The sequence below is a fragment of the Streptococcus gingivalis genome (genome assembly GCF_035544715.1).
In the GTDB taxonomy this organism is placed as follows: domain Bacteria; phylum Bacillota; class Bacilli; order Lactobacillales; family Streptococcaceae; genus Streptococcus; species Streptococcus gingivalis.
This window is the reverse complement of sequence record NZ_JAYKTO010000001.1, coordinates 230,686-346,028: the sequence shown is the minus strand read 5'-3', so window position 1 is coordinate 346,028 and position 115,343 is coordinate 230,686. Positions and strand designations below refer to the sequence as shown.

The following is a 115,343-nucleotide window of genomic DNA, read 5'->3' as shown; positions in this document are numbered from 1 at the left end:
TGATTTAGCAACTACAGATTCTGCTGGTTGACCATTTTCATCAAGAAGAGTAATAGTATCTTTGTCAATTGGTGCAACTGGGTCACCTTCGGTGAAGGTCACAGTTCCAGTTTGAACCACACCTTGAGGTGCTTCTGATGTAGCTGGAGTTGCTGTTGGGGTTACTGGAGTAACAGTTGGTGTGTACTTAGCAGTAACTGGAGTACCGTTCTTATCAACACGTTTAACTGTTACGCCTGTACCTTCTCCAGTGAATGATTTTTCTGGAACAAATGTTACAGTTCCGTCTGGAGCAACTGTGTAAGTTCCTTCACCAGGAACGGTCTTCGTAGTTGAGCCATCTTCAAATGTTGCAGGTGTATCATCATCCATTGGAACATTTGGATTACCTGGTGTGAAGGTTGGTGTACCTGTTTGCTTTTGACCTTGTTTGTCAGTAGATGTTGTATCTTCTGCAGTTGGTGTAACTGGTGTTACGGTTGGTGTATAAGTTGCAGAAGCTTTTGTTCCGTTCTTATCTTCACGAACCACTGTTACAGCTGGTGCAGTTCCGACGAATGATTTTTCTGGTACAAATGTAACAGTACCATCTGCTGCTACTGTGTAAGTACCAACACCGTCTACAGTCTTAGTCGTTGAGCCATCGTCAAATGTTGCTGGAACATCATCGTTCATTGGCACACGGCTATCGCCTTCAGTAAATACAGGTTTGCCAGTTTGTGTAGCACCTTGGATATCTGTAGTTTCAACTGGTGTTGCAGTTGGAGTTACTGGAGTCACAGTTGGTGTGTACTTGGCTGTGATTTCAGTACCGTTCTTATCCACGCGTTTCACTGTTACGCCTGAAGCAGTTCCAGTGAATGATTTTTCAGGAACGAAAGTTACGGTTCCATCTGGAGCAACTGTGTAAGTTCCTTCACCATCGACAGTCTTAGTCGTTGAGCCATCTTCGAAGGTAGCTGGTGTATCTTCATCGATTGGAACATTTGGATTTCCTTCGGTGAAGGTTGGTTTACCAGATTGTGTTTGACCTTGGATATCTGTCGATGTTGCATCTTCAGAAGTTGGAACGACTGGAGTAATCTTAGGTGTGTAAGTTGTTTCTACAGTTGTTCCATTTGTATCAGCAGCTTGAACCTTAACTGGAACCACATCACCTGAGTAAGATTTATCTGTTGGTGTGAAAGTAACTACACCTGTGTCTTTATCAACTGTGTATGTACCGATCACATCACCTGCTGGTGATTTCGCTTCTACTGATGCGGCTGGTTGACCATTTTCATCAAGAAGAGTAATGGTATCCTTATCGATTGGCGCTACTTCATCACCTTCAGTGAAGGTTACAGTTCCAGTTTGAACAAGACCTTGAGGTCCAGTAGATTCAGCTGGTGTTGCTGTTGGAGTTACTGGAGTTACAGTTGGTGTGTAAGTTGCAGAAGCTTTGGTTCCATTCTTATCTTCACGAACAACTGTTACGGCTGGTGCTTTACCTGTGAATGATTTTTCAGGGACAAAGGTTACAGTTCCGTCTGTTGCTACTGTGTAAGTACCAACGCCATCAACTGTCTTAGTAGTTGAGCCATCGTCGAAAGTAGCTGGAACGTCATCGTTCATTGGTACACGGCTGTCGCCTTCAGTAAATTCAGGCTTACCTGTTTGAGTTTGACCTTGCTTACCTGTTGTTTCAACTGGTGTCGCAGTAGGTGTTACTGGAGTTACAGTTGGTGTGTAAGTTGCAGAAGCTTTGGTTCCGTTCTTATCTTCGCGAACAACCGTCACTGCTGGAGCAGTTCCGACAAATGATTTTTCTGGTACAAATGTAACAGTACCGTCTGCTGCTACTGTGTAAGTACCAACACCGTCTACAGTCTTAGTCGTTGAGCCATCGTCAAATGTTGCTGGAACATCTTCATTGATTTCAACAGTCTTCTCAACGCCATCAACCGTTACAGTTCCACCCTTGAATTCAGGTTTACCTGTTTGAGTAGCACCTTGGATATCTGTTGTTTCAGCTGGTGTTGCTGTTGGAGTTACTGGTAAAACTGTTGGAGTGTAGGTTGCAGAAGCTTTGGTTCCGTTCTTATCTTCGCGAACAACGGTCACGGCTGGTGCAGTTCCGACGAATGATTTTTCTGGTACAAATGTAACAGTACCGTCTGCTGCTACTGTGTAAGTACCAACACCGTCTACAGTCTTAGTTGTTGAGCCATCGTCAAATGTCGCTGGAACATCTTCATTGATTTCAACAGTCTTCTCAACGCCATCAACCGTTACGGTTCCACCTTTGAATTCAGGTTTACCCGTTTGAGTGGCACCTTGAACATCTTTTGTTTCAGCTGATGTTGCTGTTGGGGTTACTGGAACGATTTCTGGTGTGTAAGTTGTATCCACCTTGATACCGTTTGAGCTTTCAGCTTGAACCTTGGCTGGTGTGACTGCACCAGTGTATGATTTATCAGTCGGTGTGAAAGTTACTTGACCCGTTGCTGGGTCGATTGTGAAGTTACCGATCACGGTTGTACCGTCTGCCGCATAAGCTGGTGTCGTTGAAACTTCGTTACCATCTTTATCTAGCAATGTGTAGCTATTGTCTTTTATGGTAATAGCTTTATCTTCACCATTTACTTGAACAGTAGTTCCTGCAAAGGTTGGTGTACCGGTTTGAGTCGCACCTTGGATATCTTTTGAAGTTGCAGGGTTTGCAGTTGGAACTGCTGGCACAACAGTTGGTGTGTAGGTCGCATCTGAAGTAATGGTTGCAGTCTTACCATTAGCATTTGTAATAGTAGCAGTTGCCTGAACAGTTACTCCTTTTGCAGTACCAACAAAGTCTTTTTCAGGTGTGAAGGTCACCGCTCCTGTAGTAGGATCGATTGTATAGCTACCTTCACCTGCTACTGTCACTGTTGTTTCATCAGTTGGTTGACCAGTTGCTGGATCTACCAGTTTCTTGCTAGTGATTTCAGCAGTCTTATCATTACTCAAATCAAAGGTTGGTGTTTGTGTTTGAGGAACATTTTGAACATTCTCAGAAACCTTGTCTGTAGGAGTCACTGTGATTGGAGTAACCGTTGGTGTGTATTTAGCGCTTGCTGTCTTAAGGTATTCATCACGGACGGTACCGTCTTTATCTTTTCCGACAGGAGCTGTTACAGATACGGTAACACCTTGAGCTGTACCTGTGAATCCTGGTTCTGGAACAAAGGTTACTTTACCAGTAGCATCATCAATGCTGTAAGTTCCTTCGCCCGCTACTGTTACAGAGGTTGCATTGGTTACTTGACCAGTCGCTGGGTCCACCAATTTAGCAGGGTATTCCAAGCTTGGAGTGACAGAGATCTTTTCGCCATTAGCATTCGTTGTAGTTGTGTTAAAGGTAGGTGTACCAGTTTGAGTCGCACCTTGGACATCTGATGAAGTCTTATCTACCCCTTCAATTTCCGTTGGTGTAACTGTTGGGATGTATAGACCGTCCATGGTATTGATGGCAGTATCGACATTGGCTTCATCGGCTGGGAATTTTGTTGACCAACCCGTATCGTAGCCATTGCTGTCTGTACGACGGATAGAGATACCGTCAGCTGTTCCAAGGAAGTGATCTTCGGGAATGAACTCAACATCCACAGAAGTTCCGTTTGAAGTGATCTTGTACTTCCCTTGACCAGCTACAGCATAGTAGCCATCTGCACCAGGTGTTACGACTTGCCCCGTACGGTTATCTATCATTTGTGGAGCTACTGTTTCATCAATTTTTGCTGACTCAGTTAGGCTATAGCCTTGCAAACCTCGAGCAGTAAAGGCTACGGTTGCTGTTTGTTTTGCACCTTGAGGGCCAGTTGTTTCTTTAAATTCCCCTTTTGGTGGGTGAGTGATTTGAGTCTTAAAGTCTTCAACCTCACCAGAGAAAGCCATCCCCGTTGGGCTTTCAATTTGATCAGCATCCTTAGCAATCCGGACACGAACACCTAATTCATTGACACTAGGATCAATATAGGTTTTACTCTTTGTAAATCTTAACGTAGCCGTTCCATCTTGGGTAATGGTTGTTAAATCAGACCGTTCATCTTCATCGAAGGTTCCGTTTTGGTTGAAATCTACCCAACCATAGATGTTAGCTTTTGCTGCTCCATCCGTATGAGCTTCCACTGAAATGGTGTAATTACCTGGACGTGTCCGGTCCATCTTGATCAGCTCATTGGTTTTCCCTTTGAGATCATTTGGAAGTAATTGGTCGATGCCTTCATCCGCAGTGGTCGCCTTGTCATCACCCGTCCAATCAAGCGTATTGTTTTCATCCATATCAGGGCTTAAGTGACCTAGATAAGGTTGGTTTACTTTCTTACCTGTTACACCATCTACAGTTGCAATCGAATGAATCGCCTTCCCATAAGACGCTGGTGCATCCCCTTCATCGAGCGGGAAGAATCCAAGCATGGCTGATTGTTTACCACTTGAAGCAATGTAAAGACCAACTTCAGAAGCTCCTTTTGTCATAACAAGGGGAACGGCAGAAGGACCTGCAGAAATATTTGGCCCGAAGACCCCTGTTCCGAGGCCTCCAGTTGTTAAATCAGCACTTCCAAAGTACTTCCAAGCAACCGCTTTTTTATCTGGCCCCACTTCATTTGCACGTTTAAGTAGGTTAAGGTTCGTCGAATAGTAATTCGTACCTTCTATATTAAAGGTAGGATTTGGGCCAAATAAATTGTCTGTATCTTGTGGAATAAAGGTTTTAGTAGATCTACTTCCATATTTATACCACTCCCCAATTTGTTGCCAACCTTCTCCGTTTGTGGTGAAAATAACCGATTCACCAGGATTAGCGGACTCACCATCTGCCATGACTACAGCAGGTTTGACGGCTTTGCCACGGAAGGTAGCAGAAATTTCAAACTGAACCCCAATATTGCCACCATCAAACTCGGAACTGATGGTTGTTTTTTTAGTGCCAGTATCGATGCCTTCACCTTTTATTTCTGTCCAACGGTTTTGAGCTTCGGCAATAATTTTAGCTTCTTCACCATTATTAAATGCTTTGTTAGTTGCAGCACTAGTAGTTGTTCCTATATATCCGTTCTTAGCATTTGGGTCATAGGTAGCCTTTTCAGCTTCAGTCGCTCCACGTTCTTCTAAGCGCTTTTTGTAGATTTCTGTCGCTTGGAAGGGTTTTAAGGATTTAACTTTGATAGTAACCACATAGCCAGGCATGATTTCCTTGGTGTAGGTTGAGCCCACTTGAAGGGCCAGATTTCCGCTTGATGTAGTCGTCGTTCCTGTCCAGCTAGCTGTATCGCCAAAGTCCAACCAAGAGATTTGGCTGGCCAAGTCTGTAGCCTTGATATTTGTTGTGAAACCTGGTTTTGCTTCTTTCGGAGTTGAAGTGGCATCTTGGACATCATCTCCGATGAGGTTTGGATCGTTTGGATCCCCAATTGAACGACGACTACGACGTTTACCAGAAGTTTGTGCTGTCTCTTCAGTGGCTAGTGTATTGTTTGTTGGTACACCTTGACCAGCTGAAAGAGTTGGTGTTTCTTTTTTATCTGCACTTGTTGCAGCTGCTTCTACTGCCTTGTTTGCTGACGTAGCTGCTTCTAATTTTGGTGTTGCAGCGGTTGATGTTTCCGGTGCAGTTGAGGCAGCAGATGTTGCTGTGCTCGTGCTACTTGCTTACTAGTTGAAGCAGGTGCTGTTGAAGTTGATGCTGCAGTAACAGCCGGCTTTGCTTCATACGTTGTGGCTGCTGTACTAGTTGTTTCAGCAGTTGATGCTGTTGAAGTAGCTGCTGAAGTTGCTGGCGCTTCTGACGCTGTTGCAACTGCTGCTACACTTTCACTTGTCGTATCTGTATTTTCTTCTGCGGCTGCACTTGCGGCTGTACCAACCATAACAAGTGTTCCCAAAAGTACTGAGCAAACACCCACATTCAGTTTACGAATTGAGAATCTGCTAATACGATCATTAAATAAGTCTTTCCCCATCTAATGGACCTCCATTTTTATCTATAAATTAACATTCTTTTTAAAACTGTTTAGTTTTTCCAAACCTTATCTATTTTAACAAAACCCGAACGATTTTCAAAACATTTTGACTCAAAAATGAGTAAAAATTTTTAGCTAAAATTGTTTTAATTCTGAAAGGATTTTACCAATAGATCAGGGCATCAAAAAAACTTGATTGATCACTAAATGGCAAGATCGAACTTTAATTGTGGCTTCACTGGATCGTAATCGACCAGTTCAAAATCTTCTGGTTTGATGTCAAAGAAATTGGTTCCATCTGGTACATTCAAAACCAAGTGTGGCCGACAATCTGAAGGCTCCCGACGGAGCAATTCTTCTGCTTGTTTAAATTGGTTGTCATAGATATGAAGGTTATTAATGAAGTAAAAGAACTTCCCAACCTTCCAGCCAAAATGTTTGGCAATCATCATCTGAAGAGCTACATATTGCATGGCATTGATATGGTGGGCTACCAACATATCATTTGAACGCTGGGTCAGGGTCGCATCTAGATAGATCTCTCCATCAACCCGACGCACATCAAACATGGTCTGAAAAGCACATGGCAAAAGTCCTTCTGTCTCCTCAAAAGCATCATAATCCCAGAGCGAGATGATGTTGCGGCGATTCCAAGGATTTGATTCTAATTGTTTGAGGATTTTATTGGTAATGTCATGCTTTTTGACCACTGCTCCGTAACGTTGTCCAATCGTCCGGCTATCCCCTACTTCCCAGTCATTCCAGTAGTGGACATTGTATTTGTCTTCTAACAGGTCTATGCTATTCGACTGATCTTGGTAGATCCAGAGCATCTCTTTGATGGCTGATTTAATGGCGATGGGACGAAGGGTCGTGATAGGAAACTCGCCTTTTGAGAGGTCAAACTCCATAAAGGCTCCTGTGATGTACTTGGAGTTGGCCGTTCTACCATCCTTGTACTTAGGACGCGCCTGCTCTGACCAGACCCCTTCTTCCATGATTTTCCGAATATACTCTTTAAAAATGGTATCTGCTTTTGTCATATCTCCTCCTTTAATCTACTATTGCTTTCATTATATCACAGGATAAAGAAAAAAGGAGAGGCAAATCTCCTTTTAATCTTATTGTAATACTAGAGATGCGGCACCGATGACACCCGCATCATTTCCCAAAGTAGCAAGCGCCAATTGAGTAGATTCACGTACTTGTGGGAATGAGTTTTCTTCAAAGACCTTGCGCACACCATCCAAGAGGAAGTCTCCAGCAGCAGATACCCCACCACCGATAACGATCTTAGACGGGTTCAAGGTTGAACCAATATTGGCTGCAGCAAGTCCAAGGTAACGTGAGAAGTTCTTATAAACGATCAAAGCAAGAGCGTCACCCTCTTTTGCCAGGTCAAAGACCGTTTTAGCCGTTACTTCTTCTCCGTTGTCGATCAAGACTTTCAATTGAGAGTCCCCTTCGTACTCATCGGCGTAACGACGAGTCAAGTTGACGATCCCTGTTGCTGACGCAACCGTTTCAAGACAGCCTTTTTTACCACAGGTACATTGGATTGGATCATCAAAGTCAACCGTGATGTGACCAAGTTCTCCAGCAGCTCCACGTACACCGTGCAAGAGACGACCTTCAGCGACGATCCCACCGCCGACACCTGTACCAAGTGTCATGAATACGACATCTGGTTGGTTTTCACCAGCCCCTTTCCAACGTTCACCCAAAGCAGCAACGTTGGCATCGTTATCAATGAAGAATGGAATATGAAGAGCACTTTCGATCTTTTCTTTAACTGGTTGAAGGGTCTTCCAGTTCAAGTTGTAGGCCCCGATAACTGTACCTTTTTCACGGTCAACGACACCAGGTGATCCCATTCCAATTCCTTGGAACTCAGAAGCATCAAGCTCAAGCATTTTCAAACGATGCGCGATGGATTCGATCATATCATCTACGATATGGCTACCTTCATCCAAGATATTTGTTTTAATAGACCATTTTTCTTGAACTTCCCCATCCAAAGTAAGGATGGCAAACTTAATTGAAGTTCCCCCAAGGTCAATCCCAATAATTTTTTTAGACATCTGTAACTCCTTTCAAACTTGTAAACACTTACAGTTCTATTATATCAGACTTTTTATCAAACGCAAAGGTTTGCACGTAACTTTTCTTAACTTTTTAACAAGAGACTAAAGGATTGAAATCCTAGAATGAGGAAAATCAAGCCAATAATATTTAAAAGAAAGACACTAATCGAGAGTGGGCTAACAATTAAGAATAAACCGATGAAGAGCTGTAGCAAGGCAAAGAAAATATAACGCTTGGACAGTTCTTCAACCTTTCTCGAGTAGAAATTGGCTTTTCGGAAGTTTAGAATCGAACGGTAGATCAGCCAAATTCCTAAAGTGACTGGAAAGACAATCGGCAAGGTCTTGTAGCCATAGAGCAGTAAGTAGACCGCAAAAACCAAGGCGACCATACTATGAAAGAGCTGTTGCTGCTGAATGATACCAGCCTGACGCAATCGGTAATAGCGTGAAAAACGCGAAAGGGAGATTAAAAAGAAACCACAGGAAATCAACCAGCTAAACGAGCCGATGTGCTCAATCGGATTGATAAACAAGACGATACCGATAATGGTAAAAATAGTGGCTGAAATCCCAAGGGATATCCGGTTCAATTGATTCATAGGGCCTCCTTATTCATCTAATTCGCTCAGGTATTCATAGCGATCGTACTTTTCAAGCAATCGCTCATTTTCCTGATCCAATTCCTTTTGAAGGGCTGACAATTTGCCAAAGTCAGAGCCGTTTTCATTCATTTCCACTTCAATCTCTGCGATCCGATTTTCAATGGCTTCGATATCTGCTTCAATGCTTGCCCACTCTTGCTTTTCCATGTAGCTCATGCGTTTCTTCTCTTCTTTTGGCTTGACAGGTTTCTCTTTTTCAACCTTGTGACTGGCCGTTACTTGAGCTGCTTCAAAGGCTTTTTCATCCAGGTAATCCGTATAATTGCCAAAGAACTCCCGAATGCCCCCGTTTTCAAAAGCTAGGATCTTGCTTGCAACCTTGTCTAGGAAATAGCGGTCGTGGCTGACGGTAATAACGGGACCTCCAAAGTTTTGAAGGAAGTTTTCCAAAACCGTCAAGGTTGCGATATCCAAATCATTGGTTGGCTCATCGAGGAGAAGCACATTGGGTTTTTCAATCAAGAGTTTTAAAAGAAAGAGGCGCTTCTTCTCACCACCGGAGAGTTTTTCGATCAAGGTTCCGTGCATAGAGCGTGGGAAGAGAAATTGCTCCAAGAGATCAGCAATCGAAGTCGTCCCAACGGTCGTCTTCACTTCCTCAGCAACTTCCTGGAGGAAATTAATCACGCGCTTGCTTTCATCCAACCCATCAATCTGTTGAGAGAAATAAGCCACCCGTACGGTTTCCCCGATAATGACTTGCCCAGACTGAGGCTGCAGTCGCTCAGCGATCAGATTAAGTAGGGTAGACTTGCCGACACCATTATCCCCTACGATCCCGATGCGGTCCTTGTTTTGCACCAAGAGGTTAAAGTTCTGTAAAATCGGCTTGTTTTCAAAAGCAAAACTCACATCTTTAAACTCGATGACTTTCTTTCCGATTCGGCTGGTCTCAAAGTTCATCTCCAAATCCGTCTGGTTGCTTTGACCAGACAAATCTTGCTTGAGATCATGGAATCGATTGATCCGCGCCTGTTGCTTGGTCGCACGCGCCTGGGGTTGCCGCCGCATCCAGGTCAACTCCTGCTTATAGAGTTGCTGCTTCTTATGAAGAAGGGCGGCATCACGCTCGTCTTGCTCAGCCTTTAAGCGGACATAATCCTGGTAGTTGCCCTGATACTCGATCAAGCTAGCTCGATCCAACTCAAAGATCCGTGTCGAGATATTATCCAAGAAATAGCGATCGTGGGTAATGAAGAGCACGGTTTTCTTAGAGTTCTTCAAAAAATTGGTCAACCACTCGATAGTATCAATGTCCAGGTGGTTGGTCGGCTCATCTAGTAAGAGCAGGTCGTGGTGAGACAGCAAAACTTGGGCCAGTTGCACCCGACGACGCAAGCCCCCAGATAGATCTCCAACTTTGGCATTCAGGTCTTCAATTCCAAGCTTTGAAAGGACCGTCTTGACCTGACTCTCGATTTCCCAAGCATTGAGCGAATCCATCTCCGCCATGACCTTTTCAAGACGGGCTTGGTTCTCTTCTCTGTAATCCGCCATCAAGTATTCATAATCACGAATCAGCTGCATTTCACGCAAATCACTGGACAATACTGTATCAAGAACTGTCTTTTGATCATCAAAGTCTGGCTCCTGCGTCAAGTAACCAATCGTATAATCACTCTTGGCAGAAAAAGGACTCACATCTCCATCAAATCCAGAGCGACCAGACAACACATCTAACAGAGTGGTTTTTCCAGTCCCATTGACCCCGATCAATCCGATCCGATCCAAGTCGTGAATAATAAAGGAAATCTCACGAAAGACGGTCTTATCTCCGACAGATTTGGTTAATTTATCGACAATAAAATCGCTCATTTTTCCTCCTCTTTTACTTGCTGGATATAGGCAATGATGGCTTCTTTTTCATTGGCCAGCTCCCCATCGACAATGGCATATTCGATCTTTGTCAAAATTTCTCCCAAGGCTGGACCAGGTTGGAAGCCGTATTCTTTAATCAACATACCGCCATTGACCACCACTTCATGCTTATCATGAATGGTCAAGCTATCATAGACACGCTCAATGGCCAAATAATCCACACTCAAGGCATAGGCTTCCCGGAGCTCTTCAGCCACTAGCAACAAACGCTTCTCATACTTGTAGCAGGCACGCTTGTCTAGGCTTCCATTTTCTCGGAGTTTTAGAATCTCCACGATCTGCTCCACCGTCTTAGCAAAGTCTCTAGAGGTCTTCCATTTCTTAAAGAATTTTGGAATATCTTGAATCTCTAGTGCTAAGACCAAAGCAGCCCAGGCTTGCTCAGAAGTTGAAAAGGTATACTCCAACTCTATGTCAAACAAACGCTCGATCGCTTCTTTACGATCCTTCATCTCTGGCAGATAGTGATAGGCTCCACTTGCTAGCATAGCCTCCAAGCCCTGTCTCCAGTATGGAGAAATCAAGAGCTTATCAAACTCGATGAAGGTGCGCTCTACGGAAATCTTCTCAAGTAATGGCGCACACTCCTTCATAGCGTCAAAAGTTGCCTCTTCTAATTCAAATCCAAGACTGGCTTGAAAACGAAAGCCTCGCATGATCCGGAGTGCATCTTCGTTAAACCGTTCATGAGGAAGACCAACCGCCCGAAGGACCTTGTTTTCTAAATCTTCTAGTCCATGAAAGAGGTCAACAATTTCTCCTTTTTCATTTAAGGCAAAGGCATTTACGGTGAAATCACGGCGCTTGAGGTCTTCTTCTAGTGAGCGTACAAAAGACACGGAGCTTGGACGGCGATAATCCACATAGACATCCTCCGTCCGGAAGGTCGTAATTTCATATTCTTTCCCATTTTCAAGGACCAAGACGGTCCCATGTTCGATACCGACATCTACTGTGCGATCAAAAATCGCTTTGGTCTCTTCTGGGTATGAGGAGGAAGCGATATCGACATCGTGAATTGGACGATCCAAGAGGGCATCTCGAACAGATCCCCCGACAAAATAGGCCTCAAAACCAGCTGCTTTAATCTTCTCTAATATTGGTAAAGCCTCCTGAAACTCAGAAGGCATCTTTTCTAATCTCATAGTAAGTGTTCCAAACCATAGACAAGCTCATGACGCTTGACAACTTCTTTAATCCCTAGATTTACTCCTGTCATGAAGGAAACACGATCATAGGAATCATGTCGGAGAGTCAAGCCTTCGCCTTGGCTACCAAAAATCACCTCTTGATGAGCCACTAGGCCAGGCAATCGAACCGAATGGATGCGCATCCCTTCAAACTCTGCCCCTCTTGCTCCAGGCATCAACTCTTCTTCATCTGCTGCACCTTGCTGGATCTTATCGCGCTTCTCAGAGATCAACTCAGCGGTCTTAATCGCTGTTCCACTCGGTGCATCTTTTTTCTTATCGTGGTGCAATTCGATAATTTCTACATTCGGGAAATACTTGGCTGCTTGCGCTGCAAATTGCATCAAGAGCACAGCTCCGATAGCAAAATTAGGAGCAATCAAACCACCCAAGTCCTTTTGACGTGAAAGGTCTGTCAATTCTTGGATCTGCTCAGGAGTGAATCCAGTCGTTCCCACAACAGGCGCAAAGCCATTTTCAATTGCAAAGCGAGTATTCTCGTAAGCGACCTTGGGCATGGTAAAGTCGACCCAAACATCTGCCTCTAGACCCACAACATCTTCTTTGTGGTTAAAGACAGGGACTCCTGCAACCTCTGTCTCATCAGTAAACGGATCGATCAAGCCAGCTAATTCTAACTCAGGATCTTCAGAAACCATCTTGTAGGCTGCTTGTCCCATTCTTCCCTTGAAACCTGCGATAATGACTTTAATTGACATAGAATTCTCCTTAAACGATAGGGATATACCCAACTGCTAAGCTATGGTCACCTAAGTGCGTCCCAATCACCCCTCCAAAGGTAGCAAAAGGAATATCACCTTCCACTCCTTCTTCAATGAGCAGTTGGCGAAGTGCTTCTGCTTTTTCAGGGACATTGGCATGGATGACAAAGACTTGGTAATGACCATCTGCGATATCTGATACAACAATCTCTACCAAGCGTTTCATGGCTTTCTTTTCCGTCCGGACTTTCTCAAAGACCTCAATCACGCCTTCATCATTAAAATGAAGAATAGGCTTGATGCTTAAGAGGTTCCCAAGAATGGCAGCCCCATTTGACAGACGACCACCTTTGACCAAGTGGTTCAAATCATCCACCATGATATAGGCGGAGGTACCATCAATCTGGTGTTGGACATTGGCAACAATCTCGTCGAAAGAACGGCCTTCACCAGCCCATTTCAAGCAGTCTTCTACCATCATCCCTAGAGGAGCACTGGTGATTTTTGAGTCTGGAAATTCGACGGTCAAGCCTTCAAATTCGTCCTTCAAATATTGGATATTTTGGTAGAAACCAGAAATACCAGATGACAAGAAAAGACCGATAGCATGCGTATAGCCCTTAGCTGTCAAACCAGATAAGACCTCTTCTAACTCTGCCACACTCGGCTGGCTAGTCTTTGGCAATTCCTTAGACGCAGCCATCTTTTGGTAGAACTCATCGTGTGTCAGGTTCTTCCCTTCAACATAAGACTCCCCATCGATATAGATCGGGATCTCTAAAATAAATAAGTCGTCGTGATGGAGCACGTCTTGCGGTAAATAGGCAGACGAATCCGTGATCACTGCTAATTTCATTGATTAAAACTCCAAATTAATACCCGGTAAATCGAGGGCAATTTCTGTGACTTCATAAGTCAAACGGTTGAGCATATTCAAGCAAGGGCGAGCCAATTCTTCCACTTCGTCTTTGCTGAATTCACTTGGTTCATTGACATAACGACCAAACAAGTGGTTGATTTGAGTGATGGTTCCACTGATCACAAAACCGTCAAAAACGATCATGTAGCTTAAGATGACAATCAAAGAAGTCGTGTTTTGTTCTTGATCACGATTGATCAATTGAAAGTTTACATCTACTTTTGTTTCAGGGATGCCATTTTCTTTTTCCCACTCAAAATTACGGGCATCATAGTGGTATTGGCTGACAAATTCTTTTTCACGTTGAATATCCATTTTTATTCTCCTAAAAATATGCGATACGCTTATTATATCATAATTCAGCTCAAGATACCAACGCCGAATGAGGTGATTTTTTCACTTGTACAAGAAGAAAAGGCCGGGGTTTCCGGACCTTTCTTTAAATTACTACTGCTCTACCAAAACTCTACGTTGCTTAGTTAGTTCATTATCTTTGTCCACATCATAATATCTCTCAAACTCTTCTTTGGTGTTTACTTGATGGACCTGTCCATCTTTACTCAATTCTGCCGGAATTGTAATACCTTCATAAAGATTTGTATTAGCTGGAACAAAGAGTTGATATAAATCAATAAACTGTTGAACATTACCATAGACTCTATCATAATTCAATTTAGCATCAAGCAGAATATATAATTGTGAATTCTTTTTACGGAGTAATTGGTAAGCTTTTGGATCATATTTTTCTAGAACACTTCCCTTTAAATTATTAGGGAAGAAGGTTAGTTGATTCTGATATAAGTCATCGTATATGTTAGTGGTTCTTAATACTTCCGTAGTTTTTTTTAGAGTAATTTTTAATTGGCCTAAATCAACAGAAGGTGTTTCAGGTTCTCTTTGTTCTTTTGAATCCTCCCACTCAATTTTCTTCGTTTCGAGATTTAGCCAAAGTTGTCTAGTCCCTGAATTCCTCGAATCTAATTTATATACTTTTATCGGTAAATAATCTTTACCATTAATTTCTTCAATACCTCCTGTTTTTTCTGGAACATAATTCGAATTATAGTCTTCCACCAACTTATAGAGATCTACCTGACTTTCTTCTAACTTTTGATCTCTAATTCGATAAATAGATAGAGCAAAATAAACATCTGGGTCTTCTTTAGGCAACTTTTGTGTCCATCTATAAGTTGAATTATGGAAATAGGTACGAACAATATAACGCTTATTAGATGCTCCATGAGCTCCTAATAAATTTTCTTCTTCATCTGGATGGTACTTGGCAAATACCTTATCTTCCTTAGGAGTCAGTGACTTCCAATGAACTGCAACACCCTTACCATCCTCCAAAAATTTATAGGAATCGATTTCCCATATACCGGTGTAGTAGTCATATTTTTCATATTTCTCACGTTCTTGTTTAGCTTTTTCTTGTTTTTGGTGACGTTGATAGGTAAATAGTCCAAAAACAACGACTGCAATTGCTAGAACTAACGAAGTAGCAAAAATTATTTTCTTTTTCATTTATCTTTTTCCATTTCTATTATAAATCTAATAAATTGCTAAAAATTTTTAAAAGGCTACTCGTCAAAAAGTTTTCCTTCTACACGAAGTGGACCACCGCTACCAATTCCTTCAACAGAATCTGTATCATCGTTCTTAGTGTCTTTTAAATAAACCAAAACACTCCAACTTGAATTTTGGATGTGGTTAAAACCTCCAAAAACTCGAAGGACTTGACCGCCGCTCTGAGGGGTACCATTTCCTACTTCTTCCCATTGTGTTTCATCCCAAGCAATCTGGACAGATTCAACTTTAGGACTTAAAGATTTCACAAAATCTTCAATTTCTTTCGCATGCTTCTTTACCTCTTCTAACTGTTGTTCCTTGGGACTGGCTTGCTTTACTTGATGACTATTAATTGAAAACAAGTTTGGATATTTAGAACAGATAATGGCCACTCCTGACAGGGCAATTACTATTATCCCCCAGATGAGGTATTTCTTCTTTTTTCTCATTGATCCTCCAAGAAAAAATGCTTTCTACTATCATATCGAAATCTATAGAGATTCGCAACTTCATCACTAGTTGGTGTTTTTGAGTATAGAAAAAGGTCGGGAAGTCCCCAACCTTATAGATAGGTTTAGTTTTTAGGTTTACGAAGCAATCCGAACAAGATACCACTTACGACAGCACCGATCAATACGAACAAGATGTAAAGAAGTGGGTTTGAAGTAAGGGCGATAACGAAGATTCCTCCGTGAGGAGCCATGAGTTTCAAGCCTGCAAGACCAACAAGGGCACCTGTCAATGCTGAACCTGCAATGAAGCTAGGGATGGCACGGGCTGGGTCAGCTGCACCGAATGGAATGGCACCTTCTGTGATGAAGGAAAGACCCATAACGATGTTTGTCAAACCTGAATCGCGTTCTTCTTGTGTGAATTTATCTTTGAACAAGACGGTTGCTACGAATACTGCCAATGGAGGAACCATACCAGCTGCCATAACAGCTGCCATAACAATAGAACCACCTGAAGCAACAGATTCAGCAAGTGTACCTGTAGCGAAGACATAAGCGGCTTTGTTAACTGGTCCACCCATATCTACAGCCATCATACCGCCGACGAGAAGTCCAAGAAGGACAGCTGAGCTACCTGACAAGCTTGAAAGGAAGTTGTTAAGACCAGTATTAATAGCAGCCATTGGAATATTGATGAGGAACATCAAGAATCCTGTCAAACCAACACCAAGCAATGGCAAGAGAAGGATTGAACGGATACCATCGAGTGAACGTGGAAGACCTGCAAGGGCTTTGCGAAGTAAGAGAACAACTCCACCTGCAAGGAAACCACCTACCAAAGCTCCAAGGAAACCTGATGATACGGCTGCTGGTAATTCACCTTTAGCAGCACCGTAGGCGATATTTCCAAATGCTGACCCTGAGCTAGCAATAGATCCAGCGATAAACCCTGCTACAAAACCAGGTTTTTCAGCGATTGAGAATCCAATGTAACCTGCAAGTACAGGAAGCATGAAGCCAAAGGCTACTCCACCAATTGTTTTAAATTGTGCTGCTAATACATGATAAGAACCAAGACTAGACAATTGATCTTGAGGCACACCCATAACTTGGTCAATCAAGAAGGCAAGGGCGATCAAGATACCACCACCGATAACGAATGGAAGCATTTGAGAAACCCCACTCATCAAGTGTTTGTAGAAAGCTCCACCCAAGCTCAATTTTTCTTGGCTAGCGCTAGCTTGTGCAGCATTTTCAGCGTGGAAGACATCTGCTTTGCCATCCAAAATGGTTTGGATCAATTCTTCTGTCTGACGGATACCAGCTGCGACTGGTTTAGAGATCAATTTTTTGCCATCGAAACGAGCGGTTTCAACTGCCTTATCTGCTGCAATGATGACCCCTTCAGCTTTGGCGATTTCTTCAGCTGTCAAGCGATTGCCGACACCAGATGCCCCGTTGGTTTCAACGCGGACTGTAACACCCATTTCTTCCCCTTTTTTGATGAGGGCTTCTTCTGCCATGTAAGTGTGGGCGATCCCTGTTGTACAAGCTGTAACGGCAACGATCAGAGGTTTGTCAGATGAAGCTGCTTCTTTGACTGCTTCTGCTTTTTTCGCTTCTTCAGCTGCAGCTTCTTGCTCTTCTGCATCAAAGGCTGCGATCACTTGATCAGGAGTGCTTGCTTGGCGAAGTTTGTCCGCAAAACCTGGTTTCATCAAGTACTTAGACAATTCAGCAAGGGCTGCCAAGTGAGTGTCGTTGGCTCCTTCTGGAGCTGCGATCATGAAGAACAAGTCTGTTGGTTGGCCATCAAGTGATGCATAGTCCACACCCTTGTTTGATTTTGCAAACAAAACTGTTGCTTCTTTGACTGCTTCGTTTTTGCTGTGGGGCATAGCAATTCCGTCACCCAAACCAGTTGAAGTTTGTGCTTCACGGTTCATGATTCCAGCCTTGAAGGTGTCAAAATCTGTCACCACACCATTGTCAACGAGCGATTGGACCATCTCATTGATCACGCCCTCTTTATCTGTTGCCTGAAGGTCAAACAACATCACGTTTTTATTTAAAACGTCTTGAATTTTCATAGTTTTTCTACCTCTACTTTTTCATAAGTTTCTTTTATATAATCAGCTGTTGCCAAATCATCTGAGAAGGTGGTTGCTGTTCCGCAAGCCACACCCCATTTGAAGGCTTCGATAACATCTCCCGTCGTTGCGAGCTTCCCAGTGAAGCCTGCCACCATGGAATCTCCAGCCCCGACAGAATTCTTCACTTGACCTTTAATTGGTTTTGCGAAGTAAGTGCCACTAGGACTGACCAGAAGAGCACCATCACCCGCCATAGAAATAATGACGTTTTGTGCTCCTTTGGCCAAGATTTCTTTGGCATAGCGTTCAATTTCAGGCAATTCCGTCAAGGTAACGCCAAAAATATCTCCCAATTCATGGTTGTTTGGTTTGACCAATTGGGGATTGAACTCCAAGGAATCAATCAAGGTTTGCCCTTCAAAGTCGCAAACCACTTGCGCACCTGTCGCACGAGTTGCTGCGATCAATTGTTTGTAAACGGTATTTCCAAGTGAAGATGGAGCAGACCCTGCAAAGACTACCACATCATCCGCTGTTAAGCTCGATAAGATATTGAGCAATTCTTGCAACTGAGCTTCCGTCACTTCTGGACCATTCCCATTAATCTCTGTTTCCTCATCAGCTTTGATTTTGACATTGATCCGTGTATCTTGGTCCACTGTCACAAAGTTGGTGGAAATGTCTTCGCTGGTCAGTACGTCTTCAATGAAACGTCCGGTGAAACCACCGATAAATCCAGTCGCTGTGTTCTCGATATCGAGACGCTTCAAAACACGACTGACATTGATCCCTTTACCACCGGCGAATTTATCTTCCGAAGCCATCCGATTGACCGCTCCGGTCTCTACATGATCGAGACGGACAATATAGTCAATTGCTGGATTCAGTGTAACTGTATAAATCAAACCTCTATAACCTCCGTTTTTTCTTTTAAAACCTTTAATCGTTGCGGTTCACTTTGATTGGTGATAATCATTGCTCGCTTGATAGGAGCCACTTTGACAAAGGATGTCACCCCAATTTTCGAATCATCCGCTAGGATATAGGTCTTTTTCGCATTTTCGATAATCGCACGCTTGACAGATCCTTCTTCCAGGTCTGGAGTGCTGTAAAATTCATCATCGATTCCATTCATACCAAGAAAGGCTTTGTCAAAATTCAACTGACCGATCTGATTGAGCGCGATCCCTCCGATACTAGCATCTGTTGAAGATTTTACCTTCCCACCGATGATGACCGTTGGAACATTTCGCTCGACCAACTTGGTCGCATGGTGAATCGAGTTGGTCACCACGGTTACCGTTGGATTGACAATTTCTTGTACCAAAAGTTCATTGGTCGTCCCGGCATCGATAAAGATCACATCATGATCTTTGATCAATTCCGCTGCTTTTACAGCGATCTTTGACTTAACTTGAATGTTTTTGATAGATTTTTCTTTATTGCTTTCTTCCTCTTGAAGAAAATGCAGGCTTTCCGCACCGCCGTGAACCCGGCGAAGTTTACTTTCAGCTTCTAATTCATCCAAGTCACGTCGAACCGTTGATTCAGACGTCCCCAGCTCTTGTACAAGGGTTTCTAAGGAAACAAATTTTTCCTTCAGTACCTTCTCGAGGATGAATTGTTTTCGTTCAGACTTAAGCATTTCTCCTCCTTTTGCAATCGATTACAAGGACTATTATACTCCATCTCCAAAAAATGTCAACACCTTTTATCATTTTCTATCATTTTCTTTCAAAAATTCTAAAATTGTACAAAAAAAGAGCAGGAAAAAACTCATTTTGTTAAGCGAGTTCTTTTCCCACCCTCATATATCTTCTTTGAAGAGTTTAAGCAATAAAGTGTCTAAGCATCCACTCTATCTTAGGTATGTCTTAATCATTTTTTGAAGATTGTTTCTTTTTCTTGAAACCAAACAATCCAGCAAGTAGCCCGACGGCAACACCTGTTGTTGCTGCTGCATATTTGGAAGAATCTGCACTTGCTACAGCTTGGCTGTTTTCTTTTTTGGGTTTGATTTCTTCTACTTTGGCTTCTTGTTTTGGAGCTGGAGTAGCCTTTGGTGCTTGCACTTGCGGACTATTGGTACCTGTTGGAAGAACTGTTGGTCTATCCGAAAAAGTGGTTGGATTGCTTGAGCGGATATCCATTGGCATATCTGCTGCTTCTAAAATAGCTGGATCCATTCGTGACGCTAGATCTTCATATTGAGAATTCAACAGTTCCACGACACTGTGATAAGATTGAAGAGTAGTGAATTCGGCTTCTAATTTTTCTTTTTTATTTTCTAAATTAGCCACCGCAGCTGATAAAACTGATTGGGCTTTGACCAATAATTCTGGAGCATTTTTAAAGTCAGAAAGACGTTTTTCAGCAGCAACCAAGCGTTCTTGCGCTGCCTTCAAGCCCTCATGCGCTTCTTGAACGACTTGGGCTTTTTCTGCTTCTTCTGCTTTTAAAAGATCTAATTTCTCACGCGCAGCTGCTAACAAATCTTTCGCTTTTTGAAGCGCTGCTTCTTTTGGTTGGATAGCTGCTTCAATCCGACCTCGAGATACATCAAGAGTCGCTTTTGCTTTTTCAACTGCATGATCCTTGCTGACAAGAAGAATTTTGTAGTTTTGGATGGTCTTTTGCACATTGGCCATCTCTACTTCTACATTTGAATTAGTATGGCGGGCATCTTCTAATTTGCCTTGCAAGATAATGATTTGGGACTCTTGATTGGCCTTGTCCAGCTTGAGGTTAGCGACTTCATCAGATTTTGCTTTGACATCTGATCTTGTCGTTGTAGCACCAGCTCCCTGACGCAATTGGTAAGCAAGTGCATTGGTTGACACTGCTGAGGTAACTGGACTGTGTAAGAAAGCCGCTTCTGACATGGCATTACTTGGGTCATAAGCCACTGATAATGCCGTTGCTTTGTTGTCTACCATTTGGAGGTAGTGACCAACCTTAGCAAAGGCCTCAGCCCCAATCTTCATATAGATGTCATTGGCATCGATTTGTGTTTCGTCTGTCGGTAGACCATATTGAGTTGCTACTTCTTGGTAAGCCGCTTTTTCATTGTACCAAAAGTCTACTGCACCAGCAGGTGAGAAACCATAAGCAATGTTTTCGTTTGGCAAATACTTAAACATATGCCAGTTAGCCTTTTTGAAGTATTCTAACTGAACTTGACTGGCAGGAAGGGAATAAGGATCCAGCTCCAATTCAGGCAAACCTGCATTGCGACGATAGCTATTAATGGCATCCGCAATTTCAAGAGCTCGAAGATTGGCTTGCAAGGATCCAGACTCTCCAACCGTCAAGCCATCTTCTTCACGACCACGCTTGTAAAGGGCTAAAGCACTTGCTGCAGCTTCATTGCCATTGTCAGCCAAGTGTTGCAAGTAGCCTTCGTAGGTTGCTTGACTCAGTTGAACTGGGCTATTAGCCGCTGCTTGTTCTAAGGCTGCCAATTCTGCTTCCTTGGTTGCGATGACCGCTTTCAAATCTGTCAGACGCGTTTGAGCCAGTTGAATATCGCTCTCAATTTGAGCCACTGTGTCAGCCCCATTCTGCTGACTCGCTTGCAAGGTCGCGAGATAACTCTGAGATTCTCGAATACTTTGCTCGACTTGGCTTTGCTCCAACAAGGCCTGGTTTAGCACATTCTCATCATTAGAAATTGGCGCTTTGGCTTGGTTCAATTCATTTTGTGCTACATCGACCAAAGATTCCTGAGCTGTAACCTGATTTTCCTGTTGACGAACAGCCTCTACAACTTGATCATGTGCAGCTTCCGCCTCTCGAACCTTATTTTCTTCGATGGTCACATAGGCTTGCGCCACCTTAACGTCATTTTCTGCGTTCTGAATTTGGGCATCCGAAGTCGTTGCGATGAGGTTTTCCGCATCCGTCACTTCTGCTTTCTTTTCTTCCAGTTCTTGTCCAGCAGCCTTGACTTCTGTTTGAGCATCGATCACTTTTTGCTCTTGGTAGTGGACATCTTTCACCACTTGCCCTTTTTGAGCTGTGATTTGCTTCAACTCATCAACTGTAATTGGTTTTTCAACTACTTCCGTGCTGTTGGTTTCTGGATTTTCATTTTGCTTGACCTCTTCGGCATTTGCTTTGTGATGAAACATACCAGATAGGACCGTTGTCGCAGCCACCCCCGTCGTGAAAACCGATTTTCCTAATTTCTTTCCCATTAAACTCACCCCCAAAACTTAATCATTTTCTTGAAGTTTCTCTACCCCTTAGCATACCACATTTTGTTACCAATAACTAGTAGGTTTAAAAAGTTTTTTTCATAATTTTTTTAGGCAAAAGAAAAACAGCTGACGCTGTTAGTCTTCTTGTTTAATTTGTTCCAACATCTTCTCTTCTTCTGCTGTCAACTCATAGTTTTCTAGCAAGTCTGGCCGACGTTCTAAGGTTTTTTTCAAACTCTGATAGAGGCGCCATTGACGGATATTTTCATGGTGACCACTCATGAGGACATCGGGAACCGTCATTCCTCTGTATTCATATGGCCGTGTGTATTGAGGATATTCTAGAAGACCAGAGGAGAAACTGTCATCCTGGTGACTGGACTCTTTTCCAATCACCTCCGGAATCAAGCGCACCGTCGCATCAATCATGGTCATGGCCGCTAGTTCGCCACCCGTCAGGACATAATCGCCAAGAGAAATCTCATCCGTCACCAAGGTCTTGATCCGCTCGTCGTAGCCCTCATAGTGACCACAGATAAAGATCAATTCTTCTTCCTGAGCCAACTCTTCTGCGTAGGCTTGATCAAAGGTCCGACCAGCAGGATCCAGCAGGATCACGCGCGGATTCTTTTTCTCAATCGCATCAAAGGCATCAAAAATCGGTTGAGCGCGTAGAAGCATGCCTTGCCCGCCACCATAGGGTTCATCGTCCACATGGCGCGCTTTCTCCGCATTTTCACGGAAATTATGGTAGTTGATCTCGAGAAGTCCCTTTTCACGGGCTTTGCCGACGATGGAATGCTCAAGGGGAGAAAACATCTCTGGAAAGAGGGTTAAAATATCAATCTTCATCGTCTAACCCTTCTAAGATGTCTACATCCACCCGGTTTCCTGGGATATCGATATTGAGCACCACTGGTGGGATATAAGGCAAGAGAAGGTCGCGTTTGCCTTTGCGTTTCACGACCCAAACGTCATTGGCACCTGGTTGCAGGATTTCCTTGATCTGACCGATTAGCTGGTCATTTTCATAAACATCAAGGCCGATGATCTCATGGTAATAAAACTCGCCATCCTCCAAATCTGTCAAGTCTTCTTCCGCAACCTTGAGGCTAAAGCCTTTGAATTTTTCGATGGCATTGATATGGTACATATCCTTAAACTTGATGATATCAAAGTTCTTGTGCTTGCGGTGACTAGCAATGGTCACCGTTTGAACAAACTGATCCTTCTCATCAAAGAGAGCCAACTCTGCTCCTTTTTTAAAACGCTCTTCCGCAAAGTCTGTTACAGACAAGACCCGCATTTCTCCTTGTAAGCCTTGGGTATTGACAATTTTCCCAACGTTAAAATAATTCATCTCGACTCCAACATATTATACTCTGCCTAGTATTTTATCATGATATAGGGGAATGCACAAGGGAGATAAGGGGGATAAGGGGGAATTCCCTTGCCTATATTTATTTGATGTTACTGTTTAACGTATAAATATACATATAGAACCTCAATACTATAAACACCCAAGTGTGTTTACGCAAAACAAGAAAGAAGTTAGTGATACCTATGGGAAAAAAGTTAAGCAAACTCCTGCTCTCTACTGCTCTTCTAGCCACAACAGCTGCCAGTCTGACTGCTTTGGCACAGGTCAAAAAAGGCCAAGCAATGGAAAATGAAACGAGAGAAACTAGAAATGTTTCAGCTCTTGACGAAAAAATTGCTCAAATTGACAATCCAACCATCAAGGCTTTCCTAGAATACTATGCTAGTCAGAACATGACCTCCGCATCGTCTCTTCCAATGATAGATGATCTGGAGTCCAATACTCGCATCATCGTTATTGAGATAGACTATGCAGATACAAGCCAACCACCAGCCATCGGTGCATCTGTTGATGGATCCGAAGGGCCTGTCGGTGGAACTGTTGATGCTGACGGCCAATACATCGAGTTTGATACCAGTGACCATAGCAAATCCGCAACCGTTCAGGAAATTCGAGATGCTATTGCTGAGATTCTTGGGTAGACTCATCTTAATATTAAAATTACCAGCTAAAACAAACGAAGTCATTAAAAAATAAACGGCAAGCTCGACGAAAGTTTTACTTATTACAAAGAGCGTCAATTTCAAACTCAAATATGATAATAGTTTACATAAAAAACGCATAAAACCAATGTTCACAGAAGCATTAATTTTATGCGTTTTGACTATTGAAAAATTTTTTCCACTACCTCTTTATTAGATAGGTAATTCATATTATCACAGCTATGCCTCTCTTACTTCCATTTTTTTACAACCTTTACATTGCCTTTATCACTGGGAGAGAAGCGGCCGCTTGAAACAGCTTCCCATTCTTTGAGGAAAACTTTCTCAAACAAAGAAAACTTTTCTTCAATCTTAGCTTGAGTCAAGCCATAACTTTCAAACTTATCTCTAGGAATGACAACATCTTTGCTGTCATAGTCTAGCAGTTTAGCTTCCTGTGTGAGAGACTTCGTCTTTATGTCATAACTAGCTGTCAAGGAAAGCTGAACGTTCTCATCCCATTTCTCCTCATAGTCAAAAATAAGCATCTGATTTTTATTTGCGATAATATTGAGATTGCTGTTTTTTGGGAAATCCTTTGATTTATAGATTACCATCACTGTTCCAGCCTGAAAGTCCGAACTATCCTTTTCCGTGACAAGATCTGCTCCTTTTATTTTCAAGAGCTTCATCTGACTCTTATCGCCAGAACTCACATATTGGATTACATCCTTGTAAATCTCATCAAAAATACTGCTAGACTGACTACTCTGATAGTAAAAGACTAGAAAAACAACTACCAAAAGTAAGGCAAGAACTGATATATAAATTAGATTCTTTTTCATAACTATCATTCACTTTCTGCATAATTTCCCAGTTGATTATCACGTTCCTCTAAACTTCTGAGGAAGTTATAGGAGTCAGGATAATGTTCTTTAATATAGGCGAGTTTTTCTTCATCAGTCCGACTGGCATATCGATATCCATCTTTATTAGATGCAGGTACCGTTTTTAGCGGAACCATATCAAAAATTTCTTTTTTTACGTGATTGATATCAGTAGATTTAAGAAAGAGCTCTGAGCGAGTCATCTTGTCTGTATTAGGATCTGCTTTTTCTTCCAGCTGATTGTAATAATAATTAGATGCTGCAACATAAGAAACATTCTTTTCTTTCATAATATTTGTAATATTTACGGCATCTAAGTCAGCTTTATAATCAGCATTCCCCATTGAAGGATTTTTAAATGCATCTTTTGTCACATCTCCGCGCCAACCTGAAACTTCCTCAAGATCTTTTTTACCCCAAAACATCATTCTTGCCGGGACCCAACCAGAATACAGATGAGTAGCTGTTGTGATGGACTGATGAGCAAAGTCTGTCTTATTAGCATAGCGTTCATTTTGTTCCCTCCAGTCTTTTAGGAAGGCAGCTTCTATTTCAGAATCAGACATGCCTGAAGTATCATGATTCTCCTTGTATAGCTTTAAACGTATAGCATAGCGCGCTTTATCTGCTGTAGGATCTACCACCTCGCCAGGATCTAAAGCAGAAAAGTCATTTTGTTTTTTGATTTCATAATACAAGATTTTAGCTTCAGCATCTGTCAGCCCCATTTTTCTATAGAACTCCTGAGGGGAATCTCCTTCAAGATTACCTGCAGTAGTATCCCACCAAAAATCATCATAGTTTGAAGCTCCTAAAGCTCGGTTGAGCAGATAATCTCTCTCTTCCTGTGACTTATCAGGGTATTTTGTATCTATTCCCTTTTTAAGTTTGAGTATTTTGAGAGCTGTTTCTTGATTGAAACCATACTGTTCCATAAGGTTTTCGACATATTTTCGCTCTTCTGGCTGTAAATTCGAAAGGTCTGTTGGTTTATAATTTATCAATTTAGTTGCCCAAGTCAAATTCGCTGGTAAAACATAAACACCCTTATTAGCATCCCAGCCAGTACTCAGTTGACTAAGACCGATATCAAGCAGATTTTTCAGAATTTCAATCTCTGAGAAAATTTGGGGCGATGAAAGATTGAAAGCTCTTAGTTTCTGTAGTTTTTCTTGGAGAACTCGTCGCGCCTCATTTAAAATATCAAGCATCTTCTGATGGCCAGCCACTAATGCTGGTGCTACCAATGCGCTTGAAAGCATGGAAGCTTTAGTGGTTGTTATCAAGGCATCTAGTTTCTGAATATCAGCTTCTAAATCAGACTCCTTTAGGCTTTCATTGGCAACCTGTACGACATAGAATTCTGGAAATTGCTTGACTGTCTTCCCGACTGCTTCTGATAATAGTTTTCCACCATGGGCCAAAGGGCGAAGAACTCTGGCAGAATAATTTCGAGCAGAATCATAAGCTTTTCCCTTTAGCGATTCCGCACTGGATTCAAAATCTGTCAGACTTCTTTCCAGTTCTTCATAAGCTCTAATTTCCTCTTGTATCATTGTCTGGGTACTGTTCGCTTGAGACTGCGAATCTCCTAAATACATGTCTATACTCATCAATGTTTCCCCTTATCTTCTAAACTGTTAACCATTCGAACGCGCTCATGATGGATTTTATCACGCTCCTCAGAGACTTCTTTTCTTTGCTGTTTTAAAGCACCGCTTTCCTCTTCAAAACTTCCCTGAAAGCTCTGCCAGTTCTGAAAAAAATTATCGCGCATATGCTCAAAGCCATTTTGAGAACTGTAGCGATAAGCCAGATCATCTAAAAAAGCATGCATTTGATGCGCATCAGACTCCACAGACTCATAATATTCAGTAACCTTTTTTAAATCACCATCTATCTGGTATTCCTTTTCCAGTAAGTCCGATTCTTTGCGGCAAAGGTCCTCAATCTGCTCCTCTGGGGACTTTATTTTTTCCTGCTCTTTCTGATATCGCTGGCTTATCTTATACATAACCTTATCTTGATTAGCCAGCATTCTCTTCAGCTCTTCCTGCTCCCGCAGATTCTGCAGCTGTTCGCGTTGCGCTTGCAAGCGTTCTTCCAGAGTCATATCAGGATCATATACAAACTTAACTGGCTTCTTCTCTGTATTCTCTTCTTCCATGAGCAAGTCTGTCCTCCTTGATTTCTGTGTAAACAGAATATCTTTAACTTTATTTAACCATTTACAGAATCTGCTATCTGCTGATCCACTGCTTCAAATTCTCCAGCAACACTATGGATATTCGTCACCATTTCAGAAAGTGCATTGGAAATACTGTGTCTAGTATTTTGAGAAGCAATCATAGCAATATGAGCATTAAAATTTCCAGAAACAGTTGTTTTATCATCTTGTTGGGCTTGTCCAATTCCTGATAAATTTGAACTTGCTAGTTTAATTTTTGTTGTATAATTTTTAGCATCCGACAAATTACTTTTAATTTCAGACATTTTTCTACTCCTTCATCTAAGTATGCTACCATTATTTTGTAATGTTTATGTTATAATTTCCTTACAAAACTATTACAAAAATACTAAACTCCCTATCTCATTAACAAATAAAGTTTTATATAAGATTGAAGAAAAAGTCCATTTAGGACACTTTTCTAGAAGATTTTTTCACTATCTACTATTGAAAATCTAAAGGAGAAATTTTTCTATTCCAAATAGGGTTTTACTACTTTCTGATTTTATATTACTTTTGATTTTTTGACATCATCTTACTATATAAAAGTTAGTATAAAAGTTAGTCACACAGTCAAATTTCAGGAAAAATTCATCTGTTTTATCTGACTTACACTAAAGTAATAATGATTGTATTCTTTTAATAATAAGCTGAAAGTATTCTATATAACTAATTGATAATTTGATATTATTTTTTCAATAGTTCTAACTATAAACTTATCAAGTGGAAAGTTAAAAAGAAGAAATAAGTTCGTTAAAAAATCTTTCTGCAATATTATAATAATTTTGAAACCCTTTTTGAATATATTACTGCCTATCTAAAATATTTACTTTCTCGTCCTATCATTTTTAAATCAGATGGAGAAAAACTCCATTCTCTTATTTTTAGATTTTTATATACCCCCAAAGTAAGTTTGAACTTTCTCAAGTAATAATTATAGTTTGTGAGAAAGAATTAATATAATCTCTAAGTTTAAGAAAAATCAATAGACTCAATCAAAATTAATTTCAGACAAAACATTAGCTTAGGAAATTAGTTTTAATAGTTTTTTAAATAGGCTTGTAATTGCTGAATGGTCACTTCTTTCATTCCTTCACCTTCCAACAAAAAAACGGGACAGAGTCCCGCCTTTTATTTTTCGTCAATAACGATTCTTACTTTTTTATCTTCAGTTGGGACAGAGTAGACAATCGTTCTTATCGCAGAAATGGTGCGACCTTTCCGACCGATCACTCGACCAACATCGCTAGGATCAAGGTCAAGGTGGTACTCCAAGAATTCAGGAGTATCTTCGATCTTGATGGTTAAGGCATCCGGTTGTGAAATCAAGGGTTTCACAATTGCAATAATAAGATTTTCAATCGTATCCATACATCAACCTACTTTATGATTATTTTGAGAATTTAGAATCGTGGAATTTCTTCAATACACCTTCTTTTGAAAGGATGTTACGAACTGTATCTGAAGGTTGAGCTCCGTTAGCCAACCATGCAAGAACGCGATCTTCTTTCAAAGTTACTTGGTTTTCTTCAACAAGTGGATTGTAAGTTCCAACTGTTTCGATGAAACGTCCATCACGTGGCGAACGTGAATCTGCTACGTTAATACGGTAGTAAGGTTTTTTCTTAGAACCCATACGAGTCAAACGAATTTTAACTGCCATTTTTATAAGTCTCTTTTCTATATTTTAATTTTCGGTGAAATAGACAAGCTATTTAGCACATGATCTATTATAACACATTTTATAGAGCTGTCAAGAAAAAAACTTGACAGTATTTAAAATTTTTTATTTTAGTAGTAAATCGGCGATTTCTTGATAGTTGCTAACGGTATAAGTCGGTACTACCTGGCTAGTATTTTCCTTACGATCAGGATTATACCAGACGGTATCAATCCCTGCAGCATTTCCTCCTGCGATATCCGCTGTCAAGGAATCTCCGATCATAAGGGTCTCTTCCTTGCTGAAACCTGGAATCAGTTGGCCAACTTTGTCAAAAAATGCAGGTTCTGGTTTCTGAGTATGAAGTTGCTCAGAGATAAAGACCTCTATAAAATAAGAAGCAATTGTTGAATGAGCCAAGCGTCCTTCTTGAATGGCAGTCACTCCGTTCGTTGCACCATAGAGCTGGTAACCTGCTTTTTCAAGTCGGGCCAGTAAGTCCTCCGCACCTAGGAAAGATTGCCCCTGAAGACTGATGTAATCTTGGTAGCGAAGAGCCATCTCAGCCCCATCAACAGAAATCCCAAAGTGGGCAAACCCGATCGCAAACCGACTATCCACTAGCTCTTGCTTGGTTAACTTCTTTTGTTCCAAATCCTTCCAGAGCCCTTGGTTCATGGGTTTGTAATAATCCTTAAAGGCCTGTACATCTGGAAAATTCATGTCTTCTAACATCTGCGTCAAGGCTGTTTCTTCAGCAGATTCAAAGTCCAACAAAGTATGGTCCAAATCAAAAAGTAAAAATGTATATGCCATTACAAACGATCCTTCAATTTTTCTACAAATAAATAAGCCGCAGGGCAGGTGAGGGTATTCTTGATGGTCAGATGGTTGATCTGATAAATCTTCTTGCGATCGGTGTGAGGGAATTCCCGACAAGCTTTAGGCCGAACATCATAAATCGAACAGAGATTATCTCCCCCCAAGAAAGGACAAGGCATGGATTTAAAAACCTTGTCCCCATCTTCATCAACTTGAAGAAATTCTGCCTCAAAGGCAGGAAGCTTCATCTTGAAATATTTGGCGATCCGTGTGATATCGGCTTCCTTAAAATCGGGCCCTAAGGTTTTGCAGCAATTGGCACAAGCCGTACAGTCGATTTCTTGGAAAACTTCATCGTGGATTTCTTGCGCTATTTTATCTAAATTCTTAGGTGGTTTCTTCTTGAGATTCGCCAATACCTTGCGGTGCTCCTTTTGCTTTTGGAGAGCTAACTGATGGTATTTTTCAATATCAATTTCCTGTGTCATCCTCTATTTCCTCTTCTAAACAATAGAAAGATTATACCACAAAGACTCTAAAAAAAGATAGATCCTGAGATCTATCTCACTTGATTAATCCGTTACAGCGCCTGTTCCGTCTAGGCTCCAAGTGTCTTCGATGTATGGGATAAAAGTTTTCAAGGTTTCTGCATCCCCTTCAAAAGAAATGGTATAAACTTTTTCACCCTTCTGGAAGATCCAAGTAATCAGGTATTGACCGGATTTCATGACAATTTGAAGCTGGTAAGCGTCCAGACCTGCGACTTTAGTCCGCGCTCCCGTCATCTTTCCAACATCCTGGTTATCTTGCCACATAACAGCCAGTTTCTTGGCTAAAAATTCTGCATTAAATTCAATATCAGCTGGGACTTTTGCCTTCTCTCGCGTAAAGCTGTCCAAGGTGACAATATTATAGCCACTACCATCCGTATACTGGACAGCTTCTGTCCCATCGATATCCGTGAACTTGATCCATTTACTTGGAATATCGATGTAACCATAATCTGCATTTCCAATCCGCTTGGTTCCTTGACTGGATGTGTTTTTCTTTGTAGAAGAAGTATCCTTTGACAATGAGCTGCTTGTTTTCTTTTCGACTTTGCTGCTACTTTCTTTTGTAGAAGAAGCTGCTGTGTCCTTTTTAGTGGTGTGACTGCAAGCCATTAATGTGCAGGCAGAAAGAATCATCAGTGATGTGACCAATAATTTGTGTTTCATACTCAACCTCCTTGAGAACGGTTTCTTTCTTCTAGTCTACCATGAATGTGGGTATTTTAAAATAGGATAAGTGTCACATCTGATGGAACCTTTCTTATTCAGTCTATTTCTTTTGAACCTAAAACAAAAGGCTGGGACAAAAGTCCTAGCCTCTCAATTATTTTTGGATTGTCGAGCAAGACGCAGTAGTTGAGTGGGCTCTACTACGCTGATTTCATCAGTTTTTACAGCCCTACTCAACTGTGCGGAGGTGGGACGACGAAATCGAATTCTAACGAATTACCAATTTCTGTCCCACTCTCTAATTGTTATTCTTCATCCATTGACAAGACAGATAAGAAAGCTTCCTGTGGTACTTCTACAGATCCGATCGCTTTCATCCGTTTCTTACCAGCTTTTTGTTTTTCAAGAAGTTTGCGTTTTCGTGAGACGTCACCACCATAACACTTGGCCAAGACGTTCTTACGAAGGGCCTTGATATCTGTACGGGCCACGATCTTATGACCGATAGCTGCTTGGATAGGCACTTCAAACTGTTGACGAGGGATAATCTTCTTGAGCTTCTCAACGATCAATTTCCCACGTTCATAGGCAAAGTCCTTGTGAACGATAAAGCTGAGGGCATCGACAGTATCCCCATTAAGAAGGATATCCATTTTGACCAATTTAGAAGGACGGTATTCAGACAACTCGTAATCAAAGCTTGCATAGCCACGAGTAGAAGATTTCAATTTATCAAAGAAATCAAAGACAATTTCCGCAAGTGGGATTTGATAGATGACATTCACCCGATTTTCATCGATGTAATCCATGGTCACAAAATCACCGCGTTTCCGTTGAGCCAATTCCATGACAGCCCCGACAAACTCTTGTGGCACCATGATTTGTGCTTTGACATACGGTTCTTCGATCGAAGCGATCTTGGTTGGATCTGGAAACTCAGACGGGTTGGAGACATCCAGTGCTTCTCCATCTGTCAAATTAACCTTGTAGATAACAGACGGAGCTGTCATGATCAAGTCAATGTTGAACTCGCGCTCCAAGCGCTCTTGGATAACGTCCATATGAAGAAGTCCCAAGAAACCACAACGGAAACCAAAACCGAGGGCTTGAGACGTTTCGGGCTCAAATTGAAGACTGGCGTCATTCAATTGCAATTTTTCCAAGGCTTCACGAAGATCATTGTATTTGTTAGATTCAATCGGGTAAAGACCAGCAAAAACCATTGGATTCATTTGCTTGTATCCATGTAGTGGCTCACTTGCTGGATTGGTCGCTAGGGTCACCGTATCCCCGACACGGGTATCCGCAACGGTCTTGATAGAGGCCGCAATATAGCCAACGTCTCCCGTCGCAAGGAAATCACGTCCAACTGCTTTAGGAGTAAAGATTCCAACTTCTGTGACATCAAAGGTCTTACCATTGCTCATGAGTTGGATCTTATCGCCTGGTTTAACCATTCCATTGACCACTCGGACCTGAAGGATTACCCCACGATAGGCATCATAAACGGAGTCAAAGATCAAGGCTTGAAGAGGTGCTTCAACATCACCCGTCGGTGCTGGAACTTTCTCAACGATCTGCTCCAAAATCTCTTCAATCCCAATACCAGCCTTGGCAGAGGCTAGGACTGCCTCGCTAGCATCCAAGCCGATGACATCTTCTACTTCTGTGCGCACACGTTCTGGATCTGCAGCTGGCAAGTCGATTTTATTGATTACTGGCAGGATTTCCAAATCATTGTCCAGCGCTAAGTAGACATTGGCTAGAGTCTGGGCTTCAATCCCTTGAGCGGCATCCACCACAAGAATGGCACCTTCACAGGCAGCGAGCGAACGCGAAACCTCATAGGTAAAGTCCACGTGTCCTGGTGTGTCAATCAAGTGAAAGATATAGGTTTCCCCATCTTTAGCCGTGTAGTTCAACTCGATGGCATTCAGCTTGATGGTAATCCCACGTTCCCGCTCTAGGTCCATACTGTCTAGGAGTTGGGCTTGCATCTCCCGACTAGACACGGTTTCGGTTTTTTCTAAAATTCGATCGGCCAAGGTTGACTTTCCATGGTCAATATGGGCGATGATCGAGAAGTTCCGAATCTTCTCTTGTCGTTTTTTTAATTCTTCAAAATTTGGCATAATCATCTTCCTAGTAAATTTAATCGTACTCTTCATTATAACAAAAAAGATAGGCCTTTGCCTATCTTAATTCATTATTTTCAAAAATCGCTTCTGTGTTTTATTCCCCTCATATCCAATCCGTTCGTAAAAGACATGAGCTTCTTTTCGATGAGAGGCAGAATTTAAACGGATAAAAGCATAATGCTTGCTTTTGGCAAGTTCTTCAACTCGCTCCATCAATTGGCGACCGATCCCACGTCCTTGAGCAGAAGGGAAAACAGCAAGTCCCAAAACATTTAGACCAGCGTCACTATAGAGACTTTCATAAACTTCCGCTTCCACATAACCAAGAATATGGCCTGTTTGTTCCTCTTCATAAACAAAGCAAAAATGATCCGAATCTGGCGAATTAAATTTATCAATCTGAGCTGCCACTTTTTCAAGGGTCGAATCATACCCCAATGCTTGGTGACATAAATCTCTAATCTGACCTGCATCTTTGACTTGAACGCTACGAATCATAGCTCCACCTCCATGAACTCTTTGCTCTTATCTTAGACCTTTTTCCTCAAAAAGTAAAGGAATATCTGATAAAATTTAAAATGAAAATCCGATTTAGATCAAATTCATCTTTTTTCGCATTTCTCAGGGATTTCTATTTACTTTTTCGATTTAATTCATTATAATAGTAAGGGTAAATACAAGGAGGTGAGTACGTTGGCCAGAGGTCGTGGAAAAGCAAGCCCTCAAGACAAAGAGGCATTACGGATTATATCGGAAAAAATCAGAGAATTACTGAAAGAACAAGGAAAAAAGCAGATCGAATTATCTCGTATTACTGGAATCCCTGCAAGTACCCTGACTGGATATGTAAAAGGAACTTCTCTTCCCGTTCCTGAAAATTTGGAGAAGATTGCAGCCTTTTTCCAGGTAGCGGTTGCTGAAATTGACCCTCGATTGCGCAATGATTTTGTGGTCATTGATTCTGAGATTGAACGATTATACAAACAGCTCGATGAAGGAAATCAAGAAAATCTTCTTTCTTATGGAAAGAGTCTCTTGACCCATCAGAAAGAAAGACAGAAGATTGAAAAGCAATACCACTCTTATTCTGTCTATGATTCTTTTGCAGCTTACCAAAATCAAAAGCAAGCTGATATCGTCTGGTTTGATCAAAAGATTCCTTACGATTTGGCTTTTTGGATTCATACGGATTCCCTCGAGCCTAAATACGAAAAAGGGGCTGTTGTGTTAATCAAGCAAACCTATTATGATCAGGCAGGGGCTATTTATGCCATTGATTTTGATGGGCAAACGTTGATCAAACGTGTCTTTCGTGAGGCCAACGGTATTCGACTGGTTTCCCTCAATAAGAAATATAGTGATCAAATCATTCCACTAGATGAGGAACCTGGGGTGATTGGAAAAGTGATTGATGGCTTTGTGCCTCTTGATTTGGAGGAAATCAAATGATTAAATTAATTGCGATTGACTTGGATGGAACTCTTTTGCATGAGGATAAGACTCTCTCTAAAGGCAATATTGAAGCTCTTCACCGGGCCCATGAAGCCGGCTATGACATTGTGATCTGTACGGGGCGCCCCTTAGCGGGGGTCCGTCCTATCTTTGAAGAGATTGGACTTCCAGATGGTAACTACTATATGATTATCAATAACGGGTGTACAACCTTGTCGACTAAGAATTGGGAAATCATTGGCAAGGAAGAGTTGAGCCTTGAGGATATGCACCGCTTGCATGTTTTGACGGAAGATACAGATGTCCAGCTAACCTTATTTGACATGGATCACTACCTAGTAGTCGCACCTGAAGCCAGTGAACTTGTCACGATGGATGCGGGTATTGTTAATAGTAAACCGACACCTGTCTCTGAAGAAGATCTGCCCAACCTTGTTCCTATTTTTCAAGCCATGTATGTAGGAGATCCTTCTGCTATCGATGACTTCCAAGCTCAGAACGAGGCTGCATTAGAGGCCGATTTTAACACTGTTCGTTCACAGGATATCCTGTTTGAAATCCTGCCAAAAGGCGCGAGCAAGGCTTCTGCTCTTCAAGCATTAAGCCAAACATTAGGCTACAGGAGAGACCAGGTCATGGCTCTTGGAGATGCCAATAATGACCTTGAAATGCTACGTTTTGCTGGTTACAGCGTCGCTATGGGAAATGGCAATGCTGCTGTCAAAGAAATCGCAGACTTCATCACCCTGACCAATGATGAGGATGGCGTGGCCCATGCTATTCACAAATTAATTGAAACTGAAAAAGGAGAATGATCATGAAATACCAAAATTTGTTGGACCGTTTTATTACCTATGTAAAGGTTAACACACGTTCAGACGAAAATTCTACAACCACTCCAAGTACCCAATCACAAGTTGATTTTGCAACCAACGTCTTGATCCCTGAGATGAAACGTGTAGGTCTTGAAAATGTCTACTACCTACCAAATGGCTATGCCATTGGAACGCTTCCAGCTAATGATCCAAGCTTTACGCGCAAGATTGGATTTATCTCTCACATGGACACCGCTGACTTCAATGCAGAAAATGTCAATCCACAAATCGTTGAGAATTATGATGGAGGTGTCATTGCCCTTGGTAACTCTGGTTTCACACTGGATCCAGCTGATTTTGCTCATTTGAACAACTACAAAGGCCAAACCTTGATCACGACGGACGGTACTACTCTTCTGGGTGCAGACGATAAGTCAGGTATCGCTGAAATCATGACAGCTATTGAATACCTGACAGCTCATCCTGAAATCAAACACGGAGAAATCCGTGTCGGCTTTGGTCCAGATGAAGAAATCGGTGTTGGTGCAGATCAATTTGATGCAGAAGATTTTGATGTAGACTTTGCCTATACGGTTGATGGCGGTCCTCTTGGGGAGCTTCAATACGAAACCTTCTCAGCAGCTGGAGCTGAAATCACCTTCAAAGGACGCAATGTCCACCCAGGTACAGCCAAAGGTCAAATGATCAATGCCCTTCAATTGGCCATTGATTTCCATAACAAACTCCCTGAAGGAGCACGTCCTGAATTAACCGAAGGCTATGAAGGCTTCTACCACTTGATGAACATTGAAGGAACTGTTGAGGAAGCAAGTGCAAGTTACATCATTCGGGACTTTGAAACTGAAAGCTTTGAGAAACGCAAAGACCTCATGACATCTATTGCGGATCAGATGAATGCGGAGCTCGGTAGCGAACGCGTTCTCCTCACCCTCAAAGATCAGTACTACAACATGAAGCAAGTGATTGAAAAAGATATGACGCCGATTACCCTTGCTAAGGAAGTCATGGAAGATCTTGGCATCACTCCAATCATTGAACCGATCCGCGGTGGTACAGATGGGTCTAAAATTTCCTTTATGGGAATTCCTACACCAAACATCTTTGCCGGTGGTGAAAATATGCATGGTCGCTTTGAATACGTAAGCCTCCAAACCATGGAACGCGCAGTTGATACCATTATCGGTATTGTGACCAAAAAATAAGAAACAAAAAAGGATTCGGATTATACATCCAAATCCTTTAAATATCATTGAGAATGTACCGAAACTTTCCGCTGTGAGAAAAGTGCTAGAAACACACTTGTTTCTAGCACTCGGGAGTTTTGAGACCTCAGGCTCAAAACTAAGTCATGGAACTTCTTCGAAGTTCGCTGACGTCCGTACTCACCTAAGGAAAGTTTTAAAATATAATTTTATTTTCAATCTAAGGATTCGGATTGATTGTCCGGATCCTTTATTGTAGATTAGAAAGCTTGACAATATCTTTGACCTGATCAATGGTCTGAATTAGGTTAAGGCTTGTCTCATTGATAGGAAGATAATAGACTTTATCTGCCAAAGATTCTGTAAAAGGACGATTGGTGAGTATGATCACCTGTTGTCCTTTTTCTTTTAACTCTTGCTCCTTCTTTCGTACCTTTTGGTAAAAACTTGGGTCTCGAATTTCTAGATCATCCACCAAGATACACGCAGCATCCAACCCGAATGATTCATTGGTCCCATTTTGGGTCAGATAATAGGCCACCCCTTCTTTTACCTCATATAAGCCAGCTGATGGCTCAACCGGAAGAAATGCTGGACTTGTTGCAACTTCTGCTGCTTTTTCCATCGCTACAAGGTTGGCAAGGACCTGCAAATAAATCGGTGCTAATTTACTTAAATCCAAGAGTTCCTCAAACTCAAAACCACGTTTCAAAGCCTCTAAGATATAGAAGAGCCGATGGGGCATATGACGAGCTATTTTTTGGATTAATTCATCATCGCTCATTTCTTCAGGAAAGACAGTCAGTATTTTTTTATCTTTAATGGTTTCTAAGGCCTGTTGGTAAGCTTCATCGATCCTCTTTCCAAATCCATAAACTGCCCCATAAGAGTGAATTTGGGTATTGAGACGAGCATTCTGTGCAGCATCTGAAAAGATCGGAATCTTAAAGAAAATATAGTCTAGACTGGGTTCATAGACAGCCTTTAGATCCTGTAATAATGGATGAGGCAAATGCTCGAGAGATCGCCCCAATTGCAGCTCTACTCCTTGCTCAAACAAGGAATAGCCCAAGCCCATAGAGGCCATCGAGATACTGTCTGAAGCAAATGGATTCACTTCTAGGATATAAAAAGCATAGCTCGTCGGATCTAAAGCAAACTTGATCGAAATGGCTCCTGTCAGCTTCAAATAGCGACTGACGTGGATCGCTGCTTCACGAAGATTTTGAAACTCCCGGTCAGTCAGGGTGACAGCTGGCATAAATTGATAAGAGTCACTAGAGTGGATCCCGACAGGATCAATGCTTTCAATAGAGGCTGCCAGGTAGTGATTGTCTTCGCGATCGCGCATGACCACAAAATCCAATTCCTTAAAGCCATAGGTCGAAAATTCTAGCAAACACTGCTGACTTGGAGAGACCGAAAGTCCCGTTTCTACTGCTTCGCACAGATCATCCAGGTTATGAGCAATCTTTCTCCCCTGCCCTTGCTTACTCGCTACCGGCCAGATCATAATGGGAAATTGAATGCCTTCAGAAAACTCAATGGCTTCTCGAACAGAACCAACCAGTGCGGAAGCGGGTACCTGGTAGCCCAACTCTTGAAAGAGGCGTCGTTGATCCGCCTGCTGATAAAAGGTGCGGTAGCGTTGAAGGCTCGGTCCGATAATTCTAATCGATGCGTCTTTGAAAAATCCAGTTTCTTCCAATCGAAACAAGAGGTTCAAAATCTGTTTATCCGCAAAGGTTAGGAGCAAGCGAGATCGAGTATAAGAAAGAAGAATCGTCCTAAGAGCATCCAGCTTAAGCTTACTGACTACAACCTGTTTTCCAGCTTCTTGGGTGATAGTATTTTCTTCGCCCAGATAAAGGACCAGAGCATTCCCATCCTTGGCATTGAGTTTTTGTGCTTCATTTACCGCAGCCAAGAGGCTAATATCCTGATAAGAATCTCCGCATAAGAGAAGCAATTTCTGGTTTTGTTTCATCATTCCTTCTCCCTCCTACTTTCGTGAATTTTGGCATCAATCAATTCTAAAAATTCATCGTAAAAATAGAGATTTTCCCTTGGCCCTGGACTCGCATCCACTTGGAATTGAACCCCTAAAATCGGTTGGTAACGATGACGAAAGGCTTCGATACTATGGTCATTGACGTTTTCATGCGTGACCAATAAATCATGGGGTAGGCTATCGCGTGCGATACTATACAAGTGATTTTGACTCGTTATCTCGATTTTCCCTGTCGCAATTTCACGGACGGGAATATTTAAACCGAAATGCCCAACTTCCATGGGAGCTAGCTCAGCCCCGTAAGCTTGAGCCAATACCTGTGCTCCCAAGCCCATACCCCAGATTGGAATCTGACCATTGAGCTTTTTGATCAAGCGGCAGAGTTTTTTCACCTGATGGGGATCGCCAGGCCCACTGGATAAAATAACTCCATCGGGCTGCTGTTCCATCAGTTCATCATAAGAGATATCATAGGGATAAACTGTCACATTACAGTCCCTTTGACTCAGCTGGCGTAAGACAGAGTGCTTGACCCCTAGATCAATCAAGGCAATACTCTTTCCAAAACCTGGTACAGCATAGGCCGTTTTTGTAGAAACTTGACGCACTTGGTCTTTGGGAAGGACCGTTGCTCGCAACTGATCCAAGATATGCTCGATCGAATCCCCCTTGTTAATGACAGTCGCCTTCATCCGTCCATACTTGCGGACAATTTTTGCCACCTGTCTCGTATCAATCCCTACAATACCAGGGATTTTTTTTCGCTTCAAGAATTCATCCAAGGTCATCTGCTGCCGCCAATTGCTTGGCATCTCCACCAAATGCTGAACGACTACTGCTAAACAAGTGGGTGTAATGGATTCAGAATCGTCCCGATTGATCCCTGTTGCGCCAATAACTGGAAAGGTAAAAGAGAGGATCTGGCCACTAAAAGCCTGATCCGTGATCAATTCTTGATAGCCTGTCATGGCTGTCGTAAAGACCAACTCACCAGTCACATATAAGTCTGCACCAAAGGCTTCCCCTTCAAATACAGTCCCATCCTCTAGGACCAATAATCGTTTCATCGAACCCCTCCCTTCTTTTACACTAATCCAATTTTATCATAGTTCCTCAAAAAAAGGAAAGTCAGATTCCATGTAGCTCTCTACTCTGTCCTCTTTCTTTCCTTTCAATAAATTGTCAGTTATCTTATTTTGCTCCGCGACCTTTAAGGACGGCTTCAATGATGGCCATACGGACAAAGACACCGTTGGTCATTTGTTCTACGATGCGTGATTTAGGAGCTTCTACCAAGTGGTCCGCAATTTCAACGTCACGGTTCACTGGTGCTGGGTGCATCAAGATCGCAGTATCTTTCATACGGTCATAACGTTCTTGAGTCAAGCCATGAAGACGATGGTAGTTTTCTTTAGAGAAGAGTGATTCGTAATCATGACGTTCGTGTTGCACACGCAAGAACATCATCACATCTACATCTTCAATGACTTCATCGATAGTGACGAAGGTTCCATAGTCTTCAAATTCCGCACTTCTCCATTCGTCTGGACCTGCAAAGTAGAGGGTTGCTCCCAAACGTTTCAAGATTTGCATATTTGATTTTGCCACACGTGAGTGATCCAAGTCCCCAGCGATACAAACTTTCAAGCCATCAAAGTGACCGAATTCTTGGTAGATGGTCATCAAATCAAGCAAGCTTTGGCTTGGGTGTTGACCTGAACCGTCCCCACCATTGACGATAGATGCAGTGATCGTTGGACTTTTAACCAATTCTTTGTAGTAATCGACTTCAGGGTGACGGATGACACAGACATCTACTCCAAGAGCTGACATGGTTAAGATGGTATCGTAAAGTGTTTCCCCTTTGTTCACAGAGCTTGTCTTCACATCAAAGTCAAGGAGATCACATCCCAATTTCAACTCTGCCACTTCAAAGGCTTTGTGGGTACGAGTTGAAGGTTCAAAGAAAAGGTTAGAGATGATGTGTTGGTCTTCGTAGGATGCTTTAGCTCCGTTTTTGAACTCAATCCCACGTTTGATCAATGCCATTACTTCTTCATTGGTAAGAGTTTCCATTGAGACAAGGTTTTTAAGAGCGATTTGATTTTCAGACATGTTGATTCTCCTTTTATAATGTGAATGCAAATAATTTACAATTTGTTTAAGCTTCTTTGATGAGGACGCGGTCTTGACCGTCTAGCTCCACCATCTCGACAATGATTTCCTCTGACTTACTTGTCGGGATATTTTTCCCAACAAAGTCCGGACGAATCGGCAACTCCCGATGCCCACGGTCGACGAGAACCGCAAGACTCACTCGAGCAGGACGACCGTGACTGACCAGATTGTCAATGGCAGCGCGAATCGTGCGACCTGTATAGAGGACATCATCGATCAAAATGACTTCTCTATGAGCGATATCAACTGGTAAGACCGTCGTATCCTCAGTCGCCTTCATGTCATCTCGGAAAGGCTTGGTATCTAGTTCTGCTACAGGGACATCGATTTGTTCCAGCTGAGAGAGGCGTTCTTGGATCCGGCGAGCGATGTAAACACCACGCGTCTTGATCCCCACCAGCACAATCTGGCTCAAATCTTTGTTTCGTTCAATGATTTCGTAGGTGATCCGGGTAATGGCCCGTTTCATCGTCAAATCATCAACGACTTCTTTGGTTTTCATTCAGTCCTCCTTAGTTGTAAAAGAAAAACCTCCTTTTTCAAGGAGGTTCAGCAAATGAATGGTCTAAGAGGATAGAGTCTCGCCCTATGGTCCTAGCCATTGTTTTTCACAGTCTCCTTGCCTGCCTCACGGGACAGGATTAAAGGATTTATTTAATTGAGATAACTATATCACAGTTTCAAACGACATGCAAGAAAAAACTCAACATTTTTCAAAAAAATTTAAAAACATGACTTTTCGTCCGAATAACGTTCGGTTTTTACTAAGAAACAGCCGATTTTCGCTTGATATTTTTGATCCCATAGAGCACATAGCCAGCCAAGAGGTAAGCAATAAAAATGATCACCACCCATTTGCCCACAAAAGCCCAACCGTATTTGTTGACATTGATAAAGAAATAAGGGAAAGGACTGTCTTTGGCACCTGGAACTGGCCACTTAAGGACCAAACCGTTGAGAAGAGAAAAGACCATATAGAGCAAGGGAAGCAGGGTCCAAGCTAATGGATCCGACTTATGGTATTGTTTTGGTTTATCAATCACCAGGGTGTCAAAGAAGAACATCAAGGGAACAATGTAGTGACAGAGGAAGTTTTCCAAGCGGTAAAACTTCTCAGGTGTCGCGATGGGTGCTAGCATAAAGTGGTAGATGACACAGGTAATCATAATAGACATGGTGACACCACCTTTTAAACGAAGATAGCCCTGAGTCTGGGTCGAACGACCACGAAGCATGCGCCAGACCATGTCCCCCATAAAGAACATGACCAACATGTTGGACAAAATGGTGTAATAGAGCATCATCCCAAAGCCACCATGTTTGGTCAGTTGCAGATAAACGCCGATCACACTCAAGATAAACAATAGAAAACGATAGCTAAACAATAGTTTGAATTTCATAGTATCCTCCTGAAAGAAAAGGGCTAGGCCCTTCTTCTTATCTTTAGATTTTCTTGACAAATTCTGATTTGAGTTTCATTGCGCCAAAGCCATCAATCTTACAATCGATGTTGTGGTCGCCTTCGACGATACGGATGTTTTTCACGCGCGTTCCTTGTTTCAAATCTTTTGGTGCGCCCTTCACTTTCAAGTCTTTGATCAAGGTGACCGTATCGCCATCAGCCAATTTGTTCCCGTTGGCGTCAATCGCTACAACACCTTCTTCTTCTACGACTTCAGCGGGGTTCCATTCATAAGCACACTCTGGACAGACTAAGAGGGCACCATCTTCATAGACATATTCCGAATTACATTTTGGACAGTTTGGTAAGTTATTCATTTCAATCTCCTTATCAAAATTAACTCCCATAGTATACCATGAAAGGGAAAATTTGACAAATTCCGTTCTATTGTAGCATTGTCAATAAAAGAAGAGGCAACTTGGCCTCCTAAAATTGATGATCACCTTTATCTTCTTGCAATTCCTGAATGTCTCGAATCACCCGCACGCCTGCTTGGCTCCTATTCTGTAATTCTTCGTCCGAGTAGGGGAAGGTATTGATCAAGATACTTTGCATGCCGATGCTTTTCGCTACAGCCACATCTGTAGTGAAGTCATTCCCTACCATGACTGTTTTATCAGGATTCAACTGGTGGTCTTTGATGACTTTCATGAGAAATTCGCGCTGAGGTTTGCGAATCCCTGCATCAGACGACAGATAAATGTCGTGGAAAATCTCTCTCAAGCCAACCAGATCAATCTCTGGGTTGGTAAAGTCCGCTTGCGCATTGGATAAGAGATAGATCCGACACCCTGTAGCTTTCATATCTTCTAAGACTTCTTTCGTGTGCGGATAGAGCTCCAATCGTTTGCGAGAGAGGACACGGAAGGTCCGAGCAATCAAGCGTCCCCACTCTTTAAGATGATGAACACTGGCTCCTGTTGGATGACTCTCTAGATAGAGTTGAACGAAAATCACAGTCAAGTCTATCTCCGGATAAGTGACCTTTTTTTGCTTAGCGATACTTTCCTCAGCTTGCTGGACCAACTCCTTATAGCGTGCTTTCAGGCTTTCTCCTGTATAATGAGCCCCATAAGACTGGTAGATCTGAGACATGGTCTCCCACAAGACTGGACTCGACTCATCGGTTTCGATATCGACCAAGGTTCCATAAAAATCAAAAATATAATTTTTAAATGCGTACTTGTGCGGATTCATCTCTCACTCCCGTAACAAACATCGTAAAGGTTGCCTTGCAGACATTGACACCTTCTTGATTGGTAATATCCACATCCACAACTCGAGTCGTCCGTCCACTGTGGACACATTCCCCGTGAATCGTGAGGACATCTCCTGGGCGCCCTGCTTTCAAGTAATTAATCGAGGATTGCAAGGTCACACCATCGACCCCCTGAGAAACCACGACCAAACCACTGATTTGGTCACACAGGGTAAAGAGATAGCCTCCATGCGCATTTCCATAATAATTGAGCGATGATTCCACGACCTTGGTTGTCACCACTACATGGCCATCTCTCATCTTTTCGATTTCGTAATTTTCAAATGCAGCAATTGCATCAAAGTGAAAATCTTTCATATACTTGCCACCTTTTTTAGCATCTTTTCAACTCCTCTATCATACTACAATTAAGATCTAGATACAAGCGAAGGAGCAATTCCTTAGAAACAGAAAAGGAGACTCCAACTAAGTAAGAAGACGATACTAGGAACAATGTATTTTCGTGGGTGCTTCCAACATTCCCTCTTTAAATTCCATTTTCTTAAAGGGAAATAGATTTCAATAAGTAAGTGCAAAACAGCTTCCACTACTGCTAGAATCATGACTCCTAGTAAAAATAGAATCCCCAAGTCAGGCATGACCACCATTTTTAATAATAGAGCAACAAATAGATTCACAGCTAAGAAATAAGTCAGCAATACACGGTAATACATCAGGTAAAAGAACCGACTCTTAGGTAGGGACTTGACATGATCGATCAAATCTTTATCAACAGAAATGAGAGTGGTTAATGGCGTATTGACAGAAGCAATTGTTAAAAGAATGATGATTTTTAATGGAGCCTCATAATCCTGTATCAGAATGAGTAAGAGGAAGATGAGGGTAAAGACAAAATTGATGGAAAAATAGCGCTCTTGAAACAAGGAAATCCAAAAATAATTGCCGCTTCTTCTCTTTGCGACGAGTAACTGATCATGTTTTGAAATCGCGATCAAGTCCTCATTTTTAAAAATAAAGACAGCAATGAAGGCTGAAAGTAAGATCATATAGGACACTTGTTGGACCCATAAAGAAGATACTGTGAGAACAGTCGTTACAGAAATGAGTACTCCTCCTAGAAAACTAGGCCTGGTATTGAACTGGATAAAGATATAAAACACACTCAATACCACCAGTAAAGAAAGGAGGACGAGCTTAAAGGATTGTAGCAGGTCTAACCTGACTCCTAAAAAGAGGATCAATAACAGCACGCGCTCTAGTAAATTGAGAAGAAAGGTTACCGTCAGAAATGACCCTTTAAAACGATTGAGAGACAAAGGAAGCTGGTAGTAGGCCTGGACCCTCTCCATCGAAAAGTAGGAATACAGCAATTGAAAGGTTGATAGAGCAGTAACAATAGCCGTACTGATCAGCAAGACTTGAAAGCTTGTAGAAAATTTTGCACCAACAAGATGGTAATAAAGAGCAAAGGCTAAGGAAGTTAAGAACAAGAAGATCCGATTTTTGGACACCACATCTCTAAAAATAGCTAGTAGCATGCTCTACCCCCTCTGACGATTGACGTCATGAAACCAATCTTCTAAATTCGATTCGATTGCATCTAGGTGACCATCTTCAATAGAATAAGCTGTATCACACACCCGAACGATACTCTCTGCGATATGCGAACTCATCAGGATAGAGCCTTCTTCTTTATACTGCAATAGCAAACCATATAGAAATTCTGTCGCATCAAAATCAAGGCCATCAAATGGTTCGTCCAAAATAAGGAGGGGAGGTTTGAGATAAAAAGCTGTGATCAAGAAGACTTTCTTCTTATTTCCCGTTGACAAACTACCAATGTCGGTGTTGAGAAATTCTTCAAAACGAAAGCCTGAGATCAGGTCCTGCAATAACGTTTCATTTCTCTTTCGATGATACAAACGACAGACAAAATTAAAATAATGAACAAAATCCCAGTTTAAAAAACTATTGTTTTCAGTAAAAACTGTATAGGTACGGCTCTTATAGAAATTCGTATGAAAAGAGGTTGCCTTGTCTTCTATGGTAACAGTCTCAACTGCATACTGCCGATGATCAAAGACACTACTTAAAGCTTTTAGCAAGGTTGTCTTCCCTGCTCCATTTCGACCAATCAACCCTACTACAGAATGATTGGGTACAAACAAATTCGTATCTTTTATAATGGGCTTATCTTTTTTATACCAAACGTTTAACCCCTTGATGTTTAAACACTCACTCTTCATCGACGCACTCCTTTATAAAGGTAAGAAGCCCCAACTAAAAGCAACAGCAAAGCGTACAACCATTCCTTTTGAAAGGCAAAGACTAAGGCACCGATCAAGAAGCAAATTCCTATAAGGATTCTAAATTGTAATTTCATATCTTGCCTTCTTTCTATTCACAGTATGAAAGATTACAATTGTATTTTATGCTTATACTATAGTACTTTTTCTGAGCAGATTCAAGCGCGAATGGAATATTCTTACTTCTTTTACCTTACAAGCAAAAAAGCTAGATACCTCTAGCCCTTTGCTTAAAATCTTAATTTTTCCCAATCATCATCTGTCCGTTTACGATAATAGTACTCGGACAAATCTGGGTCTTCCATCACTTCCAGCAGAGGAAGCATGTCGTAGGATAAGTCCAACTTTTCTAATTGGTCCTTCTCAACCCAAGAAACTTCTCCTTCTTCAGACGATCTGAGCTGGCCTGTAAATTCTGTTGCTTTGTAGCAAAAGACAATATAGCGTCCTCCCTCATCTGGCTCCCAGTCTTTGACTGCAACCAGTTTTGGATCTGCAATTGTCAGTCCTGTCTCTTCGTAGACTTCACGAATGACGGATTCAGCAAGACTTTCTCCTTCCTCGATATGGCCACCTGGAAAAGCATGGCCAGCCCAGTGAGTCTTTTCAGGTGAGCGGTATTGGAGGACTACTTTCCTATTTTCAAGATCTTCGACCATGCAAAGATTGCACAGTATAGTAGGCGTTGTACGTGACATATATTTCCTTTCTATGATATTGACAATTAATCAATATAAACTTTCTTCTCTATTTCTTTCTTCGTGCCAAAGAGATTGATTAATTCATGGTAAGCTGGGAATTGCAATAAAGGCTGTTCGTATAAAAAAATTACATCACCTTCCAAACGATAGTTCATGATTGAAAATTCAACAGTTGAGGCTACCTGAAATATCGCGAAACTAACCATAAAAATACCAAATCCAACTATAACAGTTAGGAAATGGAGAAAGGTATGAGTTTCTTTAAATGACCTTTTTTATAAAAAAACCATGGGTGAAAAAATATAGTGATAAATAGTAAAGAAAACCATTTGTTCAACAAAAAATGAATAAACGATAAACCTAAACTTTGCAAATATATCTGTCCAATCCAAATCACAAAAAATAGGAGATATAATACAATAAAAAACACATTTAGTCACTTTTACATGATTGAAGCTCATTTATACCATTGCTTTGTTTTTTCATTATACTTCTATCCCTTACGGGAAAAAACAGCAAAAGTTTAAAAATACTTTCTACATTCTCTTGGTTCCTAATGACAATCTTAACCGTAATCTGTACATACAAATGAGATAGATGAAATAATGAATAAGAAAAAACAACTTTCTGATTAGTACCCTTCATCACTATATTTCGCTTTTATTTTCATAATAAAAGGATTGACTAGTTCATAGTAATCACGACTTCTTATAGGGATCACCCCATGGGGAATTTCAACATAATTCCCTTGGATTTCCGCACTATGATAGATTGGAGGGATCATAGTATTTTCATTATCGGAAAAGGACAGGCATAGAAAACCCCAAAAAAATAAAGTAAAAATGAAACTAAAAATGAATGAGAAAGCATGAACCGATTCAGCTCCACTCTTTTTATAAAAGTTGCTCCAAATATGGCAAAATAATACGAAAAACAGAGAGTCAAACCACAAACTGCAGAGAATCGGAATAAAGGATAGACCAAAAACAACCAATAGTAATTCAATGACTAAAAAAATTAGAGAGAATAAATAAAACATTTTAAAACCATTTAACCGCTTAAGCATAGAGAAGCCTCCTTATTTAGAAATGCTGTAACTAACTATATTATAAAGTTAATTCAGAGGTTCGTCAATGTGCATTGAGTGGATACCCTCATTTGAGAATTTTCACTTCCATTTCTGGTGGGTTACTAATTTCTAAGGACAAAAAAAACTCCGCTTTCAAGGTTGAAAGTGGAGTTTTTCCCTTAAATAAAGATCAACAGAATATGGACTGCCAACCGTAGCCAATGATCAATGAGAGGCGTTTCCGGATTACTATTTTTGCTATCTAAGAATAGGCTAAGAGATAACAAAAGCAAAGCAAGGGCAATAACTAGTTTAAGAGATAGCATCATACCTCCAATAGCAAGAGCCGCTAGAAAGCCAAAAAATGGCAATGGACTAAATAAAAATGCCAAAAATCTGAAATAGAACATAAACAAAGAGAGAATCAATAGGCCGTAAACAATTACCTTAGTAAAAATAGAGACCCTTTTTCCTTCATTTTTCATTTTGGATAGTGAAAGAACGACATAGATCATATAGATAAATAGCAGCATATTGAATCATCCCTATGTTTTATAAATTATATTAATAGTTTAACTAAAACCTATTCAAAATACAACTAAAGACACTAACTTATCAGTAGTCTCCCATCTCTGATCAAAGTTTCTTCACTTCTGCTGCGACCTTTTGGAAATGCTGTTCCCGCATGCTAGCGGTGTTCACATCCCGTCCAACCTCTCCCAAGATGCAGACGCGCTTGGTTTTAATCCCACAGTGGTTCAAAACTGCATTCTTTAAGACAGAAATGCCATAACTATCAGGAATGTTGAGAGGGCCTGAAAAGATCTTGTACCACCAAGTAGGCGCCATAGAGGTCGCATAAATACTAGCCGTTTTCCCTTTGAGCAACTTCTTGAATTGCTTGCCTCTGAGGTAATTCCAGATAAAGCTTCCCTGATCATTGGCTGAGTAGGCAATCCCCGGTGTAAAGACCCGATCAATCCAACCTTTCAGAAGGCTCGGCATACTACTCCACCAGATAGGATAGACAAAGATCAGGTGATCCGCCCATTGGATTAATTCCTGAGAATGAAGGATAAAGGAATCTTCCTCCATCCGCTTTCGATAGCCATAGCGAAGGACAGGATCGAAGTCCTCTTCATTGAGACTGATCACTTTAAGCTCGTGACGATTTGGATCAATAGTTTCGACAATGGTTTGATAAATAGCCTGACAGTAACTTTCCTTATCTGGGTGTCCATTGATGACTAAAATTTTCATTCGTCTTCTCCTTCATCTCTTTGGTTCATTCTATCTCTTTTATTTTTTTACTTGATTAATTGATAATGGTTTAAAGATAGATAGATACGTCCTTTAGGAATTTTTATTTGAAGAACATATCATCCGCAACTCCTTAACAGGTTTTCCAAGTTCAAGTATTTTTTCTTGACCATCAAAAGTAAAACCCATTTTTTGATAGAAAGCAATGGCTCGCTTATTATCTTTCAATACCCATAAATAAATTTCAGAGAAATGATCGAGAACAGCAAATGCAGCATGTATTAACTGTTTACCCACACCTTTTCCATAGTAATCTTTTAAAACATATAAGGCGATGATTTCACCAGCTTGAATGGCTTCATCACAAAAATTTCCATAGCTTATAAATCCAACGACCTTCTTTCCATCCATCGCAATCAAGGTATTTTCTGGATACTTTTGACTAAAGAAACGACATCTATCTAATGTCATCGTCTCCTGATATTCCGCGGGTAAAAGATTGTCATAAGCCTCTCTCCACGTTTGCCAATGAACGAGAGATTTTCCTTCTATCTCTTCAGGAGTTTCCATTGTTTTAATGATAATTTTCATTCTTCCCTCCTACTAATCCAAAGCCTTGACTTCCAACATCATATCGCGGATTTGGGCTGCTAGTTCAAAGTCAAGCACTTCGACGGCTTCTTGCATTTGGCCTTGCAGTTTTTTGACCAGTTCCTTGCGCTCTTGACGGTTGAGACTGGTGATATCCACTTCCTTATCCTCTTCCTTGACCACAGCCTTGGTAACAGAGATGAGGTCACGGATTTCCTTCTTGATAGTTTGTGGGACAATGCCATGCTCTTCATTATAAGCCATCTGGATTTTCCGACGACGGGCTGTTTCATCGATGGCTTTTTGCATAGACTGGGTCATGGTGTCCGCATACATGATGACGTGACCCTCACTATTACGGGCAGCACGACCAATGGTTTGAATGAGGCCGCGTTCATTACGAAGGAAGCCTTCCTTATCAGCATCGAGGATGGCAACTAGACTCACTTCCGGTACGTCAATCCCTTCCCGAAGAAGGTTGATCCCGACCAAGACGTCAAAGACACCCAGACGCAAATCACGAATAATCTCCGTCCGCTCCAAGGTTTTAATGTCCGAGTGCATGTATTTGACCTTAACACCCATTTCTTTAAAGTAGTCGGTCAAGTCTTCTGCCATCTTCTTGGTCAGAGTGGTGACAAAAGTCCGCTCTCCACGTTCTACACGCGCATTGATCTCACCTAAGAGGTCGTCCATTTGTCCCATGGTCGGACGCACTTCCACCTCAGGATCGAGTAGACCTGTCGGACGAATGATCTGCTCGATGACGGTATCGGTTTGTTCCATCTCATAGTCACCTGGTGTCGCAGACACATAAACAATCTGGTGGACATGGCTTTCAAACTCCTCACGACGCAGTGGCCGGTTATCTAAGGCAGATGGCAAACGGAAACCATAGTTGACCAGCATTTCCTTGCGCGAGCGGTCTCCATTGTACATGCCCTTGATCTGTCCCATGGTCATGTGACTTTCATCGATCATAATGAGGAAATCTTCTGGGAAGAAGTCAAGAAGGGTGTAAGGAGGCTCTCCTTCACTCCGGCCATCCATATGACGTGAGTAGTTTTCGACGCCATTGGTGTAGCCCATCTCCCGTAGCATTTCAATATCGTACTCAGTACGCTGTTTCAAGCGTTGAGCTTCTAGCAACTTCCCTTCCTTTTCAAAGACTTTTAACTGCTCCTCAAGTTCAGCCTGAATCTTGGCAATGGCCACTTCCATATGGTCATCATTGGTCACGAAGTGAGTGGCTGGGAAAATGGCCAAGTGATCCACATCTCCCAGAACCTGGCCCGTCAGAGCTTCGATCTCACGAATCCGCTCAATCTCATCCCCGAAAAACTCAACCCGAAAGGCATGTTCATCGCGCGAAGCTGGGAAAATCTCGGCCACATCTCCACGAACACGGAATTTGCCCCGTTGAAAGTCGATGTCATTGCGCTCAAACTGGATATCCACCAGGTCATTGAGCAAACGATCACGAGAAATTTCTAGACCAGGACGCAGACTCACCACGCTATCGGCATATTCCTTAGGCGAACCCAAACCGTAAATACAAGAAACAGAAGCCACAACGATCACATCATTGCGCTCTAAGAGGGCTGATGTTGCGGAGTGACGAAGCTTGTCAATCTCATCATTGACCGAGCTATCTTTTTCGATATAGGTATCGCTCGACGGCACATAGGCTTCTGGCTGGTAGTAATCATAGTAAGATACGAAGTACTCAACCGCATTTTCAGGGAAAAATTCCTTGAACTCCCCATAGAGCTGGCCCGCTAGGGTTTTATTGTGGGCAATGACCAAGGTCGGTTTATTAACTTGGGCAATGACCTGGCTCATGGTATAGGTCTTCCCCGTACCAGTCGCTCCCATCAGGATTTGCGCCTTCTCACCACCCTCGATGTTATCCACCAGCTGCTCAATGGCCTGCGGTTGGTCCCCGGACGGTTGGTATTTGGATACCAGTTTAAATTTGTTGTCAGTTATTCGATTAATCATACTTTCTTCCTTTGATTATACTTCCCTTATTTTACCACAATAGACGATATTTCTCTGACTTTTGAGTTGAGAATCCTCACATAGAAAAAGACCAGGCTAAAGTTCCGGTCTTCATTTTCATCATCATTTCCTGTCAGTCATGACACACTTGTTCATTATCAACTCTTTCTTTCCTCTCCCCTAAGCGATAGACAATCACTAGGGATACAAGAAGAACCAGAGTGGTGATGATCGATCCTTCTGCTCCAAATTCCCCTCCGGTCAACCAGTCAGGTCCTGAACCCATGGTAAAGCTAAAGATAGACGCATCTGCGCCTGAGCCACTGACTTGAAAACCAAGGAGATTTCCTTGTACATAGTTCCAAGTGCCGTGTTGGGCGACCACTAGCCAGATACTATCCGTATAGATAAAAAGCAGACCAGCTAGCACTCCATCGAGGATGATATTCAGAACGGATAAGAAGGTCACTCCTGCATTTCCCATATGTAGAATACCAAAGAGACAACTAGAAATCGCGATCGCTAAAGGCAGATTAGTTCTTGCAGCAATCCGAGTCAGAAGCCAACCTCGCGTCGCTACTTCTTCCGTCCCCCCTTGCAGAAGCCAAAATGGAAATAATCCTAGGATAAAAAGCAAGGGCTCTAAACTGAGCTCATTTAACACAAAAGACCCGATGCCACTTACTTGGTAGACAAGCGCGATCACTCCCATTTGAACAAGTGAAATCATGATCCCCCAGACTAGATACTTGAGCCAATTTCTTTTTACAAAGCCTAAGCTTGATAAAGCATTCTTCTCTATGACCTTCACCCAAAAAATAAAGAGAAATAGTATGATTACAAAACTGAAAAGCTCATAATAGAGAAGATAATGGTAGAAAAATTCTTGAATACTTGCTGTCCCATTTCCTGGTGAAAAGAACTCCGCCAGAAAACCTATCACTAAGGAAAATGGTCCCACCAATTCACTACCAAGCCATAGTCCCCCTTCTATAAAGAGGGAGGCTAAAAATACATAGAATAGTGTAGAAATAAGAACTGGCATAGATGTGTTTGTTTTTATATCCTGAATGATCTTTCCTTTCTTCATGATCAACCTCCATTTATCTAATAGGTCCATTGTAACAAAGAAAATCCAGAGCTGCAATATTGTTTCATGTCAGAAAACCTAACATGAAAACTAGATTTTTCTTGCAAAGCAAAGTCTTTTCTGATAAAATAGCTCTTGTAGAAAAACATAAGACCATTCATACTCGTTTTGGTATGAATGATTTGTTTTTTTAAGGCCATCCTTTGGTCAATGTGCTCAAGGGTCAAATACCCAAAGAGAAAAGAATTAAAAGGAGACAGAAATGAAGAAAAAATTACTAGCATGTTTGCTTTTCTTATTTCCATTCGTTGCATTCGCTGGTCATGCTCATGCTGAAACGATCAAGGTCGTTTTCGACACAGCATATGCACCGTTTGAATTTAAGGATTCAGATCAAACCTATAAAGGAATTGACGTAGAGATCTTGGACAAGGTCGCTGAAATCAATGGCTGGGATTTGGATAAATCCTTCCCTGGATTTGATGCAGCGGTCAATGCAGTTCAAGCTGGTCAAGCGGATGCCATCATGGCCGGGATGACCAAAACAACAGAACGTGAAAAAGTCTTCACCATGTCTGATACTTACTACGATACAAAAGTTGTCATCGCGACTACGAAAGCCGATAAAATCACGAAGTACAGCCAATTAAAAGGGAAGACAGTCGGTGTTAAAAACGGAACTGCAGCCCAACGCTTCCTCGATAAAAACAAGGACAAGTACGGCTACAAGATCAAGACCTTTGATACTGGTGATCTCATGTACAACAGTTTATCAGCTGGTGCGGTCGATGCAGTCATGGATGACCAACCTGTTATTCAATACGCCATCCAAAAGGGTCAGGACCTAGCTATCAATATGGACGGGGAAGCAGTCGGTGGCTTTGCCTTTGGTGTAAAAAAAGGCGGTAAGCATGAAAAGTTGATCACTGAATTTAACAAGGCCCTCGCTAAAATGAAAGCTGATGGAACACTTGATGAGATCATCAAGAAATGGACAGGTGAAAGCCAATCATCAAGTAACAGTGCCGTTCCAGAAACCACTACTCCTGCTGGTCAAAAAGCAACTCCTAAAAAATCAAAATATAGCATTTCAAGTGACTCATCTTTTGCACCATTTGTCTTCCAAAATGGAAAAAACAAATACACAGGGATCGATATGGACTTGATCAAGGCTATTGCCAAAGACCAAGGATTTACCATCGAAATTAATAATCCTGGATTTGACGCAGCGGTAAGTGATGTCCAATCCGGCCATGCGCAAGGAATGATCGCAGGGATGACCGTAACAGATGCTCGGAAAGAAACATTTGATTTTTCTGAACCATACTACACGGCCAATTCTATTCTAGCCGTTCAAGAAAGCAGCAAGATTGATTCTTATGATGACCTTAAAGGAAAGACAGTCGGTGTTAAAAACGGTACTTCCTCACAAAACTTCCTTGAAGAAAACCAAAAGAAATATGGTTACAAGATCAAAACGTTCTCTGACGGATCTTCTATGTATGATAGTTTGAATTCTGGTTCTGTCGCAGCGATCATGGATGACGAACCTGTTATCAAATACGCTATTAAACAAGGACGTAAATTCAAAACACCTATCGAAGGGACTCCAAGTGGTCAACTAGCATTTGCCGTTAAGAAGGGTGAAAATCCTGAATTGATCGAAATGTTCAATAACGGTCTTGCAAACTTGAAGAAAAGCGGTCAATACCAAAAGATTCTCGATAAATACCTTAAAGTAGGTAGCAAATCAAGTACTTCAAGTACAACAGCAGATGAAACAACGATCTGGGGCTTACTTCAAAACAACTACAAACAATTGTTAAGTGGTTTGGGTGTGACTCTTGCTCTTGCCCTTCTCTCTTTCGCCATTGCTATGGTGATCGGTGTTATCTTTGGGATGTTTAGTGTTAGCCCTTATAAATGGCTCCGCTGGACTGCTGAAATCTTTGTCGATGTTATTCGTGGGATCCCACTCATGATCCTTGCCGCCTTCATCTTCTGGGGAATTCCAAACTTGATTGAATCGGTCACAGGTCATCAATCCCCAATCAACGACTTTGTTGCAGGTACCATTGCCCTCTCTCTCAATGCTGCTGCCTATATCGCAGAAATTGTCCGTGGGGGGATCCAAGCTGTACCGATTGGACAGATGGAAGCCAGCCGAAGCCTTGGGATCTCTTATGGCAAGACCATGCGCAAGATCATCTTGCCACAAGCAACCAAACTCATGCTTCCAAACTTTGTTAACCAATTCGTCATTGCCCTGAAAGATACGACTATCGTATCTGCGATCGGATTGGTAGAACTCTTCCAAACTGGTAAGATCATCATCGCTCGAAACTACCAAAGTTTCAAGATGTATGCGATCCTTGCCGTCTTCTACCTCGTGATTATCACCTTGCTAACACGATTTGCAAAAAAATTAGAAAAGAAGGTTAACTAATGGCTAAATTAAAAATTGATGTCCATGACCTCCACAAATACTATGGTGAAAATGAGGTCTTAAAAGGAATCTCAACAAAATTCTACGAAGGGGATGTGGTCTGCATTATCGGACCGTCCGGTTCTGGTAAATCGACCTTCCTTCGTAGTCTCAATCTCCTCGAAGAAGTGACAAAAGGTCAAATTACCGTAAATGGATATGATCTAACCGATCCAAAAACTAATGTTGATTTGGTCCGTGAAAATATCGGGATGGTTTTCCAACACTTCAACCTCTTCCCTCACATGAGCGTCCTTGAAAACATTATGTTTGCGCCAGTAGAGCACAAACTAATGACACGTGAAGAAGCTCAAAAAGTCGGGATGGAATTGTTGGAAAAAGTTGGTCTCGCAGATAAAGCCGATGCCAATCCAAACAGCCTTTCCGGTGGTCAAAAACAACGTGTGGCTATCGCACGTGGACTTGCTATGAATCCAGATATTATGCTCTTTGACGAACCTACTTCTGCCCTTGACCCTGAGATGGTTGGAGATGTATTGAACGTTATGAAAGAGTTGGCAGAGCAAGGCATGACCATGATCATCGTTACCCACGAGATGGGATTCGCCCGCCAAGTAGCCAACCGCGTCATCTTCACAGCAGACGGTGAATTCCTCGAAGATGGCAAACCAGACCAAATCTTCGACAACCCACAACACCCACGTTTGAAAGAATTCTTGGATAAGGTTCTAAACGTTTAAAAAAAAAGGTGGTTTTTGAAGCATCTAGCAATTTTGCTAGATGTTTTTTTAGACGAAAAAAGATGCTGGGACAAAAGTCCTAGCCTCTCAATTATTTTTGGATTGTCGAGCAAGACGCAGTGGTTGAGTGGGCTCTACTACGCTGATTTCATCAGCTTTTAAAGCCCTACTCAACTGTGCGGAGGTGGGACGACGAAATCGAATTCTAACGAATTACCGATTTCTGTCCCACTCTCTTTTCATTTTAACTAATCTGTTGCTGAGCTGTCTGCATCTTATAGTACACACCTTGCGCTTGCATTAGCTCTTCATGAGTGCCATGCTCAACAATATCGCCATCCACCATGACAAGGATCATATCGGCATTTTGAATGGTCGACAAGCGGTGAGCAATGATGAAGCTAGTCCGTCCCTTCATGAGCTGATTAAAGGCATCTTGAATCAAGACTTCCGTCCGAGTATCGATAGAGGATGTAGCCTCATCCAAGATCAAAATCTTAGGAACTGAAAGGAAAACTCGCGCAATCGTTAAGAGTTGGCGTTGACCTTGAGACAAAGACTCTCCAGCATCTGAAAGATACGTATCGTACCCTTGTGGCAACTGCCGAATGAAGAAATCTGCATTGGCCGCTTTGGCTGCTTCTATAACTTCTTCTCTAGTTGCATCTGGACGAGAAAAGGCGATATTTTCATGAATGGTCCCAACCTTGAGCCAGGTTTCTTGTAGAACCATACCAAACTGTTGGCGGTAAGAAGCACGGGTGTAGTCCGTAATTGGCACCCCATCAATCGTGATCTCTCCAGAATTAACAGGGTAGAAACGCATGAGCAGATTAATCAAGGTCGATTTTCCTGCTCCTGTAGGCCCTACAATGGCCACTTTACTGGCAGCTGGAACCTGAATGGTTAAATCTTTGATCAAGGTCCGCCCCAAATCATAGCCAAATGTGACGTGTTCAAAACCAATCGCACCTTTGACATCCTGACTTTCCAGAACCCGTTGCCCTGTCTCTTCGACCTCAGCTTGATCCAAGACGCTGTACAAACGCTCTGCACAGGCAAGGGCACTTTGGAGTTCTGACAAGACAGAAGAGATATCATTAAAAGGCTTGGTGTATTGGTTGACATAATTGAGGAAGGTCACCAATTGACCGACAGTAAAGTGAGATCCCGAAATAATACGAACCGCACCAAATCCAGCCACTACCGCATAAATCAAGGCATTCACAAAGCGAGTGGCAGGGTTGACAGTTGAAGAATAAAAGACAGCGGATTGGGAATAATTGGCATAGCTTTCATTCGTCCCCTTAAAAGCCGTACGGAATTGATCCTGAGCATTAAAGGACTGGATCAAGCTTTCCTGGGTCAAAGACTCTTCGATCAATTGAGTTTGAAGACCACGCGCCTGGGTCTGCTTTTGGAAAAGCGTATAAGAACGCTTGGCAATAAAACGAGCAATCACCAGGGATAAAGGGGTCAAGACCAGAACCGCCACCATCATAAAGAAATCCAATTCTGCCATGGTAACGATGGTCACAAGAATGGTTAAGAGGCCAACAAAGAACTGGTTAAAGACCATCAGAAGACCACTGTTAAGTTGCTCTACATCGGTCGTGAGGCGACTGACGAAGTCCCCGCTCCCTTGTTTATCTAGATAAGACAAGGGCAATCGGTGTACTTTTTCCATCACTTCTGCTCTCAGGCTTTGGCTAAACCGATAGACCAATTGATTGTAGACAAGAGGATTGATCCATTGGATCAGGGTATTGGCCACAATGACCAGAACCATTTGGATCAAGACAGGCCATAAGACTGTCATCCCTTGAGGATTGATGACTAAATCAACTGCATGTCCGATCAGGATCGGTAACCAAACCGTTAAGGCCACTTGAGCGATGGTTCCGAGACTAGCTAGAATCAGAAGCCCGGGATGGTTGGCAAAATCTCTAAACAGACGTTTTAAATAACTAGAACGTTTTTGACTCATGCTTCCTCCCTCTCGTGTTGTGAATAATGAATTTCTTGATAAATCTCATTGGTAGACAAAAGGAAATCGTGATTTCCCAGTCCAACTTGATGTCCCTTGTTCAAGACCAAAATCTGATCAGCAGACTTGAGACTATTGGTTCGTTGTGATACTAAGATCAAACTCGTATCACTCAATTCTTCTTTAATCGATTTTAAGAGACGAGCTTCCGTCAAATAATCCAAGGCGGAGGTTGAATCATCCAAAATCAAGAAAGGAGCCTTCTTCAAAAGGGCACGCGCAATGGTCAAACGCTGACGTTGCCCACCTGAGAAATTTCGACCAAAGGCTTCCACTTGCTCATCTAGTTGTCCTTCTTTTTCACGGACAAAATCAGCCGCCTGAGCCGTTTCTAGGGCCCACCACAAATCTTCATCCGATAGATTTTCTTCCATTCCAAGTAAGAGATTCGAGCGGATGGTTCCTCTAAAGAGCTCTGCCTTCTGTGGGACAACAGCTACCCACTCCCGCCACTCCTTGAGAGTTTTAGGAGAGTGACCTTGATGATAGAGGGCTAATTTTCCCTGACTCACGGTATACAAATGACTCAATAACTGAACCAGGGTGGATTTCCCTGATCCTGTACCACCGATAATTCCCAACATCTGTCCATGATCCAGATCAAATGAAATATTTTCTAGAGCTGGGCTTGAAGCCGTTGGATAAGTGAAAGTAACTTTCTGTGCGCTGATCGCTTCTTGCTCTCTTGCAGTTTCTTCTGGCAGAGCTTCTAAGAGGTCTTCTTCCTTCAAATCAAAAATCTCTTGAACACGCTTAGCTGAAATATAGCTGACATTTAAAGACGTGACCAGCATCGCCAGTTTGATCAATTCTGTTAAAATTTGTAATAAATAATTGACCAAAGCGACCAACATCCCTTGGGTTAAAAGACCAGCAGAGATATTCAATTGTCCTTGCCAAATGACACAAACCAAGGTCGTATTGACAACAAGGAAGGTCAAGGGACTCACCAAACTAGACCAGATACCAGCGCGAATTTGCCAGATCTTGTAGTCCTGATTGACCTCTCTAAAGTCCTCTAATTCACTAGACTGTTGTCCAAAGGCCCGAATCACCCGCATCCCTTGAAATTGCTGACGCGTCACCGTGACCATTCGGTCTGTGATTTTCCGAATCTTAGCAAAGAGCGGATTGACAATCCGTGACATGGTAACAATAATCAAGGTTAAAATCGCCACCATCCCCAAGAACCAAAGGGTTAATTTGGGACTGATGGTGAAGGCCATGATGATAGAACCAAAGACAATGATCGGTGCCCTCAAAAAGAGGCGCAAGAATTGGTTGATCCCAACCTGGATTTGATAAGTATCCGAAGTGAGACGGGTTACCAAACTAGAAGTCCCGATCCTATCTCGTTTGTCCTTTGGAAGCGACAAGATCTTCTCATACAAATCCTTGGTCATCTCGCGGGTAAAGCCGACAGCTGCTTTAGAAGAAAAATACTGGGCCGTAATAGCTACGACGACACCAAAGCTCGCAAATAAAAACAAAACACCGACCGTCATCACCACTGCGCTCGTTTCCTTTTTCGGAATGACCTGATCGACTAAGTGGGCGATGATTAAGGGGACACACAATTCAAAAATAGCTTCTAAGAGTTTAAAAACGGGCCCTAGAAAAGTTTCCCATAGATAGCCCTTAAAATACTTTAATAATGATTTCATACAACTCGATTCTTTTTAAATAGGATATACCTATTTTACCACAATTATAACTGACAAAAAAACTCTCCCTGCCAAGCAGAGAGTATGAGAACGTAGACAAACTGCTCTTTTATACAAATTAATTAACTTCTATAAAGATAAAATAATTTTATTTGTTAGAGCTATTCAATCATCTACTGAAACTTTCCGCTGTGAGAAAAGTGCTAGAAACACTATTGTTTCTAGCACTCGGAATTATTGAGACCTTAGGCTCAATAATTAGTCATGGAACTTCATAGAAGTTCGCTGACGTCCGTCCTCGCCTAAGGAAAGTTTCTAAGATGACTTTGTCTTCAATCTTACTATTCCTACATAGCATAGAAGGATTGTTCAGTTTTTCTGCTATTTAAATCTTGTTAGACTCAAGAACCCTATAAGTTTTATTCAGTCTTTGTCACCTCGCTTAAGGTCTTGCCCATTCTCCCTAAACCAATCAGTAAGAGAGGGAAAGATAGGAATGTTATAAGGCCTAGCACAAGAAAGACTGCTACAAATCCACAAGTATCGATCAACCAACCAGTCAAAGGGAAGATGACAATCATAGATAGACTAAACATCATCGAATTGATACTCAGCATGGTTGCTCGCACACTGGAAGGCAGATAAGCTTGTAAATCATTGTAGTAGATGGGTTGATAAACTGCATAAAGGGCATTGGTCAAGAGATAGACACTCAAATAGGCGAATGGAGTCTTCAAACCTACCAAAAACAAGGCCAACCCAGTCAGTGCAACCAGAATCGGAAAGACTTGATTACTATTCCATTTTTTCCCGATTTGACTGGCCAAATAAACCGCTAGGAGATTGAATCCACTACCAATCAACATGATAAGCGAAACTTGCCAACTAGTTAAGTCACTAATTTTCTGTTGGTAGTAAAAATAAAACATACACATGATGGTCCCTACCAACTGATAGGTGAGCATCCAGTAAAACAAGACTGGTTTTTCCTGCCATTCTTGTTTCACTACCTCCAATATCCGCTTTAAGGTCAAGTGACTTCTTTCATCACTCTTGCTCTCTGGCTCTTTCATTAGAAAGATCAAAAGAATGGAAATCAAGGATAGCCCGATAGCAATATAATAGGTCCAAGCCAATGCTCCGTGAATCAAGAAGCCTGCCACCACTGTACCTAACGTTCGGGTGACTTCGGCCACCCCAGACAAAAAGCTAGAAATCTGAAGATAACGGTCCTTTTGGCCCGCTTCTACTGCTGAATCAAATAAGAAAGCTGTACTGGTCCCCGAGTCAAAATTATAAGACCAAGCATTGACCATCATGGCAATGGCATAGATCCAAAAATTCCCCTGACCAAATAAAATCAAGATCGAAGATCCAATACTGGACAAGCGAGCCAAGTAGAGATTGGTCTTGTAGCTAAAGCGATCGGCTAGCATTCCCGATGGGATCTCACACAAGAGACTCGTCCCATGAAAGATACTCTCTAATAAACCAATCTGAAGCAAAGAAAGACCATTTTGAATAAAAAAGAGAATCCAAAAACTGGTGATTCCAAAATAAGATGTAAATTCCAGACCTGCTAGGAGTGAAATATTGCGTTTGTAAGTTCTTTTAAACATTGTTTTTCCTCTTTCAATAGATTATATAAGTGTTTCTAAAAGACTTACTTAGATTTGCCTACATCTTCTCCACCTCCTTCATTTTTTCTTGATCCATTTCTTGACGCAGCTGGGCCACTTGATTAGACAAGGACACCAACAATTCGGTTTGCAACTTTTGAATTTCCAGTAAATCCGTCTGGTCTTGTTGCACCATATGGTCAATCTTCGTATGCAACAAGCGAATTTCCCGTTCAGATTCCATATTGACGTTAAAGTCATTTCGTGCTTGCAAGCGATCGTAATCTGCCGCCCTGTTTTGGCTCATCATGATCAAAGGAGCTTGAATCGCCGCAATCGTAGAAAGTGCTAGATTGAGCAAGATGAAAGGATAAGGGTCAAAATTCCAGCCAAAGGGATGCAAGACATTGATCAACATCCAGATAGCCATCATCATGATGAAGCTAATAATAAAGGTCCAAGAACCACCGAAGCGCGCAACAGAATCCGCCACCCGCTGACCGAAGGTATAGCTGGCTGTCAAGCGGTCTTCAACGTTAAAGGGGCGCTCGCTTTCGGGCATGACACCTGTCACCTGCTGTTTAATGGCTTCGTTTTTATCATTGGCACGCTCAATAATCTGACCTAGATAATCCATACAATATTGGCTCAAATTTTTATACGTGATAAAATCATCCATTTGACTTTCCGGATAGGATGTCTTGAGCATCTGTTGAATGGAATGGTCCAGATCCGCAATCAAAGATCCTTGGCCTTCTTCGTATTCTTTCCCATCAATGATGTCTATTTTCAGCATTGAAATTCCTTTCATAGTTTTTTGAAGCAGATAAAAGTGAAAAACGCCTAATGGCGTTTTTACGTCTATTAAGGTTTAATACGGTGCAACATACGTGGGAATGGAATAGCTTCACGGATGTGTTTTGTACCAGCTGCGAAGGTTACCATACGCTCAATCCCAATACCAAATCCACCGTGTGGAACTGTACCGTATTTACGAAGGTCAAGGTAGAATTCATACTCTGTACGATCCATGCCAAGTTCATCCATTTTTGCAACAAGGGCATCGTAGTCTTCCTCACGCATAGAGCCACCGATGATTTCTCCATAGCCTTCTGGAGCAAGCAAGTCTGCACAAAGCACGCGCTCTGGATTTCCAGGAACTGGTTTCATGTAGAAGGCCTTGATAGCTGCTGGGTAGTTCATGACAAATGTTGGCACACCAAAGTGGTTTGAAATCCAAGTTTCATGTGGTGAGCCGAAGTCATCACCATGTTCCAAATGCTCATAATCCGCATCTTCATCATTTTCATGCTCTTGCAAGAGATCAATGGCTTCATCATAGGTGATCCGTTTGAATGGTTCAGCAATGTAGCGTTTCAAGAGCTCTGTATCACGTTCCAAGGTTTCCAAAGCTTGAGGAGCACGGTCCAAAACACCTTGAAGCAAAGCTTTGACATAAGCTTCTTGCAAGTCAAGTGACTCATCGTGTGTCAAGTAAGAGTACTCAGCGTCCATCATCCAGAACTCAGTCAAGTGACGACGAGTCTTAGATTTTTCAGCACGGAATACTGGACCAAAGTCAAAGACGCGACCAAGAGCCATAGCACCAGCTTCCAGATAAAGCTGACCTGATTGGCTCAAGTAGGCTGGTGTTCCGAAATAGTCTGTTTCAAACAATTCAGTTGAATCTTCCGCCGCATTTCCTGAAAGAATGGGGCTATCAAACTTCATGAAGCCATTCTTATCAAAGAACTCATAAGTTGCATAGATGATAGCATTACGGATTTGCATAACGGCAACTTGTTTGCGTGAACGCAACCACAAGTGACGGTTGTCCATCAAGAAGTCTGTCCCGTGTTCTTTAGGAGTGATTGGGTAATCTTGAGATTCACCGATCACTTCGATGTCTGTAATATCCAATTCGTAACCAAATTTAGAACGCTCGTCTTCTTTGACAATACCAGTTACAAACACTGATGTTTCTTGGCTCAAGCGTTTGATGGTATCAAATTTTTCAAGCCCCACTTCTTCGCCGAATTTTTCGATAAAGTTTGGTTTAAAAGCCACACCTTGGAAAAAGGCAGTCCCGTCACGCAATTGCAAGAAAGCAATTTTTCCTTTACCTGATTTGTTGGCCACCCAAGCACCGATGGTCACTTCTTGACCAACATAGTCTTTTACTTCGATGATAGTAATCCGTTTTGTCATCATTCATCTTCCTTTTCTCGTTAAACTTGTCCGAAGACATTATCTTCTTAATTGTATCATAAAAAGGCTTTCAGTGCTAGATTCTACCTGTGAAAACAAGTTTTTTTTTAAAAGAAAAAGATCCTCAGCTCATTACTAAGGATCTTGTAATTTTATTTTTCCATAAAGGCCTTGAGTCGGCGAACAGCTTCTTTCAGGGTATCCAAATCTGTCGCATAAGACAAGCGAACATTTTCAGGAGCACCAAAGCCAGCTCCCGTTACTAAAGCAACCTCTGCTTCTTCTAAAATTGCTGTGGTAAATTCCGTCACATCCGTGTACCCCTTCATCTCCATGGCCTTCTTGACATTTGGGAAGAGATAGAAGGCTCCTTGAGGTTTGATGGCTTCAAAACCAGGCACTTCATTCAACAAAGGATAAATAGTATTCAAACGCTCCTCAAAAGCTTGGCGCATGATCTCAATAGAAGATTGGTCTCCTGTGAGGGCTTCGATTGCGGCATATTGGGAAACGGTTGTTAAGTTGGAAGTTGTTTGGCTGATCACCTTGGCCATGGCTCCAATAATCTCTGGATCACCCACTGCAAAACCAACCCGCCAACCAGTCATAGCATAGGTTTTAGAAACTCCGTTAATCACGATCGTTTGCTTGCGAATCGCTTCTGATAAGCTAGAAATAGGCGTAAAGGTATTGCCATTATAGACCAATCGCCCATAGATATCGTCTGCCAAAATCAAGATGTCATGTTCGACAGCCCAATTTCCGATTGCTTGGAGTTCTTCTTTACTGTAGATCATTCCTGTTGGATTGGATGGCGAATTCAGCAAGACCACCTTGGTCTTGTCTGTCCGTGCTGCTTCCAATTGCTCTACCGTTGCCTTGAAGTGATTTTCTTCTGTTGTTTGGAAAGTAACAGGTGTTCCTTCTACCATCTTGACCTGGTCTACATAAGAAACCCAGCAAGGTGTTGGAATGATGACTTCATCACCTGGATTGATAACAGATGTAAAGAAAGCATAAAGAATAAACTTGGCTCCAGTACCAACCACTACTTCATTGCGGTTCACAGCATAGCCATAAAACTCCTTCATGTAGTCGCTAATGGCATCCTTCAATTCTGGAAGTCCAGATGCTACCGTATAAAAGCTAGCGCGACCATCCTCGATCGATGCGACTGCTGCTTCTTGAATATTTTTTGGAGTCGCAAAGTCAGGTTGACCCAGGGTCAAACTTAAGATATCACGACCTTCTGCTGCCAAAGCTTTGGCACGCGCATTTGCAGCCAAGGTCACACTTTCTTCCATTTCCAATACACGATTTGATAATTTCATATTTCCTCCTCAAATCTTAAAAAACACCGGTGACTTTTCCAGTCTTGAAATCCACCACATAATAGGAGCTCCCGGCCTTGACTTCCCAGATCGGTTTGCCTTTAAAGCGTCCAAAAGTTACCCGATCAATCGCGTCCTGACTCTTCTCTTTGACGACGGAAGCTGCCTCTTTGGAACCAACTCCTTCTTTCAAAGGGTAGGTATAGACTGCATCATCCGCCTGCGCCACCAAAACCGCTAGTTCTTGCCCCTCTTGGTCCTTGCCAATAAAGGAAAGATAGGCTTCTTTGCCATGAAAGAAACTCTCTGTCTCAATGCTAGCAATCGAAGAATGAGACAGGGCTATTTTTCTTGCTTGTGCCATTTGATCCTCCAAGCGATCAGAAGTTTTTTCAGCAAGAAATAGCCAAGAAAAAAGGACCGTCAACACTAAGATACAGATTCCTATTATATGTTGCCATACTATAAAAAGATTATTTTTCTGTTTCACTCCCCCATTATACACCAAAGCCACCTAGAATTCTATAGATTTTCAAGAAAGAATTGTTACTAATATTTCATACCTGTTACAATGTTTTAGTATAAAATTGTTTGATAAACAAACTAAAATTAACACCTTTGCTATCATTTGTTCATAGTTTAATAAATTTGTCACAATTTTGTAACTAATTTGAAAATAAAATTAAACGACAGAAATACTATTTATTGATAAAATATAGATATGGAAAATTTAAAGAGATTATTCAAAGAAGCAAACGTAGATTTAAAAACCATGATCGTCTTCCACAAGGCAGAACGATTGATCCGTGCGTCTGAGGCTCATATCTTTAAAAAGCACCAGTTGACACCAACTCAATTCTCTGTACTTGAGACCTTGTACAGCAAAGGCGATCTTCGCATTCAAGATCTAATTGATAGCATTCTTGCGACCTCTGGAAATATGACTGTGGTTATTCGCAATATGGTCCGCGATGGTTGGATTACACGCGAAACCGATCCAGAAGACCGCCGTGCTTATCTTGTATCTATTACAGATGCCGGTCGTAAAAAGATCGAAGAAGCTCTTCCAGATCATATCAAAAATATTCAACGCTTGATGCAAGTCTTTAATAGCGGCGAGCAAGCTGAGTTGACAGAACTCTTGAAGAAATTCAAACATATCGCCTAAGCCTACTGCTCAAGACGATTCTGACTCCAAAATCCTCTATTTTGGAGTTTTCATCGTGTATTCTCTTTATCTAACAGATCAAAAAAATATTCCTGACGCTTCTCAGGAATATTTTTATTTATTCTTTCACAAAGATCCATTCTTTCTCTTGCGATAAATCCTCACGATAAGAGAAACCTGCTACTTCTAGTGATTTCAGATCTTCTAGATGGGTGATTTCTTCCTTCATCATGGCTGTCACCATAGCCCCACGTGCTTTCTTTGAAATCGTTGAGTGAATCTTTAGTGTCCCACCACGATTCTCCATGAATTTGATCCGAATCATTCGCTCACGAATGGCTTTTGAAAAGACCTGTTCAAACTCAGAAGACAAAAGGGATAAGATCTGCTCCTCACCTTCTACTGCCTGATCATAGTCCTCTTTCCAAAGTGCCTTTAGAGATTTTCCAGCTGGTTTTAGCTTCATCATAAAATCCAAGCGATGGGGAGCTATCCCTTCATAGGCAGGTAGTACACCGTATAAAGCAGTCGTGATCAACAAATGCTCCTGCAGATAAGCCTGCTCTTTTTCGGATAAGTCTTGACGCTCGATACTACGGTACATAAGGCCATCAAACAGTTCCAAAGCAGGATAGGTTTTAGCACTCCCAGCTAACAGAGCTTCAATTCTTTCCTTTTCTACTAGGGCTCTTTCTTCTGAGATCCCGTAAAAGGTCGCTAATTCTTCTAGGGAGAATGCCTTCAAAGCTTGGAGGATAGTTTTTGTGTTCTCTGACAAGGGTTGGGGCTCGACGATACGAGCCTGTTCGTTCAGTTCTTTGGCGGATGGAATTAATACTTTCATAGGTCTATTGTACCATATTTTTCAAATTTTCTTGACAGGAGTTTTTATTAATGTTATTATCTAGTTATGAAAACTAGATTAAAGAAAGGTGAAGATTTCGTGTCCACTTTTTCCTATCCAACGTGGGAGCAACTGCCTGAGCTAGACCTCTATCTCGATCAGGTCCTACTTTATGTCAATAAAACCTGTGCACCTGTTCTCTCTTCTTCAGACAAGGGCTTGACGGCTGCCATGATCAACAATTACGTAAAACATGGCTATGTCGAAAAACCAGATAAGAAGAAATACCAGCGTAGACAGGTAGCTCGCTTGATTGCTATTACAACCTTAAAAACTGTCTTTTCTATTCAGGAGATCGCTTCTACCTTAAATTTCTTGCAGGACCAGGCGAGTTCAGATCTTCTCTATAATAGCTTTGTCGCTTATCTCAATGAGCAAAAAGAGCCGATCGCTCCCATCATTCGCTCTGCCTGTCAGACAGTTCAACTTTATCTTGAAACCCTATCTTATATTCAACCAGTAAAAACGGAGGAAGAAACTGATGAATTATACCATGAAACTAAGTAAAAAATTATCCTTTGGAGAAGAGATCGCCAATAGCGTAACCCACGCTGTTGGCGCCCTCCTCATGTTGATCTTACTTCCGATCTCAGCAGTCTATAGCTTTGAGCAACACGGTCTGCTTAGTGCTTTTGGGACTTCTATCTTTGTGATCAGTCTATTTTTGATGTTTCTGTCTTCGACCGTCTACCATGCTATGTCTTACGATTCACCTCAAAAGTATGTGCTTCGTATTATCGACCATTCCATGATCTACATTGCGATCGCAGGTAGTTACACACCAGTTGTCCTCACCTTGATGAACAACTGGATGGGCTACAGCATTATCTTGATCCAATGGGGGACCACCATCTTTGGTATTCTCTACAAAATCTTTGCCAAAAAAGTCAATGAAAAGTTCAGTCTCGCTCTTTACTTGATCATGGGCTGGTTGGTTATCTTTATTATTCCCCAAATCGTAAGCCAAACCAATCCGATCTTCTGGGGTCTCATGCTCATGGGCGGTCTGTGCTACACGGTTGGAGCTGGCTTTTATGCCAAGAAAAAACCATATTTCCATATGATTTGGCACCTTTTCATCCTTGCCGCTTCTGCCCTTCAGTATTTAGCCATTGTTTACTTTATGTAATACTGCCGCCACTCTTCGGAGTGGTTTTTTTGTGATTTTTTCTGTACAATAGAAAAAAACTGTATGGGGACAGTCAGGATGAAGACGAGCAAATACCAACAAATTATCGATTTCTTAAAAAAAGCTATTCAACAAGGCCAGCTCGAAACCGGACAGAAAATTCCTTCTGTTCGTCAGTTAGCTAGTCAATTTTCTTGTAGTAAGGACACGGTGCAACGAGCCTTGCTGGACTTGACTTACCAGCACTTCCTCTATGCTAAGCCTCAAAGTGGCTACTATGTTTTGGAGCAAGAACCTAATCGACATGAGGATCTTCCACTAAAATTAGAGAAAGACCGCAACCAGGCTTTCGAGGACTTCCGGACCTGTATCAATGAAACCTTGATTGGACGGGAGAATTATCTCTTCAATAACTTTTCGGACCAAGCAGGCTTACTAGAAGTACGCCAATCCATTCAAGGCTTATTAAAGGAGGAAGGTATTTATACGACTGCTGATCAGATTGTTTTGACTGCTGGTACTCAGCAGGCGCTTAATATCCTCAGCCAGATTGACTTTCCCAATAAAAGATCGCAGATCTTGATCGAGCAACCGACTTATCATCGGATGAACCAACTCTTAGATTCGCAGCAACTTGCCTACCGTACCATTCAACGTAATTTAACGGGGATTGATCTCGAGGAACTTGAAGAGATTTTCAAAAGTGGCCATATCAAATTCTTCTACACGATCCCCCGTTTTCACTATCCGCTCGGTCATAGCTATTCTACCAAGCAAAAAGAAGCGATCTTGCAACTAGCTGACCAATATGATGTCTACCTTGTTGAGGACGACTATTTGGGAGATCTTGATGGCAGTAATGCTCCATCTTTTCATTATTTGGATCAAAAGAACCGGGTGATCTACATCAAATCTTTTTCGACCAATCTCTTTTCTGCTCTTCGCATCACTTCCATGATCCTTCCCCAAGACCTTCTAAAGCCGGTCTTAACCTATAAGACGATTCTGGACTATGATAGCAATCTGATCATGCAAAAGGCCTTGAGTCTCTACATTGATAACGGTATGTATCTGACCAATAAAAAGCGACTCCTAGCCAGAAAAAAAGAGGAAGAAGCTAGTCTAAAGACCTTGATGGATCAGTCTTCTCTTCTCCCTCATCTGACCCTGACCCACGATGGGATCCTTCTAGAACTCAGACAAGTTCAATCCCTCGCTGCCTTAAAACACAGTGGACTCCCGCTTGATTTCTTTGAAGCAGCCTACATCACTTCTTGTCCTTATCAACTCGCCAAGATCCAATCAGCAGATGTGGCCAACGTTTTACCAAAACTTACAACTTTTTTTGAATGAGAAACCCTCGTACAGATTATACGAGGGTCTTTCTTATTTCTTTAATTGCTCATAGATAAGTTTGGCATTTTGAAGGCCGATCCGATAATCGAGGCGAATCAGGCGAATCGCTTCCATCTCTGGTTCTTTGAGGTACTTCTCTCTTTGTTCCTTGGAAATACTACCTGGTTTTAGAAGATAGTGAGTGAATTGATTTCTGACTTTAGTAAGCTCAACTTGAAGGGTGAAATAGAGTCCAAATAAGACAATCACAACTCCCATCAGGATCAGATCGTTTGACATGGTGTATGCTCCCTTTTTCTGTTCTTTTCTTTATTTTACAGCTTTCAAAGAAGAAAAACAAGAGAGTGGGACAGAAATCGGTAATTCGTTAGAATTCGATTTCGTCGTCCCACCTCCGCACAGTTGAGTAGGGCTGTAAAAGCTGATGAAATCAGCGTAGTAGAGCCCACTCAACCACTGCGTCTTGCTCGACAATCCAAAAATAATTGAGAGGCTAGGACTTTTGTCCCAGCCTCCTTGTTTATCCTTATTTCATCATACCGGCCTGGAGGTCATACATTTTCTTATACGTTCCTCCTAGAGCAATGAGTTGGTCGTGATTGCCCGATTCGATGATTTTTCCTTTATCGAGAACATAGATGCAATCGGCATCTTGGATGGTAGAAAGACGATGGGCAATGGCAATGGTTGTCCGCCCTTGGCGCATCTTCTTCAGAGAATTTTGGATCATCTCTTCCGTCTCTTGGTCGATATTGGCAGTGGCCTCATCCAAAATGAGGATCTTAGGCTGGGCAGCAATGGTCCGGGCAAAAGCCAGAAGCTGACGCTGACCAGTTGATAAGGTAGACCCTCGCTCTGTTACTGGATGAGCATAACCACCAGGAAGACCCTCGATAAAGTCTGCCACATCCACAAATGCAGCTGCTTTTCGGATTTCCTCATCTGTCAGTTCTTCATGGTACATCCGGATATTAGAAGCAATGGTTCCATGATAGAGGAAGGGTTCTTGCAACACTAAACCGATGGACTTGCGCAAGGGTTCCTGGCTATAGTCCTTGATATCCTGTCCATCAATCAAGATCCGGCCACGATCAAATTCATAAAAGCGCATGAAGAGATTGATAATAGAGGATTTACCAGAACCAGTATGACCAACAAAAGCGATGGTTTGTCCGTTTTTGACCTCAAAGGAGATATCTTTTAGGACATCCCGTTTGCCATCATAAGAAAAAGATACATGCTCAAAACGAATATCTCCCCGCTCAATTTCTTTCAGGCTACCAGCTTGCTTAGGCTCATAGTCGTCTCGATCCATCATCTCAAAGACACGCCCTGCAGAAATGGTCGAGGTCTGCAAGGTTGCAAAATTTTGGGTGACATCAATCAAAGGCTGGAAAAGCTGGCTAACATACTGGATAAAGGCATAGATAAGACCGGCTGTAAAGCCAGAAAACTGCCAATTTAGGCCGAAAAAGGTCAGAATAACCGCATAAGCCAGGACCTGTAACAGGGTCATAGCTGGCCTCAAAAAGAGGAAATTGACATCCACAGATCTGTTGGCGTAATCCAAATGTTCCCCATTAATCTGTTCGAATTCATCCGTCAAGCGCTTTTCTTGACGAAAGGCCTGCACGATCCGCATTCCTTCGATAGATTCCGATAATTTCACATTGATATCTGATAATTTTTGTCGGGTCATCTTGACCAAGCGATTGGATAACTTGCGATAGAGACGGATGGAAAACCAAATGATGGGAAGAAAAGGCAGGATCCAAATGGTCAAATGCCAGTCCAAGCTAAACATGGTTACCAGGGTGACTAGAAAAAGTAAAAAGGATGAAACCAGGCTTGAAAAGACCGTAGAAAACATATCTGCGACTGCCTGTGTATCATTGGTCACCCGCGAAACAATCGAACCTGCTGCTGTCTGGTCATAAAAGGACATGCCCAGCCTTTGAAGATTTTGGAAAATATCTAGACGAATGTCTCTTACGATAGAATTGGATACACGCGCAAAGGTTAACTGGCTCAGGTAGGTCGCTAGCACGCGCCCAATGAATAACCCATAGTAGAGAATCAAAAACTGAAAAGCTGTCAGTACTGGAGAGCCGGTTTCTGTTGGATCCACTAGGTGGTCAATATACCAGCGTGCTGCAAGAGGGATCGCCGTCAGTAACAGACTAGTCAGGAAGGTAAAGGCTAAGGCTAGGGCCGTTAACCATTTATAACGCCACATGTAAGTCAAGAGCCGCTTCATCACATGAGCTTCAGATGTTTTCATTCAGCTTTCCCTCCATTTCTTCTGATAATTGTTGGGCTTGGTAGGTTTCATAGTACCAACCTTTTTGAGCCATTAATTCCTCGTGATTGCCTCGCTCCTTGATCTGTCCATTCTCCATTACCAGAATCAAATCCGCATGAACGATCGCTGATAGGCGGTGGGCTGTAATGATCGTTGTTTTTCCCTTACGTTCCTGCTTCATATTTTCAATGATTTGGTGCTCCGTTTTAGCATCTACTGCAGACAGGGAATCATCCAAGATCAAGATCTCAGGATTCATGACCAAAGCACGACTCATGGCAATCCGTTGCTTTTGTCCGCCAGAAAGAGAGACCCCTCTCTCTCCCAGCACTGTCTCCATCTGGTCTGGCATGGCCAGAATATCTTCATAGACTCCACAAGTTCTCAGAGCCTTCATCACCTCTTCTTCCTTGATCTGTGGATCTGAAAAAGCGACATTCTCGCGAATGGTCATGGCGAAGAGAATCTGATCTTGAGGGACGTAGCCGATCAAGCTTCGAAGATCTTCTAAGCGATAATGTTTGATGGAGATCCCATTTAGCAAGATATCTCCCTGCTCCAAGTCATGCTCTCTAAGCAAGAGACGCAACAAGGTGGTCTTTCCAGATCCAGTTGGACCCACAATTCCAAGGGTTTGCCCTTTTTCTAAATGAAAGACAACCTTTTCAAGGACAGGCTCTTTCACATAGGCGAATTCTTCAATGTCATATTCCAGATCGCCATTTTGAATGTTTGTGACTGGTTGACTTGGATCTTGGATATCAGGTGTTTCTGCTAAAAGTGTCTCAATCCGATCATAGGAAACGCTAGCCCGCTGACTAATATTAAACAAGAAGCCCATAGCTTGAAGGGGCCAGACGAGCATATTGAGATAGGTAATAAAGGTTACGATTTGTCCAACTGTCAGGCTCCCTTCCTGAACAAATAGCCCCCCGAAGTAGAGCGTCAAGACATAGGAGAGACCGACAAAAAGAAGAGTAGTCGGATCAAACAAAGCATTGTAACTGGCTGAAGTCATATTTTTTGAAAAGACCATTTGATTGGTTTTTTCAAAAGCCTGAATCTCATCTGCCTGAAAGCCAAAGGATTTGGTCACCTTAACCCCTGATACGGATTCCTGGACAAAGTTGTTCAGCTCTGAGAAACCTTCTTGGGCCTCTTTGAAGGCTTTGTGGTTTTTGCGTCCAATGGCGGAAGTCACTACCACCATAACCGGTAGAGGCAAAATAGCTAAGAGGGTTAAGCGCCAATCAATCATGAAAAACATGCTGACTAGGGTCACCAAGGCTGTCACAGAAGCATCTACAGCAGACATAACCCCACCACCAGCAAACATGGTTACCGAATTGATATCATTAGTAGCATGGGCCATGAGATCCCCTGTCCGATAACGCTGATAAAAAGACGGAGACATGAGCGTAAATTGCTTAAACAAACGGTAACGCAAGATCCGAGCCAACTTATTGGCCGTTCCAAAAATATAGCGTCTCCATACAAAACGAAGGCCATACATGGCAAGAGCTGCGAGGACCAAAAGGGCAATATCCACAACTAACTGCCCCAGTGTCAGCCTTCTTTTATCGATCAAATCGATTACAAGTCCCATGATTCTTGGAGGAATGAGATTTAAAAAGCTAACCAAGATCAAGGACCCTATCCCGATCAAGTATCGCTTCTTCTCTAAATTAAAAAACCAAGATAATTTCCTCAACAGATTCATCTTATTTCCCCTTTTTGGTGAGGTGCCAACTACTATCCACTAGAGCAAACAAGTCCTCATCAGCAATTGTTCCATCTAAGGGGATACTCACCCAATATTTTTTATTCATATGAAAAGCTGGATAAATCCCCTTCTGCTGGATGAAATGGGCTACTTGATCAGACTTGACATTCAAAACTTCTATTTTCCCAGACTTGCCAGCATCCAGTTTTTTCCAATCAATGGTCATAAAGACACCATACCACTTGAGGGTGTCTCGGTGGCGAATGGCACCGGATTCCGGAGATCTCTCCCACAAATACTCAATCGTTCCCTGATAGTGCAGGGAGATATAGGCCATGAGACGCTTGGCTTGAGGATAGAGAAATTTCTCTACCTCAAAACAAGCTTGCCGGATCCTTTCAAGACTTTCCTGACAGGCTTCCCTGACTTGGCCGACGAAATTTCCTTGTAGCTGTTCCAGATGGATCTGGATATACTCGTCCCCTGTATCCTGATCATAGACCTGAAAAGAAATCTTCTGGTCGCAGACTCTGACTTTTAAGAGAAAAGTTTCCGATAAGACGGGGCACTGGTACTCATAACCTGCTTCTCTCTTTTCAAATCCAAAAGCCAATCCCTTTTCTGGCTGAAAGGTGTATCGGTCAAAATAATGCTCTAAAAACATTTTCTCTCCCTTATTCATTTTTGCACTAGAAGAGGCTGGAAACAACGTCTCCAACCTTGATAACGGATCTTCAAAACTACTTCAGGCAGTGAGCGTTTCTTTTTTAAAACACGATGCGCGTGCCATGCAGTTGACAAACACCCAATTTCTCCAAAAAGAGCTGACGATTATCAAGTGTCACACCCCCACCTGGCAGGATCTGTATCTTTCCTCTAGCCGCATCTAATAAACGATGATAGTGTGCAAAACGTTGCTCTAGTGGGTCACCTGGACTTCCAGCTCGTGTTAAAATGCGGGCTACACCCTGATCAGAGAGCCACTCAATCGCTTCTAGCTGATCTGTGTGAGTTAACCCATCAAAGGCCATATGAAAGACAACCTCTGCTTCTCCACAGGCTGCTAGTAAAAGCTGCATGACCCTCTGGTCCAACTTTCGATCACTCGTCAGCGCACCCAGCACAAAACAAGTAACCCCTATTTCTTTCGCAGCACGAATATCCGTCAGCATAGCTTCGACTTCCAGATCAGTATAGACAAAATCGCCACCTCGGGGTCGGATAATGACACATAGATCCACGGACTTCTCTCTTGTCAGTTTGATTGCTTCATTGATCACACCTATACTAGGTGTGGTCCCTCCTACTGCCAGGTTATCGCACAGTTCAATGCGACCTGCCCCAGCAGCAATCGCCTTATCAATATAAGTTAAATTCTCTGCACAAAATTCAAAGACAAGCATGACAACTCCAATTACAAAGACTTAAAACAAGGATATACTAACGGTTACCTTCGCATTGCCATTTTCCACTCTCGCTTTTGAGATACTATAGCCTGCTTGAGGAATCTCAAGGGTGATTTGATCACCATTCACTGTGAAGCCGCCTCCATTTTGATTGGATTGATCCTTCAAATAGTTGAGAACCAAGAATTTTGGAATGGGCATTTTCCCTAATTTAGCACCGGTCACGGTCAAATTCATGACATTGTTTTCTACTTGGCCAGTCATGGTTAAATCTAAATAGCTATCAACTGGCCCTAAGGAAACAGGAACTTTGACGTGAAGGTCATTGCCATCCATTCCTAGTGCTATCTTTTGGTAGTCAGAATTGTCAAGGGCAGAACCAGCACTTGTTTTTACGACCTGACTCAATTGCACTGAATTGAGACTTAGCTCAGTTGAGAGTCCTTCAGTGCTCACAGAGGCATTTGAAACAGCATTTTGAGCCAGCTCAATCAAAGAACTCCCTGCCTGCACATTTCTCAGTTGCTCCCCTTCAGGAATAGATCCAGGGACCAACAAGATCACTAATAAAATAAATAAAACGATCACCATGCCAATCAGGCGTTTCATCCACTTAAACATCTGCTCCTCCAATACGTGAAAAGTTGTATTCTTATTGTACCCTAAATCTAAAGAAATTGCGACTAAGAGGGGCCTTTACAAAGCAAAAGAGAGCGTGGGACAGAAATCGGTAATTCATTAGAATTCGATTTCGTCGTCCCACCTCCGCACAGTTGAGTAGGGCTGTAAAAGCTGATAAAATCAGCGTAGTAGAGCCCACTCAACCACTGCGTCTTACTCGACAATCCAAAAACAATTGAGAGGCTAGGACTTTTGTCCCAACCTCTCTCTGTGCATTATTTGGATTTAATGTAGTTAACACCATCTGCTTTTGGCGCAACTGCTTGTCCGAAGAAGGCTGCCAAGACAACCATGGTCAAGACGTAAGGCGCAATTTGCAAGTAGATGGATGGGATACCTTTAAGCAAAGGCAATTGATTCCCGATAACAGCCAAACTTTGAGAAGCTCCAAAGAAGAGACTAGCAAGCATGGCCCCGATTGGGTTCCATTTCCCGAAAATCATAGCCGCAAGGGCGATAAATCCAGGACCTACAATAGTCGTCACGGCGAAGTTAACAGAAACTGACTGAGCGTAAATGGCTCCTCCGATTCCTGCAAGGGCACCTGAGATCATCACTCCTAAGTAGCGCATTCTATATACATTGATTCCCAATGTATCTGCTGCTTGTGGATGTTCCCCAACTGAACGAAGACGCAATCCAAATTTCGTCTTGAACATGATAAACCAAGCAAAGAATGAAAAGAGAATCGCAACCCAGCCAATGATGCTGGCATTGTTGAAGAAAATATCCCCAATTACCGGAATTTTAGATAAGACTGGAATTGACGTTTTCCCGAAGGCAACTTTGATATTATCAGTTTGTCCCTTGTTATACATCGCTTTAACAAGGAAGACCGCAAGTGGAGGTGCCATCAAGTTCAATACTGTACCTGAGACGATATGGTCAGCACGGAAATGAATGGTTGCCACCGCGTGAATCAAGGAGAAGAGTACTCCAATCCCTGCAGCAACGATCAAGGACAACCATGGTGTCAAACTTCCTAACTCAGGTTCAAAAGTCAAGTTAAAGATAATACCTGAGAAGGCTCCCATAACCATGATTCCTTCTAGACCAACGTTAACAACCCCAGCGTGTTCTGAGTATGCTCCTCCGATACTTGTGAAGATCAGCGGCGCCGCATACACAATCATAGAGGAAACAAGAATACTTAAAATCGTTACAATACTCATTAGTTTGCTCCTCCTTTTTTAGCTGAACGCATCGAGATCATCTTTTCAATAATGTAGTGAGCACATACGAAGAAGATAATGGATGCTGTCACAATTTGAACGACTTCTTCAGGGATGGCAGCTGGCTTCATACCAACTCCCCCAATTTGAAGTGCTCCAAACAAGAAGGCAGCAAATGGAATACCAATTGGTGAATTCATCGCAAGAAGGGCAACGGCCATTCCGTTAAATCCAACACTCATTGAGCTGGTTTGAACGTAGACATTTGAGTAAATACCTAGACCTTCTGCTACCCCACCGATACCAGCAAGAGCACCAGAAATGATCATAGAAAGGATAATGGTCCGTTTTGCAGACATCCCAGCATATTCTGCCGCATTCGCATTGAGACCAACGGCACGGATTTCAAACCCAAGTGTTGTTTTCTTCATCAAGAACCAGATGACCACCACTGCGATGATGGCAAAGAAGATCCCGATGTTCATTTGTGATTTGTCCGTCAAATTACGCAACCACTCCGTCTGGTAGACAGCGTTGGCTCCCACATCAATGGTTGAGTCCTTGTTTTTCATTAAGGAAGCTGGGAAGCTATGTATCAAGGCATTCCCACCATAGAGAACAATGTAGTTCATCATAATAGTGATAATGACCTCACTGGTTCCGAGATAGGCACGAAGGAAACCAGGAATCGCTCCAATAAATCCACCTGCGATAGCCGCAATCAAAACGGTCATCGGAATCATTAGTAAGCGAGGCATATTTGGGAAGGAAAGGGCAAACCAAGTCGCCATGATCCATCCTGCAAAAGCCTGACCAGGAAGTCCAACGTTAAAGAAGCCGGCCCGGCTGGCTACTGAAAACCCAAGAGCAACTAAAATCAGTGGCCCCATAGCACGGGAAATGTTTCCCCAACTCTTAATCGAACCAAAGGCTTTCTTAAACAGCAATTCGTATCCCCAAAGGGCATCATAGCTGAAGGCCCACATAATAATGGCACCCAAGACCAATCCTAAAAGGACAGACACCAATGGAACGGCAATTTGTTTTAAATTCTTATTCATTTGATGCTCCCTCCTTTACTTGTCCACCTGCCATGAGGATTCCAAGTTCTTGCTTATTCGTTGTTTCAGGGGTTACGATCCCTTGGATCTTCCCATCATGAATAACCGCAATACGGTCAGAAACATTCAAAATTTCATCTAATTCAAAGCTGACAACCAGAACGGCTTTTCCATTATCCCGTTCTTGAATCAAACGTTTGTGGATATATTCAATCGCCCCAACGTCCAATCCACGAGTTGGCTGGCTAACGATCAAGAGATCTGGATCGCGATCGATTTCCCGAGCGATAATGGCTTTTTGCTGGTTCCCTCCAGAGAGAGCCTTAGCAGGTACCACTTCACTGGCTGCACGAACGTCAAACTCTTCCATCAACTTCTTGGCATAAGAGGTAATATTTGGATAATTCAAAATACCATTCTTGCTAAGAGGTTCTTTATAGTAAGTTTGAAGGGCAATGTTTTCAGAGATCATCATGTCAAGGACTAAGCCATCACGGTGACGGTCTTCAGGGACGTGCCCTACCTTCATTTCTGTGATTTGACGAGGACGAAGACCCACAACGTCCTTGCCTTTAATCTTGATTGAACCGGATTTCACCTTCCGTAGTCCTGTAATCGCTTGGATCAACTCAGACTGACCATTTCCATCAATCCCTGCGATCCCAACGATTTCACCAGCACGAAGTTCCAGTGAAAGATTCTTAACAGCTGGGACACCCCGGTTTTCGTTTACAACCAAGTTTTCGATCGACAAGACGACTTCTTTTGGTTGAGAAGGACCTTTCTCCGTTTTAAAGGAAACTGAACGACCGACCATCATTTCGGCCAAGTCTTGGTTAGTAGCTCCACCAATCTCGACTGTCTCAATCGATTTACCACGGCGAATAACCGTTACGCGGTCTGAAACAGCACGGATTTCATCCAACTTGTGCGTAATCAAGATAATAGATTTTCCTTCATTCGCCAAGTTCTTCATGATTGTCATCAATTCTTCGATTTCAGCTGGTGTCAACACCGCAGTTGGTTCATCGAAGATTAGGATGTCGGCTCCACGATAAAGCGTCTTTAAGATTTCCACACGTTGCTGCGCACCAACGGAAATATCCTCAACTTTAGCATTTGGATCCACTGCTAAGCCATATTTTTTAGACAAATCAAGGATATCTTGACTGGCTTTCTTAAGATCCAAAATACCATGTTTAGTGGTTTCAGACCCAAGGATAATATTTTCAGCAACAGTGAAGGCTTCAACCAACATAAAGTGTTGGTGCACCATTCCAATTCCTAAAGAGGCTGCTTTTGAAGGTGAGTCTAGGTTAACAGTTTTTCCATTTACCACGATGTCTCCGCTTGTTGGTTCCAACAAACCAGCCAGCATATTCATCAGGGTAGATTTTCCTGCACCATTTTCTCCAAGAAGTGCATGGATTTCACCTTTGCGCAACTGAAGATTAATCTTGTCATTTGCTACAAAGTCACCAAATTTTTTGGTAATCTCACGCATTTCGATGACATATTCATGTGTCATGGGGTGTTTCCTTTCAAAATTTTTTATTTCAATAAAATCTGCTAGGCGACTAACAGATTTTATTGAGACAAAAATGTCTCACTTTAAAAGAAACGGCCCTTAAAGGGAGGGCCGCTCCAATCAAATATTATTTTTCAGGAACTTTAAGAGACCCATCAAGGATTTTAGCTTTAGCATCTTCTACAGCTTTTTTAGCATCTGCAGAAAGGTTGTCAGTTGTCAAATCAACTCCACCATCTTTCAAGCTATAAGTAATCACTTTACCGCCAGGGAATTTACCGTCAGCAGTTTTCTTAGCCAAGTCTTTTACAGATTCTCCGACTTTCTTCAAGCTTGAAGCCAATACAAAATTAGATTTTTTACCATCTTTAGAAGTGTATTCACCTTCAGCTTTTTGGTCACGGTCAACACCAAGAACCCAAACTTTTTCGTCTTCATTTTTCTTCTCGTTCAAGTCTTTAGCTTCAGAGAAGACACCTGCACCAGTACCACCAGCTACTTGGTAGATAACGTCTGCACCTGCAGCATATTGTGCAGCAGCAATTGTTTTACCTTTAGCAGAGTCACCGAATGAACCAGCGTAGTCTACTTGAACTTTGATAGATGGGTCAACAGATTTAACACCAGCTTCAAATCCAGCGCGGAACCGAGTGATAACTTCACTTTCCATACCACCTACAAAACCAACTTGTTTAGTTTTTGTAGTTTTTGCAGCAGCAATACCAGCAAGGTAACCAGCTTCGTTATCGGCATAAACAGCAGATGCTACGTTCTTTTGTCCTTCAATACGGTCATCGATGATGACATAGTTCACATCTTGGTTGTCTTTTGCAGCTTTTTTAACAGAGTCGCTCAAGGCAAAACCAACACCAAAGATCAATTTGTAGTCGTTAGAAACAGCTTCATCAAGGTTTGTCGCATATTGAGATTCATCTGTTGATTGGAAGTAGTCGAATCCGTTCCCTTTAGAAAGACCGTTTTCTTTACCCCAAGCTTGCAAACCTTCCCAAGCAGATTGGTTGAATGATTTGTCATCCACACCACCAGTATCGGTAATAATAGCAGCTTTCAAATCAGTTTTTGATTCTGAGTTTGCGCTATCTTTTTTAGACGCACGATTTCCACATGCTGCAAGTCCGATAGCAGCGACAGTTACTAGACCAAGGCCTAGCCATTGTTTCTTGTTCATTACTGAACCTCCTAAATTATTGTGCAACATTGTTGCGAAGTATTGAAAGGGTCAAAAGACCGCCTCACAGACCAACTAAGTCAAATCTGTAAAGGAATATGGAAGTAATTCCTTGACCGTCATCACGACCGTCGATTTATCTTTAGATACCAAAGTTACAGGCAGATCAGGCTCAAAAAATTCAGCCATGACCTGGCGACAAGCACCACACGGAGAGACAGGCTTTTCTGTTTGCCCATAGACAATCAGCTCTTTGAACTCACGAGCTCCTTCAGAAACTGCTTTAAAAATAGCTGTCCGTTCCCCACAGTTGGTTAACCCAAAACTGGCATTTTCGATATTGACACCTGTATAGATTTCTCCATCCTTCGTTAGCAGTACAGCTCCAATTGGGAAATGAGAGTAAGGCACATAGGCTTGTTTACTCACTTCAACTGCTAAGTCAATCAACTCAGTAGTCGCCATGAGCCACCTTTCCTTCCATGATGGCTACACCAGAAGAAGTCCCAATACGGGTCGCACCAGCTTCGATAAAAGCAAGAGCATCTTCATAAGAGCGAGCACCACCAGAAGCCTTAACACCCATGTCGGGTCCAACAGTTTGACCCATTAAGGCCACATCTTCTACCGTTGCTCCTCCAGTTGAGAAGCCAGTTGAAGTCTTCACAAAGTCTGCGCCAGCTAACTTAGCAATTTGACAAGCAACGATCTTTTCATCATCGGTTAAGAGACAAGTCTCAATGATGACTTTGACCAGCTTATCACCGCTCGCTTCGACTACCGCTTGGATATCTTCCTCAACTAGTGCTAAATTCTTAGACTTAAGAGCCCCGATATTAATGACCATGTCAATCTCATCGGCACCATTTTGAATCGCATTTTTTGTTTCACACGCTTTGACAAATGGTGTATTTGCTCCTAAAGGAAAACCAATGACGGTACAAACTTTAACGTCTGAATCGCGCAAGCCCTCAGCCGCAAAATTCACCCATGTCGGGTTCACACAGACACTCGCAAAATCATAAGCCTTGGCTTCTTCGATCAGCTTTTCGATCTGTTCTTGTTGCGCATCTGGTTTTAAAAGAGTGTGATCGATATATTTATTTAACTTCATACAATCTCCTGAGCTGCTTAAGATATTATTTCAATAATTTCTTTAACGCTTTCAGCCCTTTCTAGTATTTTAACATTTTTTTTGAATTCTGTAACTCTTTCTTGTGAATTTTTTTCATTCATGAAAATGCGAGCAATGCGTTCCCCTTTTTTGACGTGCTCTCCCACTTTTTTGTCAAACACAATCCCTGTTTCATAATCGAGGGGATCCGATTTGACAGCACGACCAGCACCCAGGCGCATAGCAAACAAACCAAACTCCATGGCAGGTAAAGCAGCAATGACGCCATCTTGGTCCGCTGTTACTTCAAGGACCTGATCCACTTTAACGGGACGATGCAAATCTTCTAAGTCTCCACCTTGAGCCACCACCATTTCTTCAAACTTCGCTAAAGCTTGACCATTGGTCAAGTGTTCAAGGATGGCTTCAATCGATTGATCTACATTGGCCAATTTCAACATGATTTGCGCTAATTCACAAATAAACTCAGTGACTTCAGCGCGCCCCTGTCCTTTCAGAATATCCAGGGCTTCCAAAATCTCTAAACGATTGCCAATACTGGTTCCCAATGGTTGGCTCATATCTGTAATGACAGCGATGGTTTTCCGACCCACTGCATTTCCAAGATCCACCATGGTACGTGCTAAGCGACGAGCATCCTCAATATTCTTCATGAAGGCACCCTCGCCTACCGTCACGTCCAAAAGAATAGCATCCGCTCCAGCAGCGATTTTCTTACTCATAACGGAGCTAGCAATCAAAGGAATGGTATCCACTGTCGCTGTCACATCACGCAGAGCATACAAAAGTTTGTCTGCTTTTACAAGTTGGTCGGATTGACCAATGACCGATAAGCCGATCTCCTGCACCTGCTGGATAAATTCCTCTTGGGTCCGTTCAATCTGGAAACCTTTAATGGATTCCAACTTATCGATGGTTCCACCCGTGTGGCCTAAGCCACGACCGCTCATTTTGGCAACCGGCACTCCGAAACTTGCAACCAAAGGCACCAAGACCAAGGTCACCTTGTCTCCGACACCACCAGTCGAATGTTTGTCCACCTTGATCCCTGGAATAGCTGACAGATCAAACTGTTGCCCCGTTTGGACCATCTTCATGGTCATATGAGAGATTTCTTCTGTCGTCATCCCCTTAAAATAAACAGCCATAGCAAAAGCTGACATTTGGTAATCCGGAACTGTTCCAGCCACATATCCCTCAATCAGCCATTCAATTTCTTCCTTGTTTAAGGCAAGACCATCTCTTTTTTTCTGAATGATATCTACTGCTCTCATGATTCTTTCTCACTTCTTAAAATATAATAGCCTTTGTCTTTTTTTACTGTCTCACAATTGCCAAACGTCTCTTCCATCTTGGCTTTCGCGCTGGGAGCTCCTTGTTTTTTCTGAATGACAATGGTCAAATCTCCACCTGGTTTCAAATGTTCAAAACTACCAGTGATCACTTGGTGAACCACTTTCTTACCAGCTCGGATCGGCGGATTACTGATCACATGGTCAAAGACCCCTTCTACTGCTTCATAGACATCCGAAGAAAAGATCTGTGCTTCCACGCCATTTCGGCTGGCATTTTTCTTAGCCAAGTCCAGCGCCCTCTCATTGACATCGACCATGGTCACTGCGACTCCCTGGGCTTTAGCTAGAGAGAGGCCGATCGGACCATAGCCACAGCCTACATCGAGGACACTTTCTCCTTCTTGAAAATCCAAGGTTGATAAGAGCACCTGGCTTCCATAGTCAATCATTTTTTTACTAAAGACGCCGGCGTCCGTATAGAAATTCATCTTTTGCCCCAATAAAACAACAGCCAGATCATGAATATCATGGGCTGCATCTGGGTTTACATCGAAATACATTTTACTCATAAGGTTATTTTATCATAATTCACTCCTTTTTTAAATCGTTTACATGACCTCTAAAAATTGGTATACTAAAGACTAAAATAGGAGTGACATATGGACAAAGAATTTCTACATTTTGAAAAAATTAATCGGGAAACCTGGCAAAATTTGCACCGCAAAACCACCCCACCTCTCTCTCAAACAGAGCTCAATTCTATTAAAAGTTTCAACGACCGCATCAACCTCCAGGATGTACGTGACGTCTACCTGCCTTTGACAAACCTGATTGGAATCTACAAGCGTTCCAAAGAAGATTTGGCCTTCTCAAAAGGTATTTTTCTTCAAAAAACGAGTGAACGCCAACCCTTTATCATTGGGGTTTCAGGGAGCGTTGCGGTTGGAAAATCTACCACTAGCCGTTTACTTCAAATCCTGCTGTCGCGAACCTTCGAAGGCTCGACAGTAGAATTGGTGACAACAGATGGCTTCCTCTATCCAAATGCTATCTTAAAAGAACAAGAGATCCTCAATCGAAAAGGATTTCCAGAAAGCTATGATATGGAATTGCTCCTTGATTTTCTTAATCAAATCAAAAACAACAAGAGCGTAGAAATCCCTGTCTATTCCCACGAAATATACGATATTGTCCCAGATGAGAAGCAAACCATTTTACCGGCTGATTTTGTCATTGTCGAAGGGATCAATGTCTTTCAAAATCCGCAAAATGACAGTCTCTATATGACCGATTTCTTTGATTTTTCGATCTATGTGGATGCCGCAGTTGATGATATCGAATCTTGGTATATCGATCGCTTCCAAAAACTCCTTGCATTAGCTCAGAATGATCCCAATAACTACTACTATCGATTTACAGAGCAACCCCTAGAAGAAGTTTTAAGCATGGCCCATCAGGTCTGGGAATCCATTAATTTAGTCAACTTGCAACATTACATCCAACCAACCAGAAACCGAGCTGATCTGATTCTCCATAAAGCAACCAACCATGAAATCGACGAAATTTATCTCAAACGCTAGAGAAAATGGCCTTTTAACGGTACTTTTTTAAGGAAAAGCTATTTTAGGCTTGTCAAATCTTAACTTTTCATATATAATGAGATAGTTAGATTATCAATGGAGGTGAATAACTTGGCAAACATTAAATCAGCTATCAAACGCGCTGAATTGAACGTTAAACAAAACGAAAAAAACTCAGCTCAAAAATCAGCTATGCGTACTGCAATCAAAGCTTTTGAAGCAAACCCATCTGAAGAACTTTACCGCGCTGCTAGCTCAGCTATCGATAAAGCAGAAACTAAAGGTTTGATCCACAAGAACAAAGCTAGCCGTGATAAAGCACGTCTTGCAGCGAAACTTGGTTAATCAAGAACAGCATAAAAATCAAGCTCTCCGGAGCTTTTTTTGTGCCTAATTTTTTGAGAGGTGCTTATGAAAATTGTTATTATCGGCTATTCTGGATCAGGTAAATCCACCTTGGCTGAAAACTTAGCTCGCTACTACTCCATTCCCAAGCTCCACATGGATACCCTTCAATTTCAACCGGGCTGGATAGACAGTGACCGGGATACGATGGAAGGTGAGATGAGACAGTTTCTCAGCGATCATAAAGACTGGGTCATTGATGGCAATTACTCTTGGTGCTGCTATGAGGAGAGAATGGAGCAAGCCGACCAGATTATCTTTCTCAACTTCTCTTGTTGGAACTGCCTCTATAGAGGGTGGAAACGATACCGCCGTTATAAAGGTCGGGTCCGTGAGAGTATGGCAGCTGGCTGCCCTGAACGATTTGACTGGGAATTCATCCGTTGGATCCTTTGGGACGGTCGCCAAGCTAGACAGGTCACACGCTATCAGACTATCGGCCAAAACTATCCAGACAAATTTCTCTCTCTCAAGAATCAAAAAGAGCTGGATGAGTTTCTAAAAAACATACAATAAAAAGGTTGGGATATCTATCCCAACCTTAAAATGTAGACAAACTATTTTAAAGTAAAATAAATTAAGCGATTCTGATAAGAAATAAAATTGAGTTCAATTTTTTAGATGAATCAAGAAAATACCAAGACTTTCCGCTGTGAGTAAAGTGCCTGAAACAATAACGATTCAGGCACTCGGAATTATTGAGACCTTAGGCTCAATAATTAGTCATGGAACTTCGTAGAAGTTCGCTGACGTCCGTACTCACCTAAGGAAAGTTTTTTATATGACTTTGTCTTCAATCTGAGGTTGGGATGTCAATCCCAACCTTTTTTATTTATCAACGTAATCGCCACCGGTGAAGCCATAGTATTCTTCCAGACTCAAACCTGAGTCAGCGATATCTTGTGCTTCTTTTCCGATATAGCGGAGATGCCAGCTCTCTGGCATGTAGCCTGTCACTTTTTCTTTTCCTTCTTGGTAGCGAACCACAAAGCCATATTTAGCAGCATTCTTGAGCAACCACTTACTTGGTCCAGGTTCCGTCACCAGATTACCACTGGTATCGATCAAATCAAAGGTCAAACCTGTCTGATGTTCACTATAACCCGGTCTTGCAGAATAACGATCGGCGGCTTCCTGACCATCTTGATTGACATAGTTTTGATAGAGGCCAACTTGGGTGTCGTAGCTACGAAAACCACTATATTGGTCACTGATCGGATAACCTTCTGCCTGCATGGCTGCGATCAATTCATGAAGGGCTGAAACAGCTTCAGGATCTTCACCTGGGTTAAAGTCAGGCGACAAGGGATAATGTTTGTTGGCGATCATGACCTCACCATATTTCCCTTTGACACTATAGTAAGAACCATTATAGCTCACACCAGAGTCCACTTTCACATCTGACTTACCAGCTTTTGACGACTCTTCTTTGCCAGTTTCTTTTGACGTATCCTTTGCAGAAGACGTTTCTTTGGAAGACTTGGTTTGCGTTTGTTTGCTTTCTTCTTTTGCAGAAGATTTAGAACTAGTGGATTGAGATTGGGAGCAAGCTGTCAGGGTTAACAAGGCAACTGTCACCAAAGTTAATTTGGAAAATCTTGCTTTCATGAGGAATCTCCTATGATTCTTTTGTTACGACAATATCCGTAATCACATAACTTGCACCTACTTTTTTCAAGGTGTAGGTCTTGTACTTGCGGTTTTGTGAATCTGGATGGCTATCTGTATAATGCACGGTAAAGTCTTCATAAGTCTTGATGGTCACCACACCGTTTTCTTCAGTGACACTTTGAATATCCAAAGCTCCTGGAGTATAGTAGTCAATTTTAGCCTTTCGAACACCATCACCCGTTGTGAATTCAACCATGTCTTTGTAGGCTTGACTTTGTGTGTCATAGTATTTAGAGTAAGTGTTATTTCGATTTGAAACTGAGCTAAAGACAGCGTCGCGGTACTCTTTCAAGAACTCTTCTGCCAAGGTTCGATTTTGTTCTTCTTTGGCTGCTTGCGCTTTCTTAGCATCTTGAGCACTCTTGATGCGTTTTAAGGTATCTTTGGCTAGTTTGAGTTCGATCGGATCGTTTTCACCCTCTTCAATCGTCACCTTAGCCTTTTCAGTTGTGTAGGTTTCCCCATTCATATTGAAGACGGCATGTACTTCAATTTCTTGATAAGGGATGCTATCTACTTCAAAGGTCGTGCTGGTTCCGACTTCTTTTCCGTTAACCACAACCTTCACATCTGTTGGGTTTTCAACTTCATCTGGGAACTCAACTTCTAAATTGCGTTTTTCAGAATTCAACTGCAATTCTAAGTTGTTCTTAGTTGCTTTTTTAGGATTGAGATGGATCTTAGAAGTGACATTTCCGACTTCAGTTTTAGCAGTCAATTCCATTTCTTTTGTATTGTAATGGAAAGAACCAAGGTCTGTCACTGCATCTTTCTTCAAGGTCACGGTTTTATTGGCAGCCACTTTGAGTTTGGCTTGGTCCAAATTGGTCTTGACCTTGACTTGCACTGGATAGCTGGCCACACGGTATTCTTGGAAGATTCCAAATTTCTTGTCCGCTTTTTCCAAACCAAAGATCTTGTTTCCAGATTTATCCGTATAGCTGCCTTCTCCACCATTATCAATGATCTTGTTCAACTCTGTGCCGATATCGACCCCTTGATCTTCCATGCTAGTGATCAAGCTTTCGGCTTCATCCTTTGTCCATTTATCGTTCTCGGTTGAAAGCAGATCTGCTGCTTCACGATAATCCTTTGTATCTACTGCCTTGATGAATTTATCTGCAGTCACTTCGACACGTGTTGTAGACTGGAAGTAAAAGAAGGCTGCTACCAAAGCGATTACAAGAACAGCAAGGGCAGAAATAATCCCAATTTTCTTCTTAGAAAGTTTCTTCCCACTCTTCGTTTTAGGAGCCTTTGGTTTTTTCTGAGCTGGACTTGCCTCTGTGAAGGTTGATCCCTCAAAGACCTGCGTTTGCTCAGTAGCAAGTGGAGCCGCATACTCTTGAGTCGGCTGTTGAGGGACATACTCCTGTGTTTCTTCAGTTGAATCTGGGTTCGCAAATTCTGATTCAGGCACAGGTCCTACAAAAAACTCAAAGTTTTGACTTTTAGCCAAGGTAAATTCTTCCGCACTTGGCTTGCGGCCATAGGTTTCTTCAAAATGTTGCAACCAAGCCTGACGAGCTGCTAGAAGTGGATCGACATTCTTCACTTCTTCAACTGGTTCAACCACTGATTCCTCAACAGGAGCGACTTCCTCAGCTGGGACATTTCCTGCGATAGACTGAATTTTTTTCAAATCAAATCCACAGGCTTTCCCAGCCATAAACTCTTCTGGTGACGGTTTGCGACCGATCACTTTTTCAAATAATTCAACCCATTTCTTTTGCATGGATCTCTTCTCCCTCATTATAAAATAGGGAAAGTGGGTATTCCCACCTTCCTTTTTGTGATATGTTTAGTATCCAAAATTACCCAAGTCTCCAAAATTTGGAGTATTTGGAATAGATCCCATAATAGCTTGTTCCAAAATTTGACGATCCAAGTAAACAACAAGTCCTGCAAAGACAATTAAAATCGCAATGGATGCTACAAGCAATATGAATTTATCTGCTTTAAATTTTGTGTTGTTCAAGGCTTGGTATACTACATACAAGGTTCCAACTGTATACAAGAAGAAGATCAAGAAGTTAAGGAATCCATAGAATTCATAAGCTTTTACAAGTCCAACTAAGAAAGCAAATAGAGAAATAGGCAAGGTGTAAACAGACAAACGTCCAAACTCTTCAAATGAACGGCCGTATGAATATTCTTTATCTTGAAGAACGACACGACGGACAAAGAAACCTGCTACCTGGAAGGTATAGATATTGAAAAAAGCCATGATCAAGATGATCAGAAAGGCACGGAAATCTGCACCATAACCACCTGTAGCTCCACTAGCTGTGAAGAAAGTGCCCAAGGTCAAGACAAAAGCAGTCAAGACATACTGTAAAATTCCGTTAAGAGCTTTTGGATTTTCTACAGCTGTTGGACGTTTCAAAGCTGAAAGGAACCAATTCCAGTAACCACCAACGGCTACACCAAATTGACTTGGTTGGGCAGGATAAGGTTGTCCTGGTTGACCTTGGTAAGGAGCTTGTTGATAAGCTGCTTGAGTCGGTTGTTGGTAGGCTTGCTGTGGAGCTTGTTGGAAAGCAGGTCCATTCGCTGGAGCAACTTGAGGAGCCGGTTCTTGAACTGGAGCTGCAACTGGTTCTTCTGCAGGAGCAGCTGGCGCTGCGACAAACTCTGGAGCTTGTGGAGCTGCTACTGGTTCTTCAACAGGGGCAGTTGGTGCTGCTGGTGCTGCTGGCGCTGCGACAAATTCTGGAGCTTGTGGAGCTGCTACTGGTTCTTCAACAGGTGCAGTTGGCGCTGCAACAAACTCTGGGGCTTGTGGAGCTGCTACTGGTTCTTCCACAGGGGCAGTTGGCGCTGCAACAAACTCTGGGGCTTGTGGAGCTGCTACTGGTTCTTCAACAGGGGCAGTTGGTGCTGCGACAAATTCTGGAGCTTGTGGGGTTTCTGGAACCACTACTTCTTCTTGAAATTCTCCTGCAGCCAGTGCTTGAGCAATTTCTTCTGCACTAGCAGAACGACCATTTACGGCTTCGAAATAATCCAGCCAATCTTGTTTTGACATAATGAATCTCCTTAACTATTGTTTATACTAGGGTATTATACAAAATTTCTGAACCATTTTCAATGAAAGACTGGAAAATCCCTGCAAGATCTTTTGAAAAACATACAAATTCTACTCATTTTTAGAAATTAGTAAAGAAAAAGAGGCTGGGCAAAAACTGTCCAGCCTTTGATGTTTGATAGGAATAAGTGCAAGACGCAGTGGTTGATTGGCATCTTTGTTCGCCTTTTAAGCTCCAAAGATGACCTAATGAGGGAAACAAAGTTTCCTTTATCCACAACCTTCAACAGTCTCCCAGACTGTTGAAGCTATGCGGAGGTGGGAAGATTGAAAAGGTTTGGGGAACCTTTTCAACTTTTTTTATTTTAAGGAGTTCTTTCCCACTCCCGTTTCTTAGGATTCAAATGCATCCATGCCACCTTGGACGTTGGTCACATCATAGCCTTGCTCTTCCAAAAATTGGCAAGCACGTGCTGATCGTCGACCAGACTTGCAGATGACATAATAGGGATGATCCTTCTCTAATTCCTGGTAGCGATCTGCTAACTCAGATAAGGGAAGAAGACGAACTCCGTCTAAGTGAAGGGCATCATATTCCTCCTGCTCGCGTACATCAAGAACGTGTAAGTCTCCTTTTTGATAAGCTTGGTAAAAGCTTGAAAATGGAATTTCTTTCATGATTTCTCCTATCAGGTATGTTATGGGAGGGTTAGAATTTCATAATGAAAGCCAACAGCCTCTAAAAATCGTAACAAGTCTTGGGTTTTAATAAAGATCGTCTTTTCATTGGTATTGGGATGGAAAGTCATGATCTCCTCTGACACAATGTCTTTATCGAAATAGACTCGAATATCTTTTTCTCCATTGTTCAATAAACCAAATGGAGAAACCGTACCTGCCGGTAATTGCATTTTTTCAGCTAAAGAATCTGCTGAAGCCATGCGGATCCGGTTGGCTTCCACTTGCTCTTTGAAATCCTCCATATCCAATGGTTTCTGGTCGTCCATGATGAGCAGATAGAATTGGGTTTTCTTCTTATTGGTCAAAAACATGGACTTGGTCCGAACAGCTTCTAAGCCTTCAATGTAAGAATCGGCCTGCTCAGTTGTGAATGCAGGTGGGTGTTCCACCACGTCAAATGAAATGCCTAACTCGTCTAATTTCTCTTTAACTTGTTGATAAGGATCCATCGTCGCTCTCCTTTATTTTTGAATGATCTCTTGTACTAAGGTTTGCAATTCTGGAACCACCTCTGCCTCAAACCAAGGATTTTTAGCCATCCAGATTTGATTGCGAGGGGAAGGGTGAACGAGTGGAAAATAGGTTGGCAAATAATCTTTAAAATGGTGAACCCGTTCGGTTACCTTGCCACTAACCTTTTCATGAAGGTAGTATGCTTGGGCATATTGTCCAATTAAGAGGGTTAACTCAATATCCGGACACTCCTTGAGAAGTTGAGGGTGCCACTTTTCCGCAAATCCTTTGCGAGGTGGAAGGTCACCAGATTTCCCATGCCCTGGGAAATAAAAGTCCATGGGGATGACCGCAAACAAACCAGAATTATAAAAGGTGTCTTCGTCAACTCCTAACCATTCGCGCAGGCGGTCACCACTCTTATCCTTCCAGTAAATACCAGCTTCTTCCGTCTTCATCCCTGGAGCTTGTCCGATAATATTGATACGAGCTGTCTTTGGGGCTGCAAAGAGGGGCTCTATCCCTTTCTCTGTATATTCTTTATTTTGAGGATCTGCCATAATGGCTTGTTTAATGCTTTCAATCGTTGACATAAGTCCTCCTTCTATGGAAAAACTCAGCCAGAAAAACTGGCCGAGTAGTGGATTATTTGATTAGTTCATAGATGGCTTCTGCGTAAATAGCTGCTGCACGATAGAGATCTTCAACATCTGCGAACTCATTAGCTTGGTGCATAGTATTGACATAGTCTGGGAACATAGCACCAAAGGCAACGCCACGTTTCAAGAGACGACCAAAGGTACCACCACCGATCACTTGTTCATGTCCTTTGAGGCCAGTTTGTTTTTCGTAAACACGCAAGAGGGTGGATACCAATTCATCATCCATCGGAACATAGTGAGGTGTGTGACCATGGGCTGACAAGCTTACTGTAGCCACTCCTTCGATCTTTTCAAGGATAGCTTTGATAGTTTCAGGATCTGTACCTTGAGGGTAACGGATATTGAGGGCAATAGTGTTGTCTGCTTGGCTGTCATCAAAATGGAAGACACCTGCATTCATACTCAATGGTCCCATTTTGGCATCTGTATGGGCAATTCCTAATTTTTCACCTGCAAAATCTTCGTGAAGAAGTGAAGCTGTCACATGAAGGTAAGCCTTAGCAGCACCACCAAAATCAAATTGGTTCAACAAGAGAGCCAAGTAGGTTGCACCATTGATCCCATCTTCAGGAGTTGATCCATGAGCAGATTTCCCGACAATCGTAACGGTATAGGTTTTTTCGTCAACAGTTGAGATTTCATACTTGAGCTGGTGTTCCTTGGCAAAGGCATCTAAGAGGCCAGCAAGATCTGGTAGTTGTCCAGAAACGACTGCAGTCGCTGACTCTGGTACCATGTTTTCACGAAGGCCGCCTGTAAAGCTATGAAGATGGGCACTTCCTGTGTTGTCATTTCCAAAATGAAGGTACTCAGTGATGTTTCCTTTTTCCCCATTGATGATTGGGAATTCCGCATCTGGTGAGAAGCCAAAATCTGGCTCAGGAAGTCCGACGTGTTTGAAATAGTAATCCATGTCGCCCCAGCCTGATTCTTCATCCGTACCGACAACAAAGCGCACGCGCTTAGAAACAGGGAGTCCTAGGTCTTTAATGATCTTCAAACCATAGTAGCAGGCCATTGTAGGCCCTTTATCATCAGACGAACCACGCGCATAGAGCTTGCCATCGATAATTTCTGGTTTGTAGGGATCCGTCTTCCAACCACTACCTGCAGGCACGACGTCCATATGAGCAAAGATCCCAAGCTCTTCTTCTCCTTCACCAAAGGTAAAGTGACCGGCATAATTATCGACATTCTTGGTTTCATAGCCATCACGTTTGGCAATTTCCAAGAATTTTTCAAGAGCTTTTACAGGACCAGGTCCAAAAGGATGCTCTGCATCTGCCTTGCTGTCATCGCGTTCAGAATTGATTTCCAAGAGGCTGTATAAGTCAGCCATCATCTCATCGCGACGTTTTTCTACTTCTGCTTTAAAGTCAACTGTTGTCATGAATTCCTCCTCGATCTTCTATTTGCTAATTGGCTTAGCGTTTATCAATGATTTCGTCTACTGGTAAGCGATAGCTTGGCTCTACTTTTTCAGCCGCATAGCCAACCGTAATCAAGACTTCCGGACGGAAACGCTCTTCGATATCCAAGACTTCATTGATTTTCGATTTATCAAATCCCAAGATAATATTGGTTCCAATGCCTTGGTCTGTCAAAGCAAGTACCAAGTTCATGGCCACAAGACCAGCATTCAAAGCCAAGTAATCACTTGTTTGTTGGGCATCATAGCGCGCAAATTCAGCAGGAAGATTTTGCATAAAGTATTGCAACTGTTCGTCTGTGAAGTTTTTCACCCCACCGACACGCGCAATCTTGCGAGCCCGTTTTTGCAAATCAGTATCTGTAAAGAGGGCGATGGTCACAGGTGCTTCCATGACTTGATCGTAGTTTGCACCATAGGCTAATTTTGCCAATTCAGCATTTTTTTGACGAACGACCACAAATTTCCAAGGCTGGCTATTGTGGGCACTAGGGGCCAAGGTTGCGATCTCAATAGCAGTCCGTACATCCTTTGGATCGACCGGTTGGTCAGTGAAATGCTTGATCGCATGGCGTTTTTTATTGAGCTCTAGAAATTTCATAAGCTTCTTCCTTTTCTATTTCTGTTACCTCTATTTTAACACAAAATGAAAGAGCTTGCAGGGTTTTACAGCCTAAGATTGTGAAAAAAGAAGCAGACATTTTGAAGATCCGCTTCTTTGTTATAGGTTGAATACATAAGAGACCCATCTATGATTCATTAGAAAGATTGAAATAGGCAGCTACTTCTTTGGCATAACCGTATTTCTCAATTAAGCTAGTTAGAAGCTCGATGTTATGGCCCCGATAGTTATCCTCGCGTCTCAATTCTTCGTACATCTCAATAAAGGGGAGGCCCTTGTCCTTGGCATCTTGGAGCTCTGCTTCATAGTCATAGGCCACCTTACGAAATTGCAGGTTGGTCACCCCATCTGCTTCGACATCGATTAGCGCATACTGAGCTCTGTGGTTTTGAATTGGTTCCCAGTCAAAATAAGGCATGCCAATAGTCCCCGGATTGAGGATCTGCTGACCCTGGCTGCCATAGCGAAGCAACTGCTTGTGGACATGACCGTAGATCGCCAGATCCGTCTGGTCATCCAGCAATTGGTCAAAGTTCTCCGTCGCATTAGCTGGACGCAAATCCCCACCATAATTCTTTTCTGGCAAATTGTGGGTCAGTGAAAAGCGAATGCCATTGACCTCCTTCTTCTCTACCAATGGAAGGGATCGAAGCCAATCAATTCGCTTAGGATCCAGTCCTTCCATAAGGTACTGAGTGAGGCGAAGGAGTTGGATCTCCTGCGGATCCTCAAGTCCGTACTCGCCATCCAAGGCTTCTAAGAGACAATCGTCCCAATTTCCCCGAACAGCCGCTGTGATCGGAATCGCATCCAGCAACTCAAAAAGGTCATCTCTTCCAGGCCCAGGAAGCAAAATGTCCCCTAAAAGCCAGTATTCTGTCGCGCCTTGAGCACGCGCATCCCCAATCACTGCCTCCAGGGCTGTCGTATCTCCGTGGATATCAGATAAAATAGCGATTCGATGGTTCATTTTAAACTCCTTATGATTGGTATGATTCAGAATCCTCCGCAACTTCCATCAAGGGACTTGCTTCTTCTTGCTTTCCTTGATGGAGCTTGGCTTGCACTGCCTCCGCGACTGCTCGTGGGATGCCAACCGTGACAATCTCATCTACAGTAGCTTCTTTGATCTTGGTCAGCGACTTGAAGTGCTTCATCAGCAATTGCTTGCGTTTTGGTCCCAAGCCTTCGATCCCATCCAGCTGGGAGGAGAAGGAATTCTTAGACCGAAGCTGGCGGTGGAAGGTGATGGCGAAACGGTGGACCTCATCCTGGATCCGTTGGAGGAGGAAAAATTCCTGTGAGGTGCGCGAAAGTTCAATAATTTGGAGAGGATCGCCAAAGAGCAATTCATGGGTCTGGTGCTTGTCATTCTTTTGTAGGCCTGCAATGGGAATATCCAGCCCTAACTCTTCTTGGATCACCTGTTTAGCGATATTAACCTGGCCCTGACCACCATCGATAACGATCAGATCAGGTGGCGTCAGGCCATCCCGCATAACCCGGCTGTAGCGTCTGCGAATGACCTCCCGCATGCTGGCATAGTCATCTGGTCCGACGACGGTCTTGATCTTGTACTTGCGGTAGTCCTTTTTGCTTGGCTTCCCATTGACAAAGACCACCATGGCTGAAACTGGACTGGTCCCCATGATGTTGGAGTTGTCAAAGGACTCAATGCGCACAGGAGTTGGAATTTGCAGGAGTTTTCCAAGATTTTCAATGGCACCTTGGGTCTTTTCCATGGATTTTTCAAGAAGATTGAACTTCTGCTCCAGACTGACACGCGCATTCTTGATGGCCAGATTGACCAACTGCTTCTTCTCCCCACGCTGGGGCTTGAGGACCTTGGTATCCACTAGGGCCTTGACCGCTTCCTCATCGATATCTTGAGGGATCAGGATTTCATTGGGGATCAGGTGAGATTTCTCCTGGTAAAACTGCCCCACATAGGTCAAGAAATCCTCGTCCGGATCATTGTAGTAGGGAAAGAGGTTGACGTCACGCTCGATCAGCTTGCCCTGACGGACAAAGAAGACCTGCACACACATCCAGCCCTTGTCCACGTAGTAGCCAAAGACATCCCGGTTCTGCAAATCCTTAGCCATGACCCGCTGTTTGGTCCGCAGGGTCCCGATGGCCTGGATCAGATCGCGGTACTCGGCTGCCCGCTCAAATTCCATGTTTTGCGCAGCAGTATTCATCTTGAGCTTGAGCTCATCGATAATCTTATCATCCTGCCCCTTGAGGAAATCAGAAACCTCCTGGGCCATGCCCTTGAAATAGGACTCGTCCTTGTGGCATACTGTGTGGGCCATACATTGCCCTAAATGGTAGTAAAAGCAGACCTTGGAAGGCGGATTGGTACACTTGCGGAATGGGAAAATCCGATCCAAAAGCCTCTTGATCTCATTGGCCGCTCCCACATCTGGATAGGGACCAAAATAGAGACCACCATCCTTTTTGACCTGGCGCGTGATGATGAGGCGCGGATAACGCTCATTGGTAATCTTGATGAAGGGATAGGACTTGTCGTCCTTGAGCATGATATTGTACTTGGGCTTGTTCTCCTTGATCAGGTTGATCTCAAGAAGCAAGGCCTCAATATTGGACTCGGTGACGATAAATTCAAAATCCACAATCTCAGATACCAGCGCTTCCGTCTTAGTATCATGGCTCCCTCTGAAATAGGACCTCACCCGATTGCGAAGATTTTTGGCCTTACCCACATAGATGATGGTTCCGTTCTTGTCTTTGTGAATGTAACAGCCCGGGCTCGTCGGCAAGAGCTCGAGCTTGGATTTAATCAAGTTATTCATACTCTCTATTATAGCAAAAAAGAGAGGGGTTAGCCTCTCTCTAGTATGTTTGTATTATTGTTATCCACCTTCACCAAGTAAAAAATAATTATTAAATAGTATATCAGACCCTCATCCTCACTCCTTCATCTTCACTTGCCCTTTTTCATAGCAAAAAAGAGGGATCTAAAAGAATCCCCCCTTTGATAATACTTATCCTTTGAGATTAGCCATCTGGAAGAACGGAATCACATAAGGAACAATAGACATCAGGATAGTAAATAACACGAAGAACCAGAACCAGAAGGACGCGAGGGCACGCTGGAAAACTCCCGGTTGAGGTTTATTGGCTTGAATATAAGCCTTGATAGCTGGCCATTTAGTCGCAAGAACCACTATCATGACAATGGAACCAATAGCTAAAACACCAATTTGGAGCCAATTCGCTAGCCCCTCGTCCACATGATAGGCCACATAATGCAAGCCTTGGGAAATCACAAAATTATTGAAAATGTGATAGAAAATAGCCCACCAGATATTGTATTCAAAGGCAATGTAGCCGAAACCTAGACCAATGATACTCGCGAAAAAGAGCTGATCAAAATTGGCATGGAAGAGACCAAACAAGATAGCCGTCATGACAATGGCAAAGACCTTGCCATACCGTTCCAAGCCACGCAAGCCTGCCCCACGGAAGAAGAATTCCTCTGTGATTGGACCAAAAAAGCCAGCATACAAGAGCATAGTCCATGATCGCTCAATCGTATCACCTAGATCGGGTGTTGGAGAATGAAGGCCAATGGTCTCAAACATGCGCTCAATCATTTGTGTCATCACAGATGAAAAGACTTGAGAAAAGCCAAGAAAGGCGAGAAGAATAAAGAAGACTGAAAGAGTCATCTTACGTCCCTTGTGCTTGAGATCATATTTATAAAGGGCCTTCTTGCGATAGGCATTAAAGAGAAAGAGTCCAATGGAAATAGAGATGAGGTAGGGAATACCAGCCCAAACATTCAGGGCATTGAGTTTCTCTGTTACTTGACTTGGATCTTTTCTGAGAGAGCCTGCTATGGTCAATCCAAGGAGGACTTCCCACAGGACGGTTACCAAGGTCATTACCAAGAGATAAATAGCAAGTGTCCCAGAATACCTTCCTATATCTTTTTTAGGGTCTAATAATCGGTTGTATTGGTTCATTTCTTCCTCCTAGAAAATAGATAAAAACACGCACAGACTCCTTCGCATAAGACAAAGAAAATCAAAAAGGCATGCATAAAGTAGTCTTCTGGTAATGCAAGAATAATCGAATCCACGCGCGGATCAAAGAGCCAAGTATTGTCCCCAGCAAATAAGACTTGATGAAAGAGAGTAAAGAATTGATCAAAGCCAATTATAACAGTCATCACTGCAAGCACTACTGGTAAAACCATCATCCAAAAGAAGAGACTACGGTACAGGGCCAGGTAGCCATTTTTGACGACTGTCCGCATAAACTGGATAAAACCAGGTAGTGTGATCACGAAAACGACCGTCACTAAGTGAAATAGGTACTTGACGGCCTCAAAATGGTGCAGTCCATTTTTTGAAGAAGGAAATTGGGGCATCTTCAACACCCATTGAAAAGGATTGGTCAAATAGTTCATCAAGACATTAATATTCTTCATGATGACAGAAGCCGAAAAACCAGTTCGACCCTGGATTCCCAACCAATGGATCTCCAGTGGATAGAGGGCCCAAGCGAGAGCAATGGTAAGAAAGATTGCAGCTGACAAGATAAAGAAAAATAGGTTAATTGATTTCAGACTTTTAAGCATCAAAATCCCACTCCGCTAGACTGGCAACAACATGTGTCGGTGCGATTGGTAAGGTTGACACTTCTTCTGGTTTGGTAAAACCTGTCGTCACCAAAAGGGTTGGAATCCCATTGTCAATACCTGCACGAATATCTGTTAGGTAGTTGTCGCCAACCATAACCACTTCTTCTCTTGCAAGACCCAGGTGTTCAATGGCCTTGTCCATGATGATGGACTTTGGTTTGCCAATGATCACAGGCTCGACCCGTGTCGCTGCTTCAACAAGCGCAATCAAGGATCCTGCACCTGGCAGCAAGCCACGCTCTGTTGGAATGTTGAGGTCAGGGTTAGTCCCGATAAAGTGCGCTCCCTTTTGAATCGCCAAGGTCGCAATAGCAAACTTCTCATAGTCGACTTGCCAATCGAGGCCAATGACAACATAATCAGGTGCTTCTTCATCCATGACATAACCAGCTTCTTCGATGGCATCTTTGAGCCCCGCTTCGCCGATCACATAGACCTTTTTGCCCAAATTTTGGTCATTCATGTAGTCAATGGTCGCAAGGGTAGCTGTATAGATAGTCGAAACTGGGGTTTCAATATTGAAATGAGTGGCCAGCATATCCCGAACAGTCTCTGGTGTGCGGGTTGTATTGTTGGTCACAAAGAGATAGGGAATCTCACGCGCCTGCAGTTCATGAACAAAAGCTTCTCCTGCAGGAATTCGTGATTTTCCTTTGTAAATAGTGCCATCCAAATCAATCAAATAGCCCTTATAGTGCATTTATTCTTCCCTTTCTGTTTCAGCTTTTTCATACAACTTCTCTGTATCGACTCGTCCACCAGATCCATACAAGAGCAAGGCTCCAGCATAGAGGACAAATTGTAAAATCAACCCTGTAAAATTGATCCCTTGACTTCCTGATTGGGTAAACAAGAAGGAAGCCACCATGAGAATCACAATGGTCAATAAGAGACCAATGACCGTCGCTTGGTCAACACTGATTTGATAAACCGTGCGTTTGGTGCTCCGGTTCCGGCCGTCTGACTTGGTTTCTGGTTGCAAATTCTCCACAAAATCCGTCACTAAGGTCGCAGCGAGGCTGACAGTTGTGCTAAAGAGCACGCCTTGAGACAAACGATGATAGAAATTGGACCAGAAGGATCCTGATTGGCTAGTAATCCCAATCGAGAAAATCATGACCGGTAAAAGAAAGGCCAAGGTGAAATGGATCCAGACCCGATACCAGCGCACATCTTCTTTCAAGAAACGACTAAAACTCTCTAAATTCAAGCGATAGCGGAAAAATTTATAAATTTCCTCTACCAGGATGATGACCAAAGCACAAAGAGTCAAGAGCCAATCTCCCAACATGTACAAAGGGTTCTTTTGACGCTTGGCATAGGCCACAACCCGTTTTTGATAGCTTTCAAGCTCCTGTTTTTTATTTTTTAATCTTCTACTTTCCATAAGTCCAACCCTTTTCTTCTACTTCTTCCCACTCAATTTCAGCCTGGGCATTGATCTGATCATCTGAAGTAATTTGGTGCTGAGTTTTCAAGCCCTCTTGTTCATATTGAGAGGTGATGAGACCTCCTGCTAGCACTTCTTTGACATATTTCAGATGAACTTTTTTAGGGACATGATGGGTCAAGAAGTCTGCTCCCATCACCTCAAAAACCCAGTCCAAGTACTTGCTATTGTTGACATGTCCGTTCATATCCAAGTCGTAAAAACGAACCCGGTATTCTTGTTCTACGCCCCCTTCTAATTCCTTAAAACGTGGACCACGGAGCATGGTTTTTGAAAACTCTGAGTCAAAGGCATCCGTGATTTCACTCATAACAGGATGAACCTTGCGTGTATCACGATCCATCAAGACAAAGGTCGCGACCATCTCAATGATAGTATTTCCTGCTTCATCCTTGATATTAAAGGCCCGGTAGCAGAAAAGTCGATTGTGACTCTTGGCATAGGTTTCAATAGTGATTTTCTCATCAAAAACAGGGAGACGCTCGATCTTCATATTGTAATCCGTGATAATCCAGACTAGATTGTAATTCTCTAGAATGTACATATCACTCATGCCCAGCTCAATCGATTGCATGCCTGATACCTGCAAAGACAGCAAGATCAATTGCGGAATTTTTATAAATCCATTGACATCGCTCATATCAAACGGAATTTTCATGCTGTATTCAAATGTTTTTGCCATTTTCTACTCCAAAATAAACTTCTCTGCTACAGTGTCTCCTAAAAAGAGACCTTTCTTGGTCATTCGTACAATGTCCTTGTCAGGGACCAAAAGGCCCTGCTGGATCAATTTCTCAACCACTGATCCATATTGTTGGTCAAAATTCACACCAAACTTTTCTTCGAAACGCTTCTTGGAAACGCCTGTTTTCTTACGCAGTCCCAGAAACATCTCTTCTTCCATCATTTCAGTCTGACTCAAATGTTCTTCTTGGACACGCGCATTGCCCTCGTCAACAGCCTGCATATAGTGACGGATAGGCCCATGATTCTTGTAGCGGATCCCATTGACGTAGCCGGATGCACCAGCTCCCAAGCCATAATACTCCGCATTATCCCAATACATGAGGTTGTGGCGACTTTCAAAACCAGGTTTGGAGAAATTGGAAATTTCGTAATGCTCAAAGCCCGCACGCTCCAACTCCTGAATGATGTATTCAAACATCTCCGCTTCTAACTCCTCTTTAGGTAGAGGAAGCTTGCCCCGTCTCATGCGATTCATAAAGACCGTGTGATTCTCCAGAATCAAACTATAGAGACTCATATGGGGAATGTCGAGGGCAAGAGCCTTAGCGACATTTTCCTGGACCTGCTCCATAGTTTGCGTCGGAAGGGCATAGATGAGGTCGATCGAAATATTGTCAAAACCAGCCAGCTTCAGACGATCGATATTGTCATAGATATCCTGCTCCTGATGGCTCCGACCAATCTTCTTTAGCAAGCGATTATCAAAGGTCTGTACGCCCAAAGAAACCCGATTAACCGGTGAATCCTTCAAAACAGCAATCTTATCCGGATCCAAATCACCAGGATTGGCCTCGATGGTCAACTCCTCCATCTGAGAAAGATCAAGTGACTTGGTCAGCTCCTTGAGCAGATACTCTAGCTGATCCGCAGTTAAGGCTGTCGGTGTCCCACCCCCAATATAGAGAGTCCGTAAATTTGTGATTTCTTCCCGACGAAATTCTTGGATCAAATGATCCAAATAAGCATCGACCGGTTGGTTCTTAATAAAAACCTTCGAAAAATCACAATAAAAACAAATCTGGGTACAAAATGGGATGTGGACATAAGCGGACGTTGGTTTTGTATGCATACTTTTAATTATACCATAAAATGGCCTAAAACTGATGGTAAAAATAGGGGTAAAGATGGCTCAAAATAAGAAAAAAACCGAAACAGGTTGACCCATTTCGGTTCTCATTCTTTCGTCTATTTTCCCAATTCTTGGGTGCGTTTGTAGGCTGCTTCCACTCCTGCAATGATGTCGCCCCGCAAGCCGACTTGTTCTAAGCGGTTGACTCCTGCGATGGTAGAGCCACCTGGGCTACAAACTGCATCTCGCAAGCGGGCTGGATGTTCGCCTGTCTCTAGGACCATTTGACTAGCGCCGTGGAAGGTCTCGGCAGCCATCTTCAAGGCTTGCTCTCGTGAAAGTCCCAAGCTTACTCCTGCATCTGCCATGGCTTCAATCATCTGATAGACAAAGGCTGGTCCACAGCCTGCGACAGCCGTTGCAGGATCCATCAATTTTTCTTCAATTTCGTAGAGGGCCCCTGCTCCTGATAAGAGCTGGTTGACTTGAGCTACTTGCTGGTCTGTCACTGCTTGGGAGCGGGCCAGACTGATGACTCCTTGACCAATGGCCACAGGCGTATTGGGCATGATGCGAATGAGTCCTAGCTGGTCGTTCTGGATCACGTCAGCCATCTTTTCTAGTTCCAAACCTGCAGCCATGGAAACCAGTAAGAGATTAGAGCGTTGGGCCAAGATGCCCTGGTACTCTTCTAAAAGAGGGCAGATCTGATAGGGTTTGACCCCTAAAAAGATTACTTCAGCTTCTTGAAAGACTTGTCCAAGATCAGACGCCGTTCCCCCATACTGGCTGATAAACTCTTGCACCTTTTGAGGAGAACGATTGACCAAGAGCAGGTCTTGCGCGTCCACTTCTTTTGCGACTGCTTTGGCTAGACTAGCACCCATGTTTCCAAGACCGATAAATGCTACTTTCATGACTTACCTCACTTGACCATTTCCACTGACGATATACTTGTAACTGGTCATTTCCCGGAGTCCCATCGGTCCACGCGCATGGAGTTTTTGGGTTGAGATCCCCATTTCACAACCTAGGCCAAATTGTCCCCCGTCTGTAAAGCGTGTAGAAGCATTGACATAAACCGCTGCTGAATCTACTTGCTGGGTGAAATAAGCGGCTGTCTCAGGATTTTCAGTCACAATAGCATCCGAATGATGGGTGCTATGAGCTTCAATGTGGTCCACCGCTTCCTCGACTCCATCAACGACCTTGACTGCTAAAATATAATCTAAAAATTCGGTATCAAAATCCTGTTCCTGTGCCGCTGTCCCAGAAATGATTGCTTGTGCTTGCTCATCTAGGCGCAACTCAACGGATCTTTCCCGATCATCCACTAAACGGTCTTTGACCAAAGGCAAGAAATCAGACGCGATCTCTCGATCCACCAACAAGACCTCCATGGCATTGCAGACAGACGGCCGACTAGTCTTGGCATTTTCGATAATGGCGAGGGCTTTCTGGAAATCAGCCTCCTTGTCCACATAGACATGGACGATCCCAGTTCCTGTCTCGATCACGGGGACAATGGCATTTTCAACCACCGCTTGGATCAAGCCAGCACCACCACGCGGAATGAGCAAATCCAGATAGCCCTTAGCCTTCATCAACGCAAGGCTAGAAGCTCGACTCGTATCTTGGATCAGTTGGAGAAGATCTGGATTCAGTCCGGCTTCTTCCAATCCAGCCTTGAGGGCTGTCACGATCGCTTGAGCAGAATGAAAGGCATCCTTTCCAGTACGAAGGACCACTGCATTTCCACTCTTGATGGCAAGTGCTGCAGCGTCCGACGTCACATTTGGTCGACTTTCATAAATGATGCCAATAACACCCATGGCGACTCGAACTTTCTGGATTTCAAGACCATTTTCCAAGACTTCAGTATCCAGCACTTCCCCAATCGGATCTGGCAGGTCTATTAAAGCACGAATTCCTTGTGCCATCCCTACAATCCGCTCTTGATCAAGAAAGAGGCGATCCAGCATGACTTCAGAAATCTTCCCGCGTGCCGCTTCCATATCGATTTGATTGGCTACTAAAATGGCTTCCGTCGCTTTCAAAAGCTGGCTAGCCATAGCCTCCAAGGCTTGATTTTTAAGAGCGGTACTGGCTGTATTGATGCTTTTCTTAGCTGATCTCGCTAAGGCTAATTGTTCTTGTGTTGTTCCCATACGTTTTCCTCTAGAATTCTGTAAAGAGTAGGTCAATCTCGGGAGTTACCGAGATCCAATCATCCCGGTGGATGAGGATTCCCTTAGCTTTTTTAGACTGGAGCATATCACGCACAGCTGATTGGCCGAGACGGACCTTGCCTTTTCCTAGTAATTGACCAGTCTCTTGATGATAGACGCTGACGATATCGTGATAAGAAAAATCTCCTTCTGCCTTGGTCACACCAGAAATCAATAGACTCTTTCCATGATCCAACAGGGCTTGCGCTGCTCCAGCATCCACCCAAACAGCACCTTTGCTTTCTGCATAAAAGGCTAGCCATTGCTTCTGGGTTTTTAAGCCCTTGTCCTCTGCAAGGAAGTAACTGCCATCTGCTTGCTCTTCCGCTGCTTCGATCAAGGCATCAGACTTGAGAGACGAGCAAATATAGACAGGAACCCCTGACTCGGTCGCAAGGGTCGCTGCCTTGAGTTTGGTCAGCATACCGCCAGTCCCATTGCTACTGCCAGCACCACCCGCCATCTCGATCATCTCGCGAGAAATGTGTTCGATTCGATCCAAGCGCTTAGCTGTTGGATCCTGAGAAGGATTGGCTGTATAGAGACCATCGACATCTGTCAACAGCACCAAAAGATCAGCTTGAACCATGGCTGCAACCTGCGCACTCAAGGTATCATTGTCTCCTACTTTTAACTCAGCAATCGAGACCGTATCGTTTTCATTGATAATCGGGATGGCCCCACGATTAAGCAAGACAGAAAGGGCCTGGTGGGCATTCTTATAGCGACGCTGATCCGCAAAGTCATCCTGGGTCAACAAAATCTGCGCAGAAACAATGTTGCGTAAGAGCAGGTTAGCTGTATATTCTTCCATCAGTAAGCCTTGCCCAACTGCCGCAGAAGCTTGCTTGTCTGCCACCTTGGTCGGCCGTTTTTTAAAACCAAGGGCACCAAACCCAGCAGCAACTGCCCCTGATGAGACCAAGATCAACTCATGACCTGATTCATGTAAGAGAGCCAACTGCTGCGTAATGACCTTGACCTTCTGTCTGGAGAGTGTCCCATCGGGATTGGTCAAAGACGAGGTCCCTACTTTAAAGACGATTCGTTTTGCTTTCATCGCTATGATTCTTTCTAATACTATTTATTTCGTATGTAATGAAAGTGACTGAATCTCCATTCAGCCATCTTCACTATCCTTTTCGAAGGTCTTCCAGCGTTTTCTCAAAGATCGCTGGCACTTCTGCTGTAAATTCCAAGGTCTCGCCTGTGCTAGGGTGGGTAAAACCGAGTGTTCGCGCATGAAGAAACTGTCCTTGTCCTTTAAGTGTCTTCTTAGGACCATAAGCAGGATCTCCAGCTACTGGATGGCCAATATAGGCCATGTGCACCCGAATTTGGTGGGTCCGACCAGTCTCCAGTTGCAACTCTACCAAGGTGTAATTTCCAAAGCGTTCCAAGACCTGAAAACGGGTCACTGCAGGTTTTCCTTTAGCCGTCACCGCTTGTTTTTTCCGGTCCTTTTCACTGCGACCAATTGGTGCTTCAATCATCCCACGATCGTTCGGAAGATTGCCATGGACAATGGCCCAATACTTCCGGAGAGATTTTTTGTCTTTTAGTTCCTCTGCTAAGGCGACGTGAGCTTGGTCATTTTTTGCGACCATCAAGAGGCCTGACGTGTCTTTATCAATCCGATGAACGATCCCTGGACGCAATTCCCCATTGATCCCTGAAAGGTCTTTGACATGGTATAAGAGCGCATTGACCAATGTCCCACTGGTATGACCCGCACTTGGGTGAACAACCATGCCTTGAGGTTTATTGACCACCACAACATCTTGGTCCTCATAGACGATGTCTAAGGGCAAATCTTCTGCTTCATAGCTGACCTCTTCCACTTCTGGGACTTCATACTGGATGATATCCCCTTCTTTGACCGTGTACTTGGCTTTTTTCACAGTCCCATTGACCAGAACTTTCCCTTCTTTGATCTGCTCATTGGCCACAGCTCGTGACAAGGGAGTCAAATCCGCCAAAGCCTTATCCAGTCGCGCACCGGCTACTTCGATTTTAATTTCCATGCGTTTCCTCTTTCAACATCAGGATCAGGAGCAAGAAAACTCCAACTGTCAAATAACTATCTGCTACATTAAAAATGGCAAAATTCATAAAATCCAAGTGGAACATATCGACTACAAATCCTTGACGCAGGCGGTCAATAAAATTCCCCAACCCACCTGCAATGATCAAGGTCAAGCCAATTACCATCCATAGCGATCCTTTGAGGTGCTTATAGAGATAGTAAAAGGCACCCGCCATCACTACGAGGGTGATGAGGGTAAAGAACCATTGCTGATTTTCAAGAAGCGAAAAAGCTGCCCCTGTGTTTTGAAGATAAGTCAGACTGACCACATGGGGGATAAAAGACTTGACGACACCCAGTGGAATGTTCTTCACTACATACCATTTGACCAGCTGATCCAGTAGGACCAAAAGGACGATCGCTACTGGGACCATTGTTTTTCTCTTCATTTCTTACCTCTTTTGATCAAAATATTCTACCATGACCTCGACAAACTTCTCTGCTACAGGAGAGAGATCCATCTCTTCTCGTTTGACATAGACCATCTTATTGTCCAGGTTATCTTCCAAAGGAATCACGGTAATGCCATTCACGGACTGGCTATCCAAAAAGCCTGATCCCGTCGCATAAGCATCTGTCCGTTCCAAGATTCCATTCAAGGTAGCCCGGTCGGTCACATTGAACATTTGGGAGCTCGAGCTGGTATCGACAAAGTTCTCTGAATAATAGAGGTACTCATCTTTTTCTTGGGTAAAACGAACAGTTGGCAACTGAGCTAGATCTTCCATGACCAGTTTTTTCTTCTTAGCCAAAGGGTGTCCTTTGCGAAGGTAAATATGAGTCTGAAAAGGAATCAAATCTACCACTTCAAGCCCTAATTTATCGACCCGTTGCATAATTCCCTTGGTATTTTGACGGTTGAGATAAATAATCCCCAACTCACTATGCCCTTGAGCTACTTCGTCCAAAATTTGAACCGTCGTTGATTCAAAGATGCGGAAGTTTTTATTTTCCGGATAGCGGATTGAGAATTCTGTCATCAAAGGTGGCAAGAAGTCATAGTGCTGACTAGAAATGGAGAATTCTTTCTTCTCTTCTTCGGGACTGGCGTATTGATTTTGAAAAATATCAAACCCTTTGACAACGTCCTGCGCTTTTTCATAAAATTCCATTCCCCGACGGGTCAAAAAAGTCCCAGAACTGGTCCGACGAAAAATCTTAAACCCTAGTTCTTTTTCCAGATCTCTGACGGAAATGGACAAGCTAGGCTGACTCACATACATTTTTTCAGCAGCCTCACGAAAAGTACCACTATTGGCAATCGCCACTACATATCGTAATTGTTGTATATTCATTCTATTTTCCTTATTACAGTATCGATCTATTATACCATAAATTAGGGGCTGAAAGAAGAGATGCGTTTAAGAGACCTTCATCAAGTGAAAATAAAAAAACTGGAACTAAAACAGTTCCAGTTGATACTTATTCAATCACTTGAGTTTCAGCTACTTTCTTGTACCAATGAGCCGATTTCTTCGGATAGCGCTCTTGGGTTTCAAAGTCTACATAGAAGAGACCATAGCGTTTTTCGTAACCATTAGACCAAGAGAAGACGTCCATGAGAGACCAGATGAAGTAACCTTTGACATTAGCACCATCTGCAATCGCATCCGACAAGACTTCCAAGTGTTGTTTCACATAATCAATCCGGCCATCGTCATAAACCGTATTGTCCACAAACTCATCTTTGTATCCAAGTCCGTTTTCAGTGATGTAGATCTTCTTGTAATTTGGATAATCTTTCTTGACACGCATGATTTGATCATACAAACCTTGAGGGTAGATGATCCAGTCCCAGTCAGTACGAGGTACATAGTCAGGAGCTACACGACGTCCAACACCTTTGATTTGGTATTTAGAGCTTCCTTTTTCCCCTTTACCATTATGAATGATTTCTGTTTCGCCATCAAAGGCTTCCATCCAATCACTCATGTAGTAGTTAATTCCAAGGAAGTCGTTCAAATCTTTAGCTGCTTCAAGTGATGCAAAGTCTTCGTCCCGAAGATCCAGACTACCACCATTAACTGAAAGAATGTGGTTTACCCCTTCCATGGTTGCATCTGAATAGTGTCCGAGGTAAGTCGCATCCAAGATAAACTTGTTGTGGATGATATCTTCCAACTCAGCAGCACGTACGTCTGCAGGATTTTTAGGATCCAATGGATACTTAGTTGGAAGTGCGTGAACAACCCCGATTTCACCTTTATAACCTTTGTCTTTGTACAATTTCACAGCACGTGCATGAGAAACCATCATATTGTGGTGAGATTGGAAGACTTTGGCAAGGTCATATTGAATACCTGGTGGGAATTTACCAACCAAGTATTGACCATCACCGATTGGGCCAATTTCATTGAAGGTTGTCCAGTAGTTGACTTCTGGGAATTCTTCAAAACAGAAAGCAGCATAATCTACAAAGTGTTCGATATTTTCACGATTCAAGAAGTCTCCATTTGAGTGAAGAGCTTCAGGAGTATCAAAGTGGTGAAGAGTTACGAATGGTTCTACATGACGTTTATGGCATTCTGCAAATAACTTATGATAGAATTCTACCCCTTTTGGATTGACTTCACCATAGCCAGTTGGGAAAATACGTGACCAAGCAATAGAAATACGAATTCCGTTTACGCCATATTCTTCCGCCAACTGTAAGTCTACTGGATATTTATGGTAGAAATCACTCGCTGGTTCAGCAGTATACCAATAGTTGTCTGCTAAATATTTATCCCATGCAACAGGTCCTTTACCGTCTGTATGTGTCGCACCTTCTGCCTGATAAGCTGCAGTTGCGCCACCAAAAATAAAATCTTTAGGTAATGTTTTTGACATAAGTTTCCCCTTCTCAATCATAAAATAAAAATAAAGCAAGATGGAGAGGAGTTAGTGAGCCATCCATCTCCATCTCACTTCTTGTACCAAGCCACCGAATTGTGACATGAGGAGGTAAAAACGATATATTTTTACCGACGAATTAACAAGTCGATTAGGAAAATCGCCATAGCGATTTCCGTTACGATAGGAGACTGTTTCACAGTCCCTATCGTTAATCGAATTGAGCTTGAACAAAGGCTAGAGCACCTTTTCCATCACGGGTTAACTTGATGTACTGAGCACCTTCTGTCTTCGCCAATTTGATGCCTAGTTTATCTGTTTCAGCCTTCATATCTTCGAAGTTGGAAGCAACCTGAGGCGCCAAGATAACAAGGTCAAATTCTGGCAACATTTCACGGTGGGCTCCATAGCCACCTGCTGCAGCTTTAACTGGAACTTTATACTCTTCTGCGGCTTTATTCAAAGCATTGGCAAGAAGACCACTTGTTCCTCCACCAGCACAAAGAACGAGGACGTTTGTTTCTTCAGTAATTGTATTTTGTGCTGAATCTACTCCAGCTTTTTCAAGAATAGCATCTGCTTTTGCAGTGTTAAAGTTTGCAGCTACCTTTTCTTTTAATTCATCATTAGTTTTACCTGAACGTTCTTCTTCAAGAATTTGTTCATCATAAACCTTGAGGAATGGATAGTAGATAACAATATCTACTACAATTAACAATGCTGCAAGAGCGAATGATAAGAACTGGAAGTTTGTACCAAGAACAATACCAAGAGGTCCTGGTGTAGTCCATGGAAGGTTGGCAGTAAATGAGTTCATGCCAAGTGTTTCAATAAAGAACTTAAAGATCCATACGTTTGCAATTGGTGCAAAGATGAATGGGATAAAGAAGATTGGGTTCAAAACAAGCGGTGCACCAAACAAGATTGGTTCGTTTACACCAAAGAATGTAGGAACTACTGAAGCGCGTCCAATAGCACGATTTCGTTTCGATTTACACAACCACATAAACATGAATGGAACCACAAGAGTTGCTCCTGTACCACCCATAGTGACGATGAACATTTGTGTACCAGATGTAAGGATCTTATCAGCGTGCATACCTTGTTGGAGAAGGTTCAAGTTGACTTCAGCATTGGCATAAGTAATCGCTGCAATCGCAGGCTCAACGATAGATGGGCCATGGATACCAATAAACCAGAAGAATGCAAAGGCACCGAAAATAATCGTAATACCAACATAACCGTCTGCTGCTGAGAATAGAGGAGCAAGAAGGGTACCGATTGATTCAGCAACCGTTACATGAAGGCTTGCTTTCACAACTAATTCAAGTGCATACAAGAGTACAACTGACAATGTAAATGGAATCAGGTCTTTAAATACTTGTGAAATATTTGGTGGAACCTCGTCTGGCATGCGAATCGTCACATTATTTTTCACACAGACCTTATAAACATTAACGGTAACAAAGGCTGCAATGAAGGCTGTCAACAGACCTTTTGTACCCATGAAGGCTGTTAAGAATCCACCTTCTTTAGCAGGTTCAGCAGCCATGAGCAAGAAGCCAACCATAGAAGCCAACATTGTAGAAATGAAGTTGATTTGGTTAGTTGCTGGAAGGTCGCGGTTCATTGAATCAGTCAAAGCCTTAGCCGTTGTACCACCAACGAAGAAGGCCAAGATGCCCATAGAATAGCTATATGGAGTCATCAAGAAAGTTTCAATATCTTTAGACCAATGGAATCCCCAAGCGTTTGGTACATACGCAATTAGGATGAAGATAGATGAGAATAAGATTACAGGCATTCCTGCAATGAAACCATCACGAATCGCTCGCAAATATTTGTTTCGAGAAATCTTTTCAAAGAAAGGTTTCCCTTTTTCAATCAGTTCAATCAGTTTATTCATTATTTCGCTCCTCTTTTATATAGTTCAATCAGATGGTGAATCACGTCTTTTAATAGGATTGTTGTCATGAGATGGTCTTGACCATGCATCATGGTAATGCTATAGGGGATTTCTTCTCCTGCTGCTTCATGCGCTAGCATGGTCGTTTGAGATTTGTGAGCCTCAGCGATACAAGACCCTGCTTCTTCTACTAAGGATTCTGCTTTAGCAAAATCACCATTTTCAGCAGCTTTTAAGGCTTCCACTAATTTTGATCGAGCGTCACCGGCATAAGCGACAATTTCAAAGCCAAGTAATTGGACTTCTTCTTTATTCATGTTGGTTCCTCCTTATGATACCTTTTGAAAATTTTTATAATAGACGTTGAATATGAAGGGCTAAATAGACTTTTTCATTAGGAGATATCTTGGCTCCTGTCTGTTCAGCGATGGTTTGGTAGATTTGATGACTAATCTCATAAGCCTTTGGATAACTTAGCTGAATCAGTTGTTCCATCTCGCTCAAACCTTCTGGATCTTCTCTTCCCTTATCTAGCGAATCTAGGAAATAATTGAGATGGATCATAAAGCGATCATAGAAATGACTGTTTTCTTCTTTCCGTTTCAATCCATTTTGAGCTAGTTTTTCTTCTACAGCTTTCAAAATAACTTGTCGGTCCTGAACATCTGGATCTTGCTCATGAATCATTTCCCCTTGTGCATTAATGAAATGATAAGCGATGCGATTCACTTCATCGTCAGGAAATTGATCCAAGAGCCGCTTTCGAAAGATCTCAATCGCTTCTTTTGCGATTTTATAGGGAATCGGATGCATAGCAGACACATCAGGAAGGTCACTGTATTTATATCTTCCCTGTTGAACTGCCTGGTAAGAACAAAAGATGTGATCTGTTAATGTCACATAGATATATTCTTGAACAGGATAGGCATATTTCTTAGACAAGGTATCAATCACTTCATAAGTGGTTGTAATGAAATCAAGAGGAACATTCTTTAGAAGGGCCATAAAGTTTTCTCTTGACTCATCCGTGTTTAAACGAAATACTTTTTCGACCTTATCATCAGCTACTAGATCATTTTTCTTTTTCCCAAAAGCAATCCCACTCCCAATAACAATCAACTCTTGTTGTAGTTCATTTTGAACCAAAGCAACATTATTGTTCATTGGATGGATAATACGATACATGAGGCTCTCCTTTGTAAAATTTGTTAAAAGCAAATAAAAATGACCACGAAGCAACCGAAAAAACTAGCCTACACTAATTGTTCAGTCTACTTGTGGTCACGCCTAATCTAACTTAGTAACGCTCACTGCTATTCAACTTATAAACTTATTCTATCATAAACTTTTTGTTTTGTAAACCCTTACAGCGAAAATTTTTAAACATTTTTTTATAAAAAATAAACAAGACCTTGAAATAATGAAGAGGCTGGGACAAAAGTCCTAGCCTCTCAATTGTCTTTGGATTGTTGAGCAAGACGCAGTGGTTGAGTGGGCTCTACTACGCTGATTTCATCAGCTTTTACAGCCCTACTCAACTGTGCGGAGGTGGGACGACGAAATCGAATTCTAACGAATGACCGATTTCTGTCCCACTCTCTAACTGTTGCTTTAGGAGGCAATCATCATTTGAATCTTATACGCGTTCTGTCCAAGGTGTTGCTACTTTAGCCAAGACTGCGTTCAATTCTTCAATATTTTGTCGACCTTCTGTACGAAGCCATTCACGAGCAGCTGCTTCTCCATCTTTGATGTAAGCTTCTACTGAACCTGCCCATGTCGCACGTCCACAAAGAACACCGTTGAAGTTTGCACCAGATGCATGAGCAAATTCCAAGGTTTCTTGGAAGAGCTTAGCTGATACACCTGCACTGAGGTAGATGTATGGAAGGTTGGTTGCTTCTTCTTGTTCTTTGAAGAAAGCAGCTGCTTCTTCACGACTATAGACAACTTCTCCTTCTCCAAATCCTTCCACGAAGTTCACATTAACTGGAACTTCTACTTTCAATACATCAATATTGAAACGAGGATCTGAGAAGACTTTCATAGCTTCAATGACTTTACGAGGTTTCACTTTTGCATATTCAGCAGAGGTTGCATCTGCAATTCCTTCATCATAAGCCAAGATTTCAAGGAAGAATGGAATATCTTCTGCAGCACATTCAGAACCGATGCGTTCAATATAAGCTTGTTTTTCTTGGTTGAGTTCATCTGCACTGTCTACATCATAGTAGAGCAAGAATTTCACAGCATCTGCGCCTTGTTCTTTGATGCGTTTTGCTGACCAAAGGTTGAGGCAGTCTGGTAGACGCTTTGTGCTTGATGTATCGTAACCTGTTTTTTCATAGGCAAGTAAGAGACCAGCATCTTTGTCCAAGGCTTTCGTAGCTGGCAAACCATATTCTGGGTCCAACAACATAGATGAAGCATATTTTGTCAATTCATCTGCTACAAGGACTTTCAATTCTTCCATTTGTGCTACAGTTGGCTCAGTGTCTTGGTATTTGGCCATCAAGCGTTTCAAAGCCCCACGTTGGTCGAAGGCCAAAGCTGAAATGACACCGTCTTTTGTACTAAGACGTTCCAAATAGTTGCGTTTTTGTTCTGTTAATACCATTTTATACCTCTTTTACGATTAATTGTTGATACAAGGCATCATAGTGCCCCATGTTGACATGTCCTGTTTGTGCTTCTTGCGCATTTAACATTCCAAGAACATTTGCTTTCTTGAGCAAGTCTGCGTCACTCTCATGATGATAGAGACCAGATGCAATCCCTGCAACAGTCGAATCACCAGATCCGACTGGATTGACGACATCGATCTTAGGAATATCTACCTTATAGAAGACATCCCCATGCTTAGCGAAAGCGCCATTTGCACCAAGGGAGACAATTACCCACTCGATGCCATCAAAGAGAGAATCCTGAAGAACTTCTTTTAAATCTTCCACATTCTTACTCACTTCTTTTCCTAACAACTGTGATAATTCTTCATTGTTTGGTTTAATGACCGTAGGCTTGACAGCTTCTTGAATGGCAGCTTCTAAAGAAGCTCCCGAGCAATCGAGTACGACTGGTTTCCCAGCATCCTTTGCAATCTTGACAAGGCTAGCATAGTAGTCCACTGGTAAACCAGCAGGAAGACTTCCAGAGATGGCAACAACCTCTACTTGGTCAACCAAGTGACGATAATGGTCGAGAAAGTCTTGCCCTTCTTTCTCAGAAATGGTTGGACCTTTTTCTAAGATTTCTGTTTGCTTGCCTTCGTGAAGGATGGCGATACAATTACGTGTATCTCCAGCAATTTCAAAGAAACGTTCCTCTATCCCTTCTCCTAAATGATCGAGAATGAATTGCCCCGTTCGACCACCAAGTAGGCCAGTCGCTGCCACTGGATCCTTTATCTCAGAAAGTACACGAGTAACGTTAAGACCTTTCCCACCAGCTGTCTTACTCACCTCAGCCACACGATTGACTGTATCCAACTGGAGTACATCCAAAGGATAAGAAATATCAATCGAAGGGTTCATCGTGACCGTTAATATCATACGTCACCTCTTAGTCGTGGTATTCACCACGGTCCCATTTTTCAAGGAATTCTGCAAAGAAATCAGCATCCGCTTGATGAGCATTATGGCTTTCCACATGTTGGATCTTAGCGATCAATTTTTTATTTTCTTCAGTTGGTTTGTATTCAGCGTGGATGAATGCTTCAATGATATTGCACATGAGCAATTCACCAGTAATTTTACCCCCAAACCCGATGACATTCGCGTTCAATTCTTCTTTTGCATAAAGAGCAGTTGTCATATCGCGTACCAAGGCAGAACGGATACCAGGTACTTTGTTAACAGCATTGTTAATCCCAACACCAGTACCACAGATACAAACACCAAGATCTGCTTGGCCACTTGCTACGGCTTCACCGACTTTCTTACCAAAGATTGGATAGTGGGTACGTGTATGGTCATAAGTCCCAAAGTCGAGCACTTCGTATCCTTTTGATTTCAAAAAATCAGAAACAGCCATTTTTTCATTTGTCACAATGTGATCACAACCAATTGCAATTCTCATTTGAATTCTCCTCTCATTAGCACATCTTATTCAACATATCAACACGGATTTGATGACGGCCACCGTCGTATTTACCATTGACGAAGCCTTTGGCAATGTTTTTCGCCAATTCATCCCCAACAATTTCAGCTCCCATGGTAATCATTCGAGAATTGTTGTGTCCACGTGTCATATAAGCAGAACGTTCATCTGAAACTTCTGCTGCCACCATTCCTTTGATTTTAGTCGCAACCATAAATGGACCAGCTCCATAAGCATCAATCACGATTCCAAGATTTTGATCGTTTTTGTTCACTTCGCTCGCAACTGCAAGTGTCACATCTACAAAATCTTGACCTTCAGCGGTTACATCTACAACATCGAAGTTTTCTTTTACAAGAAACTCTTTCACGAGATCTTTTAATCTTAATCCTGCAGCATCTGCACCAATTACAATAGACATGTCCTGTCCTCCTTTTGTTTGTTTCAGCAAATATTCCTATTGTTAATTTTTCGCAAAGAAACATTTTCTTACTTTTGATATTATATTACACCTATTTTGAACGAAAGTCAACATTAAATTGTTTGTTTTTGAACATTTCTTTAATAATAAATACACCATATTTTGTTTTATATGATTTTCGTATACAAGGCATATTTGTCTTTGATCTTCTTTGGAATACTATCATCAGTAATAATGGCATTCAGGTCTTCCACTCGATAGAAACTATAGAAAGAATAGCTATCAAACTTACTGTTATCAGCAACCACATATTTCTCAATTGCATTGTTTAGAATAATAGCATTACCATTTCCCTCTTCTTCATTTGCTGTGGAAACATGATGCCCATCGATGCCATTGACCCCGATGAAAGCTTTAGAAACCTTGATTTCTTTCAAGAGTTTATTGGCAAATTGACCGACAAAAGTTTGTGTCTTCACCCGGTAGCGACCACCAACTAAGATCAGGTCATAATTTGGAAAATCCTTTAGCTTTTCAAAAATGGGGAGGGAATTGGTGACGATACTGATTTCCTTTCCCTCTAAATAGTCACCGATAAAATCTGTTGTCGTACCTGACCCAATAAAGACGGTATCCCCATTTTCGATCAACTCTGCACATTTTTTTGCAATGGTTCGTTTCTCATCAATATTGATGAGATTTTTCTCACTGTGAGAAGCCTCTAACAAACTATCTTTTACCTTTTTGTGGGCTCCACCATGTACACGAACTAAAAGACCTTGTTTTTCAAGATCGATCAGATCGCGACGAATGGTCATGTCTGTCACCCCAAAGAGTTCCTTGAGTTCTTTGACTGATACCACACTTTTTCGATCCAGTTCCTGAAGAATTTCAACATGTCTGCTATCTTTCATGGTACTACTTCCATTCCTACTATATTTGTCTCTATTATACTACATTTTTCAAAAAACACAAATTCAAACATTATATTAACAGGAGTAAACATGAATTTTTTAAATAAATAAAAGAAAAAAGC

113 protein-coding genes (1 of these 113 running past the window's edge) are annotated in these 115,343 nt (G+C 42.4%); 13 read left to right on the top strand and 100 right to left on the bottom strand.

The genetic code is table 11. The annotated features are described in order from the left end of the window. The 18 genes from SM122_RS01620 to rimM form a co-directional block, all read right to left on the bottom strand. Nucleotides 1–5,325 carry the 5' portion of a CshA/CshB family fibrillar adhesin-related protein gene (locus SM122_RS01620; protein WP_324737743.1) on the bottom strand. It extends 2,898 nt beyond the left edge of the window, so only the first 5,325 of its 8,223 coding nucleotides appear in the window; its start codon is at nucleotides 5,323–5,325; its stop codon lies off the left edge, out of view. A 269-nt stretch (nucleotides 5,326–5,594) separates the two neighbouring features. Beyond that, complete coding sequence (locus tag SM122_RS01615; RefSeq protein WP_324737742.1) at nucleotides 5,595–5,981, bottom strand: YSIRK-type signal peptide-containing protein; 387 nt, start codon at nucleotides 5,979–5,981, stop codon at nucleotides 5,595–5,597. A 203-nt stretch (nucleotides 5,982–6,184) separates the two neighbouring features. After that, nucleotides 6,185–7,024: a thymidylate synthase gene (locus SM122_RS01610; RefSeq protein ID WP_031573102.1), complete on the bottom strand. Its 840-nt coding sequence runs from the start codon at nucleotides 7,022–7,024 to the stop codon at nucleotides 6,185–6,187. Between the two features lie 78 nt (nucleotides 7,025–7,102). Beyond that, nucleotides 7,103–8,062: an ROK family glucokinase gene (locus SM122_RS01605; RefSeq protein ID WP_021153285.1), complete on the bottom strand. Its 960-nt coding sequence runs from the start codon at nucleotides 8,060–8,062 to the stop codon at nucleotides 7,103–7,105. 86 nt (nucleotides 8,063–8,148) lie between these two features. Then, nucleotides 8,149–8,667, bottom strand: a complete 519-nt coding sequence (locus tag SM122_RS01600) for a hypothetical protein (protein WP_024055631.1) — start codon at nucleotides 8,665–8,667, stop codon at nucleotides 8,149–8,151. 9 nt (nucleotides 8,668–8,676) lie between these two features. Then, the gene (locus SM122_RS01595) at nucleotides 8,677–10,545 is read right to left on the bottom strand and encodes an ABC-F family ATP-binding cassette domain-containing protein (RefSeq protein WP_155169718.1); all 1,869 of its coding nucleotides are present in this window, start codon (nucleotides 10,543–10,545) and stop codon (nucleotides 8,677–8,679) included. Then, a complete protein-coding gene (locus SM122_RS01590) occupies nucleotides 10,542–11,753 on the bottom strand; it encodes a CCA tRNA nucleotidyltransferase (RefSeq protein ID WP_155169715.1) in 1,212 nt (403 codons plus the stop codon). The genes SM122_RS01595 and SM122_RS01590 overlap by 4 nt, the downstream gene beginning before the upstream one ends. After that, on the bottom strand, nucleotides 11,750–12,517 hold the full coding sequence (gene dapB / locus SM122_RS01585) for a 4-hydroxy-tetrahydrodipicolinate reductase (protein ID WP_049472524.1): 768 nt from the start codon (nucleotides 12,515–12,517) through the stop codon (nucleotides 11,750–11,752). The genes SM122_RS01590 and dapB overlap by 4 nt, the downstream gene beginning before the upstream one ends. Nucleotides 12,518–12,527: 10 nt before the next feature. Next, on the bottom strand, nucleotides 12,528–13,376 hold the full coding sequence (locus SM122_RS01580; protein ID WP_003007460.1) for a DegV family protein: 849 nt from the start codon (nucleotides 13,374–13,376) through the stop codon (nucleotides 12,528–12,530). A 3-nt stretch (nucleotides 13,377–13,379) separates the two neighbouring features. Further along, entirely contained in the window at nucleotides 13,380–13,754 is a 375-nt protein-coding gene (locus SM122_RS01575) for a DUF1149 family protein (protein ID WP_003001888.1), read from the bottom strand. Between the two features lie 132 nt (nucleotides 13,755–13,886). Further along, nucleotides 13,887–14,963, bottom strand: a complete 1,077-nt coding sequence (locus SM122_RS01570; protein WP_324737741.1) for a hypothetical protein — start codon at nucleotides 14,961–14,963, stop codon at nucleotides 13,887–13,889. Between the two features lie 56 nt (nucleotides 14,964–15,019). Further along, complete coding sequence (locus tag SM122_RS01565) at nucleotides 15,020–15,457, bottom strand: hypothetical protein (protein WP_070466012.1); 438 nt, start codon at nucleotides 15,455–15,457, stop codon at nucleotides 15,020–15,022. Between the two features lie 125 nt (nucleotides 15,458–15,582). Beyond that, nucleotides 15,583–17,550, bottom strand: a complete 1,968-nt coding sequence (locus SM122_RS01560) for a PTS fructose transporter subunit IIABC (RefSeq protein ID WP_227038269.1) — start codon at nucleotides 17,548–17,550, stop codon at nucleotides 15,583–15,585. After that, nucleotides 17,547–18,458: a 1-phosphofructokinase gene (gene pfkB / locus SM122_RS01555; RefSeq protein WP_049474518.1), complete on the bottom strand. Its 912-nt coding sequence runs from the start codon at nucleotides 18,456–18,458 to the stop codon at nucleotides 17,547–17,549. Before pfkB ends, SM122_RS01560 begins: the two co-directional genes overlap by 4 nt. Beyond that, nucleotides 18,455–19,198 (bottom strand): DeoR/GlpR family DNA-binding transcription regulator, encoded by a 744-nt coding sequence (locus tag SM122_RS01550; RefSeq protein WP_031573070.1) that lies wholly within the window; start codon nucleotides 19,196–19,198, stop codon nucleotides 18,455–18,457. Before SM122_RS01550 ends, pfkB begins: the two co-directional genes overlap by 4 nt. A gap of 229 nt (nucleotides 19,199–19,427) precedes the next feature. Next, entirely contained in the window at nucleotides 19,428–21,749 is a 2,322-nt protein-coding gene (locus SM122_RS01545; RefSeq protein ID WP_324737740.1) for a CAP domain-containing protein, read from the bottom strand. Nucleotides 21,750–21,887: 138 nt separating this feature from the next. Next, nucleotides 21,888–22,604, bottom strand: coding sequence for a tRNA (guanosine(37)-N1)-methyltransferase TrmD (gene trmD, locus SM122_RS01540; RefSeq protein ID WP_003007469.1), 717 nt, complete (start codon nucleotides 22,602–22,604; stop codon nucleotides 21,888–21,890). Continuing rightward, a complete protein-coding gene (gene rimM / locus SM122_RS01535) occupies nucleotides 22,594–23,112 on the bottom strand; it encodes a ribosome maturation factor RimM (RefSeq protein ID WP_049496362.1) in 519 nt (172 codons plus the stop codon). Before rimM ends, trmD begins: the two co-directional genes overlap by 11 nt. 203 nt (nucleotides 23,113–23,315) lie before the next feature. Here rimM and SM122_RS01530 point away from each other — a divergent pair, with 203 nt between their 5' ends. Beyond that, entirely contained in the window at nucleotides 23,316–23,774 is a 459-nt protein-coding gene (locus tag SM122_RS01530) for a hypothetical protein (RefSeq protein ID WP_195326828.1), read from the top strand. Between the two features lie 251 nt (nucleotides 23,775–24,025). Here SM122_RS01530 and SM122_RS01525 read toward each other — a convergent pair whose 3' ends face one another. From SM122_RS01525 to SM122_RS01475, 11 genes are all read right to left on the bottom strand, one after another. Continuing rightward, on the bottom strand, nucleotides 24,026–24,619 hold the full coding sequence (locus tag SM122_RS01525) for a TipC family immunity protein (protein WP_195326827.1): 594 nt from the start codon (nucleotides 24,617–24,619) through the stop codon (nucleotides 24,026–24,028). A gap of 5 nt (nucleotides 24,620–24,624) precedes the next feature. Continuing rightward, on the bottom strand, nucleotides 24,625–26,274 hold the full coding sequence (locus SM122_RS01520) for a hypothetical protein (RefSeq protein ID WP_195326826.1): 1,650 nt from the start codon (nucleotides 26,272–26,274) through the stop codon (nucleotides 24,625–24,627). Beyond that, entirely contained in the window at nucleotides 26,274–26,828 is a 555-nt protein-coding gene (locus tag SM122_RS01515) for a DUF3958 family protein (RefSeq protein ID WP_195326825.1), read from the bottom strand. Before SM122_RS01515 ends, SM122_RS01520 begins: the two co-directional genes overlap by 1 nt. A 53-nt stretch (nucleotides 26,829–26,881) precedes the next feature. After that, the gene (locus tag SM122_RS01510; protein ID WP_195326824.1) at nucleotides 26,882–27,154 is read right to left on the bottom strand and encodes a TIGR04197 family type VII secretion effector; all 273 of its coding nucleotides are present in this window, start codon (nucleotides 27,152–27,154) and stop codon (nucleotides 26,882–26,884) included. 865 nt (nucleotides 27,155–28,019) lie between these two features. Continuing rightward, nucleotides 28,020–28,259 carry an RNA-binding protein KphA gene (gene kphA, locus SM122_RS01505; RefSeq protein ID WP_003001620.1) on the bottom strand — a complete coding sequence of 80 codons (240 nt, stop codon included), beginning with the start codon at nucleotides 28,257–28,259 and terminating at the stop codon, nucleotides 28,020–28,022. A 19-nt stretch (nucleotides 28,260–28,278) separates the two neighbouring features. After that, a complete protein-coding gene (gene rpsP / locus SM122_RS01500) occupies nucleotides 28,279–28,551 on the bottom strand; it encodes a 30S ribosomal protein S16 (RefSeq protein WP_123159150.1) in 273 nt (90 codons plus the stop codon). Nucleotides 28,552–28,674: 123 nt separating this feature from the next. Then, on the bottom strand, nucleotides 28,675–29,364 hold the full coding sequence (locus SM122_RS01495) for a YjjG family noncanonical pyrimidine nucleotidase (protein WP_324737739.1): 690 nt from the start codon (nucleotides 29,362–29,364) through the stop codon (nucleotides 28,675–28,677). Further along, entirely contained in the window at nucleotides 29,364–29,858 is a 495-nt protein-coding gene (locus tag SM122_RS01490; protein ID WP_003001664.1) for a YkgJ family cysteine cluster protein, read from the bottom strand. The genes SM122_RS01495 and SM122_RS01490 overlap by 1 nt, the downstream gene beginning before the upstream one ends. A gap of 84 nt (nucleotides 29,859–29,942) precedes the next feature. Then, a complete protein-coding gene (locus SM122_RS01485) occupies nucleotides 29,943–30,587 on the bottom strand; it encodes a hypothetical protein (protein ID WP_049488064.1) in 645 nt (214 codons plus the stop codon). A 308-nt stretch (nucleotides 30,588–30,895) separates the two neighbouring features. Next, on the bottom strand, nucleotides 30,896–32,722 hold the full coding sequence (gene lepA / locus SM122_RS01480; RefSeq protein ID WP_009731117.1) for a translation elongation factor 4: 1,827 nt from the start codon (nucleotides 32,720–32,722) through the stop codon (nucleotides 30,896–30,898). Between the two features lie 66 nt (nucleotides 32,723–32,788). Further along, entirely contained in the window at nucleotides 32,789–33,226 is a 438-nt protein-coding gene (locus SM122_RS01475) for a GNAT family N-acetyltransferase (protein ID WP_195326822.1), read from the bottom strand. A gap of 195 nt (nucleotides 33,227–33,421) precedes the next feature. On the opposite strand from SM122_RS01475, the gene SM122_RS01470 reads away from it, so the two are divergent. The 3 genes from SM122_RS01470 to pepT are packed head-to-tail and all read left to right on the top strand — an operon-like array spanning nucleotide 33,422 to nucleotide 36,218. Further along, nucleotides 33,422–34,177, top strand: coding sequence for a LexA family transcriptional regulator (locus tag SM122_RS01470; RefSeq protein WP_031577084.1), 756 nt, complete (start codon nucleotides 33,422–33,424; stop codon nucleotides 34,175–34,177). Beyond that, on the top strand, nucleotides 34,174–34,995 hold the full coding sequence (locus tag SM122_RS01465) for a Cof-type HAD-IIB family hydrolase (protein WP_125826941.1): 822 nt from the start codon (nucleotides 34,174–34,176) through the stop codon (nucleotides 34,993–34,995). Before SM122_RS01470 ends, SM122_RS01465 begins: the two co-directional genes overlap by 4 nt. A 2-nt stretch (nucleotides 34,996–34,997) precedes the next feature. Beyond that, the gene (gene pepT / locus SM122_RS01460) at nucleotides 34,998–36,218 is read left to right on the top strand and encodes a peptidase T (RefSeq protein WP_155169695.1); all 1,221 of its coding nucleotides are present in this window, start codon (nucleotides 34,998–35,000) and stop codon (nucleotides 36,216–36,218) included. 250 nt (nucleotides 36,219–36,468) lie between these two features. Here pepT and SM122_RS01455 read toward each other — a convergent pair whose 3' ends face one another. The 18 genes from SM122_RS01455 to SM122_RS01370 form a co-directional block, all read right to left on the bottom strand. Continuing rightward, a complete protein-coding gene (locus SM122_RS01455) occupies nucleotides 36,469–38,208 on the bottom strand; it encodes an ATP-binding protein (protein ID WP_324737738.1) in 1,740 nt (579 codons plus the stop codon). Beyond that, the gene (locus tag SM122_RS01450; protein WP_024055662.1) at nucleotides 38,205–39,296 is read right to left on the bottom strand and encodes a carbamoyl phosphate synthase small subunit; all 1,092 of its coding nucleotides are present in this window, start codon (nucleotides 39,294–39,296) and stop codon (nucleotides 38,205–38,207) included. The genes SM122_RS01455 and SM122_RS01450 overlap by 4 nt, the downstream gene beginning before the upstream one ends. A 124-nt stretch (nucleotides 39,297–39,420) precedes the next feature. After that, nucleotides 39,421–40,344, bottom strand: a complete 924-nt coding sequence (locus tag SM122_RS01445) for an aspartate carbamoyltransferase catalytic subunit (protein WP_118095215.1) — start codon at nucleotides 40,342–40,344, stop codon at nucleotides 39,421–39,423. A gap of 46 nt (nucleotides 40,345–40,390) precedes the next feature. Then, nucleotides 40,391–40,909, bottom strand: coding sequence for a bifunctional pyr operon transcriptional regulator/uracil phosphoribosyltransferase PyrR (pyrR, locus tag SM122_RS01440; RefSeq protein WP_003001719.1), 519 nt, complete (start codon nucleotides 40,907–40,909; stop codon nucleotides 40,391–40,393). 262 nt (nucleotides 40,910–41,171) lie between these two features. Then, entirely contained in the window at nucleotides 41,172–41,807 is a 636-nt protein-coding gene (locus SM122_RS01435) for a Pr6Pr family membrane protein (protein WP_324737737.1), read from the bottom strand. Between the two features lie 43 nt (nucleotides 41,808–41,850). Then, nucleotides 41,851–42,186, bottom strand: coding sequence for a zinc ribbon domain-containing protein YjdM (locus SM122_RS01430; protein ID WP_009731127.1), 336 nt, complete (start codon nucleotides 42,184–42,186; stop codon nucleotides 41,851–41,853). Between the two features lie 109 nt (nucleotides 42,187–42,295). Then, nucleotides 42,296–43,066: an HAD family hydrolase gene (locus SM122_RS01425; protein ID WP_324737736.1), complete on the bottom strand. Its 771-nt coding sequence runs from the start codon at nucleotides 43,064–43,066 to the stop codon at nucleotides 42,296–42,298. Further along, on the bottom strand, nucleotides 43,041–43,445 hold the full coding sequence (locus SM122_RS01420) for a PaaI family thioesterase (protein ID WP_125826936.1): 405 nt from the start codon (nucleotides 43,443–43,445) through the stop codon (nucleotides 43,041–43,043). Before SM122_RS01420 ends, SM122_RS01425 begins: the two co-directional genes overlap by 26 nt. Nucleotides 43,446–43,528: 83 nt before the next feature. Continuing rightward, nucleotides 43,529–44,626, bottom strand: a complete 1,098-nt coding sequence (locus SM122_RS01415) for a hypothetical protein (protein WP_125826935.1) — start codon at nucleotides 44,624–44,626, stop codon at nucleotides 43,529–43,531. Between the two features lie 3 nt (nucleotides 44,627–44,629). Beyond that, on the bottom strand, nucleotides 44,630–45,334 hold the full coding sequence (locus tag SM122_RS01410) for an ATP-binding cassette domain-containing protein (protein ID WP_125826934.1): 705 nt from the start codon (nucleotides 45,332–45,334) through the stop codon (nucleotides 44,630–44,632). After that, the gene (locus SM122_RS01405; protein WP_003001697.1) at nucleotides 45,331–45,471 is read right to left on the bottom strand and encodes a hypothetical protein; all 141 of its coding nucleotides are present in this window, start codon (nucleotides 45,469–45,471) and stop codon (nucleotides 45,331–45,333) included. The genes SM122_RS01410 and SM122_RS01405 overlap by 4 nt, the downstream gene beginning before the upstream one ends. Nucleotides 45,472–45,624: 153 nt before the next feature. After that, the gene (locus SM122_RS01400) at nucleotides 45,625–46,092 is read right to left on the bottom strand and encodes an 8-oxo-dGTP diphosphatase (protein WP_176745564.1); all 468 of its coding nucleotides are present in this window, start codon (nucleotides 46,090–46,092) and stop codon (nucleotides 45,625–45,627) included. A 634-nt stretch (nucleotides 46,093–46,726) separates the two neighbouring features. Further along, a complete protein-coding gene (locus SM122_RS01395; RefSeq protein ID WP_070665345.1) occupies nucleotides 46,727–47,161 on the bottom strand; it encodes a hypothetical protein in 435 nt (144 codons plus the stop codon). Between the two features lie 182 nt (nucleotides 47,162–47,343). Next, nucleotides 47,344–47,697 carry a hypothetical protein gene (locus SM122_RS01390; RefSeq protein WP_003007526.1) on the bottom strand — a complete coding sequence of 118 codons (354 nt, stop codon included), beginning with the start codon at nucleotides 47,695–47,697 and terminating at the stop codon, nucleotides 47,344–47,346. Nucleotides 47,698–47,800: 103 nt separating this feature from the next. After that, complete coding sequence (locus SM122_RS01385) at nucleotides 47,801–48,424, bottom strand: NAD(P)H-dependent oxidoreductase (protein WP_324737734.1); 624 nt, start codon at nucleotides 48,422–48,424, stop codon at nucleotides 47,801–47,803. A gap of 93 nt (nucleotides 48,425–48,517) precedes the next feature. Continuing rightward, nucleotides 48,518–49,015 carry a GNAT family N-acetyltransferase gene (locus SM122_RS01380; RefSeq protein WP_324737733.1) on the bottom strand — a complete coding sequence of 166 codons (498 nt, stop codon included), beginning with the start codon at nucleotides 49,013–49,015 and terminating at the stop codon, nucleotides 48,518–48,520. A 12-nt stretch (nucleotides 49,016–49,027) separates the two neighbouring features. Next, nucleotides 49,028–51,016 carry an excinuclease ABC subunit UvrB gene (uvrB, locus tag SM122_RS01375; protein ID WP_324737732.1) on the bottom strand — a complete coding sequence of 663 codons (1,989 nt, stop codon included), beginning with the start codon at nucleotides 51,014–51,016 and terminating at the stop codon, nucleotides 49,028–49,030. A gap of 133 nt (nucleotides 51,017–51,149) precedes the next feature. After that, complete coding sequence (locus tag SM122_RS01370) at nucleotides 51,150–52,106, bottom strand: CPBP family intramembrane glutamic endopeptidase (RefSeq protein WP_324737731.1); 957 nt, start codon at nucleotides 52,104–52,106, stop codon at nucleotides 51,150–51,152. Between the two features lie 262 nt (nucleotides 52,107–52,368). Here SM122_RS01370 and SM122_RS01365 point away from each other — a divergent pair, with 262 nt between their 5' ends. Both SM122_RS01365 and SM122_RS01360 read left to right on the top strand, forming a co-directional pair. Further along, nucleotides 52,369–54,552 carry an amino acid ABC transporter substrate-binding protein/permease gene (locus tag SM122_RS01365; RefSeq protein WP_195326818.1) on the top strand — a complete coding sequence of 728 codons (2,184 nt, stop codon included), beginning with the start codon at nucleotides 52,369–52,371 and terminating at the stop codon, nucleotides 54,550–54,552. Next, on the top strand, nucleotides 54,552–55,292 hold the full coding sequence (locus SM122_RS01360) for an amino acid ABC transporter ATP-binding protein (RefSeq protein WP_003007564.1): 741 nt from the start codon (nucleotides 54,552–54,554) through the stop codon (nucleotides 55,290–55,292). Before SM122_RS01365 ends, SM122_RS01360 begins: the two co-directional genes overlap by 1 nt. A gap of 244 nt (nucleotides 55,293–55,536) precedes the next feature. Here the strand turns inward: SM122_RS01360 and SM122_RS01355 are convergent, their stop codons facing one another. From SM122_RS01355 to SM122_RS01325, 7 genes are all read right to left on the bottom strand, one after another. Beyond that, nucleotides 55,537–57,279 (bottom strand): ABC transporter ATP-binding protein, encoded by a 1,743-nt coding sequence (locus SM122_RS01355; RefSeq protein WP_134974770.1) that lies wholly within the window; start codon nucleotides 57,277–57,279, stop codon nucleotides 55,537–55,539. Then, nucleotides 57,276–59,003: an ABC transporter ATP-binding protein gene (locus SM122_RS01350; protein ID WP_155124849.1), complete on the bottom strand. Its 1,728-nt coding sequence runs from the start codon at nucleotides 59,001–59,003 to the stop codon at nucleotides 57,276–57,278. Before SM122_RS01350 ends, SM122_RS01355 begins: the two co-directional genes overlap by 4 nt. 419 nt (nucleotides 59,004–59,422) lie before the next feature. Beyond that, on the bottom strand, nucleotides 59,423–60,622 hold the full coding sequence (locus SM122_RS01345) for an MFS transporter (RefSeq protein ID WP_155124848.1): 1,200 nt from the start codon (nucleotides 60,620–60,622) through the stop codon (nucleotides 59,423–59,425). A 58-nt stretch (nucleotides 60,623–60,680) separates the two neighbouring features. Further along, complete coding sequence (locus SM122_RS01340; protein ID WP_173018780.1) at nucleotides 60,681–61,418, bottom strand: DUF1003 domain-containing protein; 738 nt, start codon at nucleotides 61,416–61,418, stop codon at nucleotides 60,681–60,683. Nucleotides 61,419–61,486: 68 nt separating this feature from the next. Beyond that, complete coding sequence (asnS, locus tag SM122_RS01335; protein WP_003007581.1) at nucleotides 61,487–62,833, bottom strand: asparagine--tRNA ligase; 1,347 nt, start codon at nucleotides 62,831–62,833, stop codon at nucleotides 61,487–61,489. A 149-nt stretch (nucleotides 62,834–62,982) separates the two neighbouring features. Continuing rightward, nucleotides 62,983–64,161, bottom strand: a complete 1,179-nt coding sequence (locus SM122_RS01330; protein ID WP_070588924.1) for a pyridoxal phosphate-dependent aminotransferase — start codon at nucleotides 64,159–64,161, stop codon at nucleotides 62,983–62,985. A gap of 16 nt (nucleotides 64,162–64,177) precedes the next feature. After that, nucleotides 64,178–64,525, bottom strand: a complete 348-nt coding sequence (locus SM122_RS01325) for a cell wall elongation regulator TseB-like domain-containing protein (RefSeq protein ID WP_229042340.1) — start codon at nucleotides 64,523–64,525, stop codon at nucleotides 64,178–64,180. A gap of 357 nt (nucleotides 64,526–64,882) precedes the next feature. Here SM122_RS01325 and SM122_RS01320 point away from each other — a divergent pair, with 357 nt between their 5' ends. Beyond that, on the top strand, nucleotides 64,883–65,329 hold the full coding sequence (locus SM122_RS01320) for a MarR family winged helix-turn-helix transcriptional regulator (protein ID WP_003001765.1): 447 nt from the start codon (nucleotides 64,883–64,885) through the stop codon (nucleotides 65,327–65,329). A 118-nt stretch (nucleotides 65,330–65,447) separates the two neighbouring features. On the opposite strand, the gene yaaA is transcribed toward SM122_RS01320, so the two are convergent. Next, complete coding sequence (gene yaaA, locus SM122_RS01315; protein ID WP_155169664.1) at nucleotides 65,448–66,173, bottom strand: peroxide stress protein YaaA; 726 nt, start codon at nucleotides 66,171–66,173, stop codon at nucleotides 65,448–65,450. A 66-nt stretch (nucleotides 66,174–66,239) separates the two neighbouring features. Between yaaA and SM122_RS01310 the strand changes: the two genes are divergently transcribed. The 3 genes from SM122_RS01310 (at nucleotide 66,240) to SM122_RS01300 (ending at nucleotide 68,715) form a co-directional block, all read left to right on the top strand. Beyond that, nucleotides 66,240–66,740 (top strand): DUF1836 domain-containing protein, encoded by a 501-nt coding sequence (locus tag SM122_RS01310; protein WP_070675587.1) that lies wholly within the window; start codon nucleotides 66,240–66,242, stop codon nucleotides 66,738–66,740. Beyond that, nucleotides 66,715–67,362 (top strand): PAQR family membrane homeostasis protein TrhA, encoded by a 648-nt coding sequence (gene trhA / locus SM122_RS01305; protein ID WP_003011253.1) that lies wholly within the window; start codon nucleotides 66,715–66,717, stop codon nucleotides 67,360–67,362. The genes SM122_RS01310 and trhA overlap by 26 nt, the downstream gene beginning before the upstream one ends. A gap of 63 nt (nucleotides 67,363–67,425) precedes the next feature. Further along, on the top strand, nucleotides 67,426–68,715 hold the full coding sequence (locus tag SM122_RS01300; protein WP_155169661.1) for an aminotransferase-like domain-containing protein: 1,290 nt from the start codon (nucleotides 67,426–67,428) through the stop codon (nucleotides 68,713–68,715). A 33-nt stretch (nucleotides 68,716–68,748) separates the two neighbouring features. Here the strand turns inward: SM122_RS01300 and SM122_RS01295 are convergent, their stop codons facing one another. The 14 genes from SM122_RS01295 to SM122_RS01230 form a co-directional block, all read right to left on the bottom strand. Then, on the bottom strand, nucleotides 68,749–68,997 hold the full coding sequence (locus tag SM122_RS01295) for a hypothetical protein (RefSeq protein ID WP_070665327.1): 249 nt from the start codon (nucleotides 68,995–68,997) through the stop codon (nucleotides 68,749–68,751). Between the two features lie 247 nt (nucleotides 68,998–69,244). After that, a complete protein-coding gene (locus tag SM122_RS01290) occupies nucleotides 69,245–70,999 on the bottom strand; it encodes an ABC transporter ATP-binding protein (RefSeq protein WP_195326816.1) in 1,755 nt (584 codons plus the stop codon). After that, nucleotides 70,986–72,740 (bottom strand): ABC transporter ATP-binding protein, encoded by a 1,755-nt coding sequence (locus SM122_RS01285; RefSeq protein ID WP_324737730.1) that lies wholly within the window; start codon nucleotides 72,738–72,740, stop codon nucleotides 70,986–70,988. The genes SM122_RS01290 and SM122_RS01285 overlap by 14 nt, the downstream gene beginning before the upstream one ends. A gap of 1 nt (nucleotide 72,741) precedes the next feature. Then, nucleotides 72,742–73,407 (bottom strand): MmcQ/YjbR family DNA-binding protein, encoded by a 666-nt coding sequence (locus SM122_RS01280; RefSeq protein ID WP_155169653.1) that lies wholly within the window; start codon nucleotides 73,405–73,407, stop codon nucleotides 72,742–72,744. A 103-nt stretch (nucleotides 73,408–73,510) separates the two neighbouring features. After that, nucleotides 73,511–74,146, bottom strand: coding sequence for a copper homeostasis protein CutC (locus SM122_RS01275; protein WP_155169651.1), 636 nt, complete (start codon nucleotides 74,144–74,146; stop codon nucleotides 73,511–73,513). A 21-nt stretch (nucleotides 74,147–74,167) separates the two neighbouring features. Further along, on the bottom strand, nucleotides 74,168–74,770 hold the full coding sequence (locus SM122_RS01270) for a hypothetical protein (RefSeq protein ID WP_155169649.1): 603 nt from the start codon (nucleotides 74,768–74,770) through the stop codon (nucleotides 74,168–74,170). Between the two features lie 275 nt (nucleotides 74,771–75,045). Continuing rightward, entirely contained in the window at nucleotides 75,046–76,002 is a 957-nt protein-coding gene (locus SM122_RS01265; RefSeq protein ID WP_021153355.1) for an ABC transporter permease, read from the bottom strand. Further along, entirely contained in the window at nucleotides 76,002–77,063 is a 1,062-nt protein-coding gene (locus SM122_RS01260; protein WP_003007621.1) for an ABC transporter permease, read from the bottom strand. The genes SM122_RS01265 and SM122_RS01260 overlap by 1 nt, the downstream gene beginning before the upstream one ends. Then, on the bottom strand, nucleotides 77,056–78,591 hold the full coding sequence (locus SM122_RS01255; protein ID WP_195326813.1) for an ABC transporter ATP-binding protein: 1,536 nt from the start codon (nucleotides 78,589–78,591) through the stop codon (nucleotides 77,056–77,058). Before SM122_RS01255 ends, SM122_RS01260 begins: the two co-directional genes overlap by 8 nt. A gap of 127 nt (nucleotides 78,592–78,718) precedes the next feature. Further along, nucleotides 78,719–79,780 carry a BMP family lipoprotein gene (locus tag SM122_RS01250; protein ID WP_031573707.1) on the bottom strand — a complete coding sequence of 354 codons (1,062 nt, stop codon included), beginning with the start codon at nucleotides 79,778–79,780 and terminating at the stop codon, nucleotides 78,719–78,721. 75 nt (nucleotides 79,781–79,855) lie between these two features. Further along, a complete protein-coding gene (locus SM122_RS01245; protein ID WP_195326812.1) occupies nucleotides 79,856–80,245 on the bottom strand; it encodes a cytidine deaminase in 390 nt (129 codons plus the stop codon). Then, nucleotides 80,232–80,894 carry a deoxyribose-phosphate aldolase gene (gene deoC, locus SM122_RS01240; protein WP_324737729.1) on the bottom strand — a complete coding sequence of 221 codons (663 nt, stop codon included), beginning with the start codon at nucleotides 80,892–80,894 and terminating at the stop codon, nucleotides 80,232–80,234. The genes SM122_RS01245 and deoC overlap by 14 nt, the downstream gene beginning before the upstream one ends. A 17-nt stretch (nucleotides 80,895–80,911) precedes the next feature. Beyond that, complete coding sequence (locus SM122_RS01235) at nucleotides 80,912–82,189, bottom strand: pyrimidine-nucleoside phosphorylase (RefSeq protein ID WP_061590810.1); 1,278 nt, start codon at nucleotides 82,187–82,189, stop codon at nucleotides 80,912–80,914. Then, a complete protein-coding gene (locus SM122_RS01230; RefSeq protein WP_037615364.1) occupies nucleotides 82,186–82,779 on the bottom strand; it encodes a class I SAM-dependent methyltransferase in 594 nt (197 codons plus the stop codon). Before SM122_RS01230 ends, SM122_RS01235 begins: the two co-directional genes overlap by 4 nt. A gap of 90 nt (nucleotides 82,780–82,869) precedes the next feature. On the opposite strand from SM122_RS01230, the gene coaA reads away from it, so the two are divergent. The 3 genes from coaA to SM122_RS01215 all read left to right on the top strand — a co-directional run bounded on the left by coaA (nucleotide 82,870) and on the right by SM122_RS01215 (nucleotide 84,711). Next, nucleotides 82,870–83,790 (top strand): type I pantothenate kinase, encoded by a 921-nt coding sequence (coaA, locus tag SM122_RS01225; protein ID WP_003007638.1) that lies wholly within the window; start codon nucleotides 82,870–82,872, stop codon nucleotides 83,788–83,790. Nucleotides 83,791–83,886: 96 nt separating this feature from the next. Further along, nucleotides 83,887–84,135, top strand: a complete 249-nt coding sequence (rpsT, locus tag SM122_RS01220; RefSeq protein WP_003007640.1) for a 30S ribosomal protein S20 — start codon at nucleotides 83,887–83,889, stop codon at nucleotides 84,133–84,135. Between the two features lie 66 nt (nucleotides 84,136–84,201). Then, complete coding sequence (locus SM122_RS01215) at nucleotides 84,202–84,711, top strand: DNA topology modulation protein (protein WP_324737728.1); 510 nt, start codon at nucleotides 84,202–84,204, stop codon at nucleotides 84,709–84,711. Between the two features lie 312 nt (nucleotides 84,712–85,023). Here SM122_RS01215 and ldcB read toward each other — a convergent pair whose 3' ends face one another. From ldcB to SM122_RS01060, 31 genes are all read right to left on the bottom strand, one after another. Continuing rightward, nucleotides 85,024–85,803, bottom strand: a complete 780-nt coding sequence (ldcB, locus tag SM122_RS01210) for an LD-carboxypeptidase LdcB/DacB (RefSeq protein WP_003007645.1) — start codon at nucleotides 85,801–85,803, stop codon at nucleotides 85,024–85,026. Between the two features lie 10 nt (nucleotides 85,804–85,813). Next, a complete protein-coding gene (locus SM122_RS01205; protein WP_176745944.1) occupies nucleotides 85,814–87,601 on the bottom strand; it encodes a TcaA second domain-containing protein in 1,788 nt (595 codons plus the stop codon). A gap of 66 nt (nucleotides 87,602–87,667) precedes the next feature. Then, the gene (locus SM122_RS01200; RefSeq protein WP_155172031.1) at nucleotides 87,668–88,894 is read right to left on the bottom strand and encodes a DUF6574 domain-containing protein; all 1,227 of its coding nucleotides are present in this window, start codon (nucleotides 88,892–88,894) and stop codon (nucleotides 87,668–87,670) included. A gap of 393 nt (nucleotides 88,895–89,287) precedes the next feature. After that, nucleotides 89,288–89,572: a rhodanese-like domain-containing protein gene (locus SM122_RS01195; protein ID WP_070449063.1), complete on the bottom strand. Its 285-nt coding sequence runs from the start codon at nucleotides 89,570–89,572 to the stop codon at nucleotides 89,288–89,290. 20 nt (nucleotides 89,573–89,592) lie between these two features. Beyond that, the gene (locus SM122_RS01190; RefSeq protein WP_045759543.1) at nucleotides 89,593–90,084 is read right to left on the bottom strand and encodes a prolyl-tRNA synthetase associated domain-containing protein; all 492 of its coding nucleotides are present in this window, start codon (nucleotides 90,082–90,084) and stop codon (nucleotides 89,593–89,595) included. A 12-nt stretch (nucleotides 90,085–90,096) separates the two neighbouring features. After that, nucleotides 90,097–90,681: a uracil-DNA glycosylase family protein gene (locus tag SM122_RS01185; protein ID WP_045759544.1), complete on the bottom strand. Its 585-nt coding sequence runs from the start codon at nucleotides 90,679–90,681 to the stop codon at nucleotides 90,097–90,099. 52 nt (nucleotides 90,682–90,733) lie between these two features. Continuing rightward, nucleotides 90,734–92,140, bottom strand: a complete 1,407-nt coding sequence (pepV, locus tag SM122_RS01180) for a dipeptidase PepV (protein WP_031573670.1) — start codon at nucleotides 92,138–92,140, stop codon at nucleotides 90,734–90,736. Nucleotides 92,141–92,174: 34 nt separating this feature from the next. Then, nucleotides 92,175–92,780 carry a nitroreductase family protein gene (locus SM122_RS01175; RefSeq protein ID WP_003001591.1) on the bottom strand — a complete coding sequence of 202 codons (606 nt, stop codon included), beginning with the start codon at nucleotides 92,778–92,780 and terminating at the stop codon, nucleotides 92,175–92,177. 148 nt (nucleotides 92,781–92,928) lie between these two features. Next, nucleotides 92,929–93,771 (bottom strand): metallophosphoesterase family protein, encoded by an 843-nt coding sequence (locus SM122_RS01170; RefSeq protein WP_045759546.1) that lies wholly within the window; start codon nucleotides 93,769–93,771, stop codon nucleotides 92,929–92,931. A gap of 10 nt (nucleotides 93,772–93,781) precedes the next feature. Then, nucleotides 93,782–95,617 carry an excinuclease ABC subunit UvrC gene (gene uvrC / locus SM122_RS01165; RefSeq protein ID WP_031573664.1) on the bottom strand — a complete coding sequence of 612 codons (1,836 nt, stop codon included), beginning with the start codon at nucleotides 95,615–95,617 and terminating at the stop codon, nucleotides 93,782–93,784. Between the two features lie 192 nt (nucleotides 95,618–95,809). Then, the gene (locus SM122_RS01160; protein WP_287300135.1) at nucleotides 95,810–96,793 is read right to left on the bottom strand and encodes a CPBP family intramembrane glutamic endopeptidase; all 984 of its coding nucleotides are present in this window, start codon (nucleotides 96,791–96,793) and stop codon (nucleotides 95,810–95,812) included. Then, nucleotides 96,790–97,410 carry a TIGR01906 family membrane protein gene (locus tag SM122_RS01155; protein ID WP_324737727.1) on the bottom strand — a complete coding sequence of 207 codons (621 nt, stop codon included), beginning with the start codon at nucleotides 97,408–97,410 and terminating at the stop codon, nucleotides 96,790–96,792. The genes SM122_RS01160 and SM122_RS01155 overlap by 4 nt, the downstream gene beginning before the upstream one ends. Next, complete coding sequence (locus tag SM122_RS01150) at nucleotides 97,403–98,173, bottom strand: TIGR01457 family HAD-type hydrolase (protein ID WP_003007693.1); 771 nt, start codon at nucleotides 98,171–98,173, stop codon at nucleotides 97,403–97,405. Before SM122_RS01150 ends, SM122_RS01155 begins: the two co-directional genes overlap by 8 nt. Then, entirely contained in the window at nucleotides 98,174–98,860 is a 687-nt protein-coding gene (locus SM122_RS01145; protein ID WP_324737726.1) for a hypothetical protein, read from the bottom strand. Further along, a complete protein-coding gene (locus SM122_RS01140) occupies nucleotides 98,850–99,605 on the bottom strand; it encodes an acyl-ACP thioesterase domain-containing protein (RefSeq protein WP_324737725.1) in 756 nt (251 codons plus the stop codon). Before SM122_RS01140 ends, SM122_RS01145 begins: the two co-directional genes overlap by 11 nt. 3 nt (nucleotides 99,606–99,608) lie before the next feature. Further along, nucleotides 99,609–100,739, bottom strand: a complete 1,131-nt coding sequence (gene hemW, locus SM122_RS01135; RefSeq protein ID WP_324737724.1) for a radical SAM family heme chaperone HemW — start codon at nucleotides 100,737–100,739, stop codon at nucleotides 99,609–99,611. 116 nt (nucleotides 100,740–100,855) lie between these two features. Then, nucleotides 100,856–101,656: a pyrroline-5-carboxylate reductase gene (gene proC, locus SM122_RS01130; RefSeq protein ID WP_324737723.1), complete on the bottom strand. Its 801-nt coding sequence runs from the start codon at nucleotides 101,654–101,656 to the stop codon at nucleotides 100,856–100,858. A 3-nt stretch (nucleotides 101,657–101,659) separates the two neighbouring features. Then, the gene (locus tag SM122_RS01125) at nucleotides 101,660–102,907 is read right to left on the bottom strand and encodes a glutamate-5-semialdehyde dehydrogenase (protein WP_324737722.1); all 1,248 of its coding nucleotides are present in this window, start codon (nucleotides 102,905–102,907) and stop codon (nucleotides 101,660–101,662) included. Nucleotides 102,908–102,917: 10 nt separating this feature from the next. Then, nucleotides 102,918–104,027, bottom strand: a complete 1,110-nt coding sequence (gene proB, locus SM122_RS01120; protein ID WP_031573640.1) for a glutamate 5-kinase — start codon at nucleotides 104,025–104,027, stop codon at nucleotides 102,918–102,920. Between the two features lie 73 nt (nucleotides 104,028–104,100). Continuing rightward, nucleotides 104,101–104,991 carry an RluA family pseudouridine synthase gene (locus SM122_RS01115; RefSeq protein ID WP_031573637.1) on the bottom strand — a complete coding sequence of 297 codons (891 nt, stop codon included), beginning with the start codon at nucleotides 104,989–104,991 and terminating at the stop codon, nucleotides 104,101–104,103. After that, nucleotides 104,981–105,442: a signal peptidase II gene (gene lspA, locus SM122_RS01110; protein ID WP_324737721.1), complete on the bottom strand. Its 462-nt coding sequence runs from the start codon at nucleotides 105,440–105,442 to the stop codon at nucleotides 104,981–104,983. Before lspA ends, SM122_RS01115 begins: the two co-directional genes overlap by 11 nt. Before the next feature lie 3 nt (nucleotides 105,443–105,445). Beyond that, nucleotides 105,446–106,348, bottom strand: coding sequence for a LysR family transcriptional regulator (locus SM122_RS01105; protein ID WP_003001728.1), 903 nt, complete (start codon nucleotides 106,346–106,348; stop codon nucleotides 105,446–105,448). Nucleotides 106,349–106,475: 127 nt separating this feature from the next. Beyond that, entirely contained in the window at nucleotides 106,476–107,882 is a 1,407-nt protein-coding gene (gene lacG, locus SM122_RS01100; protein WP_195326809.1) for a 6-phospho-beta-galactosidase, read from the bottom strand. A gap of 214 nt (nucleotides 107,883–108,096) precedes the next feature. Then, nucleotides 108,097–109,791, bottom strand: coding sequence for a lactose-specific PTS transporter subunit EIIC (locus SM122_RS01095; RefSeq protein ID WP_031573630.1), 1,695 nt, complete (start codon nucleotides 109,789–109,791; stop codon nucleotides 108,097–108,099). Next, nucleotides 109,791–110,108: a PTS lactose/cellobiose transporter subunit IIA gene (locus SM122_RS01090; RefSeq protein ID WP_003007713.1), complete on the bottom strand. Its 318-nt coding sequence runs from the start codon at nucleotides 110,106–110,108 to the stop codon at nucleotides 109,791–109,793. Before SM122_RS01090 ends, SM122_RS01095 begins: the two co-directional genes overlap by 1 nt. Nucleotides 110,109–110,142: 34 nt before the next feature. Continuing rightward, nucleotides 110,143–110,976: a PRD domain-containing protein gene (locus tag SM122_RS01085; protein ID WP_023918365.1), complete on the bottom strand. Its 834-nt coding sequence runs from the start codon at nucleotides 110,974–110,976 to the stop codon at nucleotides 110,143–110,145. 451 nt (nucleotides 110,977–111,427) lie between these two features. Then, a complete protein-coding gene (lacD, locus tag SM122_RS01080; protein WP_003007720.1) occupies nucleotides 111,428–112,408 on the bottom strand; it encodes a tagatose-bisphosphate aldolase in 981 nt (326 codons plus the stop codon). Nucleotide 112,409: 1 nt separating this feature from the next. Continuing rightward, on the bottom strand, nucleotides 112,410–113,339 hold the full coding sequence (locus tag SM122_RS01075) for a tagatose-6-phosphate kinase (RefSeq protein ID WP_324737720.1): 930 nt from the start codon (nucleotides 113,337–113,339) through the stop codon (nucleotides 112,410–112,412). Nucleotides 113,340–113,349: 10 nt separating this feature from the next. Beyond that, a complete protein-coding gene (gene lacB / locus SM122_RS01070; protein ID WP_324737719.1) occupies nucleotides 113,350–113,865 on the bottom strand; it encodes a galactose-6-phosphate isomerase subunit LacB in 516 nt (171 codons plus the stop codon). A 16-nt stretch (nucleotides 113,866–113,881) separates the two neighbouring features. Then, nucleotides 113,882–114,307: a galactose-6-phosphate isomerase subunit LacA gene (gene lacA / locus SM122_RS01065; RefSeq protein ID WP_003007724.1), complete on the bottom strand. Its 426-nt coding sequence runs from the start codon at nucleotides 114,305–114,307 to the stop codon at nucleotides 113,882–113,884. A gap of 167 nt (nucleotides 114,308–114,474) precedes the next feature. Further along, nucleotides 114,475–115,221 carry a DeoR/GlpR family DNA-binding transcription regulator gene (locus SM122_RS01060; RefSeq protein ID WP_009731217.1) on the bottom strand — a complete coding sequence of 249 codons (747 nt, stop codon included), beginning with the start codon at nucleotides 115,219–115,221 and terminating at the stop codon, nucleotides 114,475–114,477. Nucleotides 115,222–115,343: the final 122 nt, after the last annotated feature.

Excerpts from the sequence above, each read along its gene's own strand:
- SM122_RS01615 (WP_324737742.1), bottom strand. The coding sequence starts at position 5,981 with ATGGGGAAAGACTTATTTAATGATCGTATTAGCAGATTCTCAATTCGT.
- SM122_RS01610 (WP_031573102.1), bottom strand. The coding sequence starts at position 7,024 with ATGACAAAAGCAGATACCATTTTTAAAGAGTATATTCGGAAAATCATG.
- SM122_RS01605 (WP_021153285.1), bottom strand. The coding sequence starts at position 8,062 with ATGTCTAAAAAAATTATTGGGATTGACCTTGGGGGAACTTCAATTAAG.
- SM122_RS01600 (WP_024055631.1), bottom strand. The coding sequence starts at position 8,667 with ATGAATCAATTGAACCGGATATCCCTTGGGATTTCAGCCACTATTTTT.
- SM122_RS01595 (WP_155169718.1), bottom strand. The coding sequence starts at position 10,545 with ATGAGCGATTTTATTGTCGATAAATTAACCAAATCTGTCGGAGATAAG.
- SM122_RS01590 (WP_155169715.1), bottom strand. The coding sequence starts at position 11,753 with ATGAGATTAGAAAAGATGCCTTCTGAGTTTCAGGAGGCTTTACCAATA.
- dapB (WP_049472524.1), bottom strand. The coding sequence starts at position 12,517 with ATGTCAATTAAAGTCATTATCGCAGGTTTCAAGGGAAGAATGGGACAA.
- SM122_RS01580 (WP_003007460.1), bottom strand. The coding sequence starts at position 13,376 with ATGAAATTAGCAGTGATCACGGATTCGTCTGCCTATTTACCGCAAGAC.
- SM122_RS01575 (WP_003001888.1), bottom strand. The coding sequence starts at position 13,754 with ATGGATATTCAACGTGAAAAAGAATTTGTCAGCCAATACCACTATGAT.
- SM122_RS01570 (WP_324737741.1), bottom strand. The coding sequence starts at position 14,963 with ATGAAAAAGAAAATAATTTTTGCTACTTCGTTAGTTCTAGCAATTGCA.
- SM122_RS01565 (WP_070466012.1), bottom strand. The coding sequence starts at position 15,457 with ATGAGAAAAAAGAAGAAATACCTCATCTGGGGGATAATAGTAATTGCC.
- SM122_RS01560 (WP_227038269.1), bottom strand. The coding sequence starts at position 17,550 with ATGAAAATTCAAGACGTTTTAAATAAAAACGTGATGTTGTTTGACCTT.
- SM122_RS01550 (WP_031573070.1), bottom strand. The coding sequence starts at position 19,198 with ATGCTTAAGTCTGAACGAAAACAATTCATCCTCGAGAAGGTACTGAAG.
- SM122_RS01545 (WP_324737740.1), bottom strand. The coding sequence starts at position 21,749 with ATGGGAAAGAAATTAGGAAAATCGGTTTTCACGACGGGGGTGGCTGCG.
- trmD (WP_003007469.1), bottom strand. The coding sequence starts at position 22,604 with ATGAAGATTGATATTTTAACCCTCTTTCCAGAGATGTTTTCTCCCCTT.
- rimM (WP_049496362.1), bottom strand. The coding sequence starts at position 23,112 with ATGAATTATTTTAACGTTGGGAAAATTGTCAATACCCAAGGCTTACAA.
- SM122_RS01530 (WP_195326828.1), top strand. The coding sequence starts at position 23,316 with ATGGGAAAAAAGTTAAGCAAACTCCTGCTCTCTACTGCTCTTCTAGCC.
- SM122_RS01525 (WP_195326827.1), bottom strand. The coding sequence starts at position 24,619 with ATGAAAAAGAATCTAATTTATATATCAGTTCTTGCCTTACTTTTGGTA.
- SM122_RS01520 (WP_195326826.1), bottom strand. The coding sequence starts at position 26,274 with ATGAGTATAGACATGTATTTAGGAGATTCGCAGTCTCAAGCGAACAGT.
- SM122_RS01515 (WP_195326825.1), bottom strand. The coding sequence starts at position 26,828 with ATGGAAGAAGAGAATACAGAGAAGAAGCCAGTTAAGTTTGTATATGAT.
- SM122_RS01510 (WP_195326824.1), bottom strand. The coding sequence starts at position 27,154 with ATGTCTGAAATTAAAAGTAATTTGTCGGATGCTAAAAATTATACAACA.
- kphA (WP_003001620.1), bottom strand. The coding sequence starts at position 28,259 with ATGGATACGATTGAAAATCTTATTATTGCAATTGTGAAACCCTTGATT.
- rpsP (WP_123159150.1), bottom strand. The coding sequence starts at position 28,551 with ATGGCAGTTAAAATTCGTTTGACTCGTATGGGTTCTAAGAAAAAACCT.
- SM122_RS01495 (WP_324737739.1), bottom strand. The coding sequence starts at position 29,364 with ATGGCATATACATTTTTACTTTTTGATTTGGACCATACTTTGTTGGAC.
- SM122_RS01490 (WP_003001664.1), bottom strand. The coding sequence starts at position 29,858 with ATGACACAGGAAATTGATATTGAAAAATACCATCAGTTAGCTCTCCAA.
- SM122_RS01485 (WP_049488064.1), bottom strand. The coding sequence starts at position 30,587 with ATGAAACACAAATTATTGGTCACATCACTGATGATTCTTTCTGCCTGC.
- lepA (WP_009731117.1), bottom strand. The coding sequence starts at position 32,722 with ATGCCAAATTTTGAAGAATTAAAAAAACGACAAGAGAAGATTCGGAAC.
- SM122_RS01475 (WP_195326822.1), bottom strand. The coding sequence starts at position 33,226 with ATGATTCGTAGCGTTCAAGTCAAAGATGCAGGTCAGATTAGAGATTTA.
- SM122_RS01465 (WP_125826941.1), top strand. The coding sequence starts at position 34,174 with ATGATTAAATTAATTGCGATTGACTTGGATGGAACTCTTTTGCATGAG.
- pepT (WP_155169695.1), top strand. The coding sequence starts at position 34,998 with ATGAAATACCAAAATTTGTTGGACCGTTTTATTACCTATGTAAAGGTT.
- SM122_RS01455 (WP_324737738.1), bottom strand. The coding sequence starts at position 38,208 with ATGATGAAACAAAACCAGAAATTGCTTCTCTTATGCGGAGATTCTTAT.
- SM122_RS01450 (WP_024055662.1), bottom strand. The coding sequence starts at position 39,296 with ATGAAACGATTATTGGTCCTAGAGGATGGGACTGTATTTGAAGGGGAA.
- SM122_RS01445 (WP_118095215.1), bottom strand. The coding sequence starts at position 40,344 with ATGTCTGAAAATCAAATCGCTCTTAAAAACCTTGTCTCAATGGAAACT.
- pyrR (WP_003001719.1), bottom strand. The coding sequence starts at position 40,909 with ATGAAAACCAAAGAAGTCGTTGATGATTTGACGATGAAACGGGCCATT.
- SM122_RS01435 (WP_324737737.1), bottom strand. The coding sequence starts at position 41,807 with ATGAAATTCAAACTATTGTTTAGCTATCGTTTTCTATTGTTTATCTTG.
- SM122_RS01430 (WP_009731127.1), bottom strand. The coding sequence starts at position 42,186 with ATGAATAACTTACCAAACTGTCCAAAATGTAATTCGGAATATGTCTAT.
- SM122_RS01425 (WP_324737736.1), bottom strand. The coding sequence starts at position 43,066 with ATGAATCCGCACAAGTACGCATTTAAAAATTATATTTTTGATTTTTAT.
- SM122_RS01420 (WP_125826936.1), bottom strand. The coding sequence starts at position 43,445 with ATGAAAGATTTTCACTTTGATGCAATTGCTGCATTTGAAAATTACGAA.
- SM122_RS01415 (WP_125826935.1), bottom strand. The coding sequence starts at position 44,626 with ATGCTACTAGCTATTTTTAGAGATGTGGTGTCCAAAAATCGGATCTTC.
- SM122_RS01410 (WP_125826934.1), bottom strand. The coding sequence starts at position 45,334 with ATGAAGAGTGAGTGTTTAAACATCAAGGGGTTAAACGTTTGGTATAAA.
- SM122_RS01405 (WP_003001697.1), bottom strand. The coding sequence starts at position 45,471 with ATGAAATTACAATTTAGAATCCTTATAGGAATTTGCTTCTTGATCGGT.
- SM122_RS01400 (WP_176745564.1), bottom strand. The coding sequence starts at position 46,092 with ATGTCACGTACAACGCCTACTATACTGTGCAATCTTTGCATGGTCGAA.
- SM122_RS01395 (WP_070665345.1), bottom strand. The coding sequence starts at position 47,161 with ATGCTTAAGCGGTTAAATGGTTTTAAAATGTTTTATTTATTCTCTCTA.
- SM122_RS01390 (WP_003007526.1), bottom strand. The coding sequence starts at position 47,697 with ATGCTGCTATTTATCTATATGATCTATGTCGTTCTTTCACTATCCAAA.
- SM122_RS01385 (WP_324737734.1), bottom strand. The coding sequence starts at position 48,424 with ATGAAAATTTTAGTCATCAATGGACACCCAGATAAGGAAAGTTACTGT.
- SM122_RS01380 (WP_324737733.1), bottom strand. The coding sequence starts at position 49,015 with ATGAAAATTATCATTAAAACAATGGAAACTCCTGAAGAGATAGAAGGA.
- uvrB (WP_324737732.1), bottom strand. The coding sequence starts at position 51,016 with ATGATTAATCGAATAACTGACAACAAATTTAAACTGGTATCCAAATAC.
- SM122_RS01370 (WP_324737731.1), bottom strand. The coding sequence starts at position 52,106 with ATGAAGAAAGGAAAGATCATTCAGGATATAAAAACAAACACATCTATG.
- SM122_RS01365 (WP_195326818.1), top strand. The coding sequence starts at position 52,369 with ATGAAGAAAAAATTACTAGCATGTTTGCTTTTCTTATTTCCATTCGTT.
- SM122_RS01360 (WP_003007564.1), top strand. The coding sequence starts at position 54,552 with ATGGCTAAATTAAAAATTGATGTCCATGACCTCCACAAATACTATGGT.
- SM122_RS01355 (WP_134974770.1), bottom strand. The coding sequence starts at position 57,279 with ATGAGTCAAAAACGTTCTAGTTATTTAAAACGTCTGTTTAGAGATTTT.
- SM122_RS01350 (WP_155124849.1), bottom strand. The coding sequence starts at position 59,003 with ATGAAATCATTATTAAAGTATTTTAAGGGCTATCTATGGGAAACTTTT.
- SM122_RS01345 (WP_155124848.1), bottom strand. The coding sequence starts at position 60,622 with ATGTTTAAAAGAACTTACAAACGCAATATTTCACTCCTAGCAGGTCTG.
- SM122_RS01340 (WP_173018780.1), bottom strand. The coding sequence starts at position 61,418 with ATGCTGAAAATAGACATCATTGATGGGAAAGAATACGAAGAAGGCCAA.
- asnS (WP_003007581.1), bottom strand. The coding sequence starts at position 62,833 with ATGATGACAAAACGGATTACTATCATCGAAGTAAAAGACTATGTTGGT.
- SM122_RS01330 (WP_070588924.1), bottom strand. The coding sequence starts at position 64,161 with ATGAAATTATCAAATCGTGTATTGGAAATGGAAGAAAGTGTGACCTTG.
- SM122_RS01325 (WP_229042340.1), bottom strand. The coding sequence starts at position 64,525 with ATGGCACAAGCAAGAAAAATAGCCCTGTCTCATTCTTCGATTGCTAGC.
- SM122_RS01320 (WP_003001765.1), top strand. The coding sequence starts at position 64,883 with ATGGAAAATTTAAAGAGATTATTCAAAGAAGCAAACGTAGATTTAAAA.
- yaaA (WP_155169664.1), bottom strand. The coding sequence starts at position 66,173 with ATGAAAGTATTAATTCCATCCGCCAAAGAACTGAACGAACAGGCTCGT.
- SM122_RS01310 (WP_070675587.1), top strand. The coding sequence starts at position 66,240 with ATGAAAACTAGATTAAAGAAAGGTGAAGATTTCGTGTCCACTTTTTCC.
- trhA (WP_003011253.1), top strand. The coding sequence starts at position 66,715 with ATGAATTATACCATGAAACTAAGTAAAAAATTATCCTTTGGAGAAGAG.
- SM122_RS01300 (WP_155169661.1), top strand. The coding sequence starts at position 67,426 with ATGGGGACAGTCAGGATGAAGACGAGCAAATACCAACAAATTATCGAT.
- SM122_RS01295 (WP_070665327.1), bottom strand. The coding sequence starts at position 68,997 with ATGTCAAACGATCTGATCCTGATGGGAGTTGTGATTGTCTTATTTGGA.
- SM122_RS01290 (WP_195326816.1), bottom strand. The coding sequence starts at position 70,999 with ATGAAAACATCTGAAGCTCATGTGATGAAGCGGCTCTTGACTTACATG.
- SM122_RS01285 (WP_324737730.1), bottom strand. The coding sequence starts at position 72,740 with ATGAATCTGTTGAGGAAATTATCTTGGTTTTTTAATTTAGAGAAGAAG.
- SM122_RS01280 (WP_155169653.1), bottom strand. The coding sequence starts at position 73,407 with ATGTTTTTAGAGCATTATTTTGACCGATACACCTTTCAGCCAGAAAAG.
- SM122_RS01275 (WP_155169651.1), bottom strand. The coding sequence starts at position 74,146 with ATGCTTGTCTTTGAATTTTGTGCAGAGAATTTAACTTATATTGATAAG.
- SM122_RS01270 (WP_155169649.1), bottom strand. The coding sequence starts at position 74,770 with ATGTTTAAGTGGATGAAACGCCTGATTGGCATGGTGATCGTTTTATTT.
- SM122_RS01265 (WP_021153355.1), bottom strand. The coding sequence starts at position 76,002 with ATGAGTATTGTAACGATTTTAAGTATTCTTGTTTCCTCTATGATTGTG.
- SM122_RS01260 (WP_003007621.1), bottom strand. The coding sequence starts at position 77,063 with ATGAATAAGAATTTAAAACAAATTGCCGTTCCATTGGTGTCTGTCCTT.
- SM122_RS01255 (WP_195326813.1), bottom strand. The coding sequence starts at position 78,591 with ATGACACATGAATATGTCATCGAAATGCGTGAGATTACCAAAAAATTT.
- SM122_RS01250 (WP_031573707.1), bottom strand. The coding sequence starts at position 79,780 with ATGAACAAGAAACAATGGCTAGGCCTTGGTCTAGTAACTGTCGCTGCT.
- SM122_RS01245 (WP_195326812.1), bottom strand. The coding sequence starts at position 80,245 with ATGGCGACTACTGAGTTGATTGACTTAGCAGTTGAAGTGAGTAAACAA.
- deoC (WP_324737729.1), bottom strand. The coding sequence starts at position 80,894 with ATGAAGTTAAATAAATATATCGATCACACTCTTTTAAAACCAGATGCG.
- SM122_RS01235 (WP_061590810.1), bottom strand. The coding sequence starts at position 82,189 with ATGAGAGCAGTAGATATCATTCAGAAAAAAAGAGATGGTCTTGCCTTA.
- SM122_RS01230 (WP_037615364.1), bottom strand. The coding sequence starts at position 82,779 with ATGAGTAAAATGTATTTCGATGTAAACCCAGATGCAGCCCATGATATT.
- coaA (WP_003007638.1), top strand. The coding sequence starts at position 82,870 with ATGGACAAAGAATTTCTACATTTTGAAAAAATTAATCGGGAAACCTGG.
- rpsT (WP_003007640.1), top strand. The coding sequence starts at position 83,887 with ATGGAGGTGAATAACTTGGCAAACATTAAATCAGCTATCAAACGCGCT.
- SM122_RS01215 (WP_324737728.1), top strand. The coding sequence starts at position 84,202 with ATGAAAATTGTTATTATCGGCTATTCTGGATCAGGTAAATCCACCTTG.
- ldcB (WP_003007645.1), bottom strand. The coding sequence starts at position 85,803 with ATGAAAGCAAGATTTTCCAAATTAACTTTGGTGACAGTTGCCTTGTTA.
- SM122_RS01205 (WP_176745944.1), bottom strand. The coding sequence starts at position 87,601 with ATGCAAAAGAAATGGGTTGAATTATTTGAAAAAGTGATCGGTCGCAAA.
- SM122_RS01200 (WP_155172031.1), bottom strand. The coding sequence starts at position 88,894 with ATGTCAAAACAAGATTGGCTGGATTATTTCGAAGCCGTAAATGGTCGT.
- SM122_RS01195 (WP_070449063.1), bottom strand. The coding sequence starts at position 89,572 with ATGAAAGAAATTCCATTTTCAAGCTTTTACCAAGCTTATCAAAAAGGA.
- SM122_RS01190 (WP_045759543.1), bottom strand. The coding sequence starts at position 90,084 with ATGGATCCTTATCAACAAGTTAAAGAGAAATTAGACGAGTTAGGCATT.
- SM122_RS01185 (WP_045759544.1), bottom strand. The coding sequence starts at position 90,681 with ATGTCAACGATTGAAAGCATTAAACAAGCCATTATGGCAGATCCTCAA.
- pepV (WP_031573670.1), bottom strand. The coding sequence starts at position 92,140 with ATGACAACAGTTGACTTTAAAGCAGAAGTAGAAAAACGTCGCGATGAG.
- SM122_RS01175 (WP_003001591.1), bottom strand. The coding sequence starts at position 92,780 with ATGAAATTTCTAGAGCTCAATAAAAAACGCCATGCGATCAAGCATTTC.
- SM122_RS01170 (WP_045759546.1), bottom strand. The coding sequence starts at position 93,771 with ATGAACCATCGAATCGCTATTTTATCTGATATCCACGGAGATACGACA.
- uvrC (WP_031573664.1), bottom strand. The coding sequence starts at position 95,617 with ATGAATAACTTGATTAAATCCAAGCTCGAGCTCTTGCCGACGAGCCCG.
- SM122_RS01160 (WP_287300135.1), bottom strand. The coding sequence starts at position 96,793 with ATGAACCAATACAACCGATTATTAGACCCTAAAAAAGATATAGGAAGG.
- SM122_RS01155 (WP_324737727.1), bottom strand. The coding sequence starts at position 97,410 with ATGCTTAAAAGTCTGAAATCAATTAACCTATTTTTCTTTATCTTGTCA.
- SM122_RS01150 (WP_003007693.1), bottom strand. The coding sequence starts at position 98,173 with ATGCACTATAAGGGCTATTTGATTGATTTGGATGGCACTATTTACAAA.
- SM122_RS01145 (WP_324737726.1), bottom strand. The coding sequence starts at position 98,860 with ATGGAAAGTAGAAGATTAAAAAATAAAAAACAGGAGCTTGAAAGCTAT.
- SM122_RS01140 (WP_324737725.1), bottom strand. The coding sequence starts at position 99,605 with ATGGCAAAAACATTTGAATACAGCATGAAAATTCCGTTTGATATGAGC.
- hemW (WP_324737724.1), bottom strand. The coding sequence starts at position 100,739 with ATGCATACAAAACCAACGTCCGCTTATGTCCACATCCCATTTTGTACC.
- proC (WP_324737723.1), bottom strand. The coding sequence starts at position 101,656 with ATGAAAGTAGCATTTATCGGTCTTGGAAACATGGGTGCTAGTCTAGCC.
- SM122_RS01125 (WP_324737722.1), bottom strand. The coding sequence starts at position 102,907 with ATGGGAACAACACAAGAACAATTAGCCTTAGCGAGATCAGCTAAGAAA.
- proB (WP_031573640.1), bottom strand. The coding sequence starts at position 104,027 with ATGAAAGCAAAACGAATCGTCTTTAAAGTAGGGACCTCGTCTTTGACC.
- SM122_RS01115 (WP_031573637.1), bottom strand. The coding sequence starts at position 104,991 with ATGGAAATTAAAATCGAAGTAGCCGGTGCGCGACTGGATAAGGCTTTG.
- lspA (WP_324737721.1), bottom strand. The coding sequence starts at position 105,442 with ATGAAGAGAAAAACAATGGTCCCAGTAGCGATCGTCCTTTTGGTCCTA.
- SM122_RS01105 (WP_003001728.1), bottom strand. The coding sequence starts at position 106,348 with ATGAATATACAACAATTACGATATGTAGTGGCGATTGCCAATAGTGGT.
- lacG (WP_195326809.1), bottom strand. The coding sequence starts at position 107,882 with ATGTCAAAAACATTACCTAAAGATTTTATTTTTGGTGGCGCAACTGCA.
- SM122_RS01095 (WP_031573630.1), bottom strand. The coding sequence starts at position 109,791 with ATGAATAAACTGATTGAACTGATTGAAAAAGGGAAACCTTTCTTTGAA.
- SM122_RS01090 (WP_003007713.1), bottom strand. The coding sequence starts at position 110,108 with ATGAATAAAGAAGAAGTCCAATTACTTGGCTTTGAAATTGTCGCTTAT.
- SM122_RS01085 (WP_023918365.1), bottom strand. The coding sequence starts at position 110,976 with ATGTATCGTATTATCCATCCAATGAACAATAATGTTGCTTTGGTTCAA.
- lacD (WP_003007720.1), bottom strand. The coding sequence starts at position 112,408 with ATGGTATTAACAGAACAAAAACGCAACTATTTGGAACGTCTTAGTACA.
- SM122_RS01075 (WP_324737720.1), bottom strand. The coding sequence starts at position 113,339 with ATGATATTAACGGTCACGATGAACCCTTCGATTGATATTTCTTATCCT.
- lacB (WP_324737719.1), bottom strand. The coding sequence starts at position 113,865 with ATGAGAATTGCAATTGGTTGTGATCACATTGTGACAAATGAAAAAATG.
- lacA (WP_003007724.1), bottom strand. The coding sequence starts at position 114,307 with ATGTCTATTGTAATTGGTGCAGATGCTGCAGGATTAAGATTAAAAGAT.
- SM122_RS01060 (WP_009731217.1), bottom strand. The coding sequence starts at position 115,221 with ATGAAAGATAGCAGACATGTTGAAATTCTTCAGGAACTGGATCGAAAA.